Origin of the sequence: Nostoc parmelioides FACHB-3921 (assembly GCF_014696625.1) — a bacterium.
Taxonomy (GTDB): domain Bacteria; phylum Cyanobacteriota; class Cyanobacteriia; order Cyanobacteriales; family Nostocaceae; genus Trichormus; species Trichormus parmelioides.
On sequence record NZ_JACJQL010000001.1, the window covers coordinates 288,358 to 403,700 of the forward strand.

Below are 115,343 nucleotides of genomic sequence, written 5' to 3' on the forward strand. Positions count from 1 at the left end.
GGGCAAGTCTACATCTTGGAAATGGGTTTTGGGCGAGAGTGCTTGCCAGTATGAGTCTGCTTGGGGGTGGGCTACCCATTCGTGATAGAAGGATTCGGGTGCAAGTTGTTGGAGGATTTCGGGATTACTTAAAGGTAGGTTGCGGGATGCAGCGAATAAAGCTTGATATTTTTCTTTATCTCCTCGTAACCGCGCGGTTTCTGTAGCTAATTGAATTGCCCACGCCAAATTAGTTTGTAAACAAAACGCGCCGCCTTCATAAGCCCAATCTGTATATAAATCATAGCCAATCATCGACGGGCAGATAGTCTTTAAAGCTGGCGGTTGGGCAATTGCGGCGTATAACTGAGTCATTCCTTGATAGGAAAATCCATACATTCCCACCTGTCCATTACTCCCAGACAGACTTGCAACCCAGTTTACCGTATCTTCGCCATCGGCAATTTCATTAGCAAATAACTTAAATTCGCCTTGAGAAGTTCCCCGTCCCCGCACATCTTGAATAACTACGATGTACCCCTGGGCAGCATACCAAGTAGGATGGGCATAGACAACAGTAGATGCGATCGCTCTACCATAAGGTTGTCGCATTAATAATACCGGAAATTCACCGTCTCCATCCGGTCGATAGATATCTGCATCTAGCCTCACCCCATCACGGGTATACATCGATGCTGTTTGCTTACCAAGAACATCAAACATAAGTAGTGGTCATGAACTGCGTAGACGGTGATTGTTGACTGTTGATTGTTGACTGTTGATTACTTGCGTTTTTTATTTTTCTTCTGCTTCTTTGGTTTTTTACTCACAAGTGGTGCAAAACCACGGGGTTGTCCAAGTTCTTGCTTGTAGTAATTTACGATGTCCTCCAGTCTAAACTTTGTTTCGGGGACTTCTTCACGGGTTTTCAGCCCCAATTCTACCTGTGCATCACCCCAATTCCCGACAATAAAAGGTGGTACTCGATTAGCTGCAAACGCTTGTTCTATGACTGGTGCAGACTCCACAGCTTTTAAATCCAGCAATTCACCAATCAAAAAAGCGTTAAATTCTGGGTCATTATTGGCAAAGTCTTCTAACCTGTGCGTCAACACTGCTACACATTGGTCACGTAAATCGGGATGCTTCTCAGCAATTTTTGTTAACGCTGTAGCCGCATCAGCGAGTTGGTAAGCATCGTGAGACGAATCCCCCAGATATGCTTCTAGTGTAGGAATCGCCGCCGCCCCAACTGTAGCAAAGTACTCAGCTAATTCACCAGGTGTCCAATCGTCATCGACTTCGTGAAATAGATTTACCAGGGGTTGAATTGCTGCTTCTGCACTTAATTGAGTCAGTACCCGTATCGCGTGGACTGGACTCCAAACCTCTACACTATCTTGGTCAGCATTATTTAATTCTGCATCAGTCGCCATGCGAATTAAGTCAGGAACATGGTCTGCATTAAAACCAAGTTTCTGCACATAGTTGGGGACATCTCGCATCTTACTACAATCACCGTAGGTCAATAGTTTATCTACTGGAGATGGATAAATAGACGCTGCCATATTAGTTATCTCTGCCTTTTTGGTTGTAACCATTATCCCAGCGTTAATACCCTAGATGGCATATCTACTACTAATTTTTGAGTCTTTAACCACTGACGACCAAGTAAAATTTCTGACAATCCTTGCCCTACATGAACCGGAATATCAAAATATTCTCCGTCAAGTCGCACCTTTCCTAAATAAATCTCAAATTCCGCTTCTCCTTGAGCTGTCAGCATTGTTTGTTGTTCGAGATAAATCCAATCAAGTGCTGCTAAATCTTGGTTATTAATTGCCAACCACCAAGAAAAACCCGTATCAAAAACTGCATCAACTGGTATTTCCAATGTGTCAGCAGCTATCAACTCTATCTCGAAAAGTAATTCATCCTCATCACCAAACCTGCCAAAAATCATATTTTACCGGATATTCCAGTTTCATTAATGCGGAAAACGTGCAACTTGGCATTTGGGTATTTTTCATGTGCCTGTTTTCCAACTAATAATATATCCTCATTAATAAAATATTCTCCGCTTTCTGGCTCAACAGCCATGTACCAGTTGTAGTGAGTCTTAAGTAATTCTGCTTGTACCTGATGGAAAATTAGTTTGCAGCGTTCTTTCAATGCTTCACGTTCAGCTTTCCATTGAGATTGTTGTTCTTGTGTCCACTGAATTTCCGGGAAAATTCTTCCCCGACGTACTTGATGAGTTGATTTAGCTTCAGTCATAGTTGCTTGTGCGGCTCTACATTATATTGTCTAGTATTTCCTATGAGATTACACAGCCATAGAATATGATTTGCCATCACTTGGAACAGAACTATTTGAACTACTTATATTTAGCATTGCCAAACACTTATAAACTGATACAACGCTAAAGATGTAAAATTTCTGTTAAATTCATCGAGCATCAATAGTTTCCCATCATCCTTATCAGGTACTCAGCATGACTGCAATCACACCCAAGGCTTCGTCAGCGCTTCCCGAATTTGCGGAAGGTATTCAATATTTTGGTGAGGCGCTACCAGATTTTGAAACTTATGGTGCCACACCTGCGATAGAATCGGGAAAAGTAGCGATCGCTGACCCAACAAACCCTCATGCAGTATATCAAACTTTACTCGCTGCTGATGCCTTACGCTACCTGACATTACAAATCACTGGTAGTAAGGCTTCTGGGCATCCAGGCGGATTCGCCAGCCAAGCGGAAGCTTACGCGTCTTTGGTCATGCTGGGGTATAAAAATATTATTACCGAAGTCGGACACCACGCCCCCGGATTTTATAGCGCCATGTTCCTCGATCGCTCCTTGGAGGATATGGGTATTTCCACAGTACAACAATTGCGCGATCGCTTCCGTGAAAAGCATGGACTTTTAGGACACCTTTCCGGTTACATCCCCGGTATTCTTGCCCCCGCCGGCCCCCTGGGACAAGGACAGCACTTTGCAATGGCGGCTGCACTCCTCCACCGAGACAAACTTTTCCCCTTCACCCTCGGCGATGGTGGGCTAGGTGAACCCTACATCATGAGTTCAATGGCGCACTTTAACACCGCCTATCCCAGCGTTACCAACTTCTTACCCGTGTTGGTGTGGAATGGTTACAGCCAAGAACATCACAGCATGGTTTCCCTCAAAACCAACGCACAGATGATAGCTTACTGGCAAGGTAACGGTTTTGAAGAAGTCGTATTAGTTGATGCCAAAGAATTTGACGATCAAAACCAACCAGGAGATTATGTAGATAGCACCATCTTCTCCTTTGCCCAGCGTCTAGCCTTCACCCAAGCCGTACTCGTCGCCGTAGATAAAGCCGCCCGTTCCGCCCTGGGTGGAAAACTGACAGTCTTCATCATCAAACAACTCAAAGGCGCAGGCGTTCACGCCAAAGGTGCAAAATCTCACAACCTCTATCCCAAAGACACCCTAGACGCACCCCATATTATCACCGCCTTACAAAAACGGGCATTATCCCCCGAAGCTTGGCAAATCGTCAGAACCAACGCCGAACGCGCCGGAGGTGGCCCCGCAGCTAAAACAGTGGTGACAGAATTTGAGTTACCATTGCCAGATTTAGGCACATTACCTTTAGAAGAATACGCAGTAGGCGGTGAACCCAAAGTTTCCACCACCGCAATGGGACGAATTGTCGGTACAGTGGGACAAAAAGACCCCAATTTCCTCGTCACCAACGCGGACGGTAACGAAGCATCAGGTATCGGTAACATCAACCAAGCCTTAAAGATTATCCACCCCACCACCGACGAATTATATAACCAAGCACCAAACGGCCAAGTTTACGAACCCCTGAGTGAAGATGCTTGTGCAGGTTTAGCCGTTGGTTTATCCTTGATGGGTGCCAGAACTCTCTGGTGTTCCTATGAATCTTTCGCCATCAACGGCTTACCAATCTGGCAAACCGTCATCCAAGCAATGGCAGAATTACGCCGCCCAACTCCCTCCACAATTACCTTATTCACCGCAGGCGCATTAGAACAAGGACGCAATGGCTGGACACACCAACGTCCTGAGATTGAAGCTTACTTTGCTTCCATGATGCGGAATGGCAATGTATTTCCTGTATTCCCCCCCGATGCTAACAGTACCCAAGTTTGTTATGACTGGGCGTTAACAACCAAGAATAAAGGCATTGTCATCACCGCCAGTAAATCACCATTACCAATTCGCACCACCTTTGCCCAAACTCGCCAAGGTTTAGAAGATGGTGCAGTAGTGTTACATGAAATTCCTGGTGGTAAGCAAGTTGTGTTTGCTGTCATTGGCGATATGACATTAATTCCTGTGTTTGAAGCCGCCGCATTTTTAGAAACTGAAGGTATCGGAGTGAAGATAGTTTCTATCATCAACCCCCGCCGTTTGTATCGTCCTCATGATGTTGCATGGGATACCTGTTCTGAAGCTGATAACGGTTTCATTGATGATGCTAAATTCGCCGAATTATTTGCTGGCGATGCCTTAATTGGTGTAACTGGTGGCGCACCGGCGATGTTAGAACCCATCATGTTGCGGAGTAACAGCAAGCGCGATACCTTCGCCTGGAAGCGCGGGGAAACTACAGCTAGTGCTGGTGAGTTGATGGCGTTTAATGGTTTGACGGCTGAAGCTTTGACTAAGCGGGCTATTGAGTTGGTGCATTAATTAGAACGCAGATGTACGCAGATGAACGCGGATTGGTGTTTGGTTGCGTACATCTGCTGTTTTTATGTGATGTGGAGGGGGGAACGATGATGAACGCTGATGAACGCAGATTGGATTTGAATAGGATTACGGAGAAGATTATTGGGTGTGCTTTTAAGGTGGGTAATACTTTGAGGGTTGGTTTTTTGGAGGGGGTTTATGAAAATGCGCTAGTGCATGAGTTACGGAAAACTAATTTGTTGGTTGAGCAGCAAAAAATGCTGGAAGTTTGGTATGACGGTATAGTTGTGGGTAACTATAGGGCTGATTTGTTAGTTGAGCAAGCTATTATTGTGGAGTTAAAGGCGGTAACAGCACTAGATAATAGGCATTTTGCCCAGTGTATGAATTATCTTAAAGCCACTGGACTTACTCTCTGTCTATTAGGGGTAGGTTGGGTAGAGGCGCAGGCTTGCATATTTGCAGCAATTTTTTATCAGACAAAGTATTCAAAGCTTTTAAGCATTTATGCCCCTATACTGAATTACCAAGGCAGCTGAGTGCCATCCCAAGAGAAAAACTTTCCACTATCGCCTTCCTGGAGTTGTTCAATCACTGCTAATAATTGGTCAACAGTGCGTTCAACTGAAAATAATTTTTCGGCGGCTACATTTTTCTGAAAGGGTCGAGAAAGACGTGTATCGGTTGTCCCAGGATGTAAAGTTACTACCGTAGTTTTAGGGCAACTTCTACCATATTCAACGGCTACAGTCCGCATAAACATATTAAGTGCCGCTTTAGAGGCGCGATAGCCGTACCAACCACCAAGTTGATTGTCGCCGATGCTGCCCAATTTAGCGGAAATACTAGCAAAAACACTTGGCTCATGATGTCGGAAGAAAGGTAACAGATGTTTTGCTAGGAGAACAGCACCTATACTGTTAATTTGAAAGTAATGTAGTAAATTTTCTGAATTAAGTTGTCTCAAACTTTTTTCAGGTTGTAAATTTCCTTCGTGTAGTATTCCTACACAGTTAATTACCAAATGCAATCTATGAGTTTCAGTATTTATTTGTTGCAAGATTTCAGCTATCTGTAACTCATCAGTAATATCTAGTGATAGACAAGTTAATCGTTGGGAATATTCGTTTTCTAGTGTAATTAACTCAGATGCTGAATCTTTTTGGCGATAGGTAGCATAAATTTTGGTAATTTTGTCATTTTGTAGCAATTTTTTGACGAAGCCTAAACCAATGCCTTGGCTAGCTCCTACAATCAGGACATTGGCATGATTAATCTCATCAATAACAGACATACAAAATTATAGCGATCGCCTACTTCAGTGCAACTATAAACTATTCCTGCACTACTTCGACCAACTCTTCAATCATCACCTCGAAAGTACGGGCTAATTTCTGAATAGCCGTAAAATCTACAGTCGCCAATCCAGGCGATCGCGCATAGGTTCTCAGAGTGCTGTAAACTACACCAGAACGGTCAGATACTTCTTTGAGTGTCCAACCTCTCTGGGCTGCATACTCTCGAATCTTGAGGCGAATCATTCCCATAATTTGCTGCTTCAATGACTTGTATCAGTCGCAAAATAATTGTATCATATAAAACGATCGCCCCCCAGCCTAGAAAACAGAGAGAGCGATCGTAGTACTCAAATGTAAAACCGATAGGTTATCTGTGTCTATCCATCGACAGGAAAAATACCTACGGGACTTAACAGTTAAACATCTACCGAATTTACTTGTATTTTTATGGTATCATCACTCAACCCAAAAGCAATTGTCATCCGTCCATCAAAAATTGTTCACAAATCTTTAACTCCCCATCCCTTATCCAGATTTGTCACCGAAGAAGCAATTTGTCTGATGTTTCGCATCGGGTTTGATGATATCTACACAGTGGAATGTTGGCACTATGTAGTTTACGTCCACGCCAGAGGAGTGAGTACATTTGTCAGTTATGCCGATTTTCCGCCGACTTTAGGAGTGCAACCACCAACCAAGTCAGACTTTATTAAATGGCGCAGGCGGTGGCGTAAGCAACACGACTATGCTCATCGCAAACAAGCACCAGAATGGTGGGAAGAATTTTTTATCAGAGAGTTTTGGCAAGCACCTTCCGAGTCTGTGTTACACAGTTGGGGTGAGTTAGTCGGGATAATTAAATTTGTGTTTAGCGAAGATACTTTAGCCGAACTCCGCAGAAACTATCGTCTAGAAAAATCATCCTTAAATTAATTACCGAAGCAAGACAGAAGGCAGGAGTTATAAACAACTTAAGGCTTTAAGTCGCCATCATGAACTGCGTACACCATGACGCATGAAATTTGGCATTGGATATCTACATAACTGTCTTGAGTTAGAGGAATCAGACCATAGGTATTTTTCTGAACTTATCATTACTTGATTATACAAGTTGTGTTTCTTAATTATGAGAATAACTTTGCATAAACCGGAAGTGATTTATGTATGAAAAATAGATACTCTTGTCATTAACAGCAAAGTTAATTAGCTCAAAAAATCATAACTGAGTAGTCAACTTTGCAGCCAAACCACACAATGAGACTTTTCACTATGACTCACAAATTCCTTACTGATGTGTCTGAAGCACAACAACAAATTATCTCTGGGGGGAGTGATTACACATTTAATAGCAGCTACTCTTCTAAGAGACAAGCGAATTTCCAAGGATCATCAAATTCCAATAATCAAGGCAGTAATAGTCAATCTCAGGGAAACGTAAGTGAGGTTACTAGCTATTCAAAAGAATGGTCAGGGGTGGGTGCGCCATTACTACCTACGATTGGTTTCTGGAATTTACCCTATATCTTCTAGAGGTTCTTTGATATGAGAATCCGGTTTGATTGGTAAACAGATTGAGGTGTTTGTAGGGTGGGCAATGCCCATCCTATATGTAGTTCAAATACTGATAATCTGAAAAAAGAACTAGAAAAATGTTCCTATGTCATGCTGAATGGCTCAAACAAGAGCGATCGCTAAAATTACACTATAAGATGGTTATGAACGCAGAAAAATACTAGTAGTTTTCTGTTTGGATAATCAAGCATTCACATTCTGGCAGATTATGTACCCAAAGGATTTGAACACCGTCAAATAGGGGAATTTCGACCTGCCACCACGTTCCACCCCGTAGACGACGATACCAACGGTGTTTAGAAAGCGTTAAATCTATAATTTCCATAGGCTAATTGGCTTTTGAGGAATGAGAGGGGAGTTTTTGACGGGTTAATCATCTATTATTACCAATATTTATTGAGGATTGTCATTACAGGATACTGCTATTTTTCGCAGATTGTCTTCCGTTACTTCATCTGCTGGAAATAAGCTTTCAATTCTTAGTTCTTGTAAGGTTATATCATGGGGTGTTCCTAAGGTAGCAATTGTCGAAAATAAGCTCAGGCTCAATCCATTTTTGACAAACTGCACGGTTAGTAATGGCACTTGCCATGTGCAGGTATGAGATATTTGCCACAACTGAGGAACATCTGGATAAGTTTGTAGTTCTTGGAAAAGATTTACAGATTCTTGACTACAACCTTCTGCCAAAGTTTCCCGATATACTCGTTGAATCAGATGGTTAGCGATTTCTTCCCAATTAGCAATGAAAGGTTTTAATCCCTGAGGATGAAACATAAATCGCATCAAATTAAATTTGCCATTGCTATCAAACAGATTTTGTAGCTGTTGGGGTGGAACTAACCAATTGATTAGTCGCTGCGCGGCTGTATTACTTTGAATCAGATTCCAGTATCTATCCATAACCAGCGCTGGTAATGGTTCTTGTTGTTGCAAAATAAAATTTAACGCCTTGCGGATAGGTTCAATTTCTGATGCTGATAAATCACTTTCGGAATAAATCGGCGCAAAACCCGCAGATGTTAGCATCACGTTTTGGTAACGCAAAGGAACATCTAAAACAGTAGCGAGTTGCAAAATCATCTCCCGACTTGGTTTTGCTCTACCTGATTCCAGAAAGCTGATGTGTCGCTGAGAGACTTCACTGGCTACAGCTAAATCGAGTTGACTGAAACTGCGTTGATTCCGCCAGTGTTTCAGCAGATTCCCAAAGGATGTATCGCGGTTAATAGTAGTTTGCATTTGTGCCTACCTAGCTTGAAAAAGGGGTGTAGGGGTTTAAGGGTATGGGGGTTTAAGGGAAAGACTTTTTACGTGTTCTGGTGTACGCAGTTCATGACGGCTACTTATGTGATGATTTTGATTACCTAGCAGGTAATTGTATTTATTATCTGGGTTGTTCATAATCAAAGCAACAAGATTGATGAGGCCAGTAAACCTATGTACAACCAAACTTATTTACAGCAGTCTAAATCCCAAAAACTCTTGTCTATAAAATCCATTTACTTACTCATGGCAGTTATTGGTTTTATCGCACCTTGGAGTTTGTTGTTAGAATTTATCATTCAGCATGGTTTGTATACACAGTTTTTCTTTCAGCAAGCATTTGCTAATAATGTCTCGACTACTTTTGTCGTAGATTTATTGTTGACTATAGATGTTTTTTTGTTTTTCTCATTTATAGAACTAAAACGGCTAGGATTTTCACGCCGTTGGTTATTACTTTACTTTGTGCTTATTTTAGGATCTGGTTTATGTTGTTCTCTGCCTTTGTTTTTATATTTCCGTGAACAGGCTTTAGAAAAACAAGTGCAAGAATAACTGGTGATAATATTATGTGTTTGGTGGGCATTGCCCACCAAACTACATAAGCTATGACCAATTTAGCGTCGGCGCTTGACAAAGATGAATATAGCGATCGCACTCACACCTAAAAGCCATCCCCCTGAAGGTTCAGGTACGCTGACTTTCAAGGGGTTATTGGGTTTAGAGAGGTTTTCCTTGCCATTTTCAACTTTACGATCAAAGCGATCACTTGCGGCTTCTGCTTCTTTGAGTAACTGTCTTTGTTCATCGTTGACTAATACCAACATCGAAGAATAAGGGCTGACAATCTTATACTTTTTGGCTACAGCGTGAATTGCATCCAAACTTTTGAGATTGTCTAACTTAATTTGTTTACTCAAGCCTAAAATTAATTGTCTGGCGGCTAATGGTAATAAATCATCTTGCTGGTTATTAGTTGTAATTGCTGTGTCTAATGTTTGCAAATACCAAGCATAACCATTAACGACAGTAACAACAGAATCACCCAAAACTGATTTAGTGGCAATTCGTTGCAGCACCTCGGCAATATCAACAGCAACTCCACCACCGCTATCTTGTAATGATTTAATGATGCCATCGTTATAAGCTCCAGGCAATCCACCTAAATGCACCATCCACAAAGGTGCAGGAGTAGTGGGGACGGTTTTATTGTTCTTCGACAACTCATAACTACCTTCATCACTCAACAATAAAACGGCATCATAAGCTGTATCTCCACGCAAATTATTAAACTGTGCCAACATTTCCTGGGGTTGAATTGTACCGTAAAAAGCTACTTTTTCGGGTTGGAATTGTTGGATATCATCTAATCTTTTGGGTGTAGCACCTGGAGAAACACTGATATATAAATCAGCATCGTTGTTTGTCAAATCATTATCTGCAAAACCATGTTGTTTCAACCAGGATAATGTTTGTGTCAATTCTTTGATATGTTCTCCCATACTACGGGAAGTGTCGAGAACTAAGGCGACACGCTGATTTTGAGGTAAAGTGTAATCTTTGTTAGATAAGGGTTTAGCTAATATTTTGTAGCCTTCATCTAAACTCACCTCATGTTGTGCAGGCTGAATTTTTTGGCTGCTGGGGATGAATTCTTCTAACCAAGCATCTTCTTTAAAACCTATTTCTTTACCGTTGCGGATACGCTTGGTTTGATTAGTCCAGAATATATTACGTCTTTCCCCTAAATCTGGCATTGCCCAACCTTTATCTTGTCCCAGCACCTTGTAAGTTAACCATAGGTGCATTTCTGTAGGTAGTGGTGGTTGTCCTTCTATTTGTTGTACGTTGTTGGGAGGAATAGGAAAAGCCCGTAAACGATAATGTCTTGGCCCGACTTGTTCTAATAAGGCTGGGTCTACTGGACGTTCACGTCTAACTTGAGAATTATAAACTTTTTGGGCAGCACCACGAGGAGAGACAACAAAATTAAAGCGTTGGTTTAAGTTATTAGTATCTCCCAACCATAAGCCAGTAATTACAGCGCTTTCTGGCAAAGAGAAGGAGTAGAAAACTTCCTGAACTTCTCGTGTTTGGTTTTTATAAACTTCGTACAATTCCACATCAGCCCAATCACCATGTTCTTTCACGGTGACTTGTTGTGATGTCAACAAAACTTTTTTCTCGTTGATATTTAATAAACCCGCTTTAACTTCTTGTTCGTTAAAAGTAGATTGTACTGCATGACTAACGGCTGTTTTTTCGGCTTTTTGTAGAGGTGTGTCAAAAAATTCCGCGTAGAGTTTTTCTGCCTTAGCAACATCTTTGTCAGAACCATTATATAAAAATGGTGACATCAAAAAATTATAGGTTTCTTGTAATCCATCAGCCGCCGTCTTTTCCAAACCTAATACATGACGATACATGGCACTGATATGATTATTTTCTTGCCTGCTGCTGAGGTAGCGGTAAGAAGATAAATAAGCGTTAACTAATCCTGTGCGAATTTGTTCTGATTTAGCAATAAGGGTTTGGCGATCGCTATCATTTTTCGGTGCATTAGCTAACAGTGAAAAAGCCATTACTTGGGGCTGTTGTTGCAAAGATAAGAAAGTCACCAAAAACGCCACAATGACTGCACTAGCACCAGCAAATGTCTTTTTATTTCCATGATCTGAAGCAAAAGCTTTTAAAATTTTTGCTCCTGAGTGTACATACATTGCTGCTAATGCTGATGGCATCGCAATAAACAATGTAGCGCTAAAACCAAGAACAATTAACCATGTAGAAATTACGAATAAACCACCGACAAAAGCTGAGTGATATAAGATATCCCATAATGGCATTACCCATTCAAATTTTACAAACTCCCGCAACAAAAATACTGCTAAAGGCAAGGCGTAAAATAACAATACAGCACCTGCATAAACACCAAATACCAGCATTAATGTGTGGGCTAAGATTTGTACCCATTGCAAACCAATTTTGTGCCGGGAAGCATAACCCCAAAATAGTTCTCCTGCAAAAGCAGTGATACAAACACCCATTGTTAGTAAAATTTGACTACTAGCGGGGGTGAGTTCTCGAATCACAAACAAGCGTAATAAACACAAGACAAATAGGGGGGCTTCTACACCATAAAATAGGCGAATGAGTTGTACAGGTTGTTGAGGAAACCACCAGCCACCGATAATACTGGAAATTGTGGGAATGGCAATTAAAGTAACTAGAGCTAAGGAAAATTCAATCGGTATATCACCCCTAGCGGTTGCCAAAACTAATGGCACACCTACAAATGGTAATATCCCTAAATAAACTAATGCTAAAAATGTCAGGTTCCAGAGCCAAAAAATTCCGTAAAAACTTGCATTCCAAAACGATTTCACAGCTTTACTCCTCCTAACGTCTATATAGATACAGCACTATATTGATAATTCCCTGAATTCAGGGCTATCTTTTGTAGTGGCGGGGGAGAAGAGAAGCAGAGGAAGAGAAATTGCTGAATAATAACTCTCTTCCCTCCCCTGCCCCCTTCTTCCTGTCATCTGTGATTATCAAAGGCTAATTGGGCAATCTAAGTATAGTTTTCTACTTATCCTGATTTTCACAGGTATGAAACCTTTGGCAAGGAATGACTCAATTTCATTAAAATCTCACCCTATACAGCAATCATCACGGAATTTTCTGATTCGATTTATTCTTGGCGGTACAACTCTCATTGTCAGTATTTCTGCTTACTTTAGCTATTTAGCAGCCCGCAATATGGCACTAGCAGATATACAACAGAATGCTTTTCTGGAAGTACAAACAGGAGTTGATCAAATAGAGGCGTGGTTAAGTGTTCGCAAAGTCGAGGTAAAAACTTTAGCAAATACTCCAGCTGTACGCTCCTTAGATTGGGCCGTAGCAGAACCTTATTTAAAAACTGAAGTTGAGAGAATCAAAGAATTTTTCCTCTTCCAAATGTCAATTGCGGATGGTTCTTACTACACGACAAAGTCAGGACGCTCAAACAAAAATGTCAAGGATAGAAAATACTTTCAACAGGGAATAGCAGGAAAAAGCAGTATTTCTGATCCTTTTATTAGCCGTTCTACAGGAATACCCTTGATTGCGATCGCTACTCCGATTCTATCAACTTCCAATTCACCCATAGGAGTGTTTCACGGTAGTGTCAAAGTTGACCATATTACAAAGGTGATCAATTCTCTCACCTACGGTAAAAATAGCTATGCTTTCGCCCTCAATTCCCAAGGGGAGGCGATTGTTCATCCTGACTCGACTTTAATGTCCACTATCGAAAAACCTGCCCCCAGTCTGCTGAAAATTAATGACCATAGTTTACAAGCGATCGCCCAACGCATGGTTAACAAACAGCAGGGAATTGAGTTAATGACAATTGACGGTAAACAAAAATATCTTGCTTATATACCATTAAAGGCTGCTAATTGGTCTGTGGCTTTGGTGATTCCCCGCGAAAATATTGAATCTCGGCTGCAATTTTTAGATTTAATTGCCTTGATTGTTGGCGGATTAACTATCACCATGATTACTGTTTTGTGGCGAGTGCAAGCTTTTGAACAGGCACAACTGAAAAAGTCTAAAGAGGCGGCTGATTTAGCTAACCATGCCAAAAGCGAATTTTTAGCTAACATGAGTCATGAACTGAGAACGCCTTTAAATGGGATTTTGGGTTGCGCGCAAATTTTGCAACGTTCCTCAAAATTACCTGAGCAAGAACAGCATCACATCAATATTATTGAACAATGTGGTTCCCATCTGTTGACCTTAATTAATGACATCTTGGATCTTGCCAAAATTGAAGCCAAGAAACTAGATTTGCATGGCGAAGATGTGCATTTTCCGTCTTTTATACAAGGTATTGCCGAAATTTGTCAAATTCGTGCTGCACAAAAAGATATTTTGTTTATCTATGAAGCTGCCAGTAATTTACCTATATGGCTGCATATTGATGCCAAAAGGTTACGTCAAGTGCTGTTAAATCTGCTAGGTAATGCGATTAAATTTACTGATCACGGTCAAGTTAAGTTGAAAGTTGAGACAATTGAGGAATCCTCTACGCAAAAACCAGTCAAACACCGTATTCGTTACTGTATAGAAGATACAGGCATTGGCATCACTGACGCAGAATTAAGCAAAATTTTCTTACCTTTTGAACAGGTAGGTGAAAAAAAGCGTCAGACGGAAGGGACGGGACTGGGTTTAGCTATTACTCGTCAGTTAGTGCAGATGATGGGAAGTGATATCCATGTCACAAGTCAAGTAGGACATGGTAGCACTTTTTGGTTTGAATTGGAGATGGTAGCTACCAATGAATGGGTACAGTCAATGATGACTACCTCAGCCAGAAAAATCATTGGTTTTGAGGGAAATCCCCGCAGAATTTTGATAGTAGACGATCGCTGGGAAAATCGTACAGTCTTGAATGATTTATTGCAACCATTGGGTTTTGAAATAGTGGAGGCTGTCAATGGTCAAGATGGTTTAGAACAAGCGATCGCTATTTCGCCAGACCTAATTATCACAGATTTACTCATGCCAGAAATGGATGGGTTTACATTAATTCAAAACCTGCGACAAATACCCCAGTTTGAGAATCTCAAAATTATTGTTTCTTCCGCTAGTGTTTTTGAATCTGATCAACATCGCAGCTTGGCAGTAGGCGGTGATGACTTCCTCAGTAAACCCATACAAGCAAATGAATTATTGCGTCAATTAGAACGTCATTTAAATTTAGTCTGGATTTATCAACCTTCTGAGTCTGAAAATCAAGCAATCCCAGATGTAGTAACTCAAAACAATAGTCCATCAGCACAATTAATTACTCCCCCACCAGAAGTATTACACGAACTGTTGACATTAGCGAAAAAGGGTAACTTTAACGCCATTATCAAATGTGCAGATCAACTAGAGGCAGAAGATACAAACTTTGCTACTTTCGCTCATCAACTTAGACAATTAGCCAGACAATTTGACGAGGATGCAATCCTTGATTTTTTGACACAATATGAGGTAGAAATGGCATGAGAGCGACTGTAAACAACCAAAATTATTTTAGCGATAACTTACCAATCAAAGGCATAATTTTAGCTGTTGATGATAATCCCAACAATTTACAAGTTTTATCGAGTTTTTTAGATAACTCTAGTTTTGAAGTTTGGGCAGCGCGCAGTGGTGAAAAAGCTTTACAAAGATTAGAAAATGATTTATTACCCGATTTGATTTTGCTAGATGTAATGATGCCGGGTATGGACGGTTTTGAAACTTGTCAACGTCTTAAAAGTGACGAGCGTTTTTGTGATATTCCCGTGGTATTCATGACTGCACTGTCAGAAGCAGCCGATAAAGTCAAAGGATTTCAACTAGGAGCAGTAGATTATATTACCAAACCTTTTCAGCATGAAGAAGTATTGGTGAGAATAGAACACCAGCTAAAATTGCGCCATTTAACGGCAAGTTTAATCGCCAAAAATGCTGAACTGCAAAAAACTCAAACTCAACTAATTCAAACCGAAAAAATTGCTAGTTTGGGTCAAATGGCAGCCGGGATTGCCCATGAAATTAATAACCCCATCAACTTTATTGTGGGCAACTTAACTTTTGTCCAGAAGTATGTACAAGAAGTAGTGAATTTACTACATCTGTATCAAAAGCATTTTTCCAATCCACCTGCTGAAATTAAAAATGCAATTAAACAAATTGATTTAACCTATTTATTAGATGATTTATCTAATGTGATCAAATCAATGCGCGTAGGTACAGATCGCGTTCAAGAAATTGTCTCCTCATTAAACAAATTTTCTCGACACAGGGAAACAGGTAAGAAACTAGCTGATATCCACGAAGCAATAGAAAATACAATATTAATTCTCGGACATCGACTAAAAGCCAATGCTGAGCGTCCTGCCATTGAAATTGTGAAAAAATATGGTAATTTACCCTTAATTGAATGCTATCCCGGTGAAATTAGCCAGGTATTTATGAATTTAATTGCCAATGCCATTGACGCTATTGAAGAAACACAAAAAAATCAAAGCTACTACGAAATTGCTGAAAATCCTGGAGTCATCCACATCACAACTGAGCTAATTGGCAAACAAGCTATTTGCAAAATTGCTGACAATGGTGCAGGAATTAGTGAAGAAATCCAAAGTCAAATATTTAATGCTTTCTACACAACTAAACCCATCGGTAAAGGCACTGGTTTAGGTCTATCGATAGCTTACCAAATTGTTACTGTTAATCATCACGGCAAAATATCATGTCATTCCCGACCAGGGGCAGGTCTAGAGTTTATGATTGAATTACCCATAAATTAATATATAGCTGTTGACAGTTGACTGTTGTCTGTTGACAGACTTGAAAGCCTTTTATTGTCATGGTTGGCGTTGCTGATTAGTGGGATGATTTTTGTCTCACGCATTCGCCCTTGGCGTTCCCGAAGGGTAGGCGCAAAGACGCATTCGCCGCAAGGCGTTCCCGCAGGGTAGAATCAATATTCTGCTTTGCAAAAAAGTCTCAATTCATCCCGCATTTATGCAACGCCATTGTCATGGTTTTATCTTAGCTTGATGTCCTAATCTATCTGGCTACGGCTATATTTGGCACAAATCAATTCAAAATACCCTACGGGAAGCTAAAGCTACAAGATACTCTACGGGTTCTCCGCAGGAGTACAAAATTCGCGCATTAAAGACAGTCACCCACAAGTATCTGTAGGGTGGGCAATGCCCACCCTACAGATACTTGTGGGTATTGCGGAGGGTGCAGGGGATGAAGGGGAAAATATGTAAAAGTTTTACCTAATCCCCAGTCCCCAGTCCCCAATCCCCCTAAAACCCAAGTTCAATAGTCAAGCTGCGAATCTTCCCTGTATCCGCCTGTGCTTTATCTGCTACTTCTAAAGTCCAGGTTCCTTGAGGAATTTTACCTTTCAAAGCTGTGAGTCCTGGTGTACTCACCTCATCGTAAGTTTGTTTGATATCATCTGCGCCTCCACCTTTGCGGTCATGGAGGATGATTGGTAATACGCCACATTCTCCAGGGGGGTTGAGGCTAACTACTAAGTCACCGATGTAGGTATGCTCAATGTCTACCGTAACTTTGATAGATTTGATGGGGTTGGTGTTAGCGATCGCTAAACTGAGTTGAGATGTCTGCAAATCATTAATGGGGACATCCTGCACAGCTGTGAAAATACTGACTGGCTCAGGTTGTGCTGGTAGTGCCAATTCTACCGCTTTGAGGGCATTGATCCGACCATAACCGTAAAATGGGCTACGGCCTTCAGCGTTATAGTTACCACCGACTGGATCTATGCGATCGCATGAGCGTTTAATAATATCTCTGACCTCATCCCAACGCAGATTTGGATTGCGGGAGAGAATCAAGGCGGCGACACCAGCCGCACCAGGACAGGCGCTAGAGGTGCCACCGAAACTATTTGTATAATTACCTGCTTGGTCACCGAGATTGGTATTACCGGAATTATAGCCGACTACACCAGAGCGATCGGCAGTCCAAATACCAGGGGTTTGGGAAGGGTTACCGTTGTTGCTAGGAAAGGCACACCAAACGGCTTTACCAAAATCACTGTAAGCGCTTCTAGTACCAAAGTCGTTACAAGCTGCTACAGCTATTACCTTTTCATAGCTGGCGTAGCCGTCATTATCTACGCTTTCGTTACCATTACCCGCAGCGAATAAAATCACACATCCTTTGCCATTACGCCCCTTATTGATGGCATAGTCCATTGCTAGTCTTGTGGAATCGGGTAGAGGTACTTTCTGCTTGTGTAAGGGGTCTTTATCATCCCACCATGTACCATCTGGTGGCCCCCAACTACAGGAAATTACATCCGCACCATTTTGAGCAGCCCAGACAAAAGAGTCGGCTTCATCTTGGGAACCCAGGGCGGAAACGAAACGAATGGGCATTAACTTAGCCCCAGGCGCTACCCCAGAAGCTCCAAAGTTGCCATTACCACAAGCTACACCTGCACAAGCCGTACCGTGATTATCTCGGTTTCCTGGGGTGGGAAAGTTAGTTTTGCGTGTGACATCTCTAGGGGCGACAATCTTACCAGAGGAACGGAACTCTTCATGGTCAACATCCACACCATCATCAATAATGGCAATAATCGTTCCCGTACCATCGCTCAACTTCCATGCTGCCTCAACATTGGCATGAGCCTTGATAGTCTTACCCCCAATCGTGGTTTCCTTAAGGTGCCATTGCTGGGGAAATGCTTGACGTTGCCTAAATTCCCGCACCAATTCAGGATGACACAATTCCACCGATTCCTCGTTGAGCAACCTTTCGGCAATATCAAAGATGGCTAAACCAGTATTGGGGGGTGCGCTGACAAAGTAGGCATTACGGGCGTATTCTAGTTGACGTTTAATTGTTAAGCCGTAGCGTCCCAAAATTTCTTGACAGAAACTAACGTCTTCTTCGTGGTCAAACTTCACAAAGAGGTTTTCTGTATAAACTATGGGTTGTTCAGTTACTGGGTCAATTAACACACGTCCAGCAAATTGGACTTCTGGTTCTTGGTTGAGAATTTCCCTGGCTGTGTCGCGCAAAGCACCATCCTGGCTCGGTTCTTTCACATGGAGAACCTCTACACCCGCTTGGCTGAAACGAGTTGATAACTCGAATTGATTGAGGATATTACGGGCTTGGGGGGAAACAGGGGCGACTTCAAAGGGGCGATCACTGATTAGCGAGCTGCGGCTTTCAGTCCGGACTACAATATGATTTTCACTAATCGCTAGTTCGTACTGTTCACCGTTCTGACCACCATAGCGGACATGAACCATACTTAATCTCCTACTATTAAGTTGATACTAAGCCTCTGTATTTTGTGTGTGATTTCTTGAGTGATGCACACATAAGACGCAGCTTAGAATAATTTCCTGTGGATACAAACTATCGGTCTGGCTTTCCAGAATAGAGTTTACGGAAATTCAAAATTCATCTGAACGGCAACTTACTCACATTTTTGTGGTCTAGGCTAATACGTGCCTAAATTGCATAACTCTAATAAGGGATGTTGACTGTTGACTGTTAACAGCCCTCACGATGGATTATGCAAATTAAAAGCAGAATAGTGTACCTAATTCGTTATCTGTGATTGACACTGCTCCCAACTTTCTCATAGCTATTTTCAATTTATGAGCAGAAGTAGTTCATTACCTAAAATCATTAGAATTTAAAAAGAATGTTTTATTTTCCTGGTGAATTATTTTTACAGGCGTACTCTCTACCTTTAATTGCAGAAGTGAGACCCCAAAGAGACTATTTTATTGAGTATCCCCAACAAATTCCTGTTGGCACAAAAGCGAGTGTCTTCTACAATCGCCAGTCTGGATACTACGCCGCACATTATAAACAAGCTAGCACCATACCATCCCAGGCTATTTTAATTTTGAATGAGGGCGAGGAAGCGATCGCTATTTTTCCCGGCGAACCCAATTCAGGAAGCCAGAATATTGGCAATCCGGACACTTTGAGTCCGGTATATACTCTAGAAAATCACGCAACGCTAGCTGTGCCTACTGGTATGGTTTTTATCCGCTTTACAGAAGGTGTTGATATTGAATCACAACAAGCTGCCATCAATCAAGCAGGTTATGAAGTAGCACAAACCCTAGCCTATGCACCTAACGCTGGTTGGCTGCGTGCCAAAACAAACAAAATTGCTGATGCCCTCAAAGGGATAACTCAACTATCAGCTATAAATCATGTGGAGAATGTCGAACCACAAATGCTGATGGAAAGAGAACTACGGGAGAAGTAAAAAATAATCATAAATTTTCTAAACATCTATCTCAGGTATGAAATAAATTTATTACTAGAGATAGTCGTAACAAAAATTTACATTTATTAAAATATGTTTATGTGTGTTTCCAAATTAATGGCGCAATTCCCAATAGCAAGTATTGGGAATTCTTAATCACCCAATTCCGTGTTAAGGGACTTCCAGAGAAAAAGTATTCCAAATGTAGGGTGCGTCAGTATGAATAAGTTCTTGGTGTAGTTAGGTTTTTTGACACTGACGCACCCTACTAAACTATCAATTTTGGATAATTTATTTTTTGGTGTTCCCTAAAGCTGAGTTCTATATTTTTAGCCGCTTCTGCCCCAACAGTATCAGCGAACAATCGCAGCAGAAGCAGGGTTGTGTAGGTTAACTTGTTTGAGTAAGTCAGTCCAAGCGGATGTGATTTGTGAATCTATCGTTTTGGGATTTTGGATTTGTTCTCCTAAGGTTGTCAAAGCGTTGTACCAGATGCCATTTTTAGCAAAAAAAGCTGCTCTTTCTAGAGGAGTTTTGGCTAATTCCAGTTGCTTTTGTAGAGTTGAGTTTAAAGCAACTTGTGTCATTGAGCCGCGAACGTAGACGGAAGCTGAGGGTTTTTCTGGGTCACAATAAACAGAAAAAGTCCAATAATAAGATTTACCAGCAACGAGGGGGGTTTGAGGCTTGGCGGTTAGGCTGATAATTCCTGGTGGTGTTTCTGAGGGATTAAATTTGGTCTGATAAATGTAATTATCTGCTTCGTCTTGAATGACAAACTCAATAGGAACCTTGGGGGTGAGTTTGTCAGGTACAAAAAACCAAAATGTTGGGTTTTTATCTGTGGATTGTCCCCAAACTGATTCTTTCGTTCCTGTACTAGTTATGGGAACTAAAGCTGTGAGGGTTTCATACTGCTTACAGGGGCCGCGACTTCCGCCACCTCTGCGTCGTCCTCTGGGTTCCCCTGGTTTCTCTTGGGCTGTGGGAGGGACATAATTAATTCTAATGGTTGATGTTAGGGTTTGTGCCTGCCCAATTTGCTCAATTCCAGGTACATTAAATATACCTAAGGCGATCGCACAGATAAGAGTGGTAGTTGAAAACCGAAATACCTTTTTCATAGCAGAAACCGTTGTGTCATCAACCAAATTACTGGTTTTTTATTTGCCTCATCTTTTAATACACTTCCTCTGCCTACAATTTCTGTAATTTTTGGCTGATGTAAGCAAATTGAGCGCTAGTGACTACTAATGCAATCATCGGTGGGACTAAAGGTATCCAGCCACCTTGAATTAACAGGATAAAACATAGTCCAGATAGGGTGATTGTTCCTATAGTTACAGCAATACCTAAGTAAGTTTTTCTGGGAAGATACCAGGCCAGTAAACCGCCTGTCAAAGACCAACTCCAAATCCAGCAGATTTCCCCCCATTGAGTCCAAACCCATAATAGGGGTCGGTTATCTAAAGCGGTGCTGAGTAACTGGCTGACCATTTGTGCTTGAATCACAATACCGGGAACGATCGCTGTAGGAGATTTACTATCAGGTGTAGGCCAGTAATCGCTACTACTATTACTGGTGACACCAATCAAAATAATGCGGTTTTTGATGGCGTTGGGGTTAATTTGTCCGTTCAAGATTTGGCTCAGGGTAATTTGGCGAGCGATCGCTCCTACTGAAGGTGCAAAACGATAATTTAGTAAAATCTGAGTACCTTGGGCATCTATTGATTGATAACCACTAGTGCGATTCTGCAAGGGTGGGAAGGTTTTGTTTCCCAATTGCAAGTCCCAATCTGGGGTAAATTTGGCTGTAACTCCCTGGGCTTGGAGATACAAAAACGCTAACTGCACACTAAAAGCATAAGCAGGGGTACAAGTTGGCGAAATCGGGTTGGGAGTCATCGCCAAGAGATGGCGACGCATCACACTATCCTCATCTTCCACAAAGTCGCTAAAACCCAACCGTGTTTCTGGTATTTCTGGCGGTGGTGCAATACCCGTAGGATCGGATTCTGGATCAGCACGTTTACAAATAGCAATGAGGCGATCGCTTTTCTGCATCCGTTTGGCTAATTCTGGTTGATTAGCACTTACGGGGAAATCACGGTATATATCTAAACCAATAGCGGCTGGTTGGTATTGTTCGAGTTTTGTGAGTAGTAAGTTGAGATGTTTATCAGAAAGGGAACCTTGGCGCGGTTCTTTTCCTTGGGCTTGAATATCTTGATCTGTGATGGTTACAACCAATAGCCGGGAGTCTGGTTCTTCTTTAGGTCGCAGCCTCATTAGTTGGTCAAATGCCCCTAGTTCTAATAGTTGCAGTCCACCTGACCACCGTATTAATACGATAGTAAAAGTAATAATTAAGCTACTTAAGCCAACTGCTGGTAGCTGTTGGAAATTGGGGCGCGGTAATTGTAACCCCGGTCTTTGTCCAGACAAATCCTGCCAAGTCGGGGAAATTTCGGCTGGATTTTGGCAAATAATTGGCAACCAAGTAGCACAGGGAAAATCCTGTTCTAGGGATTGTAATCTTTGCCGCGCCTCTCTGACGGCTGTATATAAAGTTTTACCCCTGGAAAACAACGCCAAGAAATGCTTTAAAAATTCCTGCGCCACCCGGTCTGGTACGGGTTCGCGCATAACAATCACCTGGGGTAAATGTAAATCGGCTAAATCCTGGGCTAGACCCAAACCATCACACGAGTTAAAAATTGCTAATTGCAACCCTTGAGCGATCGCCTTTTGCAAGCCATACTTTAATTGATCAATGGTCAAAGTCTCCCCAGAATTGAGCAGCATCCGCCCTTTCCCTTGGCTGGAACTATGACCAGCAAAAAAGAGAATATCCCAACCTGATTGCCATAATTGTTCTGTTAGTTGGGAACGATTGGGTTCCACTAAAAATGTGAGTTCCGCATTGGGTAATTGCTGGAGTAAAGTTTGGTCTTTTTCTAGATCAATATGGTGGCGATCGCCTAAAATAGCTAAAATCCTGACCTTACCTTTAGTTTTTTGGGGATGAGTTTTAATCGAACGAGTATATTCTGGTGGACTCAGAGCAATTTCCGCTTGGGGATAATCGTCAAAAAAATGCCACAAACACCAAGGAAGCTGTAAAACCTGATGGGATTCAGCCGCAATAATGCAGCGAATTTCCTCTGTAGGTGAGAGTTGAGTTCTTAACTTGCGGTCAATGTTGAGAAACGATGAACTATTCAACCATGCGTTTAAGCTTTGTTGCAATTCTTGGCAGAGATGATCAAACTCTGCTTGGGAAATATGAGTAATATCTTCCTCATCAATTTCAAAATCGGCGATATCATGACTACGCCATCCTAAATTGGCATACAAAGCTGTGTACATTTGCTGCCAACGTTGATAAAGATGCTCTAATTGTGGCGCAGTAGGTAATCCCCCCGTGAATTGCATGGGAGTAGGAGCATCCGTTTGCCAAAGTTGAGCTACGACCGCCGGAAATCCTTGGTGTAAGTTTCCTTTTCCTAAGTTTAGGACGATCAGTTTACTCATGTACTCAGTATGCCAGCAGATTAAGAAACGCCATAACTAACTTTCAAACTCTTCAACAAAACTGAAATCATCGAGAATAACCTGGAGGCTAAAGCGGGTGTTTTGTGGACATCGGAAGCGTTTGAGTTGGATGGAGTTGTCTGTTTCTCGTGCTTCTACTGATTGGACAACTTGCCCTGAGGCAGAAATTAACTCTAATTTCATATTCTCAGGTAAATAAATCCCTCGTTCTCTGGGAGACAATTGGACGCGGATTCCTACTCTATCATCTGTTTCTAGTGTCAAAGTCAACATTAGCACTATCGTTTGACCGCTTGGTAGGTCGATTACCTTAACGCGCTGGATTGATTGTTCAGCCATATCATCGGCTTGACGAAAGCTGAAGGCGAAATCTGGCTGTGTTCCCAGAAGAGTTTCGACTGTTTGCCAGCTATTTGTCAAGGTATTTTGTAACCACTGACGCAAGTTGACAAGTGCTGATTGTGGCTGTGGTTGTTGTAACTTAGCTAATAAAGCCCCCCAGATTTCAAAAGGCAGTTCTAGGCGCGGGTTCGTAATTGCTGGATTACTTAACCTTTGCCAGAGGTTATCTACTTGGGTGGTTGATAAATCAGCTAAAGGCGCGATCGCTGCTTGTGTTTGTTCTTCAGGATATAGTTGACGTACTACCCAAAGTACATTCAAATCCTCAATCATTTGATAGGCTTCTAAGGAGTAAGTCCTTTCTTGAGGATCATAACTACCTTGATTTTTCAATTGCTCATGGGTGGTATAGCCCCAAATTCTTAGCCATTCCCCGTCTGGACTGACTTGTACTGCTAGATAATAATCTCCTGCCCATTGAGGAATATCTATCCATTCTTGGGGGACATGAAATTCTCTTGTGTCTAGGCTTTTATCGGGAATCAGGATGAGGCGTTTTGTATCTAAATTTATGGCAGTGCCGTTGACGAATTCCCAACTATTGGGAACTGTGGCAAGAGTAGCTTCTGGTGAGTACTCAGCTTGCAGCCAAGGCAGAAAGGTACTGAGGCATACTTGGTTGAGAAAAATATGCCAACGACCACTGGGATTAAGACAATTTTGGCTTTGCTGCCAAGATTGGTCTTGAATGTCAGCAGATACCTCTAACCAAAGTTGAGTGGGTGGAACACAGAATGACGACATAATTACGACTCCTTTGCAGAGAGATTACGGAAATAATTCTGTAACCACTCCTCTAATACTGCGCTAATATGTTTAACCACGTTGGAAGTCGGGGAAATATGCGTTTTTTCCTGACTCCATTTAGTAATTGCTAAAAGTAAAAATTCTCTGGTTTTAGATAATTGCCGCGATACTTGATATTGCTGAATTTCCTGCTGTTTAGCGATTTGCTGTTGGGTGAGGCCTTGCTGATAGTATAGTTGCAACAACTGTTGAGATTGCGGGGGCAGTTTTGCCAATGTAGTCACTAACAGATTATAGATTTCTTGTTGTTGATTTTTTTGAGTTTCGGCTTCCTCTGCGGCAATTAAATCTGCCAGTAAAGATTCCTGATTACTGGTGTCAGGTAAATCATCTTGCCATTCCCCATCTGCTTGACCCGCCTTGGGAATATTCAGGGAAGACACCACAGGATATAAATAAGAACGTGCTTGTTTCGCACAAAACAGCAACCATTTTTCTAGAGTTTCCCGGTTACATTCACTTCCTGAGGGGTTGAGTTGTGTTAGGCGATCGCGGTTATAAAGTTGGGCGATAATATCCCAAGTAGCATCATCTGGTTTTTGTAACTTCCGTGCTTTTGGTGATTTAGTCAGGATATAGCCGTCTGTAAAGGATTTCCAAGCTAACAAATAACGCGCCATTATTTCATCTGTTAGCCCAGAACTTTTTAATGATTCTTGTAGTTGCTTACGGCTCAACTTCAGCAACAATGCCCAATCATTACAAAAATCTATTTCTTGCTTTTGACGTAAAGCATCCCGAATAATATTCCCAAAAGCCACAGTACCATAGCTTTTGAGGCTAGCTCTTTGGTCAGGGTCGCAACCTTTTAAGATTTTCGGTACTTCCGCGATCGCCATTTGAAAACAGTCAGATAATGTACACTGGACGCTGGCAAACTGGGGAATTGTCCTCTGTGCAGCCCAATAACAGGTTTCTTGCAAATAAGCGGATAGGTGTCCTAGCGTCAAGGAACTAGGCTGAGTCTGCCAGTTTTTATGCCAGTAAATCGCCCAGAAATTCTCTGAGTGTTGCGTTTGTGATATTTGTCCCAAGCAATTCTGAATACTCCGCCGCAATTTGCCATCATACACCCAACCACCGAAGCGATCGGCATCAAATTGCAGGAAGGTAGAAAACATTTCAGCGATACTTTGGCGAGGACGCATGATAGCAAGTCAAAATTCAAAATTCAAAATTATAGGGCTTCTCGTTTGTATCCAATACACTTTGACCTCTCTCCAAACCTCTCTCCTACGAGGACAGAGGCTTTCATTCTTACTCCCCTTCCCTTGTAGGGAAGGGGCTGGGGGTTAGGTCTGTATTTGACTCAATTGCAAACAGCGATAGGAAAGCCAAACAGAGTAAAGGTATGTCCGTATGTATTTGTCACATTATTTTTTTAAATTAGTACTAAGTATAGACGGGCAAATCAAAAACTCTCATCTATTAAAAGTCAACTTCAGAGAGTTTTCTAGCTTATCCTAACCTTAATTATTTGCGCTAAATCCCCGTTAAAACACGAAAAAGGCAAATTGCCTTGGTGTTAGCCTTGCCGCAGGCTATTAATTGGTTTAGGCTTGTAACGCTTTAAACCACTTATTCACAAAGCTGTTGATGGTTTGTTTAATTTGATGTTTACGATTCCAGCGCTGGAAAGCCATTTCATACTCTTCGCCTTTAGTTTGAAACGTATTCCACACATCCAAGCCTATTGCCAAACCACAGAACAGTAGCAAGTATAACGACCAAGTAACCGTTCCACCACCAACAAAATCCACCAACAGTAAAAAGCCATTGACAATAGCATAATTACCAAAGCGCTTTTTAAACTTTGTCATGCGGTAAGTATTGAACGCTTGCCGTTGCTGTAATTCGTTGTGTTGCGATCGCCAATCTATTTCCGCTAACTTAAGAGTTTCTGGTGATATTTCTAACTCAGTAGCAATTTCTAACAATTGCTCATAACTAAACTCTTTATCTTGGTCATCAGCTTGCCGGGCGATCGCTAGCTGTAAAATTCGCTGTACGTCTTCTTGGCTATAAGAACGGAGACTATTAGGTTCAAATGCCGCCATAACTGCTATCTCTAATTATTTAATGTGGTTTAGCAATTTATCGCCGGTCAACTGTGGAACAGTTTCGATAACTACTGCATTTACCTTACACTAGCAAATTTAGTTAGTTGTTAGACGCGATTAACCCCGTCTGTACCGTAGCGAAAGGCGTAAATCTCTTTGATGACTTGTACCCAACCATCAGAGACAGATTCTAAAATGCGATCGCCTTTTTCTCTGGTTGCAGTTGTCGCATCACCAATCACACCACTTTTACTAATATCTTTTGTTGCCCAAGCCACGGGTAATCTACCTTCCCAACTTAATAGGCTACCTTCAGGTTGTTCTGGGGGATATTCTGCCACGGCTTTATCTAGTTGCACCTGATCTGGCAAAATCGCCAGCATAATACTAGTTTCCGCATCTCCCGCGTGCATTCCCTGTGTCGCTTCCTTTGGTGTTAATAATTCTTTAGTAATGTGAGGCACACGCCAAGTAAACAAAGGAAAAACTGCAAAATCACCATACTTTACGTGCAGATCTCGCGCCACCATTTGCATAACTTGGGGTTGTCCTCCGTGGGAGTTCATTAACGCCAACTTTCTAAACCCAGCGCGGTAAATGCTTTCTGCCACTTCCATAATTGTCGCTGTCAGCGTTTCTGTACTGAGGGTAATCGTTCCCGGAAAATGCCAGTGTTCATTGGATTTACCATAATAAAGAGTGGGTAAAGCATAAGCTGGAATGCTAGCATCAAGTTTAGATAAAGCTTTACCCAAAACACCCACACCAATGGCAGCATCAACAATCAATGGTAGATGGGGCCCGTGTTGTTCAATCGCCCCTACTGGCTGGATGATAACGACATTCTCCTTATTTGGCATTTCCTGAATTTCTGTCCAGGTAAGGTAGGCGAAAAACCGTTCTGGGGGAATGAAACTGTGCATTTATTTATTTGGTAATTGGTAATTGGTAATTGGTAATGAGTACTCGTACAATTTATACCATTTAGTAATTTATTATTTACTAATCTTCGCTCTTTATTGCCAGTCACTAGCTTTCTAGCCTCCCCTTCTCTCCTTTTCCTACGGGATGCGGAGAGTGTCGTAGACAGAGGCTATGCCAACGGGTTTCGTTAGCCCGAATTTAAGCGGTAAAAATCGTTACCAACCAAGGGACGAGGTATTAAGCGAAACACAACTGTACAGACGCGATTAATCGCATCCCTAACAACTCTACGGACGCGATCAATCGCGTTTCTAAAAACTAACACGCACAGCGTAGTAAAAAGGTAAATACTCAATGGTGGAAGATAACGGCTCAATTCGCACTTTATCGGTTGATATTGGTGGTAGTGGTGTCAAAGCCTTGGTTTTGGATATTACGGGAAATCCTGTAACAGAAAGGGCGCGAGTTGATACACCCCAACCTGCTACACCAGAAGTTGTCATTAATGCGATTATGGTTTTAGCTGCTGCTCAAGGTGAATTTCACCGGGTTTCTGTGGGTTTTCCTGGTGTGGTTCGTGCTGGTGTCACTGAAACAGCAGTTAACTTAGACTCGAATTGGATTGGATTTGATTTAGAAGCAGCACTATCACAACGGTTACATAAACCTGTACGGGTGATGAATGATGCTGATATGCAGGGTTTTGGTGCAATCAAAGGTAAGGGTGTGGAATTGGTGATTACCTTGGGGACGGGGTTTGGTTCCGCCTTGTTTGTCGATGGTAAATTAGTGCCGAATATGGAAATGGGACATCATCCGTTTCGCAAGCGGGAAACTTACGAAGAACAACTAGGAAGAGCAACTTTAGATAAGATTGGTCAAAAGAGATGGAATCGCCGTTTAGAAAAAGCGATCGCCTCCCTACAACGGCTATTTAACTATGATTACCTTTATATCGGTGGCGGTGAAGCCGTAAGAGTAAACTTTCAGCTACCTTTAAATGTCAAACTCATTCCGAATATTACTGGTTTGTTAGGTGGTATCGCTTTGTGGCGAGATGAAAAAAGACCATGAATCAATTCAAAATACCCTACGGGAAGCAAGCTACAAAATTCAAAATTCAAAATTCAAAATTCAAAATTCAAAACAGCCAAGTACTTAGCTTTTTATTATGGAGCTAAACACCTGATTTCCCAAGGTTCTAGAATTATAGCTGTTGACCGTTGATTGTTGACAGTCAACTGACAACTGTCAACCGTCAACTGTCAATTAAGGATTAGCTACAGTCCCAATTGTTAATACTTGTGGTGGCGAAGCGTCGGGGGGGTAGAGAAAGTCTACCTCTACCAAACGGCGATCGCCTTTTTTCATGTTCAATGTAGCTAATGCTTCCCCTGGTTGACCCCGCTTCTGGACTAAATGTACCAGCCGAGTTTGCTGCTGTCCTTGATCGTTTCGGTAACGTATCCGCACACTCCCCCGGAAGAATGTTTGACGCGCGGGTGTACTAAAAAAGCGCAGACCTTGTTTAGTTAAACGGTCTTCCTTAATGGGAGTCTGCACAGATACCTTCACGGTTTGCGCCTTGGCAGTATTGTTATACAAGGGCAACTTTAAACTATATTGAATAGCGTAATTACCATGAGCGCGATAAGCCGTATCTGGATAACGTACTAACATCGGCGCACTCTGAATTTGACCAGTCCCTAAAGTACCACCATGTAGAGTACTCAGAGCATAAGAAAAAGCTTGTCCTGGTTGGGGAATCGTTAAATTCCTGGCTTTGGGAGTATCTACTATAAACGATCGCCAATAAGAACCACGCGCCACCCCAGCAACACGACCATAAATTTTTGGTTTACCAGTTGCTTCTAAAGGAGTAGGTGTTTTATCCCGTGGCCCGGACACATCACTATTCTCTAGTAAAGTTTGCCATTCTTCCAAGGTAGGCGATCGTTCACTACCATCAGCATTGGTACGGGCAAACATCGCCAAACTAGCAGCATAAACTGTACCATTAGTCCGCAACCGCGCCAAAGTCGAGCGACCATTTAAAGGTGGTGTCAATTCTCGCACAGGTATAGGTTGATTCAAAAGCATTCTACTTTGCCCTGGCGGTATGACAATTTGAGCCGGGAAAATATCTTGTCGCAGTCCTCTTAAAACATCAGCCATCGCTCGACTACCAGGGCCAGAGAACACATTACCTAAATTATTCTCCACCAAAGATGGCAAATCAATAAACGGCGCATCTGGTTGACTTAAATAACTCGCCCCTTGCAAAATATCCACCTTCACAGGTTGGGATGTGGGGTTATGCACAAGTATCCCTAAATATAATGAGCGTAAATCTTCTGGTGGTTCCGCCCTTGCAATGTGGTGGGCAAAAACATCAAATCGCCCACGAAAAGGATAATTCAAATGGGCTGAGGGTACTTTTTTGCCTGCTGGGGGAAAAGTGGAAAGTAAAATTCCTTCTCTTAAAACTAATTCTGGACTATTGCTATTAAATGTAGGGATTGAATCTAACTGTCCTGGTAACGGACGGACTTCTTGAGGTTGTACTACTTCTTCCGGTGGTGGTGCAGTAGGAGCAGATTGAGCAACGAAAAAACTGAGTAAAAAAGGCAACATAGGAGAAATTCAAAATTAGATGAGGGACTGGGGATTGGGGATTGGGGATTGGGGACTGGGGATTGGGGATTGGGCGAAAATTTTGCAGTCAGTTCTCCCCCTGCCTCCCCTGCCTCCCCTGCCCCCTGCTCCCTACACCCTAAACCAGTATCTTGAAGGCAAAGTGTCAAAACCTAAACTTGTTCATTATGCCCGCTTCGACGGTAATGAGTTCATGAAAGTGCCAGATTGTTAATAATTAATACGAAATCCGTGAGAATTTCTATCAAGTTATCTTGATTCAAGATAGGAACATGAACAAAAACACAATGAGCTGATAGTTTATTTTGTTCTAAGTAGTCCAGTACAGAATAATAAAGACCCTCGCAGACAAATTTACCGCAGTCGTCACTAACATCAGTTGCTGTTGCTCCTATTAGTAATTTTTTTAGATCAACTGTGGTCTGTAAAAAGATTTCTCCACAGCTAGCACCCACTTCTACACTTAATTTTCTCCGGCTTGCAGCCATGCCACAACAGATAATGTAATCTGGTTGGGATTCCTCTATTTTTGCCATTACTAGGGAACTGGCCAGCCCAATATCAACGGGTAGCAAGCGCAAAAATTGTAAATCTAATGGAAGCGAGTTAAGTTTAGTGACTTCAAATAATAAATCATCAGAGGAATTTGACTTTTGATCTTCTAGCCAAGTGTCAAAAGAAGTTAATAGAATTCTTTTCTTCATGGAAAATATTATTTAGAATAGAAAAACCCTCCATAAACAATTTACAAGGAGAAGGTCAATGCCAGTTGTTGCTGTTATAGATTATGAGATGGGAAATTTGCATTCGGTTTGCAAAGGATTAGAAAAAGCGGGGGCGACTCCTATAATTACTCATTCTCATCAGGAATTAACTAAGGCCGATGCAGTCATATTGCCGGGAGTGGGAGCATTTGACCCAGCAATGCAGAGCTTGCGATCGCGTGATTTAGAACAACCAATTAAAGATACAATCGCTTCTGGCAAACCCTTCTTAGGTATCTGTTTAGGGCTGCAAATTCTGTTTGAATCGAGTGCGGAAGGTAATCAACCAGGACTAGGAATTATCAAAGGAAAAGTGCGGCGGTTTATTTCTGAACCAGGAATTACCATTCCCCACATGGGTTGGAATCAGTTGGAATTAACCCAACCAAAAAGCATTTTGTGGGAGCATTTGCCACCCCAACCTTGGGTATATTTTGTGCATTCCTATTATGTTGACCCAAGTGAGCCTCAAGTTCGTGCTGCAACTGTTACTCACGGTACGCAAACCGTCACAGCAGCCATTGCCCATGAAAACCTGATGGCAGTACAATTTCACCCAGAAAAATCATCAAATATTGGGCTGCAAATCCTGTCTAATTTTGTCTCCCAAGTACGGGAAAAAATAGCTGCATAATATTATTTTGTCAGTCGTCAGTTGTCACTTGTCAGTAGACTAATGATTAATAACTAATGATTAATGACTAATGACCATTGACCAATGAGTCTAAAAATTTACGGGAATCGCCAAATTAAAACTGTACCAGGGCAAGAAACCAGACCCACCACTGGGAGGGTGAGGGAAGCTGTTTTTAATATTTGGCAGGGAGAAATAGAAGGGTGTCGGTGGCTAGACTTGTGCGCCGGTAACGGTTCAATGGGTGCAGAGGCTTTGTGTCGAGGTGCTAGCTTGGTGGTCGGAATGGAAAAATCAAGCCGAGCCTGTGCAATTATCCAAGAAAACTGGCAGCGTCTAGCCAATAACGAACAAAAATGGCGAGTATTGCGCGGAGATGTCCTTCAGCAGTTAAAAAACTTATCAGGGCAGCAATTCGACAGAATTTATTTTGACCCACCCTATGCTAGTGGATTATATCAGCCAGTGCTAGAGGCGATCGCTCTTCATCAATTATTAGATCCAAATGGGGAAATAGCGATCGAACATAATCCCCAAGGATGGATAGATATATTAATTCCTAGCTGGGAAATTTGCCGCCAAAAGGTCTACGGTAACACGGCGCTTACTTTTTATCGAAGCGAGGAATTAGGGGAATAGAAAGTAAAAAGTAAAAAGGTAAAAGATTTTTTGACTTTTGCCTTGGATTGGGGATTGGGGAGATGAGGAAGAATGTTTATCTAGTTTATTCCTCATACTCCCCACCCAGTAGCTAAGGCGCTTCAGCACTCAGCGCTTCAATACTCAACCACCCAACTCATTGGGGCGCTTGTATTGCTTATAGGCGGCGTAAAACAGCCCAGAGAGGGTGACAACAATCAAACCAAGAACGATGCCTGAAAGTAGGGGTTCAACCACTTTAAAATCTCCTGTTACGATTATTCATTATTTATTTCCCGTCTTTGATTTTACCAAATTGCGGATGAATCCCGCTTCCTACAGTATTTTTAGGCGAACCCTGGAGAGGAAAAAACTGTAGTTTATGCTTGCAGACATCATCAAGAACTTTTAAGCTATGTGTAGGAAATGAAAAATTTGAGTAAACCTAGACTTTTACAGCACACCTTTTGGATAACCAGATTACTAAACCTGAAATTCTGATTCAGCGTATCGCTTTAGTGGCGCTAGTGATACTGCTAGCAATCCCTTTGGGCTTTTTTGGTGTTCAGTTGGTGAAAGCCTCTGACCCTTATGTGAAGAGTGTTCTTGCCATGAAAGGAGACCCAATACAGGGACACGCTATTTTTCAAATAAATTGTGCTGGTTGTCATGGTTTAGAAGCGGATGGCCGAGTAGGCCCCAGCTTACAAGCAGTTTCTAAGCGTAAGTCCAAGTATGGACTAATTCACCAAGTTATTAGCGGTGATACACCACCAATGCCGAAATTTCAGCCCAATACCCAAGAAATGGCAGACCTTTTAAGCTTTTTGGAGACTTTATAGCTCAATCAAGTTTAGATGCGCGCAGACCAAAAACCCCGATTTCTTCGAGAAATCGGGGTTTTCTGTATCATTAAATTTTATGACGACGAATTAATGATTCTAATTCGCTGGTCTGATTATCAATGACCCCAATTATGGGACTGTGAAGGGTATATCTTGTCAAGAGTTGCGATCGCTTTAGAATCTGGGTCGCTAATTTGATGCGTATATTTGTACTAATATTTGTAGTTAAATTCTCACTAAAGGCAATTCGGCACCTGATTCTCAAGATGCTTCAGGTTCATGAGGTAATCTGCGGAAAAATATCACCGAACGTGATAAATTCTTGAGGCTCAACAATTATGTTTTAGCAGGATGAGTTAGGAATCCAGGCTGTGCAGTTGCAGAATGGGCATAAATTGCTAATTGCGCTCGATTCCGCAGGGTCAAGCGATTGAGTAGATGGGTGACATGAGTTTTTACTGTTCCTTCTGAAATAAAAAGCTGTTGTGCAATATCTCGATTCGTTAAACCTTGACCAATCAATTGCAGTACTTCTTGTTCACGGGGTGTTAATTGTCCTAGTGCGGTTGACTCTACAGGTTGGGCGGCTGAAGCCGTTGAAAATCCTGTAATCAGTTTTTCCATTAAACCAGGAGCTAGTTGGGTGTAGCCTAATTGCACAAATCGAATCGCTTGTGCCAACTCTTCCGATGGCATATCTTTTAATAAGTATCCCTTTGCGCCCGCCCGCATAGCATCTGCAATATACCCATCATCGTCAAATGTACTCAACACTAATACCTTGACCTGGGGATACTGTTGCGTAATCGCGCGGGTTGCCTCTCGTCCATCCATCACAGGCATTCGCACATCCATCAATACTACATCAGGCTGCAACGCTGCCACTCGTTCGATTGCCACTTCACCGTTATTTGCAATGCCAACAACTTCTAAATCTGGCTCCAGCGATAGCATCGCCTTTAATCCTTGACAAATCAAATTCTGATCATCCACTAACAGCAGACGAATCATTACAGACCCTCTTGTAACGGTAACTCCACTAGAATACAGCAACCAGCTTGTGATTCTGACTCGACTCGAAAACTGCCTTGAAGCGCAGCAATTCTCTCTTGCATTCCATGTAGTCCATATCCAGTAGATTTGCTCTGTGGCTGAAAACCACATCCATTATCCCGAATGCTCAGATGAATGCGATCGCTCGTTTGCATTAGCTCGAATTTTACAGCAGTGGCTTGTGCGTGTTTGCAAATATTAGTTAATGCCTCTTGTGCAACTCGGTAAATTGTTTTTGTCATCTGAGCCGGCAGAATGGTTTGCAAACCAATGTGGACTGCAACGTGAATTCCCGTACTTTGCTCAAACTCTTTTACCAGAGAGGCGATTGCTTGTTCTAATGGCTCTTGGTCTACCATATCTGCCCTCAAGGTATTTACCGACTGTCTTACCTCTTGCATCGCCACTTTACCCAGTCGTTGCGCCTGTTCTAAAAACGGTTTAGCTTCGCTTGGGTTGTGCTGCCACAGTTTCACCGCAGTTTGCAACTGGACATTGAGCGTCGTCAGGGCGTGTCCCAGGGAATCATGGATTTCTCTAGCAATTCGATTGCGCTCTTGAACTGCTGCTAAATCCTCAATTTGTAGGGCATACTCTCGCAACTGTTCGTGGGCTAGTGATAATTGTTCCTGGGTTCTTCGCTCTGCAATTAAGGTACTAACTAACTGCGACACGAAAAATAACCCTAACCCAAACATCAAAAGTTCTGCTGTTTGGTGCATCCATATTTGCTGCTGTTGAGCATTCGGTAGCATCAAGGGAGTCACAGTCTGAAGATACTGAAACTGATGAACCATATACAGCAAAAGGGAGAGAGCCGCTACAATCCATCGACCAGGAGCTTCAAATAAAAAACAACTGCGAATTAACACGATTAAATATAGTGTCGGTAGGATGTGTAGATATCCCAAAGTTGTGCCGTAAAAGATCAGACCCATTTCGAGTGCTGTATACAAATAGCGAAACAGGGTTTTACCACGAGGCAACATCCATCCCATTACGCCCAGTGTCACCAGGATCAGAATATGCTGTACCGGCAAACTTTGACGTTGCCAAGCTTCGATGGCTGCCATCACACCACAACAGCTCAACATCGTCCATTCGGTATACAGCAGAAAGCGAAACGGCTGAGGCTGTGTTTTGAATATAGAGGCGATCGCAGTCATGACAACGGCTTCCAGTAGTTCTATTGATATATTTTCAACAAATACTACAAATGTGATTGAATTTCCAGAAAAACCTGCAAATTTCTAACTTTCGTTGATGCTCTTCCCTTTGAGCATGACTAAAGTTAGAAGCGATGTGGATAATTGATTGATTGCTCGCCCCCTCAAGAATGCCCATTTCGTTGATGTTGGATCACGACGTTCTTCAGATGGATTGCCTAAAGCAATTTCCTAGTATTGTGACATAGCAAATCGAAACAAATTCTTTTGATTTCGCTCGAATTTTACTTCAATCTAGGAAAAAAGATATGGCACTCATTATTGGAAAAGATGACAACGATACTCTGTTGGGTGGTGCGGATGGCGACTTTATTGTAGGATTTGCAGGCGACGATCTGATTAATGGATTGGGTGGCAATGATCTTCTAATTGGTGGTTTTGGAAACAATATTTTGGATGGTGGAGCAGGAATTGATACTGCTAGCTATGCTGGCTCCGGTAACAACGTTGTTGCTTCATTAGAAACTAGAAAAGCTACCTTCTTTGGCGGCAGTGATTCCTACTTTAATATTGAAAACTTAGTAGGCAGTAACAACGATGATATTTTAACGGGCGACGGTGGTGCGAATACTCTTGATGGTAGTTTTGGTAATGACCTGATCTTTGGACGTGCAGGAAACGATCGCTTGCTAGGGGGCGCAGGAAGGGATAGGCTCTACGGAGAAGCTGGCGACGATCAACTGTTGGGAGGCGATGAGGTAGATCTACTAGAAGGGGGCGATGGGGGTGATTCGCTCAGGGGTGACAAAGGCAATGACACCATGATCGGCGGCAATGGAGATGACTCGTTTACATGGGTGGATGGCGATGGTAGTGATCTCATTCAAGGTGACTCAGGTAATGATACCGTACTATTTAACGGTTCAGATACTCAGGGCGATCAGATTACTCTTAGCCTGGTTGGGACAGAAATTCTCTTACAACGCACCAATCTCGTTGCTGTCACCTTGAAAACCCAGGGCATAGAAAATTTCAATGCCATTAATGGTCTGGGTGGAGATGACACATTAATAGTTAGCAATCTGAATGCAGCTAGTGGTGTCTCCTTTATTCAATTTAACGGTGGTGATGGAAACGATAGGCTGTTGGTGAGTTCTACCTCCGCAGTCTTCGCTGCTGGTGGCGGTAACGGAAATGACGTTCTTTCAGGTGGTAGCGGAAATGACTCTCTTTTTGGCGATGAAGGAAACGATTTCCTTGCAGGGGGATTTGGAGATGACACGCTCACAGGTGCTACAAGATCCAATCTCGGTCGAGGCGAAGTGGATGTACTCATAGGTGGTGCAGGTCGAGATACGTTTGTCCTGAACAACTTCTATGATGATGGCAACTTGTTTGCAGATGGCACTGGAGATTTTGCTCGTATCATAGATTTTAGCGACGATCTCATTCGCTTGAGTGGCCCGCGCAGTAACTATGAATTGAAAACAATTACCAATTCCCTGGCGCAAGGAAGTAGCACTCCAGATGTAGGAATCTTCAAGAACACAGGATTTTTACAGCCGCTTGAATTGATTGCGATCGTTCAGGATGCACCCGGTACTCTCAATCTGAGCAACATAGCACAATTTAGCTTCATCTAGTTCTCAAATTCATCTAGCTCTTAGATAACTACACCGCATCGAGTCTAAATCAGGAATGGTGTTGTGTGAGGCAAAAACACAGCACTATTTTTACGTAGTTCGTTCAACTGGAAAAAATGCGCCCCAGTTAAACACTTGTTCCAACATAAATCACTTTCTCTCGACTTGGACATCCTTGATGGTCGAATGCTTTACCTCGATAGACCCAAAAACCCAATTTCTGGAAGAAACTGGGTTTTTTTGTATCAGCAATTAAATTTTATGACGACGAATTAATGATTCTAATTCGCTGGTCTGATTATCAATGACCCCAATTATGGGACTGTGAAGGGTATATCTTGTCAAGAGTTGCGATCGCTCTATTTTTAAAGTATCTATTCTCTCATACGCCGCATTCGCTATCAGGCTTTTTACCACCCCTGGCTCTACTTGGGGTTGCGTGTTTGCCAGCTGCTGATATAAGTCCTGAAGTTGAGCATCAAAATTTTTCACTGTAGGGTGTTGAGACTGGAGTCTAGCTAAATTTAATGCCCGTTCAACTTCTGTTTTAGCAATTGTGCGTAAAATATCACCAGTAGTATTCTTGGGTACTGTTACAGCTACACCCATACTTGATAGCTCATTTCTGACTTGAACCAACATCTGTTGATATCTGGTATCCATCATTCCAGTATGAAAAACTCCATCTGCATATTGCTGCAAGAGTTTTTCTGCTATCTTGTAGTCAGCGATCGCACTTTCTTTATTCCCTAATTCTTTGTAAAGATTGGCTCTAAATAAGTATTCTTCAGCATTCAAGCTACTGTTATTACCAATTAATTGAGTTAAATCAGAAATTGCTTTTTGTTTTTCACCCAACTTTTCATAAGCTCTAGCCCTGTTCCAGTATGCACCAGTACTAAAACCCAATCTACCCGTATTTTGCCTAATCACTTCGGTATAGTCTGTCACTGCTGCTTGATAATTTCCCATTGCGGCGTAGGCGTTCGCTCGATGATAGTATGGTTCTTCAGCTTGGGGATTAAGTTTAATCGCTTGGGTGAAAGCAGCAACCGCCGCCGACAAATCTTTTTTACAGTCTTGCTGAAAGTGTCCCATACCCAAGAAGTGGTCTACAGAGTTAACATTTGGTGGGATTGGCATTTGGCAATCAGCAGAGAGACGAGAATCCGGTGTTTGTGCAAATACTAAAGGTATCGAAAAGCCCAGCAGCAAAACGGCAGACAATGTATAGGTGATGGAAGTGAATTTCATACTTGTTGAAGTATAGAAGTATTTTTCCTGGGGGTTGTTGAGTGTTGTGATCTACATCTGTCACTACACCTCCACAAGACCAATTTAACGGTGACAGCAATTGATTTGCCATAAGAGTAGATCGAGGATTATCATTGATGTCTTTCAGCTAAAAGCAAATGTACTACTTACAGACAAATACGGATGATTTTCGTTAAAACTTTACATAAATTGTGTACTGTTGCTATTAATATTTTAAAGCCATAGAAGAATGTCAGACCATTACTCCTATGGGGGAACTAACTCAGCATCTATCAACCCCAAAGCGCCAAACAGAACAGATAATGACTGAAGTGCTGCAAATCGGCAACCGTACTATTCAAGCTAGTGAACTCATTCCCTTACTGGCTAATTATCAACTTCTACCGCAATTATTACGGGAATTAATTATCGATGAGGCAATAGCAGCAGTAGAGTGTAAGCCTGAGGAGTTAGCCCAAGCTAAACAAAGGTTTTACGCCGATAAGCAGTTAGCCCAAGAAACAGACATTCAAGCATGGCTGGTACAGCAAGGTTTGAGTGCCGAACAATTAGACAATATTATCGTTCGCAAGATCAAGCTAGAAAAATATAAGCAAGCCACATGGGGCCCAAAACTGGAATCTTATTTTTTCCAGTTGAAAGCGAAACTAGATAAAGTCATTTATTCTCTGCTGCGAACTCAAGACCCAGGACTGGCGCAAGAACTCTATTTTCGCCTGCAAGCAAAAGAACAATCCTTCGCAGAAGTAGCACAAAAATACTCCCAAGGCCCAGAGTCCCAAACTGGTGGATTAGTCGGGCCTGTTGAGCAAAGTTCACTACATCCAGCAATGGTACAAATACTTTCTAGTTGTCAACCAGGACAAATCTCACCTCCAACGAGGATTACTGAGTGGTATGTCATTGTGCGGGTAGAAAAGTTTATCCCTGCACAACTAGATGAACCGATGAAAGCACGCCTACTCAACGAATTGTTTGAGGGTTGGATGCAGGAACAGCAAAGGCAAGTAAATATAATTCCGTCCGCTTAATTTTAGTAGTTCGCCCACCCAAAATTGGGGCAGAAAAGGTATAGGGTGTATTTATCAGTCATAAGTAATGGATAAGGTGATATGCACCTAAATCAAATACTCTTGCGTCAGGGCTGTCCATAGTCAAGAGTCCAGAGTTAAAGGCTAGCTTGGACTGTGGACTTTGGACTTTTGACAACCTGAGTGCGAAATATACAATTTAAATGCGTAACAGCTTATTTACTTCATTACTCGTTCGGTATTAGTAGATAACCTGCTGTACTAAAGTTAAGTTAGATTGCCATATTTAGGGTACTGACGTTGGGCAAGTTAGTAGTTTTAAAGTTAGGCACAGGTAGTTTCGAGGCGGGATTTCCTGTAACACTGCAAATTGGCGACGACAATTTCCGTCCAATTGTAGAAATTACTAGTGAACTACCACCGAACCCAGAAATTCCCCTTTGTTATCATCAATGGCAGTCTATTTATAGGCAACTTAAATTTTCTGGTCGTCCTATTGGTATTCCCAAGCAATCGAAACAAAACTCCTCCTTGGAAGATTGCGAAAAAGCGGCTGATAATTTGAGATTTCAGTTAAATACTTGGTTATCATCCACTAGTTTTCGTTCTATCCGTGAAAAATGGCTGGAAAAACTTGTACCGGAAGACCTTATCCGTGTACTACTACAAACTGATGATTTGAGGCTGCAAAAACTGCCTTGGCATTTGTGGGATTTATTAGAACGCTATCCCAAGGCCGAAGTTGCTCTGAGTGCGCCTAGCTACGAACAATTCAACCGCAACTTACAACCTCAATCACAGGTGAAAGTTTTAGCAATTTTGGGTAATAGTCAGGGAATTGATGTTCAAACAGACAGTCAAATCTTGGCAGAATTACCTCACGCCAATACTACCTTCCTCGTCGAGCCATCAAGCAAAGACCTAACTGACCAACTATGGGAACAAGACTGGCAAATTTTGTTTTTCGCGGGACATAGTGCTACTAATAGCAGCAGTAATGAAGGGAAAATAGATATTAATCAAACAGAAAGCTTGACAATTAGTCGATTAAAGTATGGTTTGCGAAAATCTGTAGAAAAAGGGTTACATTTAGCAATTTTTAACTCCTGTGATGGTTTGGGTTTGGCCCGTGAGTTTGCAGATTTGCACATACCACAGATCATTGTTATGCGAGAACCCGTCCCTGACCAGGTAGCGCAACAATTCCTGAAGTATTTTTTAGAAGCTTTCGCTCGTGGTGAATCTTTATACCTAGCAGTTCGAGAAGCGCGGGAACGTTTGCAAGGACTAGAAACTCAATTTCCTTGTGCTACTTGGTTGCCTGTAATTTATCAAAATCCGGCAACGATGCCTTTACTGTGGCAAGAATTACACCTTAACCAAAATAGTCAGCAAATAACATCCGTACCCAAAAACCCAACTAGGAGAGGTATTAAGCTAAGACAAGCTTTATCTGCGGTCATGCTTACCAGTATAGTGACTACAGCATTTTTAATGGGGGTACGATATTTTGGTTTCTTGCAATCATGGGAGTTAATGGCATTTGACCAGATGCTGCGTCTGCGTCCTCAGGAAAAACCAGATTCTCGTATACTGATAATTGAAGTTACAGAAGAAGATGTACAAGCTCAACCAGACAATAGGCGCGGGTCATTGTCTGATGAGGCTTTAGATAAGTTATTAGCCAAGTTGGAAACGTATAAACCACGAGTAATTGGTTTGGATATATACCGAGATTATGCTGTACAGCCAGCTTATCCCAAGTTGGCGGAACGGATGAAAAACAGCGATCGCTTTGTGGCAGTATGTCAAGTTAGTAACCCCCAAACTGGCAAGCTAGGAATTAAACCACCACCAGAAGTTGCTTCTAATGCTCTGGGTTTTAGTGATATTGTCATTGATGCCGATAATGTGGTGCGTCGTCATCTGTTGGCTTTAACTCCCCCTCTCTCATCTCCTTGTACTGCACCTTATGCTTTAAATGTGCAGTTGGCTCTACGTTATTTACATAGGGAAGGCATTCAGTTACAATTCACCCCTGATGGTGCATGGCAATTAGGTCAACTAACATTTTCACCCATCGAAGCCCATACCGGAGGCTACCAAGGTATTGACGCTTTGGGACACCAGATTTTACTTAATTATCGCGCCTTTCCCAACTTAGAAGCGATCGCCCCCCGCATCACCTTACAACAAGCATTAACCGGTAAATTACAACCTAATGCAGTTAAAGACAAAATAGTCTTAATTGGCACAACCGCCGAAAGTTTTCGAGATTATTCACTAACTCCCTACTCTTCCTCGGAAGGTAAGTCACAGCAAATAGCCGGAGTTTGTTTACAAGCACAGATGGTGAGTCAGTTGTTGAGTGCGGCTTTAGATGGAAGACCTCTGTTATGGACTTGGTATCTCTGGGGTGAAATGATTTGGGTTTGGGGTTGGGCTATGACTGGCAGTTTACTTGCTACATATCTGCGACAAACCACTTATTTAAGTTGGGCAGTTGGGGGAGTGTTTCTGAGTTTATACGGTTTTTGCCTGATATTATTAATACTATATAGTTGTTGGGTTCCTTTTGTACCTGCGGCGATCGCTTTAAGTGCTAATACTGTCATTCTCATAACAGTAATTAAGCCTATCAAACAATCATAAAAATATATTTTTCCTTGACCAAAAATCATGAAAATCCTGCAATTAAGCATAGCTTTGGGGATAGTATTCACCAGCAATATATCCTATCCCTTAAAACTCCAGGCTTTACCAACTAATCATCATCTAGCCTCAGTGAAATTTATTCCTCCACCACCACCAGACCGAGGCGCAGCAGGCTCTAGAAGTGGTGCTGCTAGTCGGGGGTGTGAAATAGGTAATCAGACCGTAACAGCTTTAGTACCAACCTATCAAAACACTCTAAATAGTGATCAGCAATCAGTTGTTCCCATCACTCAAGTTTGGGGTTTAACAAACGCTGAACATCCTGAGTTTTTCTTTTTTGTTCCCTACAATGCCTCATCTATTAAAAATATCGAGTTTGTTTTACAAGCACAAACCGATAGCAAAAATAAAACTTTATATCGTACTAATCTGACAATTCCAGAATCGCCGGGAATTATTAGTGTGCATTTACCTCAAAATGAAGTTTCATTGCAGGTAGGAAAAATGTATCAATGGTTTTTAAAAGTACGCGTACAATGCGACCAAAAACAACCATTGAGACTAGATTATACAAATGGTTGGGTACAGAAAATTAACCAAAATGCAACATTAACAGCACAATTCAAACAAGCAGAACTTGAACAAAAAGTGACACTCTACGCCACAAATGGTGTTTGGTACGATACTGTCAAAAGTTTGGTAGAATTACGCCTGAGCAATCCCCACAATCAAAGTTTACGAAAACAGTGGCAAACTTTGCTCAATTCAGTTGGCTTAGAACAAATAGCTAATCAGCCACTAATTAATTGTTGTAAACCTCGTTGAGAATGATCTACTTTGCTAACAAACACAGGGTATAAACTTAAAATTCCTCACCCACAAGAGGATGAAGAATCTGGTAATGGGTAATAGGTAATAAGTAATAGGTAATAATCCAATTACCTATTACCTGGGTTTATAACCAATTACCAACTAATGTATAAGCAGCCCAGTAACCGGGGTGATTGTAATTAGGATATTTAGTTAATAATTTTACTTGAGCGCGACGTAAAGCTTCTGCTTTCGTCACTTTATTATTGACTAATTGATTGTAAAATTCACCAATTAAGACAGCAGTAGATTGATCATTAATATGCCAGAGTGAAGCGAGTGTGCTACGTGCGCCTGCTTTAACTGCTGCACCTGCCAAACCTAATGTAGCACGATTATCACCTGTGGCAGTTTCGCAGGCACTCAAAACTAATAATTCCAATATTTGTGAATTAGTTGCACTCTGACTACGGAGTAATTTATCGAATTCTAAAACATTAATGTAACCATCATTGGCTAAGATAAAAGTATCTTCTGGTCGAGAGCTAAATTGTCCGTGAGTTGCTAGATGTAAGATATTAAAAGGAAGAGAATTAACATTTTTTTCAAGATTGATAATAGTAAAATCTTTGTCTAGTAGTTTTTTAGTAGATGCTCCTGTTTGAGCAATCAGATCAAATTCTAATTTGATTCCCGGTAAGGGTGGAAATCTAGAAAAATTCGGTGGTGGTTCAACTAAACCCGCAGCAATAACTTGCAATGGACTTTCAGATATAGGTTTAGGTGCTAATAGTTGCAGCCCTAAACTTACAGCAATAGCGTATTTTTCTACTAAATATTTCTCCCCATCGTAAAGTGCAGGTAGTGGTGTATTTTTTAATTCCCCATCTAATACAAAAACTAGAGTATTAACTTTACTGTTAGCTAAATCGGATGCAATAGGTTTAATTAACCAATTATAGACTTCTTGGGCAAGAGTTTGTGCTTCCTCTGTTCTATCTGGTTCTAAAATATATTCCCTTAATTGTGCCAATGTCCGCTCAACATCTACCTGGGATTTGTTATTTGTAAAATAGCGCAGTGGTTGCTGAGGAATCTTCACAATTACTTGCAATTGTTCTGGCAGAATAATAGGATACAATATTGCAGTGTTGGGATTTTCTTGATCTACTATTTGATCTAAAATCACCCTCTGCCCTTGTAAACAAGCTTCTCTAAAAAAGTTATCTAGTTCTGCTAACTGTAGTGCTTCTATGCGAGTTCTAGCTTTATCTAATGTTTGAATGTCAGGTTTGTTACCAGCATTTTGCAAAAGTAAAGCTACCGACTCACGATAAACTGGTTCTACATTATCTCGGAAATTAAACTGAATATCCTGATTGACTACTACTAAATCAGTACGCAGTGATTCTAAAGTTTCTACAGTTGCGTCATATGCGGCGATCGCTCCTGTAAAATTACCTTGGGCTTTGAATAATCTACCTAATTGCCATTGCCATAAATATGTAATTTCTGGGGCGTTGCTGCTTTGTGCCAATATCAAAGCCTGTTGTGTCAAGCTAATAGCCTCAGCAATTTGTTGTGTTTTCTCATACAAACCGCCCAAATTACCTAAAGCATAGGCTTCTGCACGAATATCTTTTAAACTCCGGGCTTGTTGTATGGATTTAGCCAAGAGTTGAGCTATTTGGGATGTGGGGGTATTATTTAAACTACCCAAACTGTGCGCCAAGTTAATGTGGGCATAAATTGAAGGACGAGACGGTGGAAGTGGTGAGAGTAAAGATTGAATTTCAGGAATTAAAACTTGTGCGGCTGCAAGTTGTTTTTCCGCAATTAATAAATTGAGATGATTCAGTCTAGCTTTAACTTTTGTTAGAGGCAAAGGTGAGATATTAAATGCTTGTTGATAAAATGCGATCGCCTGAGATTTTTTTTGTTGTATACGAGCGTTATTACCTAAACTGAGGAGAGTTAAAGCAATATTTTCTGGAGATTTCAGCCGTTGATAAATTGCTAAACTTGCTTCTAAAGCTAGACGAGATTTTTCTAATTCTCCCACATTTTCTAAGGTATCACCCAAAGACAGTAGAACCCCTGCCTTTGCTAAAGAATCATCTTGAGAGTTGAGAGTTTGGTTTACCTGTTCTAGTTGCTTAATGGCTTGCTGATTAAAACCTTGATTGCGTAATGCTTGAGCTTGATAAAGTCGTGCTAAGGTAATACCATTGTTATCGCCTAGCCGAGTATAAATATCTTCAGTCTGTTTCCAAGTTGTTAGAGCTAATTCTGATTTACCTGTGAGAAAATGTAAGCGTCCTTGAATATCGAGAGTTTGTGCAAAAACTGCTAAATTCTTACTGTTATTATTCTGTAAATCCCAACTCTTAGTAATAGCTAATTGTGCTTTTTCCCAATCACCAAGCTGTTGATAAGCCAATGATAAATTACTCAAAGCCACAGCTTGTTTTAAACTATCTCCCTGGCGTTGATATCCTTGAATTGCTTGCTGTAATATTTGCACAGCCTCAGCAAATCTCCCACTTTCATACAATTTTTGACTATCAACAATTTGAGATTCTCCACCCTGAGCGATGATTGTCCTTTCAGGAATATTTGCAAAGGTTGGAGTTACTAAAACACATATTAATATAGTAATTAATACCAGCAAACAAAAATTAAAAAATTTCTTCGTCATTACTACCATTTCCTAACAAGTGTTGGTATAGGGGTATAGGGGTGTAAGGGTGTAGGGGTGTAAGGTTGGGGACTTCCAGAAAATAAATTATCCAATGTTGAGAGCGAAGATGATGAACAGATTCTTTCTCCCCCTGCTCCCCCTGCTCCCTCTGCCCACCAAAGTGATTGGATATTTTTTTAGTTGGAAGTCCCTTGTAGGGGTGAGAGTGTGGGAGTCAGGGGAACAATTCTTTAATTTTGAATTTTGAATTTTGAATTGATTTGTCCCCAACTAAAAACGCAAAATTTCACGCTCATAGTCTAGCGGTAAAGGTATAACTTCCCAAGCTAAACCTTCACCGGGTTCTAACATCACTTCTACAGACAGTTCTTCTATAGGACTTGTCGCGGTATCTTCATTGTGAGGAAATGGTTGTAAGTCTTCTGTGAGTAGTCTGAGTTGAAAACCTACAGGAATGAGATTGTCTGAATTTGTCGGGTGTAATTCAAACCGCCAAATGTTTTCATCAGGATTACCTTGAGAAATAACTCGTAACTCATAAGTATTACCAGCTACTAATATTTGTCGAGATAAACCCAAAAGAGAAACTTGACTTTCTGCGCTTCGCATACCGGAAGACGCAGCTAAAAACTGTCGTCGTTCCCAGCCTAATTGTTGAGCAAAATTTGCTACACCTGCTTGTAACCATTGCCCTACGGATGCTGATTCTACAACGCCTTGACGCAATTCATACAAACGTTGTCGCCAACCGCCATGAGTGATTAATCCTCCCCAAAGTTGAAAGGGAACTTCTAGGCGAGGAAATTTGATATCTGCGTGACTTAATCTTTGCAGTAAATTATCTGCTTGGGTTTGGGGTAAGGGCGGTAGAGGCGCAACTGAGGCGCGCGTGATTTCTTCAGGAGACAATTGGCGAGTTACCCAGAGTACATTCAAGTCGGAAATTAGCTGATCAGATTCTAAACTGTAAGTGCGATCGCCTACATCATAAACCCCTACTGTTTTCACTTGTTGATGGGTTGTGTAACCAAAAACCCTCATCCAGCCTTCCTCAGAATTTAACTGTACAGCCAAATAATAATCAGCTACCCATTCAGGAATATCCACCCATTCTTGAGGTACGCGTAATTCATCCCCATCCATTGCTAAACTGGGAATTAACAGCAAGCGCGAGTTATCAAAACTCACAGCTGTACCATTAACTACTTCCCAAATACTCGGTAAAGCAGCCCTGTTGGGATGAACCTTCGCATGGGGTGTAATTTCCTCGTGCAACCACTCTAAAAACGTAGTTAAACAAACTTGATTAACCCAAGCACGCTGACAAGCACCAGGAGTAGAGTAGTTATGCTCTAGATTAGGTGATGTCTGAACCACTTCTAGAACCAAGTCATTATCAACAGCGAAACCCACAGCATGATCAAACATAATATCAAGCGGTTCTATAGTAATTGGTAAGCCATTCATCTAGACTTTTGCTGACGGCATCGACTACGACAGATGTCGGCGAAATATGCAAATTATCCTGACTCCACTGCGTTAGCGTGGTGAGTAATGAGCGTTTAATGCTACTTAGGCGACGAGAGACTGAATATTGCTTAATTTCTAACTTTTCGGCAATTTTTTGTTGAGTCAGATTTTGCTGATAATAAGCTTGGAGTAATTGTTGAGCCTGAATATCCAAAGCTGCTATAGCATCCATTAACACTTGATTTAATTGTATTTGTTGTGTTTGTCTAGTTTTAGCTTCCTCTTGGGCAATAATTTCCGTTAGTAATGATGCTGATAAGTCTGCGGGTAATGTATCTAATAAATTACCTGATTCCTGCCCAGAAATCGGAGCATCTACAGACACAAATTTAGGGTAAAGAAACTCTCGTACAGCTTTAGCGCAGGTACTCAACCATTTTTCCAACGTTTCGGGAGATAGTTGACTCAAGCTTTGTCTATTATAAAGTTGAGTAATGGCTTCCCACGTTGCATTTTCTGGTTTTCCTAGCTGACGGATAGTTTGACTGTCACTGGTGTAGAGTTCCTGAAAACATTCCCAAGCTAGGACGTAATTATTGATAATTTGACTATTAAAACCAGCATGATTTAAGGAAGTTACTAACCGCTTGCGGCTAATTTTATGCAATAAAGCCCAGTCAGTGCAGATATCTGCTTCTTTTCCCACACGTAAGGAGTCCTTCAGAAAACGCTCAAAAGCATATTCTGCATAGCTTTTTAAGCTTGTACTGTATTCAGGATTAAAATTTTTGAGAATTTTATGAATGCAGGAAATCGCTATCTGAAAACAATCAGCAATAGAAAATTGACTCGAAAAATTTAAGGCTATTTTTCTCGCCACCCAGTAACATACCTCTTGCAAATAAGCCGAAATATGTCCCACCGCTAGAGGAGAGGCTTCTATTTGCCAGATTTTGTACCAGTACAGCACCCAAAAGTTATCAGATGTCTGTTGTGGATATTGTTCTAAGCCTTTTTTTATACTTCGCTGTAGTTTGCTATCTGTCACCCAAACGCTGAACCTATCTGCATCAAACTGCACAAAGGTTGAGAAGGTTTCAATAATACCCTGTCGGGTTTGCATAAAAATTTTGTGAGTATAGAAAATTTAGACTTTACGAATTTACACTTAATTGTAATACAAAGCATTCCAGGCATTTCCTACATTTTTCAAAAAAATATTTTTACTAGGGTGCATAAACACTAAGAGCCATCGTAGAGAGTCACAGGACAACCAAAGCACAGTGAAATCGCTGAAGTAAAGGGTTGTTTATAAACAATAAATTGCCAACATCAAAGGAGGAGAATCATGTCTAATAATGACATTATTCGCGCTTGGAAAAATGAAGAATATCGTAACAGTTTGAGTGCAGAACAGCTTTCTCAATTACCTCAAAATCCTGCCGGGATGATTGAACTGCCTAATGAAGTCACACAAACACTTGCTGGTGGTGGATTTTCCAAAGGTGTTTTCTGCACAGGTTTAAAGGGATTTACTAAAGGCGTTATTTGCGACATCTTGACTAGAAGATAAGACGACTGGATTGACACAAATAACTATCAAAATAATTGCCAACATCAAAGGAGAAAAATCATGTCTAATTTTGACATTATCCGCGCTTGGAAAGATGAAGACTATCGCAATAGCTTGAGTGATGAACAACGTTCTCAATTACCTGAAAATCCCGTCGGAATGATTGAGTTACCCAATGAAGTCACACAAACACTTGCTGGTGGCAAATTTTCAAAAGGTATTATCTGTAAAGGCTGGACTTACGGACGTGTTTGCAAACTACTTCCGAAGTAGCACTATAGAGATAGTGCAAATAGTGTTTGCACTATCTCTATAGTGTATTATCACATTGCCAAACAAGATGAGTGAGTTGAACTCCTAAAATTTTTCTCACTCACGGCATAAACACTCAAAGTAATCGTAGAAATACCCAGAACGACCAAAGTAAAGCTAAAGCTCTGAAAAACAAGGTCAATTTCTAAAAGTAATCGCAAAACATCAAAGGAGAAAAATCATGTCCAACTTTGACATTATCCGCGCTTGGAAAGATGAAGACTATCGCAATAGCTTGAGTGACGAACAACGTTCTCAATTACCTGAAAATCCCGCCGGGATGATTGAACTGCCTAATGAAGTCACACAAACACTTGCTGGTGGTGGATTTTCTAAAGGTGTTTTCTGCACAGGTCTAAAGGGTTTTACTAAGGGTGTTATTTGTGACATTTTTACTAGAAATTAAGACAAATTTCTTGGCAAGACCAATGAAAATAAAAGGTTTGTAGTTGTGTGATTTTAGCCTACTTAACTACAAAGAATGGGTGAGCCTTTTTGGTTCACCTTTCCCAGTTTTTTTGAATGTGATTTTGGAAGAGAAACTATGCTTAATCAAAATTATGTTATTAATAAACAATGGCTGCAATCTCTGACATTAGCTGAACGTATTACCTTACTAAATATACTTAATTCCTCAAAATCTCAACAGCAGCTCAATGCCAAAACAGCACAACAAAGGATGCAACGCTGGCGGGAACAAAACTCATTTATGAGTGATGCTGATTGGGTGGAGCGTTTAAAATTGGATGGTGTAACTGAGGAAGAATTCCTGTACATTTTGGGTACGCCAATGGAGGTTATGGGCGATCGCGTTTCTCCTCCAGCATGGGTGTCAGAAATAGAACAAGCATTTATGAGAGCAGCTAACTCTGATACTCATATATTTCTGCCTCCAGATATGCTCAAAGAAGAAACAACTGGTTTTTTATATGTCGTTGAACCATTGATTCAGCAAGGCTTTGAGCAACTAAATGAGGAGATGCAAAAACTCATTCAGCATCAATCAGAGTTACCGTTTGACGCTGAAAGTGTGATGGATATTTTCCTGGGCAATTTACTAAGACAATTGTTGCCCATGTTACATCGAACGATGGTTTTAGAAATCAATGTGGCGCGATTGCAAGGATTGTTAAATGGGGATACGCCTGGAGAAAGATTTCAAAACTTCATCGCCAATTTACGACAGCCTTCTCAAGCTTTGGCTTTGTTGCAAGAATATCCAGTTCTCGCCCACCAAATCAAAATTTGTATTGACCACTGGATGCAGTTCAGTTTAGAGTTTCTGCGTCATCTGTGTGCTGATTGGACTGATATCTGCAAGCTGTTTAGCCCTGAAAATCAGCTAGGAGTGCTGGTAGATTTAGAAGGTAGTGCAGGTGATACTCATCATGGTGGACGTTCTGTTCTGATTGCTAAATTTAGCTCTGGGTTGCAGATTGTTTATAAACCGAGAAGCCTAGCTGTTGATGTGCATTTCCAAGAACTACTGACTTGGTTAAATAAGCGGGGTACTCATCCACCGTTTTACACCTTAAAGATTTTAGAACGGGGTTCTTATGGTTGGGTAGAGTTCATTACTGCTGCTGAATGTCAGACAACAGAAGAGATTCAACGTTTTTATCAGCGTCAGGGTGGTTACTTAGCATTACTCTACGCCTTGCAAGCAACTGATTTTCACAGTGAAAACTTAATCGCCGCAGGTGAGCATCCTATTTTGATTGACTTGGAAGCTTTGTTTCATCCTCACTTTGAGCGAGTGGAACTTGTCAAATCAGACTTACTGGCTTACAAAAAAATAGCTTTCTCCGTATTGAGTATTGGATTATTGCCACAGAAAATTTATGGCAATGATGAGTATGAAGGCCTTGACTTGAGTGGTTTGGGATCTGCACAAGGTCAACTTACGCCTTATCGGGTTCTTTATTGGGAAGGACAGGGAACTGATGAAGTATCTCTGAAGCGCAAACGCATAGAAATGCCAGGAAACCAAAATCGACCAACTTGCAACGGACAAGAAGTTAGTGTATTAGATTATACTGATTCTCTAATTACAGGATTTACTAATCTTTATTGGTTGCTGTTTAAACATCGAGACGAGTTACTGGCGGAAAATGGGATTTTAGCTGGCTTTGGGGAATATCATGTAAGGGCGATTATTCGTTCTACTTATATCTACAGCTTACTATTAACTGAAGGCTTTCATCCCGACGTTTTACGGAATGCTTTAGACCGCGATCGCCTGTTTGATAAGCTATGGCTAGGAGTTGCACAAGAACCTCATTTAACTAAAGTCATGGCTGCTGAACGCCAAGATTTATGGCAAGGTGATGTTCCCCTATTCACTACTCGCCCCAATTCGCGGGATTTGTGGACTAGTTCTGGCGAGAGAATTGTTGACTTTTTTGCTGAATCAAGTATGGCTTTAGTCCAGCGTCGTTTTCAGCAACTAGGTGAAGCTGATTTGACCCAACAACTGTGGTTTATTCGTGCTTCTTTGACAACCTTGGTGACGGTAGGGGAGCAAAGACAACAAACCAGTTACTCTGTAATTCCTGTAGATGATCAAGTTAGTCGTGAACAATTACTAAAAGCAGCACAAGCAGTTGGCGATCGCTTAGAGACGTTAGCATTATCTAGTGAACAGGATGCTACTTGGATTGGTTTACAGCTGACTCCTCAAGAAACATGGTTGCTCACCGGACTAGACATTGATTTGTATAATGGATTACCAGGAGTAGTATTATTTCTGGCTTATCTAGGTTCTATCACGGATGAGGAACGCTATAGCAATTTAGCGAAATCTGCATTAAATACCATTCTTCGACAAATAGATGCTAGACAATCTGATGTCAAATCTATTGGGATGTTTGACGGTTGGGGAGGAATTATTTATACCTTATCTCACTTGAGTCAACTGTGGCATCAACCTACACTGCTAACAGAAGCCGAAAAGATTGTCCAACTTCTCCCCGATCTCATTGCCAAAGATGAACAACTGGATATTATTAGCGGTGGGGCTGGGTGTCTTGCTGGTTTAATTACCCTGTATCATTGTGCGCCAAGCGATCGCACCCTGGCGACAGCAATGCAATGTGGCGATCGTCTCATCGCCTGCGCTCAACCGATGCAACATGGTGTCGCTTGGAGTACAAATATATCAGATACAGCACCGTTAGCAGGGTTTTCTCATGGTGTAGCCGGGATAGCTTGGGCGTTGTTAGAGTTGGCATCATTGACTGGTGAACAGCGTTTTAAAACCACTGCCTTAGCTGCTATTGAATACGAGCGTAGCCTGTTTGTTCCTGAAGTTAGTAACTGGCTAGATTTACGCAATTTTACGGCTCATGTTCTCGAAAAAAATTACCCCCAACATACCTGTATGACGGCATGGTGTCACGGTGCGCCAGGAATTGGACTAGCTCGCTTACGTTCCCTTTCACACCTTGATAATCACCAAATCCGTTCCGAAATTAACACAGCTTTGAAAACCACTTTAGTCAATGGATTTGGTCACAACCATTCCCTTTGTCATGGAGATTTAGGCAACCTAGAATTGCTGTTGCAAGCTAGTTTAACTCTTGATGATCCGCAGTGGAAAACTGAAGTTGATCGCTCTGCTGCGGCCATCCTTGCAGGTATCAATCAACACGGTTGGCTCTGTGGTGTTCCCTTGAGAGTGGAAACACCAGGACTAATGACTGGACTAGCGGGGATTGGTTATGAATTACTACGCCTTGCAGCACCAGAGATTGTTCCCTCAGTCTTGGGGCTAGAACCGCCCAAGCTTAATACTTAGTGATCGGCGTTTATCAGCGTACATCGGCGGTTTAATTCATGAAATACCATCTAATTCAACAACATAGCGAAGAAGACTGCGGTGCTGCCAGTCTAGCAACAGTGGCTAAACATTATGGTAAAACTTTTAGCATTAGTCGCTGTCGGGAAGCTGTCGGGACAGGACAGCAAGGAAGCACCCTCTTAGGATTGAAACAAGGCGCAGAAGCCCTTGGTTTTAATGCAAGAGCAGTAAAAGTAACTCTGGAGACTTTCAACGAAAACACCATTCCCTTGCCAGCGATTATTCATTGGAAAGGTTATCACTGGGTAGTTTTATATGGCAAACAGGGCAATAAATACGTCATTGCTGACCCAGGTGCAGGTATCCGTTATCTCGAAAAAAAATGGCTTTTAGAAGCATGGACAAACGGAGTCATGCTCCTATTAGAACCCGATCCAGTCCGCTTTTTTACTCAGGAAGATGAACAAGAAAAAATTGGCGGTTTTGGTCGCTTTCTGCGACGCATTGCCCCTTATCGTGGCATTTTGGGTCAAACCTTATTGCTCAATTCGGTTTTAGGTTTACTTTCCCTCGCTTCTCCTTTCCTGTTGCAAATTCTCACCGATGATGTTCTAGTGCGGGGAGATAGTCAACTTTTGACTAGTGTGGCTATAGCGGTAATTGCTATGCACCTCATCAGCAGTAGCCTACGGTTAGCTCAATCAAATCTCGTCGCCCACTTTTCACAACGTTTGCAACTAGGATTAATTTTTGAATTTGGTAGGCAGATTTTACGCTTACCTTTAAGTTATTATGAATCGCGGCGTAGTGGGGAAATTGTCAGCCGCCTGGAAGATATTCAACAAATTAATCAATTAATTTCTCAGATTGTTGTGAGTCTGCCCAGCCAATTTTTTATCGCTTTAGTATCTTTAGGTTTCATGCTGTTTTACAGTATCAAACTTACAGTATTAGCAGGTGCGATCGCTCTCTTGATGACCCTATCTACAATAGTTTTCTTACCCACCTTACAGCAAAAAATTCGCAGTGTTTTAGTTTTATCCGCCGAAAATCAAGGCGTTTTAGTAGAAACTTTCAAAGGTGCAATTACCTTAAAAACTACTGCTGCTGCTCCCCAATTCTGGGAAGAGTTCCAATGGCGTTTTAGTAATTTGGCTAACTTTACCTTCCGTACTATTCAAATTGGTATTGTTAACGGTGTCTTCTCAAATTTAGTATCTAACATTGGTAGCATCGCTTTAATCTGGTTCGGCAGCACCTTAGTCATTCGCCAGGAATTATCTATTGGGATGCTCCTGGCATTTAATAGTATGAATGGTAACTTTACCAGCTTTATTCAAACTACTATCGATTTTGTTGACGAATTTACCCGTGCTAAAACTGCTACCCAACGTCTCACAGAAGTCATTGACGCTACCCCAGAAACTTTAGATCACAGTCAAAAGCCTTGGGTAAAAATTCCCAGCAACGCAGATATTACCTGTACTAACCTGAACTTTCATCATCCAGGTAGAGTTGAACTACTGGAAGATTTCTCTCTGACAATTCCTGGGGGTCAGGTAATTGCTTTGATTGGTAAATCTGGCTGTGGTAAAAGTACCCTAGCTAAATTAATTGCAGGTTTATATCAACTCCAGTCTGGTAATATTCGCTTTGGTATTTATAATTTAGAGGATATTTCTTTAGACTGTTTCCGCCAACAAGTGGTGCTAGTACCGCAAGATGCACACTTTTGGAGTCGGTCAATTATAGAAAACTTCCGTTTAGGTTCGCCTGATATTAGCTTTGAGCAGATTGTCCAAGCTTGTCAGATTGCTGGGGCTGATGAGTTTATTAGCAACCTCCCCGACAAATATCAAACGGTATTAGGCGAATTTGGGGCGAATCTTTCAGGGGGACAACGGCAAAGATTAGCCATTGCTAGAGCCATTGTGAATAACCCGCCAGTGCTGATTTTAGATGAATCTACTGGCGCACTCGACCCCGTGAGTGAAGCTCAAGTATTAAACCAGTTGCTCACTCACCGCCAAGGTCAAACCACTATTTTAATTAGCCACCGTCCCAAAGTGATTCAGCAAGCTGATTGGATTGTGATGCTGGAACAAGGGCGATTAAAAATTCAAGGTTCTCCAGAGGTTCTAAGTCATCAAGCTGGTGAGCATTTAGATTTTTTGGATGGTGTAGATTTATCCTTCAGTAAAAATTTTTGCCACTGTCAATCCAATGGAAGTTTCTCAAGTAGCATTCGCTAATCTCTACTCAGAAAAAGGTTATGGTTAATCACATTAACACCAACTCTCTACCTTTAATTAAAAGCAATGAATTTCTCCCGCCGATTAGTAATTGGACGAGAATCGGTAGTTTATTACTCGTTGGCGGTGTGGGGGGAGCGATCGCCTTATCTTCTATGATTGAATATAGAGTCACAATTCCAGGACAAGCAACTATCCGCCCTACAGGAGAATTGCGCCTGGTGCAAGCGGCGATGGCTGGTCAAGTTACCAAGGTTTTGGTCAAAGAAAATCAGGTAGTAAAAAAGGGCGATGTGCTAGCTACTATTGATGATTCCCGCTTGCAAACTCAAAAAAATCAACTGCAAAGCAACATCCAGCAAGCACAACTGCAACTACTCCAAATTGATGCCCAAATTACAGCCCTAAATCGACAAATTCAAGCGGAAAGCGATCGCCAAAATCGGGTGGTGAGTTCAGCAAAAGCTGCATTGAACCGCGCCCAACGCAATTATCGAGATCAGCAAATTACGGCTCAAACAGAAGTAGAAGCAGCCCAGGCGAATTTAAATAGAGCGCGCAACGAATGGTATCAAGCCCAGGTAGAACTGCGTTCTGCTCATGCTAACTTGCAATCAACCAAAGCCGCGATGAACGCAGCACGAGCGAAACGCGATCGCTATCAGCAAGTAGTCCAAGCTGGTGCTTTATCTTTGAATCAGTTGGAAGAAGTGCAGTTAGATGTAGCTCAACAACAACAAGCGGTTGAGGTGCAGAAAGCCACTGTGGAGGCGCAACAGCAAATCATTGCCCAACAACAACAAGCTGTAACCGCCGAACAAGCTAAACTACGCCGCGCTCAAACTGCGCTGAATCCTAGTGATTCCGAAGTAGCGATCGCTAAACAAACTATCGCCCAAGAAATAGCTAGTGGTCAAGCCACACTCGCCACCCTCAAACGAGAATGGGAAGCGTTGTTTCAACAACGATTACAAATTAAAAATCAACTCCAGCGTGACACCAGCGAACTCCAACAAGTAGAAAAGGATCTCAGTCTGACTCAAATTACAGTCACCGAAGACGGGATTCTCTCCCAATTAAACTTGCGAAACCCTGGCCAATCAGTAGGTCAAGGTGAGGAAATTGCTCAAATTGTCCCTAGTCATGCGCCCTTAGTCATCAAAGCTACAGTCTCCCCTGACGATGTCAGTAAGTTGGCACCAGGTCAAGAAGTACAAATGCGGGTTTCAGCTTGTCCTTATCCTGATTACGGCACTCTCAAAGGTGTTGTCAGTCAAATTTCTCAAGATACAATTAAATCCACCCAAGGTAGCGCGAGTGCGGTTTACGAAGTCACGATACTTCCAGAAACCTTGTCTTTTGGGAGCCGCAATCATCAATGTACTATTCAGCCAGGAATGCAGGGACGTGCTGATATTATTTCTCGCAAAGAAACTGTCTTGAAATTCCTGCTTAGAAAAGTCAGGTTAATTGCTGATTGGTAATCAACTCTCGTACTATGTGCATAAAATTTTAGAGCGATCGTAGTAATGCTCAGAATACAAGTTTAATTAGACAACCAGGCTAAGTGCTGAGTAAAAACCGTGATGGATGACTTTCAATGGGATCTCTTTTGTTCTAAAAAATAAATGTGGTGGTTTTTCTACTTTTGATGATAATCACCTCAGATACGAGCGTTAGTTAACTTGATAATTAATGCTTACTTTTATGTACTCTTTCACTGTAACGACATACTTTAATCACCTGAAAGGATTTACATATTTTTATCAAGTTTATTATAGAAAAGTTATCAAAATATAGTAGAAATACATAGGTATATGTTTTAATTTAAAGTGTAGCAATAAAAATGCCATATTAGTATATTTATCAATATAATTTTGGAGGTTTTTGGTATGAATTTTAGTGAAATAAAAAAAATTCTAGCAGCAATGTCTGTTATCAGTTCTATGTTGCTCATCACAAATAACTCCGCAGTAGCTCAAATAAATGGAAGCAGCTACTCTAGGGGTAGTAATGTCCCAGATATGAGCTTTGATTTAATTTTTCGTAAAAGCAATGGAACAACTATTCCAGATTCATCAATAGGTAATACTTCAGGATTATTTGTGGGGGCTATTCAAAACTTTAGTTATCTTGGTCATCCTGTTCCTAACCCTAGTGGTATTGCGTCCTTGAGTTTCAACTTTACTAATGCTAATCTTAGTACAACTTTAATTGGCACTAATGTTAAATATACAATAATTGCAACACAACCATTTGAACTAATTGATTCTATAGCAGGCTCATCTACTACAATTAATCCGAACCCTGTTTTTACTTTTGGTGTAGATGTTAGTAGTTTCAGTCCAGAAACCAAAATAAAAGCAGTAAATAATTTGCAATACATCACAGAAAATAATTTGTTTGCTCTTAGTAGTTTAGAATCTCAAAGCTTTTCCATGAAGACATTTAATGGTATAAACTTAGGTATCGCTACTGGAGACTTAGTAGTAACAGACATTAGCAGTCCTCCCAGTCAGGGATTCATTTTAAATAATAATTTGGTTGCTCGTAGTAATTTATTTCAGGGGGTGGCAATATCAGCAAGTTCTAATAGAAACATCCCAGAATCTAACGTAAATATTGGTTTGCTTATCTTCGGTTTATTCGGTACTACTACAATTTTAAGACGTAAGTTCCAGCAAAGTTGATATCCTAATAATCTGAAAGCAACCCCATTGTAAGGTTATGTATCTATCACGCCTCAAATTTTGGTTGATTGGTGGAATCCTATTAAATGTATTCACTCCTGATCTAGTATTAGCCCAAATTATTCCAGATAATACATTACTTAATAATTCTGTTGTTTTACCCAACTGTACCACCTGCGAAATCACGGGTGGCACTACAGTCAATGGCAATCTTTTTCACAGTTTTGAATCATTTTCTATACCTACAAATGGTGTCGTATATTTTAATAATCCTACAAATATTACTAATATCATTAGCCGGATTACAGGTAATTCAATATCAACAATTAATGGGTTAATTCGTGCCAATAACCAAGCTAATTTATTTCTGATTAATCCTAACGGAATTATTTTTGGTGTAGATGCCTCTTTAAATATTGGTGGTTCTTTTATAGCAAGTACATCTAGGAGTATTAATTTTAGTGATGGTAGTAAATTTAGTGCTATAGATACTTCAAATCAACCTCTTTTAACTATTAATACTCCTATTGGTTTAGAGTTTGGTAACTCTAACGCAACTATTATTAATCAATCACAAGCCAGTCCCAATGGAACAGTCAATTTTGTTGGTCTACCTGTAGGTTTACAAGTACAACCTGGTAAGACACTAGCATTAATAGGTGGAAACTTAGTTCTAGAAGGTGGCAATCTTACAGCAGAAGCAGGAAGAATTGAACTAGGAAGCGTTACCGCTAATAATTTAGTTAAGTTGACTACCACTAACCAAGGTTGGGCTTTTAATTACGAGAATATACAAGAATATCAAGACATTAGTATAACCAAGGGAACAAGTATTGATACTAGCGGATTGCAAAGTGGTGATATCCATATTCAAGGGAGACACGTCAGATTAAATGATGGTAGTCAATTAATTTCTCTTGCTGTCCAAGATGGTAACGCTGGTAATTTAAAAATTACTGCCTCTGAATCAGTTGAATTGTTAGGAGTAGGAGCTTTCGCTGATGGAGGATTTTTTCCTACAGGAATTTTTGCCCAAGTCTATGGACAAGCAACCGGAGAAAGGGCAAATCTGACAGTGATAACGAAAAGATTAATTCTTCAAGATGGAGGAACGATATCGACAAATACTTTCAGTGCAGGTAGTAGTTTGGATTTGAATATTCAAGCTAAAGAATCGGTAGAAATTTTAGGAACTGCACCAGATGGGTCATTTCCTAGCACTTTGTCTGCTCAGGTTGGGAGTCCTTTCGATCAAGAGATAACCGGTGCAGGAGGTAAGATTACAATTAATACTGGCAAATTAATTATTCAAAATGGAGGACAAATATCAGCAGCAACTTTTGCTAGAGGTCGCGCTGGAGATATCAATGTATCAGCTACAGAAATTGAAATAGCAGGGACAGCACCAAATCAAACTATTCCTACTCCCAGTGGTTTGTTTGCACAGGTAGAAGAAGGAGCAAACGGCGATGCAGGAAATTTACTAATTTCTACTAGATATTTAAAATTATTAGATGGCGCACAGATTTCTACAGCCGGCAGGACAGGAGGAAAAGCTGGCAATTTGAATATTAACGCCTCTGAATCTATTAATTTAATAGGATTTGCCCCAGATGCCACTATCAATTTAGGGAGAAGTGGAATTTTCGTATCTGCTGAACCAGGAGCAACCCGTGATGCAGGGGAATTGCAAATCATTACTCAAAACTTAATAGTTGAGAATGGTGCAGAAATATCCGCTAATAATTTTGGTTCTGGTAAAGGAGGAAATGGCATTCTCAATATTGAGAAATTAATTGTTAGTAATGGCGGAGAAATTAGAGCCAGGTCTTTTGCTGGAGGTTCAGGAGGGGAATTAATTATCAATGCCAATGAAGTTGTAGAAATTACTGGTTCAGGTAGTATTAACTCACAGAAATTTCCCAGTGCTTTGTCTACTTCTGGTGAAGGATTTGGTAGAGCCGGCAATTTATTTATTAATACCCCAAATTTAAATGTTCGTGATGGGGGAGAGGTGACTGTCAGCGCCATAGGTACTGGTGAAGCAGGTAACTTAACAGCTAGAGCCAACATTATCCGGCTCAACCAAGGTAAAATCACCGCCGAAACTAATGCAGGAGCAGGTGCAAATATCATATTAGAAAATGTGAAACTGTTGGTGTTGCAAAATCAAAGTCTCATTTCTGCTCAAGCATTTAATAATGCTAACGGTGGTAACATTACGATTGATGCACCTGATGGTTTTATTGTCGCTCCTGCCAATCAAAATAATGATATTGTCGCTAATGCTTTTCAAGGGCGGGGTGGCAATATTAACATTAATACTCGGAGTATTTTTAATTTAGAAAAACGCCCATCACTACCGCTAAATAATACTAACGACATTGATGCTAGTTCCCAGTTTGGTTTAACAGGGACAGTCGTAATTAATACACCTGATATAGATCCGAGTCGGGGTTTGGTGCAGTTACCTAGTAATCTCACGGATGCGTCACAGCAAATTATTTCTAGTTGCAACCCAGGTAGTCCTGCTCGGCGTAGTTCCTTTACCGTCACAGGTAGGGGAGGAATTCCCCGCAGTCCGATAGAACCATTTCAAGGTGAAGTATCTACAGCACGATGGATAACTTTAGATTCTCTCAACATTTATCAAAATACTCATGTCAGTGATGAACGTCTGCCATCTTCCCCAACGAAAATAGTCGAGGCGCAAGGCTGGATTGTGGATCAATACGGCAATGTATCTCTAGTCGTTCAAGTACCAAATACTACCCCTCGTGGTTTTTCCATATCTATTGCTACTTGCTCCTAAGTATAGTTAGGGAATGGGGACTGGGTGAAAAGTCTTTTTGTGTCTAGGTTGTGTCATATATTGATGTCCTAATACTACGAACAGATTTAACTACAAAAATTGATGATTTTTGCGACGATTTAACCATGATTTCCAAGTTATCAAACCTCCTGTAAATAGCAGAGATAATCCTGAAATTGTAGGTTCTGGTACTTGAGTAATTATCAATGAAAGATTATCTGCATAGGAATCGTTGACTCTACCTCGTGCATAATTGGCATTCAGCACTACATTAATTTGACGTGTCCCTACAGGTATATAACCGTCAGTTGACTGAAAAAATAAACCTGTGACGTTATTTCTGGTTGCTGCATTTGGTGCAGAAATACTAGCGATACCTAGAGATTGGCTATTCTGATCTAGAAAGGTGATATTGAGTGATGCAATATCTTCATCAGTTGCATATCCACCCAGCCAAGCACTTAAATCAAAAGCTGCTCTACCTAAATCAATAACTGAAGCTAGACTATTCACATCAATAGATTGGGAAGCACTAGCAGACGCTCTACCTGCACCACCAAAAAAGAGATTTTGACCTCTATTACTAGGGCCTATAACATCAACAGCAGGTAAAGTAACGCTGACTAAATTACCAAGGGCATTGACAAAGTTAAAACCTGTAGCTCCATATTTGATAACGCTAAAATCACCAGTAGTAGTCCAAGCAGGGGGAGCAGGGGGAGAAAGAGATTTTTTTTGCTGCTATTAACCTTGCAAAGTTCTCTTGGCAGACTACTAGCCTCCCCCGCTCCGCTCTTGTAGAGAACCTTTAGAAGATGGTAACGTCTACAAGTTGGCACAAGAGTAGAAAGAGTCCTCAAATCATGAAGCGCAGACATAAAGTAGCCTGTCTCCAGACATCACTCATTAGTCTCAGCTTAATCTCTAGCTACCTGATACCTAACTCTGCAATTGTCGCCGCACCACCAAGAACCCCAGATAAAATAGTCAAGTGTGACATTTTAGTGGTGGGTGGGGGACTTTCTGGGGTTGCTACAGCTTATGAAGGTTTATTAGCGGGTAGAAGGGTTTGTCTAACAGAAATTACTGATTGGTTGGGTGGACAGATTTCCTCTCAAGGAACCTCGGCTTTAGATGAACGACCTACCCAAAGCCAACGTCAATTCTATTCTCGCGGTTATTTGGAATTGCGTAATCGCATTCAGAGAAAATACGGTAAGTTGAATCCCGGAGACTGTTGGGTTAGCGATTCCTGTTTTTTGCCCCGTGATGCCCATACAGTAATGGTGGAATTGCTGAAAGATGCAGAAAGGCGGGGTAAGGGTAAGTTGGAGTGGTTCCCCAACACAGTAATTAAGGATTTAGAAATTTCTCAGGGTAAATTAATTAATAGTGCGATCGCCATTCAACATCAACCAGTCAAAGGCTCGCCACCTCTCAACACCTTTACCCTATCACAAACCATTGACGATGCTTATCGTTACAGCAACTCATCCCGGTTTACCAAAAATATTATTCGCCTAGTTCCCCAACAAACTAAGGGAAACAGTCCCAAATGGTACATCGTAGATGCTAGCGAAACCGGAGAAATTATCGCCCTAGCTGATGTCCCCTACCGCTTAGGTATTGATGCCCGTTCCTTTCTGGAACCTTCTTCCTCCAGTGCCAAAAATGACCCCTATTGTACCCAAGGCTTTACCTATACCTTTGCGATGGAGGCGACCAAGGAAGCACAACCCCAGAAAATGCCCCCATATTATTTACAATATTCGCCCTATTTCAGCTACGAATTACCAAGATTAGCTGACTTTGGCTTAGTTTTTACCTACCGCCGCATTTGGAGTCCGACGAAGGGAGAACCTTTCAATTTCAACGGTGTGAGATTTTCTGCACCCACACCAGGGGATATCTCCATGCAGAACTGGACTTGGGGTAACGACTATCGCCCCGGTACTGCTAAAGATAACCTAGTTTACACCAGGCAACAGCTACAAGGAACAGGACAGTTAAAACCAGGTGGTTGGATGGGGGGACTGCGAACCGAAAGCCTCCGCAAAGCCGAAGAAAAAGCCTTTTCTTACTATTACTGGTTAGTAGCGGGAACTACAGATTCCCAACTAGGAGAAGGTGTGAAGCGTCCCCAAACCAATAACCGCTTTTTAGCCGGGTTAGACTCCCCAATGGGGACAGCACATGGCTTATCAAAATATCCTTATATGCGGGAAGGAAGGCGCATCATCGGCCGTCCCAGTTGGGGACAACCTACAGGTTTTACTATTTGGGAAGTTGATATTTCTCGCCGTAACTATAACGATGAATACTACCGCAAAACCTTGCCAGCCGATATGTATCGTCAGTTGAGAGCGACATTAGCAGGTTTAGAGGCAACATCGGTGATTTCTGGTCAAGTTTCCCCCGATAAAGCGATGCGGCGGACTCGTTCCACCATTTTCCCTGATGCTGTAGGCATTGGTCACTACGCTATTGACTTTCATCCCTGTATGGAGAAAAGCCCGCCAGAAGCACCAGGAAATAGAGAACGTCCTGGGGAACGAAGGGGCGCAGGACAAGCCTATCCCTTCCAAATCGCCTTAAGGGCAATGATTCCCCAAAAAATCAATAATTTGATAGTCGGGGGTAAAAGTATTGCCACTAGCCACATTGCAGCCGCAGCTTATCGGGTACATTCTTTTGAATGGTCTGCTGGCGCGGCGGCGGGAACTGTAGCCGCTTTCTCCTTAAAAAATGAAGTCGCACCTTACCAGTTAGTAGACGATTTACCCAAATCAGAACCCCAACTACAAGCCCTCAAACGTTTATTAGAAAAAAACGGCAATCCCACAGCTTTCCCTGATACTTCCATCTTCAATCAAAATTGGGAGGATTGGCGTTGATACTCTCTATTTCAGCTGTTTTGTAGAACAGCGCGCGCGATCGCCCTCATGGCTGTTGCTCGTTGACTGTTGACTGTTGACTGTTGACTGCCAACAGTTAACAGCCCGACGGATTGTGCAACTTAAAAGCACAATAGCTTATATTTTATGCTTGAATCCAAACTGATACTGAACCACCTAGACAACGAAATTCACCCCAGCCCCATTCATTGGTATAGACAGCTTCTTTAATATGTTCAGTTAAGTCAATAAACTTAGTATTGGGTTTACCAACTTCCATCCATTTAGAACCTTCTGAACCATCACTCATAATGACAGCCATTCCTTGAGGATGATCTGCATCACCTAAGCGTGTCCAACCAATAGTATTCCAATGGTCTAAATAGTTGTATTGTGGCCCGTAAGCATAATGTTTACGGGCATAAAGTAACTTATCAATCATCCAACGGTGGGAGGGCATAAAAATATTGTAACGATTGCCATCTTTCCCCCAGTCTTCATACTCTGCACCGTAGTAGTCAGCATGAAAGACACAAGGATAGCCTTCTTGTCGTAACAAAATAATGGCGTAAGCTAAGGGTTTAAACCAAGGTTCAACGACAGATTCCAAAGCTTGTAACGGCTGAGAATCATGATTTTCGACAAATGTCACAGCATGGGTAGGGCGTTGTTGCATCATTGTGCCATCCAAAATCCGCCGCATATCATAATTGCCTCCAGATTTGCTGGCTTGATGGAAGTTGTAATGTAGTGGTACGTCAAAAACTGACATCTTGCCACGAACGGCATCAACATACCAAAGCAGAGTATTAATATCGTTATACCAATACTCTCCTACCATAAATAAATCTTTACCAGCATGGCGTTCTAGTTCATCTATCCATTCAGGAAAGAACCATGTGGAAATGTGTTTAATAGCATCAATGCGGAAACCATCTACTTTTGTAGTGTCAAGATACCACTTACCCCAGTAGGTAGTTTCACCGCGCACCCACTCATCTTGAAAATCCAGATCGCAACCCATCAGATAGGCAAAGTTGCCTTTTTCTAAGGCTACGTAGTCGTCAAATCTTTTACCTTCTAATAAATAAACTGTGCTGCGATCGCCACTGTTATATTCGTTATAATCAACAGCATCAAAATGCCACCAATGCCACTCAAAGTTAGAATACTTGCCCTGCCGTCCAGGGAAATTATAATGAGTGTAGGTCTTAATATCTTGTAAACCACCTTTAGGATTAAGGCGATCGTCTTGAGGAAAAGGAGTGGCTTTTGGTGTTTCTACTGCATCACCACCCATCTTATGATTCAGTACCGCATCTGCATAAACTTGCAGACCATGCGTTTGCAGAGATTTAACCGCATCAAGATACTGCTGACGTGTACCGTATTTCGTCCGTACTGAGCCTTTTTGATCAAACTCACCTAAATCAAATAAGTCATAAACACCATATCCCACATCAAACGACCCAGCAAAGCCTTTGTAGGCTGGTGGTAGCCACATGGCTGTAAAACCTGCATCTGCTAATTCTGGTGCTGAAGCCGCAACTTTACTCCACAAGTTCCCATCATTAGGGATGTACCAGTGGAAATATTGCATCATCGTGCCATTAATCTTTGCCATATCTCGTTGTGCGTGTAAATATCACCTTTGACGAAAGCTACAGTCGAGATTGGTGGTAATTCGGAATTTGTCATGGGATTTAATTCCGAAAGACGTTCAAACGTAAGATGATTAGTTTCGCAGTATTGTATGGTACTAGATAAAATTCAAGTCTTTAGTGATTAAAATATATGTTTAACTAAGTTTAAGGTTAACTAATTTTTAGAAAAACTAAAAATAATCTCAAACAAGATTTATACTGAAAGCAAGTTGACAAAACTTTACATTCTCTGAACAAATATAACTACACCCCAATAATTCAAGGTACAAACGATGAAAGAAATCACCCGTCGCCAATTTATAGCGACTGCTACCCTCACAACTGGTTTTGCTTTGGCAGTAAAACCCATTTCTGCCCAAGTGATTACTACCGATAACCAAGGATTAGTCGCAGGTGCTGTGAAAATTCCCGTCCAAGATGGTGAAATTCCAGCTTACAGAGCATTACCTGCAACTGGTGGGAATTTTCCAATTGTGTTAGTGATTCAGGAAATTTTTGGTGTACATGAACACATTCAAGATATCTGCCGTCGCTTTGCCAAGTTGGGGTATGTAGCGATCGCCCCAGAATTATTCGCACGTCAAGGTGATGTCTCAAAGTTAAGCAATATCGATGAAATTCGTCAGGTGGTAGCAAAAGTTCCAGATGCCCAGGTGTTATCTGACCTTGATGCTACCGTCAATTGGGCTGTTAAGTCTGCTAAGGGTAATGCTGATAGATTAGCAATTACAGGCTTTTGCTGGGGTGGTCGCATTACTTGGTTATATTCAGCATATAATCCCAAAGTTAAGGCAGGTGTAGCATGGTATGGACGATTAGTGGGTAATAATACGGACTTAACACCGAAACATCCCGTTGATATTGCTTCTAATTTGAAAGTTCCTGTGTTGGGATTGTATGGGGGTCAAGATACAGGTATTCCTTTGGATACAGTGGAACAGATGCGCGATCGCTTAAAATCCAGCAGTAGTAAATCAGACATCATCGTTTACCCTGAAGCACCCCACGCCTTTTTTGCCGATTATCGTCCTTCCTACAGAGAGAAAGAAGCCAAAGATGGCTGGCAACGTCTCCAAGCATGGTTTAAGCAACATGGAGTATAGTCTTGTTTAGAGGAGGAACTATCGGCTATAGAGCAATTTGATACTTTGTATTTTGTGAAAATGGTGTAACCTAACAAGGCCTCAAAGATTAGGAGAAATCAAACAAATGGCAAACATTGCATTGATTGTGGGGGCTGGTAGTGGACTCAGCGCATCCCTAGCACGTTTGTTTGCAAAAGAAGGTTTCACCATCGCTTTAGCCGCAAGAAACATTGATAAGCTCAGTGCATTATCTGATGAGATTGGAGCAGTCAGTTTTGCGGCTGATGCTTCCCAACCCGATGAAGTTGAACAACTATTCCAAAAGGTCGAACAACAACTAGGAATACCAACGGTAGTTATTTATAATCCCAGTTGGCGAGTCCGGGGTTCGTTAGTTGAACTTGATCCAGCCGACGTTGCTAAAACCTTAGAAATCACGGCTTATGGTGGCTTTTTGGTAGCACAAGCCGCAGCAAAACGTCAGTTGGCTGTAGGTGGTGGGGCAATTTTCTTTACAGGTGCTTCTGCTAGTGTGAAGGGTTATCCTCTGTCTGCACCGTTTGCTATGGGTAAATTTGCTTTGCGGGGTTTAGCTCAGAGTATTGCGCGTGAACTTGCTCCTCAGAATATCCATGTGGCGCACTTTGTCATTGATGGAGTGATTCGTTCTGATACCCGTATAGAGCCAGCAGATCAACCAGATAGTTTACTTGATCCAGATGCTATTGCTCAAACATACCTCAACATTCTCCGCCAACCCCGCAGTGCTTGGACATGGGAAGTAGAATTGCGCCCTTGGGTGGAAAAGTTTTGATGAGTTTTTTCATTCCCTCATAGTTAATACACAGCTACAGCCAAGATTCTAGAGGGAAAGATTGAGCTTGCTGAATTCTGATAAAGTCACTGTCAGCAGATACAAGGGTCAGATTGTGCTGAACTGCTGTTGCTGCGATCCAAAGATCATGGTCATCAAATCCTAAATCTTTGATACTTGTACTTCGACGTTTACTTTTGTCCTTGGGTGCAAACTGATTAAAAACAGCTATTTTGAGTTGACTGTAGAGAATAGCGGTTTCTTCATCAATGAAGTATAAATCCACGCTTGCTAAAAAATTTTCTACTGCTACAAAATTCTGAGCTTTGCGTTCTGATTTTTCCGTCATGTATAGTAATTCAGCATACGTAATGATGCTAATGCCGATTTCATTGGCAGAACGTGAACGTAATGCTGTAATAACGCTAGGAGTATTATTAATGATGTAGCTACAATGGTTTGTATCCAAAAGATACATAAAATTAGGAGGTTAAAACTGAGCTTTGGAGCGAGTTTCACGAACAAATTGCAGGCATTCTTCTAAATCGTCACCTTGCCATGTTCCTGCAAACTTCAATAAATCTACGGCTTTACTTCCTCGTTTAATCGGAGCTAATCGACGGAGTGGGGGATTGCTTTTATTCTCCCTGGTTTGTAGAGCATCTAAAAAGTCACTAACCAAAGACAGCTGATCGGGCGGTAGTTGAGCTAATTGCTGTTCAATCTTTTGCCGTAGTTCTAGATAGGTCATCAGCACCTCACTACCTCAATTATTGCTACTTCTTAATTTTACATCGCATTCCCACTCAAAAATCGCTACTCCAAAGCAAGATATTGATCTGATTGAGAAAAGACTGAAGCAAGCAAAAGAGTATTACGCAGAAAAATATAGCCAGCAACAGGGCGAGAAAGAATGACTAATGAAATTCAAGTACAGGCGAGTCATGGTAATGTATTTGCTGATTTGGGTTTAGAGAACTCTGATGAATTACTTGTGAAAGCAGAACTTGCACGCAAGATTAGTAACATTATTACCATGCAACAAATAACACAAACTGAAGCAGCAGAACTTTTAGGAATTGATCAACCCAAGGTATCAGCTTTGATGAAGGGAAAGTTATCAGGCTTTTCGACTGAGCGGTTGTTTCGCTTCTTGAATGTCTTGGGTCAAGATGTAGAGATTGTAGTGACAACTAAACCTCTATCTCATTAGGTTTGTTATTGTATTATGGCTATTTATTATACAAAATACTATGTATAAATACTTTGTTAAGGGTGATTATACTGAACAAGGCTTGATTTTATAGAAGTGTTTATGATAATCTGCCCTCATCTAAAAACTACAGTTACTTGATAAATTAACCGTAGTTTAATCTACACAGTGTGCATCAAATGGGAATTACCCCTTATGCCGAAAGATTGGTATGAATGGCACGACCTCTACAACACTGAGCCAGTATTGCAGCAGCGTCTAGAAATCGTGCGGGAATATATTGCTTATAGCTTGAATGCTTCCCCAGACGGAGCTATTCGGATAGTGAGTGTCTGTGCGGGTGATGGACGAGATTTACTAGGAACTTTGAAAAATCACCCCCGTGCGAAGGATGTTTCTGCTCGACTGGTTGAAATAAATTCAAATCTAGTTGAACGTGGACGAGCAACTATAGAATCTTTGGGTTTAATCAAGCAAATTGAGTTTATCAATGGTGATGCAACTCTTGCCTCTAACTATGTAGGTGCAGTACCCGCAGATATTGTGATTGTGTGCGGTGTCTTTGGCAATCTAGCTGATGAAGGCGAACTCAATCGTTTACTAGATAACCTAAGTTTTCTCAGTAAACCAGGTGCTTTTGTGATCTGGACGCGTGGACACTCCAACGGTATTCCCTACTCTGATAATGTGCGGAAAGTTTTGGGTGCATCTGGATTTGAGGAAGTGAATTTTCAACTCACGGCTACAGGAGACATGGCTGTAGGTATTCATCGATACAGAAGTGAAAGTTTACCTCAACCCAAAGAACAACAATTATTTGTGTTTTCCGGCGTTCCTAGAACAGCGAGGTAAAAAATGTCTATTCAAAACACCTTATCAAGTTGGGACGAACTTTTAGAGATAGCTAGAAACCATACCTCGGCGCGTCGTGTAAAGAGGCCAGGACAATCTCCTTCTACTGCACCCATCTCCAGCAGTTTACATAAACTTCCCCCAAACACAGAACCGCCAGTTCTGCTTTACCGAGATACTAATTCTTGGTGTCCTTTCTGCGAGCGGGTTTGGTTTGCATTGGAAGAAAAAGAAATTCCCTTTGCCACGGAGTTTATTGACTTAAGTAATAAACCCAAATGGTACACTGACCTAGTTCCCACAACCCTTGTACCGGCTGCCAAGATCGAAGGAAATCTCGTATACGAATCTAAAGATATTCTCTTAGCTCTAGAAGCAAGGTTTCCCAGTCCTGCATTATTACCGGAAGATCCAGAGGAAAATGCTGTTGCTAGACAGTTAGTAGAAGCAGCTGAGACTAACGGTTTTCGGAATCTTGCTTATAAATTCTTGAGAGAAGCACCTATAGATGTTGATGAGTTGGCAAAGTTACAAGCAGAATTTGAGGCGAAGTTAGATGAACTAGAGCAAGCCTTGGCTAAATATCCCGGCCCCTACTTTGTCGGTACATTTAGCTTAGTAGATATTATGTATAGTCCCCATCTGGATAGATTGGCGGCTAATTTACCTGTATATCGGGGATATCATCTCAAAGGAAATCCGCGCTTTCCTCGGATTAATGCTTGGTTTGACGCACTCAATCAGCGTCCTGCTTATCATCGGGTGAAGTCAGATAATATTACTAATAATTTACTTTTGCGTCGCCGATGGGGTGTTGAACCGATCGCCAATCCATTACCTCTAGATGCAGCAGATAGTGAGAAAATTCAATATCGCGCCGAAGCAGCTGAAAGATTGAGTGATAATCGAGAAGTTGCGATCGCAGATATTATCAAAAATTCTGGAGTCCAAGCAATAGCCGCAGATGGTGACTTTACCACAGTTAAAGAAGCAGTTGATTTTCATTTGCGACAATTGGCTGATTATCTGATTCATGGTAATGGTGAAACTTTAGCGGGTGGTCGGACTGGTGGTAAAAATAGCACTGTTGATCCTATTTTCGCTGCTGTGGGGGCGATCGCTTTTGCATATTTGAGAAATCGTATCTGCGCTCCTCGTGATATGAGTGCTGGCGCAGCAACGGCGTTTCGAGCTGCGATCGATAAATTATTGGCTTCTGTTTATTAATTTTGTGGGCGTTGCTAATTATCAAATTATCTCACGCAGAGAATAAGAGAGTTTCATACTCAAATTTAGCAAAGCTCAAATTTATCAGGAGGGAAGGAAATTGGTAACAGCCTATAGAGAAGATGAACTACAACTGAGTGCTGATGTATTGGTGATTGGTGGTGGCCCGGCCGCAGCATGGGCAGCCTGGTCAGCCGCATCCCAAGGAGCCAAAGTCATCATTGTTGATAAAGGTTTTCTGGGTACAAGTGGTGCGGCGGCGGCTAGTGGTAACGGCATTATGGCTCCTTCTCCGGAGAATTGGGAAAAAGTTGGAGCCGAGCGTTATCGCGTTGGGAAAAACCTCGCTAAATTACGTTGGATTGAGCGTGTTATTGAAACAACTTGGCTGAGTTTGCCTCTGGTGGAAAGTTGGGGCTATCGTTTCCCTAAAGAAGATGGGGAATCTGTGCGTCAGAGTTATTACGGCCCTGAATATATGCGGGTGCTTCGTAAAAACCTCTTGCGTGTTGGTGTGCAGATTCTTGATCAAAGTCCTGCTTTAGAGCTTTTATTAGCTGATGATGGTTCAGTGGCTGGTGCAAGAGGTGTGCAGAGACAACATCATCGTAGTTATACAGTTCGTGCTGGTGCAGTAGTCTTAGCCAATGGCGGTTGTGCATTTTTGAGCAAAGCATTAGGTTGCAATACTAATACAGGTGATGGACTACTGATGGCAGTGGAAGCTGGTGGCGAACTCTCTAGTATGGAAGCGTCTAATCACTACGCCATCTCGACGGCTTTTAATGCGACGGTAACTAGAGGTGTTCCTTTTGGTTGGGCTAGTTATAGCGATGAAGCTGGTAATGATCTAGGTGGTTATGTTAATGGTCGTCGTGATCCTTCTTTCCTACCTAATGCTCTGCTGAAAGGCTCCGTTTATGCTCGTTTGGATCGAGCTACACCTGAAGTTAAGGCAGTGATTGAAAAATCTCATTTCATCGCTTTTCTACCTTATAAAAAAGCTGGCATTGACCCCTATACAGAACGAGTACCTGTGACATTGGTTCTCGAAGGGACAGTACGTGGTACGGGCGGAATCAGGATTGTGGATGATAATTGTGCTACAAAGGTTCCCGGCTTATATGCGGCGGGTGATGCTGCATCACGGGAGTTTTTAGCTGGTTTAGCTTCTGGGGGTGGCGGCCCCAATGCGGCTTGGGCAATCTCTACAGGGCAATGGGCAGGAGCAGGGGCAGCTGCTTTTGCTAAGAGTTTGGGCGCTCATCCCCATGAACGGATTGCGCGTCCGGCTGGTCAAGTGGGCTTGCGCTCATCCTCTCCTAGTTCCGAAACATTCGATAACGAGGCAATTGTGCATGGTGTACAAGCCCAGATGTTCCCGTTGGAGAAGAATTACTTGCGGTCTGAGCAAGGACTTTTAGATTCCCTCGCCAAGTTAGAAAAGCTGTGGCAGCAAGTAAAAGGAAATCCAAAACAGGATACAGTACGCGATGTAGAATTTTCTCGTCGGGCGGCTGCTCTGACTGCGGTAGCACGATGGGCATATTTTAGCGCCTTAAACCGTGAAGAAACACGCAGCGAACATATTCGTGTGGATTATCCCGAAACCGATCCAAATCAGTGTTATTACCAAGCTACAGGCGGTTTAGATAAGCTTTGGGTGAGGCGCGATTGGATTACGGATGCTCCTACTAAACAACCAGTAATAAGTAATAAAACCACATCATCTGTATCAAACTTATAGCAGGAGCAGGTCATGATTGAGCTTGTCAGCCATAAACTCTGTATCAATTGCAATTTGTGTGTCCAAGTTTGTCCTACTAATGTGTTTGACTCTGTACCTAACCAACCACCCGTTATTGCCCGCAAGCAAGACTGTCAAACTTGTTTTATGTGCGAGGCATATTGTCCTGCGGATGCACTCTATGTTGCACCCCAATCTCATACCGATATGGAAATCCATGAGGATGATTTAATTGAAAGTGGTATCATGGGTGAATATCGTCGCCTCTTAGGCTGGGGATATGGCAGAAAAAGTAATAGTGAATTGGATACAGCTCATAAACTGCGCCAATTACCGCGTCCTTATCAAAGTTAATTTAGGTATCTAGAGACTAGGTTTTAGCTCGCCACTCTAAAGCACTTTTTGATGTAGTTCTGGAAAGACTTTAGATACTTTTTTTAATAGATAATCGCCATAAGTCCCACGAAATTCTTGAACACTAGCTCTATCCCAGCGATCGCTTTTATCATCATTCATTACTACGTCCTTCAGTTCAATAGGTTTGACTTCAACATTAAAGTTGGGATCAAAAAAGAAAGGAAACGACAGACGATTAGTTCTTGATAAGTTCCGCACGCGGTGGGGTGTAGAGCGATATAATCCTTGAGTCATGCGATCGAGCATATCCCCAATATTACATACAAATGAATCAGGTATAGAAGGTGCATCTATCCAACCAAACTTTGATTTGATTTGTAATCCCCCAACGTTGTCTTGTTTGAGTATGGTTAATACTCCATAATCTGTATGTTCGCCAACTCCCCATACAGATTGAGATGATAAATTAGGAGGATAATTGAAAATCCGAAATAATATCAATGGGTCTTTGGTATAACGCTCTGCAAAGTACGACTTTTCTAACCCCAAACTCAGAGCAATACCAGCCATGAGGATATGTCCAAGTTGAGTCATTGATTCCATATACTCAATTACTGTTTCCCTAAATTGGGGAATGTTGGATGGAAAAAGATTATGACCGTGCATTGGTGTTCCAGCTTTCACAAGTGGGTGATTTTCCTCTAGTTCTGCACCAAAGTAAATACCTTCTTTTAAGTCCGGTCTACCTGATGTCAATTCATTACCAACGGGGAAATATCCTCGCCATGCTCTACCACCAACAGCCATACGTATTTTTAGTTTAGTTTCTTCATCCTGTGCGAAAAATTCTTGGCTCAGATTTTCTAGCTGTTGTTGTAGTTGTGCATCAACTCCATGTCCGACAATATAGAAAAAACCGTAATTTTGGCACGCTTGTCTGATTTGGTCTGCAACTACATCAGCAGAGTTATTAGTTTGGGCAATCAACCCACTAATATCGATGATGGGAACTTGTAAGATTGTCATGCTTAGGTTCTCCTAGTCTAGCGTAGACTAATAACTAGAATTATATAAATACTAGACTTTTGAGTGTGGCGATCGCTGGTATTTTTCAAGTACTAAATCAGATGTTTTTTACATAGAATTGTGAATTTTATCGTAAAACAGATAAACTGATAGGCATACCGTAGTATTATCTGAATAGGTTTCCTGGGTTCTCAAAAATAAAACATTTCACAGCATAAGTAATAATTATTGAGTAACACCAACTGAACAACAAAATTTGTCAATTTAAGAATAAAATCATCCCAAGATATGCAGTATAACCAATTAGGCAACAGCGATCTACAAGTTTCAGACATTTGCCTCGGCACAATGACTTATGGGCGGCAAAATTCTATAGAAGAAGCCCATCAACAACTAGATTACGCAGTTAATCAAGGAGTTAATTTCATAGATGCGGCTGAAATGTATCCCGTACCACCCAGTGGAGAAACCTATGGCTTAACCGAAAGATATATTGGAGAATGGTTAAAACATCAACAGCGCGATAAATTAATCATTGCTACTAAAATTGCTGGGCCTGGTCGTGGCTTTAAATGGTTGCGTGGTGGTGCAGAAGGACTTGACCGAAACAATATCAAACAAGCCATAGATGATAGTCTAACAAGGTTACAAACAGACTATATTGATCTATATCAAATCCATTGGCCTGACCGCTATGTCCCTCGTTTTGGTCAAACTGTCTTTGATCCCACACAAGTAAAGCAAACAGTTCCCATCACCGAACAACTAGAAGTTTTTGCTGATGTCATCAAAGCAGGTAAAATTCGATATATCGGCTTAAGTAATGAAACACCTTGGGGTGTGACACAATTCAGTCAAGCAGCAAAACAATTAGGATTACCTAAAGTTGTTTCCATCCAAAATGCTTATAACTTACTTAACCGAAATTTTGATGGCACACTTGCAGAAGCAGTTTATTACGAAAACGTTCCTTTGCTGGCTTATAGTCCTTTAGGATTTGGTTATTTAACTGGTAAATACCTCAACGGTAAACCAGAGAAAACTAGAGTGACTTTGTTTGAAAACTTTGGTCAACGTTATTTAAAACCAAATGTTCAGGAAGCTGTCGCAGCTTATGTAGAAATAGCTAACCGTCATCAATTAAGCCCGGCACAATTAGCTATAGCATTTGTGCGGAGTCGCTGGTTTGTTGCTAGTACGATTATTGGTGCTACTACATTAGAACAACTCAAAGAGAATATAGACAGTATCAATGTAGTTCTCGATAAAGATATCTTGGCAGAAATAGACGCAGTGTATACTCGATATCCAAATCCTGCACCTTAACAATTCAAAATTCAAAATTCAAAATTCAAAATAGATTAGGTTACGTGTAGCGTAAACCAAAAAAGCAACGCACATTTTGGATGCGAAAACATTTTCTAATACCGATATCCACTTATAAACTATGACGATCGCCACAGCATCAATTGACCAAAATACCATTCGTCGCCGTGGTACTGGTTTAAGAGCCTATAACCCTGACAAGGTATTCAAGGGATATACACTGTTTACCCCACTAACAGGCAATGGAGAAGTCTATCTCCTCAATCTGGAAGGGGAAGTAGTACATCAATGGAATCTACCCTATCCACCAGGTTTATATGGCTATCTCTTACCCAACGGTAACCTTTTTTATAACGGTAAAACACCAGAAATTCCGCCACGTTTTCCTTTGTGGGGTGCGTTTAAAGGTGGCGTTGTTTTAGAGGTAGATCCCCAGGGAAATATTATTTGGGAGTATAAGCATCCAGATCATCATCACGATGGGCGCAGACTTCGCAACGGTAACACGATTTTATTAGCTCTAGAAAAGATACCTCAGTCTTTAATTCCTCGTATCAAAGGTGGCGTACCCGGAACAGAAGCAGACGGTGATATCTATGCTGATGTGCTTTACGAAGTTACACCTGGGGGTGAAATTGTCTGGACTTGGCACGCTTACGAACATCTAGATCCAGATATTTTTACTATTACACCCCAAGACCAAAGACACGAATGGACGCACGGTAATACTGTCGGTGAACTCGCTGACGGTAATATTGTAGTGAGCTTCCGCAACATTTCTACTGTTGCTATTATCGATCGCCACACAGAAGAAATTATCTGGACGCTGGGAGATGATGTCTTAGCACAGCAGCATTTCCCTAACGAATTAGCTAACGGTAATATCCTCATTTTTGACAACGGCGCACATCGTCGTCACGCTGCACTCAATTACTCTCGTGTGATAGAAGTTAACCGTCAAACTAAAGAGATAGTTTGGGAGTATGCTGATAACCCACCCCACAACTTCTTCAGTTCGTATATATCCGGCGCACAACGTCTAGGGAATGGCAATACTTTAATTACAGAAGGTGCTTTCGGTAGGATATTTGAGGTCACAGTAAACAGCGAAATTGTCTGGGAATATGTCAATCCCCACTTTGCTGTGCGAAATATTCTTGGTGATAATTCAGCCGTGGCTCGTGGGGAACAAAATTCGGTCTTCCGTGCTTTTCGTTATGCACCTGAAGAAGTGCCTTGGCTCTAGTTAGGGATTGGGGACTAGGGACAAGGTAGACAAGGCAGAATTTATTTCTCAACTCACCACTCGCCACTCATCACTATTAATGAGGAGGAATATCAAGATGGCTAAAATTCAGATATACAGCGCAGTCGTTTGTCCTTATGCTCACCGTTCGCGCTTGGTGTTGCAAGAAAAAGGTATCGACTTTGATTTGATTGAAATTAACTTGCAAAACAAGCCGGAGGGATTCACAGATATTTCTCCCTATGGAAAAGTGCCAGCACTTGCACATGGTGAGCATCGAGTCTGGGAGTCGGCAGTAATTAACGAATATCTTGATGAGATATTTCCAAATCCGCCGCTTTTACCTAGTAGTGCTATTGCTAAAGCTCAGGCTCGTATCTGGATTGATTTTGCTAATACTCGATTTGTTCCGGCTTTTTCTGCCCTGTTGCGTAGTCCAGAAGTCGCACAACAAGAAGCTGCTAAACAAGAATTATATAAACATCTGGAATTTATCGAAAATGAAGGTCTAAGGAAGTTATCAGGAGATGGCCCTTATTGGTTTGGTGAATCTATTAGTTTGGTCGATTTCACATTTTACCCCTGGTTTGAGCGTTGGCCTGCACTGAAGCATTATCGAGGCTTTGGGATACCAGAGGAATTTACTCGTCTGCGTCAGTGGAAGAAGGCTTTGAAACAACGTGAATCAGTGAAGGCGATCGCCAATAGCAAAGACTTCTACATAGAGAGATATGCTAGATTTGCTACTCCTGTTCCTGTCTAGTATTGCTTTTTGATCATCAAAATAATTTGCTCTTTCCCTAAGGTTTTCGCCACCCAAAATCTTTTTGAGTGGCGAAACACTAATAATGTTGGAGAAAGGATAAATCTAAATGTAACAATTAGTTTGCTAGAAATTATGTAACTCCATCTAGGGAAAGAATCAGCTAGATAATAGTGCATCTTCTGTCACTAAGCTGGATCTGCGGAAATAAGAAGCAGAATTGAGTCCCATTTTGTGGCAAGATTCAGCACATTTGCGACAAATAGCGGCACAGAACATCATTGTGGCATCGTTACTCATTTGTTCGCAAGCTATGGCAGTGCGATCGCAAATTTGGGCGCACAAACTACAGGTGTTGCCCATAAACTCAGAACCGTCATTAATCATGTTGACGCACATCATGCACATTTCCGCACAGTCTCGCATCATGGACATCATCACCATATCCATGTATCTACCACCCTGACTTTTGCAGTACTTAATGGTATCAATGCAAGTAGTTTGACATTCAATGCAGATTTGTTTGCCAGCTTCCATTTCCATGAGTATAGATTCGGTCGTCATCATAGTAAACAGTCTCCTTTTTTTCGCCGTCGGTGTTGTGGCTGACTTAATTAGCAAGGTAAAACTATATTTTGTGAAAATCAATGGATTTTAGAGTTATTGCAATTTGAAGGCCGCTATATCTATATTCTTGACGTAAATTAAGCGGCTTTTCATCTTGAATTTGAAGCTAATTAGCTAAAATCCTTATACACTAAGGGTTAAGGCTTTTTTGTTAGCTATGGCAAATTACTTAATTAACATTAGCTATCCCTAAACATCCCTCATCAACTGTCGATTTGCTTAATTTCTCCACCTACCATATCGGAAAACAGTTGAAAAAAAACATCCCCTTTATGTTGTGGCTTACAAATCGTCAAAACTTTATCTAGTGGAGATCATAGCCAACTCATCATTGCAAGAACTAATTATTCTCAAAAATGCTATGAGTACATTTTCCTAAAAGCGACTAATGTTAATTTTTCATGACTTTATTAAGCCATAGTTCATCATGTACTGGTAATTTTGGGAATTTCCAGGAAATTCAGACTAAACCTACCAAAATTAAGTGAATACAAAAATAAAAATTTACTCCTCCTCTCTGCGGTTGGAACATGAGCCAAATTCATCTCTACTCACCAAGTCCAAATTTTTTTACAAAATGTACTTGCCTTTTACAGTTAACTATGGAACACTGCTATATTATCAATAAAATACTAAAAACCTACCAATTTACAGTAGTTTTTGGGTCGTAGATTATAAATTGCATGATATTGGCAATTGGGTACTTAATTAAGAATTACCTCTAATTACACAATATTCCTAAATTTGTAGCCACAGTATGCCTCTTATCGGTTGCTTAAGGTGGTTTATCCACCTTATTTCTTTAATTTTTAACTTTGCTCCTAATTGATAGAAAAAAGAGAGTCAGTTAATGCAGGATTTGAAAAATTTATTTCCATTTTGGAAACGCCGACACATCACTCGTCGTCATGCTTTGTTTGCTTTTGGCTATAGCTTATTATTATCTACTACACTGTTTAGTTGCAGTTCTTCAGAAAAGAATCCTCAGCAACAAACAGATTCATCTACATCGAATGTAACTAGTACTACCACTACTAATAAAGTGGTGAAAATTGTTCGTTCTAAGCAACTTACAGCCCTAGCTGTTTTAGAACAAAAAGGCATTTTAGCAGAACGATTAAAATCTCTAGGTTACAGGGTAGAATGGCCCGAATTTGCCGCCGGGCCGCAGCAATTAGAAGCTTTAAATGCAGGCGCACTTGATATTGCTTCTACAGCTGAGTCACCGCCTATTTTTTCCCAAGCAGCTGGCGCACCTCTGGTATATTTGGCTGCCAATTCTTCTGATGGAAGAGCGATTTCACTTTTAGTTCCAAAAAACTCTCCGATTAAAAGTGTCAAAGATTTAAAAGGTAAAAAGGTGGCTTTTCAAAAAGCATCAATTGGTCATTATTTAATAGTCAGAGCTTTAGAACAAGAAGGTCTAAAACTTAGCGATATAGAGTCAGTTTCCCTACCACCTCCAGATGCTAATGTAGCCTTTAGCCAAGGCAAAATAGATGCTTGGTTTATCTGGGAACCTTTTGTGACGAGAAATGTACAGAATGGTACAGGAACGGTTTTAATAGATGGTGGTAATGGTTTGCGGGATACTAACAACTTTATATCAACAAACCGCAAATTTTATGAAGAAAACCAAGAAGTAATTAAGGTTTTTTTGGAAGAACTACAAAAAGCTAACAATTGGGCAAAAAATAATCCCAAAGAAATTGCTCAATTACTATCTGCTACAACTCAACTTGAGCCTCCCATATTAGAAGCGATGCACGATAAGTATGATTTCACTCTCATACCAATTACGGCAGCGATTATTAATAAACAACAGGAAGTTGCGGACAAATGGTATAGCTTGGGACTAATACCTAAACAAGTAAATGTCAGAGATGGTTTTTTAACTACGGAACAATATGCCGCAATTACTCCCCAAGAAGTTCTGGCTAAAAAATAATATTTGAAAAGCTTGCAATTAATTTTGATAGGTAATTATGTCTACACTCACCTTAACTAACTTTGAAATTACTGCTGTTGATGCACCTTTAGGATCTGTAGTAACTGGACTTGATGCTAGCCAACCTATTAAACCTGAAGTTATTTTAAGATTGAAGCAGGAATTAAGAGAACGCCACATTCTCATCTTCAAAAATCAAAACCTGACTGATGAGCAATTTTTGAAATTTGCTTTTCATTTTGGTTCTTTATTTGTACCACCAGACGATATACCAGTCTTGGCTTCTAAACCTGGGGTGACACCAGTAATCATTCCCGTTTCTAATGTTGATGGTGGCTATACTGGTACTGGCGAGTTAGCTTTTCATTCTGATCATAAGTGGACTCCTTATCCTTCTAGTGGTTCTTTACTTTATGCTTTAGAAGTTCCCTCAGAAGGTGGAGATACTTACTGGTTAAATTTGAATTTGGCTTATGAAACTTTGGATGAGTCTATTAAGCGGCGCATAGCAGATTTGCAGTTGATTACCTACAATCCGTTTTTAAAACAACCAAATACACCTCGTTCTCAATACCGTCTCGACAAGAGTATTCCCCTAATTAGTCCGGTATTTCCTCACCCTTTAGTCCGGACACATCCAGAAAGTGGGAAAAAGATTTTATATCTAGACTACGCTACAGAAGTGGAAGTTGTCGGACTAGATCCTCAAGAAGGATATGAATTAATTGAACAGTTGCGATCGCATTTACATCAACCTCAGTTTTATTATCAGCATAAATGGTCTGTAGGTGATATTGTCTATTGGGATAATCAATCTACGTTGCATTACCGCCAAGCATTTGACCCCAATCAACGCCGGGTCATGAAACGTATCAGTTTAGCGGGTAGCCATCCGTTTTGAGAATGGTTAGCAACACTAATTAGTCATCGAGGATGGGAGAACTTCAGTTGTTTCAATCAACTGGGGTTCTTGCTTTATGCGGTTTTGAGGTTTTTATTTTTGACTAAATTGGATGATATACTTTATAATCTACAGTAAGTACATCGAAATAACGTAATTTAAGTTGGTAGAAGGAAAAAATTGCAATGGCATTCGCCCAAAACATAGAGGAAAAGAGAGATAATACAAGAAACCATTATTTTTTGAGTAAGATATCTCCAACATTTATGGCTTTGTGCCAGCGTTTATGGTGGCATACTAAAGGATATACAACGGTTTTTGGTATGATGACATTGACATTGGCTAGTTTGGGCTTTTTATATATTCATTGGTCTACTAAAAAGCTCACTCAATTCCAAGAACAAGAAACTGTTGTAGAACAAGAATGACTGATAAAAAGTTGCAGGTGATATCGTACCTAGCTCCTAATTGGTGGGTATTCTATCAAGCGATCGCAGCTTATTTAGGTCGGGTATTACAAGTCGAAATTCAAATCCAACCAGGCGAATGTGATCCTTTAGAAGACCCGCTATTATTTGAAGACAAATTAGACTTAGCTTTTATTTGTGGATTACCGCTAACTCGATATAGCCAAATATTTCCTCATCAATTGCAAACGTTAGTTGCCCCTGTGAAACAATCATCACGATATGGTAACTCTCCGATTTACTATGCAGATGTTATTGTTAATGCTCATAGTAATATTCAACAGTTTGCAGATTTATCAGGAAAAACATTTTGCTATAACGACCTGGGTTCTAATAGTGGTTACAATTTACTTTGCTATCACTTAATTGAGCAAAGATATTCTGAAAATTTCTTTGGTAAAACTATACAATCAGGCTCTCATCAGTGTTCAATTCGCTGGGTAATTGAGGGATTGGCAGATTGTGCAGCGATTGATAGTGTGGTACTAGAACAAGAATTACAGGATTTTCCTGAATTATCAAAGCATTTGCGTGTGGTGGAAGTGCTTGGCCCTTCTCCAATGCCGCCTTTGGTAGTAGCACAACGTCTGGGTGTATCCTTGATTGAGCAAATGCGGTTAGCACTGCTGCAACCAGATACAGAGTTGCAAAACGTAATGGCAGAGTTTGGCGTTAGGCGTTTTGCCCCAGTGGAATTAGAAGATTATCAGATATTACACCAGATTTATAGTGACCGTGCTGTTGTTGGTTTGTCTACATAAGTAGAGACGTTATATGTAACGTCTCTACAAGGTTTTGGGTTTTATCGTAAATTCAAGGGTATAAGACCCCTACGTCTACACGTAGTATCAGTTGAGTTGGGGTTTAAATCCTCCGCAGTCGCCACAACGGGGGGAACCCCCGCAAGGCGCTGCTCTCCGACTCAACTGTCTTCCATTTTGAATTTTGAATTTTGAATTTTGAATTGTTAACCCATCTCTCATTTACTGTGAGATGTCAAATCAAGCGGTAATACCATAAACCCAACTCTGCTTTTGAGCCGATAAGGCCGCATCTTGATAAACTTGTCTAAATAATACTCGCTGTGCGTGACTGCCGCCAATTTCATGCAGGCGTGACAAAACAGGCTGGAGTTCGACAACTGTAGTGCGAAAATCTCCTTGGGCATGAGCTACCATACCTTTAGCGGCGGGAATTGCGACTTCCAACCAACCCCGGCGCAGAAAAGGATTAATACTCAAAGTGTGATACTGCATACTTACAAGCATTTGATTCACCCAATCATGATGTCCAGCTTTGGCAAGGGCATAGACATAATGCAAATCTTGAAATGGTAAAGCGTGTTCATCAATGCGGCTGTAAAGATAAGGACTGATACCTTGCCAACGATCGCCCACATTTACACCGTGCAATTCTAAACGCAATAATAATGAAATTGCTCCTACTTGGTCTTTAGGGGATTGTTTGTTAGCACGCCCCCAAATGTGCGTATCATACAGTCTCAGAACTTTTTGATAGTTTTCTAATTGCAAATAATACAGTGCGATGTGCCACCAGTTGTGAGTGTAGAGCATGGAGTTGCAATTTTCCCAGGTATCTGCAAAATTCTCCATCCAAGCTATCCCTTCATAGACTCTTCCTTGGGTTTCCATGACATGAGCGATCGCATGATGCGCCCAAGGATCATTTCTATTTAAGGCGATCGCTTGATTCGCCATGTTCTCTGAGGTTTCCAGTTGGTCACATTGTTCTAAACCAAATGCCACCATACCGTATAAATAATGATTTTCTAGATTGCTAGGTAAAACTTTCTGAGCAATTTTCCATAATTTATCTTTGTCACCAGTGTAAAAATAGTGATACTGTCCCTGCTGTACAGAAATCAAATCACGGGGAAATTGATTAGTAATCTCTTCATGTAAGGTGATCGCTACATCAATCTCTTGATTTGCCCAAGCTGAAATTGCTTGCACATATAACTTTTCTCTGTCGGTAATCTTAGTGCAATACTGTTGTGCTGTGTGCAGATATGGTAGAGCTTGCTGCCAAGCTTTGCGGTTTTCTTGGGTGAGATAATAAGCCGCCGCATAAGCATGAGCTAATGCACAAGTTGGATCTGCCGTAATTGCTTGTAGAATTGCTGTTTCTGCATCTCTACCATAAGCCAACATCTGATCGCTAAAACGGTTAATGGCTGCGATCGCTGGGGCTGAATCTGTTGTAACTATTAATCCCTGTGCATCTTTAAGCATAATTAATTCCTTGCACCACAATCTCTGAGAGGTAGTGATCACATCTCCCAGTGTTTAAAGTACGGTAAGTCTGTCGGAATAATGTATTTATGACCATGAGTATGTCACACTCACAGCCAAACCGCAAGTAGTAAAGTACTGTAAATCGATAGATTAGCTGTATTTAGTTTTGTAAAAGTATTGCTTTACCGACCCATCTATGGGATAGTCTAAAAGTGAATTAAATAATACGGTAAATCGATAAATTCACCGTAATTAGATCAGGAAATATTGCTCTGACACAGATATCATGCAGCTACTTTGGTTTATTCCGACTCATGGTGAAGGACGCTATCTAGGTACTGCCATAGGGGGGCGGGTAGTCAACTTTGATTACTGGCGGCAAATTGCTCAAGCAGTGGATCACTTAGGTTTTGCTGGGGCATTACTACCTACAGGACGTTCTTGTGAAGATGCTTGGATTTTGGCATCAACTTTGGTGACACACACCAAACAGATGAAATTTTTAGTAGCCATACGTCCGGGTTTGATGTCACCAGGAGTAGCAGCAAGGATGGCTGCGACATTTGATCGCATTTCTGGTGGTAGGTTGTTAATTAACGTTGTTACCGGAGGCGATCCAGTAGAATTGGCGGGAGATGGACTGCATCTTTCCCATGACGATCGCTACAAATTAACAGATGAATTTTTAGCAGTGTGGCGAGAAATTGCGGCTGGAGAAGTTGCCAATTTCCAGGGAGATTATCTCAATATTCAAGATGGTAAATTGTTATTTCCCCCAGTCCAGAAACCGCATCCGCCTTTGTGGTTTGGTGGTTCTTCTCCCATCGCTCAAGAAATTGCTGCCAAACACGTAGATGTGTATTTAACTTGGGGCGAACCACCAGAACAAGTTGCCCAAAAGATTGACTCTGTACGCCGACTAGCAGCAGCACAAGGGAGAACATTACGCTTTGGGATTCGTTTGCACGTCATTGTGCGAGAGACAGAAAGCCAAGCCTGGGATGCAGCCAACGATTTAATTCGGTATGTAGATGAGGATGCGATCGCCAAAGCCCAACAAGCCTACGCACGCATGGATTCCGAAGGACAACGCCGTATGACAACACTACACAACGGCTCTCGTGAAGCATTAGAAATCAGCCCCAACTTATGGACAGGAATCGGCTTAGTGCGTGGTGGTGCGGGAACAGCCTTAGTAGGCGATCCTGATACCGTAGCGCAAAGAATGTTGGAATATCAAGAAATAGGTATCGACACCTTCATCTTCTCCGGTTATCCCCACTTAGAAGAAGCCTATCGAGTAGCAGAATTACTCTTTCCTCGCCTACCTCTACAGAATCAACCAACAATACAACCGCAACTACTAAGTCCCTTTGGTGAAGTTGTAGCCAACCAAGAATTCCCCACACCGCAAATAGCCACCGTAGATTAAAAAACTCCGCGTACCTACCTCTGCGTTTAAAAAACCTCAAAGGACTAACTCAACATAACAGTTAATTGAAATTGTCATTTACACCTTTTTTATTAGCAGATGGAAATTCCCAGCCATCTGCTTTTTCTGATGCACATATAGCGATCGCCATAAGAGGATGTTTGAAAAGTATCATTGCTAACACCAAAATCTTAAAAACCTAACCCCCCTAGCCCCCCTTCCCTACGTTCGCACAGCGTGTCGTTCGCGTTAGGGTTGCGTAGCAAAGACAGGAAATGGGGGTTTCAAAGCCTCTCTCCGTTTCGGGGAGAGGTTTGGAGAGGGGTTTCTAGTATACTTTTCAACTTTTCAAACACCCTCTAAGTCAGGAGTGAAAAATATGGGAATTTGATGTTTTGATTGAGAACTGCGGGGAAATATATCTAATAATTTAAAATCTTTAAATATCCAAGTTATAGGTAAAGGTAATACATAAGGTGATAGCTGGCAGTGTTGAAGACTTCCAGGAATTAAATTTAAATTTCATAGTGCCATATTTCCTCTTCTCTTAGCACTATTTTCTGTAGACGCAATCGTTGAATAAAACCCTGTTCTTCTAGTTTTTGAAGAATACGAGTGACAGTAACACGAGTTGTGCCAATAGTGTCAGCAATGTCCTGGTGTGTGAGACGCAAATCAATGAGTTTTCCTTGTTGAACTTCTTTACCGAATCTTTTAGCCAACCATTCTAACAGTTTAATTAACATAATTTCTACAGTTTTATGACTGCGAATTACCATTAATTCTTCCGCCTGCTGTACATACATTTGTAAAACTTGTGTCAATTGAGATGAATCTTGAGTTTGCCAGGGACTTAATTCTACTTTACCGAGGCATTCAATTTGATAAGGTTCAGTTTTAGATAAAACTCTGCCAAGAATATCACCTACTCCCCAAATGCCTAATGTCACAATCGTACCATCTTCATGGAAGGTCACAATTCTTACGAAACCTTGCTCAATTTTCCACAGATTCTTATCATCTTTCGGTAGGATATCACGGGATGAAAATATTTTTTTGGCAACAAAATTAGGGCGGATTACAGAAGATGATAAAGGTAGCATTTTTGTTAAATACTAAAGTCGAGGAGGATAATCGTAGTTTAATTAAATATATACCAAATTGGGTGCAAATAACGATGGGTGTGTTAATTGAAAATATTTCTAAGCATTAAGATTGCGGTCTGAAGAAACCGTAAATGCACATTTGAGTTGATAAAATTTTGCTCAACTCCATCTAGAAAAGAGTATATGGGGTGTAGAAACCGAATTGTATTCAACCTGATTTCTGAATGTTTAAATTCCTGCCCCATCCAAAAAATCTTCAATCATTAAGTTACTCTCATTTTTATTTTCTTGGAGATGTTGATGATTCGCTTCATTGCTGGATCGATGAACATTTATCTCTAACTGTTCTACTTGCTGTTCTAAATCTTTAACACGCTCAAACAGGACACGAATCACCTCTGCTTCCACATCTCTGATTTTTCCATGTTCCAAAATATCCGTATTATCTGCACGAATCACACGCCCTGGTATACCGACAACTGTGGTGTTGCTAGGAACATCACGTAGAACAACTGAACCTGCGCCAATGCGAACGTTATTGCCTATTTGAATATTACCTAATACTTTTGCACCTGCTCCTACAACTACATTTTCGCCCAAGGTGGGATGGCGTTTACCACTTTCTTTTCCTGTCCCACCAAGGGTGACACCCTGATAAATTAGTGCATAATCTCCAACAATAGCTGTTTCCCCAATAACTACACCCATCCCGTGATCGATAAATACGCCTTTACCAATCTTTGCGCCTGGGTGAATTTCAATACCTGTGAAAAACCGACTGATAGTAGAAATCAATCGTGGGATAAAGGGTATGCCAATTTTGTATAACCGGTGAGTCAGGCGATGCAACATCAAGGCTTGAACCCCTGGATAACAGAATAAAATCTCTAGCCAATTGCGGGCTGCGGGATCGCGTTCGGAAATTGTGCGTAAGTCAGTTAGAAGCATATTTTGGCCTTGGTAAGGAAAATAGAGGTTAAAGTTTAAAGTAATATTTAAAACTCAGTGTAATAACTGCTGATTGATCAGACAAAAGTTTTCTAGCCTGATTAAGCCTTGAATAATAGGCTTATTAGTAAAAAGCGGTAAGTAGATAGATTTATAGTAATTTAAACAGAATACACATAACTGTATCTCCATGAACATTGTTTTTAAAAGCTTTCTCGTTTAAAGTACAATAAGTCTATCAATTAATAGTGGTATGATGACAGAGAGCTTAAAAAAACAAAACTATACCCTCTTGGATCTGTCGGCCAAAGTGGAATATGCACTACTAGCACTTTTAGAATTAGCTAACCATTATGCCGATAAAACACCCACAACCATGAGTGACATCTCTGCTAAACATCCCATACCAGAGCGTTATCTAGAGCAAATTCTTTCCAATTTGCGACGAGCGGGTGTATTGCAGAGTCAACGAGGCTCTAAAGGTGGCTTTATTTTGGCGCGTGAACCTCGGCAAATAACGTTGTTGGAGGTGGTAATTATGTTGGATGGAGAACAGAAAGAAAAAGAATCGAATTGTGAAGAAAATTTGGAAAAAGGCTTGGTGATGGAGATTTGGCAGCAAGCAGATGTATCTGCACAATCTATTTTGAGCCAATATACCATCCAAGACTTGTGTGAAGAGCGCGAAGCACGTTTACAGAAAAGTCAGATGTATTACATTTAGCATAATAAAAATATTGTTATGAAAATTGCCCGAAATATTACAGAGCTAGTTGGACACACACCACTGGTGCAGTTAAATAGTATTCCCCAAGCAGAGGAAGCTGTAGCAGATATTTTAGTGAAGTTAGAAAGCATGAACCCTTCTGCATCTGTGAAAGATAGAATTGGCGTGAGCATGGTAGAAAATGCCGAGCAAGAGGGTTTAATTCATCCAGGTAAGACGATATTAGTAGAACCAACTTCTGGGAATACGGGTATAGCTTTGGCAATGGTGGCTGCTGCTAAGGGCTATCATTTAATTCTGACTATGCCGGAGACGATGAGTACAGAAAGACGGGCGATGTTGAGAGCTTATGGCGCACAGTTGGAATTAACCCCAGGTTTAGAAGGAATGCGGGGAGCGATCGCCAAAGCCGAGCAAATTGTGGCAGAATTACCCAATGCCTATATGTTGCAACAGTTCCGTAACCCAGCTAATCCCAAAGTACATCGTGAAACTACGGCTGAAGAAATTTGGCAAGATACGGATGGACAAGTAGATATTGTAGTAGCGGGAGTTGGTACAGGGGGAACATTGACTGGTATAGCTGAGGTAATTAAACAACGTAAACCCAGTTTTCAAGCTATTGCTGTCGAACCAAGTAATAGTCAGGTGCTTTCAGGTGGGAAATCAGGAGCGCATAAAATTCAAGGGATTGGTGCAGGATTTATCCCGGCCATTTGCCGTCTAGAATTGATTGATGAGGTGATTGCTGTATCCGATGAAGATGCGATCGCCTATAGTCGAAGATTAGCTAGAGAAGAAGGTTTACTATCAGGGATTTCTTCAGGTGCGGCTTTGTATGCAGCGATTCAGGTGGCAAAGCGTCCAGAAAATAACGGTAAGTTAATTGTTATGGTTCAACCTAGTTTTGGGGAACGCTACTTGAGTACCACATTGTTTAAAGATTTATCAGAATTGGAAATATCTACATCCAATTAGTGAGCATCCAAAGACTAGAGGTAGAGCTAATTGAAGACTCGCCCCTAGTTTCTTACTCCAAGATATAAGAATTTAGATAATCTAGAGGAACTGTAAACACATAATATAGTACGCCCCCACCAAGGATAAGCACAGCTATACTCGCTAGAAGTATCCAACGGTCTGGCGGTTGATAGGTATCCTCGTCAATGTCTCGACGCACAGCGAAATAATGCTGAGTTGAAAGTAACACTGTTAACACACCAACCAATGCAAAAGCTAAACCTAGCTTCCAACCGCTACCAGGAGGTTGTGGTGCTAATGGTGGTCGAATAATCCGCAATCGCACAATCAAAACACCAAAACCCATGAGTGCGATCCCACTCCGCATCCACGCTAAATAAGTGCGCTCATTAGCTAAGTGATCCCGGATTCTATCTGACCTGTATTTCTTTTTTTCTATATTCTTGACTGCTAATTTTTCTGCTTCTATCTTCATGAGATTTACTTTGTCAACCAGTAATAAAAATTGGCAATGCTTATATATTTTCACCTTAACAAACTATATCAACAATATGTTTATCAATTGCACAGATTAGTATAGTATTTTATTGTTTAATAATGAAAATTATTGATTAAATCTTCCTTGTCAATCAATTTGTTTTATTGAAATAGCAAAATTTATGCTCATATGATTAACAATTCAAAATTCAAAATTCAAAATTCAAAATTAAAGACAGTTAGAATTGGGGATTTAAACCCCAACTCAACTGATACTACGTGTAGACGTAGGGGTCTTAAACCCTTGAATTTACGATAAAAAAGTCAGAATTGCTCTGACTTTTAATGTTTATTGATGATTGGGATAAACTTAATTATCCATTCCATGTTGCTCACTCAATCGTTAATTTTTGCAGTAGTAATACCAGCATCTAACGCAGCTTGTAAATTTTCAGGAATCAACCAGTTAGCCTCACCAGATTGAAAAACTTTTGCGGGTGGAAGATTAAATTCAATTTCTTTAGTTTCGGGGTTAGTTGTAGCAACTAACCGAGTTCCATGCACAAACTTAAAAGCTTTAGGAGGTATGGCTGCTTGTTCTTCTGTAGCAGCTTGTCCGGGAATATAAACGCCTTGACAATCCCATTCGTCATCGGTTTCAGCACCGCTAGGAAGCAGATACAATTCATTATCGTAAGTTGATGTAGATTTTTTCGGTTTCTCACCGTAAATTAACAATGTCTCATTGGTTTCGTTGCGACAAATTCCCGCAGGATCTTCACTATTCTCCACAATGTACTTTTGGTATTGCAAATTAGAAATTTTTTGTTCAATTTCTGGGGTACTGCCTTGGCTTTGTTTCTCCAGTAAAGCAGATTCCAATGATTTAGTAATTTCTACATAATCTGGATCATTAGCTAATTCCTTTCCCGCCCAAGATGGTTGAGCAATCATCAAATTTACCAGTAGCAATAAGCAAACTAGCGTAATTTTAACAAGGGTATTATTGAATAATTTCATGGTTTCTCCTAAAAATTTGACCGGTTGAGATGCTAATTACCTGATTCAAGGTATTACTTGAACTTTTTTATCTCTCTTGTTATGCAATTTCTAAATAGAAAATTTCATTTTTGTTTAACTCCAGATATCAATCCATTATCAGGTGATCCCAAAGAAAATTCGTAAGTTATTCGCCTAATATTTTTGCCGAGAATTAATAGGTAAGAACCAATACTTACACAGACTATAGCAACTAAAGCCGGAGTTTCTAAGGTGCGGCTTTGTATTAGTATGGAAACACCCAACCCCATTAATATAAAGGGAACTAAAGAATTACCATAACGAGTAATTGCAGAAGCGATCGCCTGCACCTGAGTTAAGTGATAAGCTGTATAACACCACACACCTACCATCACAGAAAAAACTACCAAAATCACTAGTAACTTATCCCATGTATTGGTGGCAAACATTGGCATATAAATACTAATATTGTCACTACCGTTAGCGATGGTAACTGCTGCTACGCCATAGGTTTGGGGTGAAAGGAAATTACTCCACCAAGTTTGGGAAGGTTCAGAAGTATTTACCTCTTCTGTATCGCTGGTCTCTTGATTGAGTAGGCGATGAATACCGATGATGATGGGAACAATACCCAGTAAACCAATCCATGATTCCGGTAGGATGAATTTGCCAAAGAAGCTAGGTAAACTGGCAACTACTAACGTACTAAAACCTACATACTGACCAATTACTATGTGACGAGAGCGAAAGCAATGACCTATCTGCGAGAAAAAGAGTGACAGGACAACGATATCATCGAGATTGGTAGCCACAAAAGCCCCAAGTCCTGTAGAAATAGTAGTCAGTAGTTCGCTCATAGGTGCGTCGTTTCTCCTCAATAGTAGTAACCGTCAAGCATCTGTATCGCTGAGAGGGTATTTGCAAGTGTGGACAATTCTGAATTGAGATTAAGTATCTAACTGGTAATTTGCTTGACTGAAGAGCCTGTATCAAAGGCATAGTTTCACTCTATGACGACCGATCAATAAGAGCAAACAGTCTTTTTTGTTAAATCCATAGACTGAATTTATTGATATGCAGATATGACTGCAAAATAATAATTAAAGCTAACTACAGTTATCCGCTATATTTACCGTATAATACCTTCTGATGTACTTAAAATCACTACCACACAATTTATAGAAGTAGTAGTGATTGTTAATTTGGCGTTTTGAGTTCGGAGTAAAGCGACGTGACGCTGGAACAGTTACGAATTTTTTTAGCCGTGGCGGAAATGTTGCACTTTACCCGTGCAGCTGAAGCACTTTATATCACTCAACCAGCTGTCAGTGCTGCTATCCAAAGTTTAGAGACAGAGTATGGTGTCAGATTATTTCATCGCATCGGTCGTCATATTGAAATCACGGATGCGGGTAAGTTATTACAAGGTGAGGCACAAAAAATTCTAGATCATGTACAGTTAACAGAACGTGGCTTGAAAGAATTAAACAATCTGCAACGGGGAGAGTTAAAAATAGGTGCAAGCCTGACTGTCGGGAACTATTGGCTACCCGAAAAAATTAGTCAATTTAAGCAGTTATATCCTGGGATTTTTATTAATTGTCAGTTGGGAAATGCGGAAGAAATATGTGAAGGTACGGCTGTAGGTATGTATGATCTAGGTTTAGTGACAGGAGAAATCAAACCATCGTTACAACAATCTTTAGCACAAGAAGAAATAGGAAGCGATCGCTTGCAAATTGTTGTGGGTAAATCTCACCCTTGGTTTGGCCATAAAGAAATTTCTTTAGACAAATTATTTAGTACTAGTTGGGTGATGCGTGAATCTGGTTCTGGCGCGCAGCAGATGTTTGAACAAGCTTTAGAGAGTTGGGGAATTGAACCTAACAATCTAGATGTTGTACTTAACCTCAACACCAGTGAAATGGTGAAAGCCGTTGTCGAAAGTGGCGTTGGTGCGGCTGCACTTCCAGAATTAATGGTACAAAAAGAATTACAACTAGGGACTTTGCACGCTGTGCGAATTACCAAACCACAAAAACAATCTCAAAAAGAATTAGAAATTATCCAACCAATTTGGAAACTCAAACATCGTCAACGCTTTCATACACGAGTGATGGTAGCTTTTGAGAATCTACTAGTACAAGACAATATACAGGTGGCTTAGTGTAATGATGGTTGCTTTTTAACTAAAATCATCAAACAAATACAACTCGCCGCTAATTTTATCACGTTTAAAGCTTGTGTCTTTAAAATAATTATCCCGCCCAAAAATATTAATACAAAGGGCAAAATATAGTTACTATACTGCTTTAATAAATTTGCTAATTTTGTTTGATATGTGAATTTATAAGCTACATAACACCAAATTGCCACTAATATAAAAAATACTGCAATAATAATTATAAAATTAATTGTATTACTACTGGCAAATAATGGTACGTAGACGCTGATATTATCACTACCATTGGCAATAGTGAGGGCTGCAACGTTGTATGTTTGAGCATTAAACCAACTTGTGGTATTGGTATCTTGATATTCTGATGTGGCTAATGTTACCTCTACAGTTTCATTTTCTTCTTGATTGATCAAACTACTGATACCCATAGCGATCGGTATTAATCCTAGCAATCCAATCCAATTGGGTGGTATGATTAACCCACCAAAGAATCCAGGAAGACTAGCAATAATTAAGACTGTAAAGCCTAAGTATTGACCAGCAACAATATGCCGCAACCTCAAGCTAGAATCTATCTGAGAAAACAATATTAATAAAATAACGATATCATCAATATTAGTGGCAACGAAAGCTGAGATTCCCACTAAGATTGTAGTAATGAACTCACTCATTACAGAGTATCCTAATTTGTTGGCAAAGCTTTTATTAATTATCTCATCATGAGTAATATAATTATAATTATTACGGAAAAAATTATTGCTTTTACTACCACCAATATTGATGAAATTATTATTCTCACGCTGTTTTTTTGACAGCTAAATCATCAGTTTCGTCATTGCCTATTCTCCAAATATTGAAAAAGAGGTTTATGTACCTCACTTAACTAAAAATCGCTATACTTATTCAATTAATTTTATTTATCGTTTTAAAAAGAAAGAATATTTGCTCTTATCAAGTAGAAAATAATAATATTGCTTTCAGACAAAGCCCAGTATTTGACTGAGAAAAAATAACAGAAAATTATCAATTTAATTGATAGCGGAGAAGATGACTAATCTTCTTCATAATTGGTTACAATCATCAGTTTGTTAATACTAGGCAAAATACTCCAGCAATCTCCTGATATACTCTCACCTTCAAAAGTAGAGAGTAACTAGGGAGAACAAATTTGAACAAATTTAAATCCTTGCGAGCAACACAATACACATGACTTGGTTAATTGGTACTCTAATTATCGGGGTTTCTGTTGCTATTGCTACTACCTTTGATGACAACCTGTACTTGACAGCTTTCTTTGGTAAAGTCAATCGCACCTTTCGTCCCCAGCATATTATTCTCGGTGAATTTATCGGATTTACTCTCCTAGTGCTTGCTAGTCTTCCTGGTTTTTTCGGTGGTCTAATTATTCCGCATACCTGGATTGGATTATTAGGTTTTCTACCAGTCGCTATTGGGATTAATCATTTATTAAATCGAGAAAGTGAAGGACAAGCGGTACAAACTGTATCAGTTGAATTCAAATCTCGTGCAGAATCGCCGCGTCGCTACAACAAAAAATCCCTATTAGCAACTCTACGCGACCCTCAAACCTATCGTGTCTCTGCTGTTACTATTGCTAATGGCGGAAATAATATCGGAATTTATGTACCTTTGTTTGCTAGCAGTGACCTTACAAATTTGGGCGTAATTTTGTGTGTCTGCTATTTAGCAATTGGACTGTGGTGTTTTCTTTCTTACAATTTGACCCGCAATCCTCTCATGGCTAAGGTTTTAGCTCGTCATGGTCGGAAAGTATTTCCCTTCGTATTAATATATTTAGGATTTTCTATATTGCTGAAAAGCGAAACGTATCGGCTGTTACCTAGTATTGCGATGTTCTCTAATTAGATAAATCTGAAGTTTTTGTCTAATAAACCAACTTAAGGCTTACCAACATCAATATAAAGTAAACCATAAACCGCAGTGGTTTCTGCGGCGCAATTTGACAGATTTTAGCGCCTAGTAATACTCCTGGTACTGAACCAAGCCATATCGGTAATACTAAACTCCAATCAACTGTTCCCAAGGTCAAATGTCCAACAGCAGTGAATACTAACAGAATTGCAGCTTGTGATATGTCTGTACCAACTAATTTTCGCGCATCTAACCGAAAAAATGTAATCAAAGCCAAAGCAAACATTGAACCAGAAGCAACACTTGTAAGTCCGACAATACAGCCTAAAAATGCTCCTACACTTACTGTCTGTAAGCGTCCAAGATGGGTAGTTAAATCAAATTTAGGTAGTTCAGGTAGTTGTAGTTGGGGAAAAAATGTCAATAGTAGCATCTGTACCAAAGCTAAAAAAGTGACTAATAAAATCGTCACACCCAACAAATGCAGCATGATGTTGTTCAAGCTCTGTTCATTCTTGAGTTTAATTACGTGCAGTATCCCTACCCCTAACAAAGAACCCGGAACACTCCCCAAAGCCAGCCATTTGACTACTTCTTTGTCGAGGGTTTGTTGCTGCCAATGCTTGATACTACCAATAACTTTCATCAGTGTTGCTGCAACAACGTCAGAACTTACTGCTACAGCAGGTGGTACTTGAAAAACAAAAATCAGCATTGGCGTAATGAGAGAAGCACCTCCGATTCCTGTCAAACCAACAACAATACCAACTAGAAAGCTGAAGAAAGGCAATAATAAAAAATCCATACTCCTGTTTTTAACCGGGTTTTTGTGAATGCAGTTGTGTTGAGATGAAACTCAAAGATTGCTTGTAATGCTGTAGTGCAGAAGGTTTCGTGTAGCTGCAAGTTTTGGATAATTGCAAAAAAGTACTATAACTTGATTGACTTATCGTATTTTAAAGTTAAAAGTAGTAAAAGTCTATGTTCTTGTGAATCAATACAAACTACTTACATTAATTAATACTTAAAGATTTTGATTTGCTGCCTAGAAGTCAATGATAGTAAATGCTTGCACTTCAGTATTAAAAAAGTGATAGCATAACAAAAAACTACATTAAGTTAAGCGAAATATCGTAGTTTAGTATGCCAGAAGTAGAAACAGTCAACGATGAAAATCAACATTCCCCACAAGTATCGCCCATCAAATTCATACAAAGATTGCTAGCTACACACTGGCGTTCTTTGTTGATGCTATTTCTGGGGGTATATTTACCACTGCAAGTTTTTGGACTATTGGCGTTAGAGGTGCGGTACAACGAAGGTGGTTTTCCTTGGGATTTACCGATTCTGATGACTATTCACTCTCTAGCACGGCCTCAACTAGATATATTCGCTGCTATTTTGACTAAATTCGGTTCTTTTCGGACTGTTTTACCCATTTTGAGTGTGATTGTACTGATTTTACTGGTACAACGTCGCTGGCGATCTCTGACTTATTTACTGATTACTGCTGCTGGTAGTGCTACTATCAACCGCACAGCCAAAGAATTGTGGCACAGAATCCGTCCTCATATCTGGGAATCTGTCGCACCAGAGTTTGATTATTCATTCCCTAGCGGTCATGCTATGACGAGTATGACGTTGATTGCTATTTTGGTGGTTTTAACTTGGGGTAGTGCTTGGCGTTGGTTGACAGTAATTTTCGGTAGTGTGTATATCCTGGCTATAGGTTGGACACGTCTATACTTAGGGGTACACTTTCCCAGTGATATTATTGCTGGTTGGATGGTGGCGATCGCTTGGGCAATTGGTGTGAGTTTTATCATTCGACCATTATCACAGCCAGCAAATATTACAAGTGAAAAACCTGCGATTGAAACACAGTTACTTCCTCAAGAAAAGGAATTACTCAATAATCAGTGAGTTTTTAACGCAAAATACGTAGACTTTATTAATACGCAAAGTTACGTATAATAAACTATCTTGGAAATTTCAACTTCTGTTTAACCCTAGACTTTTTTAACTTTTTATTTTAAAGTACGGTTAATTGATAAAATTACCGTACAAAAATGATTGATATCCAAAATAGTGGTCAAAAGTCGCTATCACAAACCTCAGAAAATGTACCTAAAACATTATTGCAGAGGCTCAGAGGTGGATTTTTCTTAGTAATTGGATACTTATTATCACCCCTATGCTGGTGGAATGATTTGGTATTTAATTTACCAATTGCTTATTTTTTCGGCTATATTTGTAGTCTGTTTGCACCTAAATTACTGATGCCTGGTGTTATTGTTGGTTACTGGTTATCTAACATTATTGGTATTTTATTAATGCAAGCAGGTGCAATTGATATGTGGCAAAAACCAACTCAAGAACGCAACTTAAAAAAAGAGTTATTAACAGGCTTACTTTCTTCAACTGCCTATACATTTTTAATTGTGCTATTAATCCAATTGAAAATTCTCGACACCCCCAATTTATTTTCTGGTAGTTAGTATAGAACCCAGTTTCTTCTACTGGGTTACTGTATTAAACGTAATTACTTTAGTTTTAAAATCTCATTCAAATTTAAAAATTTAGGTGTATCCTTAGTTATAACTAAAGGTAATTTACCATCCCATTTTTCTATTACTTGCCTTGCCAAAATATCGTTCGTTAAACTATCACGCAGTAACCTGTTGATCTCTGCTTCTCCTTTAGCCAAATTTATCTGAGCTTCTGCTTTTTTTGCAGCTTTTAGTGCTATGAAATCTGCCCTTTTAGCATCTTGTTCTGCAATTTGTTTAGCTTCAACTGCTGCACTGAATTTTTCTGAGAATTTGACACTAACCAGTGAAATGTCATCAACTGCAACATGGTATTCAGACAATCTCGCAGTTAATGTTGCATCAAATATAGCTTTTAGTTCTGCTCGCCTAGTCACTATTTCTTCTGCTTTGTAATTGGCGACAACTGCTTTGATAATTTCCTCTATCGCCGGATTAATAATTTTGTCAATTATATCTTTTTCATCACCAATTTCTTGAAACATGATATTGGTTTCTTCTGGAATAACGTGCCAGTTCAGTGCTACATCTATAAAAATATCTTGTAAGTCTTTAGAAGAAGCTTCAGTAGGTATTTCTTGTTTTTGGATTTTTACACTAATTTTTTTGACTGTATTGACAATGGGGATGATGATATGTAATCCTTCGCCTATTACTGTCTTTTGTACCTTGCCAAACTGCATTAATACACCGCGTTCTCCAGCATTTACCACTACAAAAGGTGTCAGTAAAATTGTAATTAAAAAGAAAAATGCCGTTATTTTACTAGCATTATTTTTAAATTTAAGTTGTTTCATATTTATCCAACATAGGTAATTATATAATTGTAAGATTTTATAAAAAATGGCTCTTCAGTACTTGCTATAATAAATTGTTAGTTAAAAGTTTAAATAAATTAAAAGAATTTAATGATTTCAATAAAACATTTGATGTGATTGACGTAAAAACTATATTTCTTGGTTAAGGCAGGGTAAGAGAAGAATTCTCAAAAGAACCCTCTCTCTTCCCCTGCAATTAATAACCTGCTGTTTGATCTACGACATTATGCAGAGGTTGACCGTGACGATAGCGGGTAAAATTGTCGATGAATAAAGCAAGCGATCGCTCTTTGGTTCTTGGAGAATTACCTGAACAGTGGGGTGTAATCACAACGTTGGGTAAAGACCACAATAAGCTTTCTGGTGGTAAAGGTTCCGTAAACACCGTATCTAAAGCAGCCCCCGCAATTTCACCATTCTGTAATGCTTCAACTAGTGCAAATTCATCTACAATTGCACCACGAGCGATATTAATTAAGTAAGCACTGGGACGCATCAGGCACAGTACCTCAGTATCAATCATGCCCTTAGTATCCCATGTCAAAGGTGTAGCAATCACAACATAGTCAGCTTCACCCAAAAGTTCTTTCCACTCATCTGCACCTACTACTTTGTCAAAGTTAGGTAGCGGTTGTGGATGACGACGACTTCCCAAAATCCGCATTCCAAAAGCTTTCGCACGGGAGGCAATTTCTTGTCCAATGCCGCCTGCACCAATAATTAATAAGGTTTTATCTAGTAGTTCTTCAATTGCCAGACCCCTTTGCCAATTATGTTCTAGCTGTTGTTTATATAATTGGGGTAATTGTTTGGCATGAGACAGCATATAAGCGATCGCAAATTCCGCAATGGGAATTGCGTGAACTCCTGCACCGTTAGTCAAAATTAGATTTCGTTCTAGGTATTGGGGTGTAATAATGTGATTCACACCTGCATTTGGTGCATGATGCCAACGTAATTGCGGCGCAGCTTCTAAAACACGATGCAATGTTTTTGGTTTGAGGTTAAACCAGCTAAAGTAAACTTCCGCATCTGTAGTATCACCATCCAAGTTACCTTCGCTGTCCGCACGCACAACTACTACCTCATCAGGTAGATGAGCCTCCAGTTCTGTAGTTATGTCTTTTGGTAGAATAATTTTCAAAGCTGACAACTCCCTTCACGTCGCTTTGTTGTAAATCCACACATGAGCTTTGTTGATAAGTAAAAAAGCAGGTGCGTAGGCATAGCCCGTCGTAGACATCGCCTAGACTTTTTCGCACCCGCCTCAACTGCCATCAAAGGTATCCATCCCCGCATGAAACATTGCCACTTTGTACTTGGCTTAGACAAGCAAAGTTTCCAGTCGCAATGAAGACTATGTGCAATCAACTACGCCCCATCGTAGATAATGGCACTTGATATTTAGTACTGCTTGTTGGTCGAATTACCGTATTTTATATCCCAAACAAGCTTCTCACACTTTTTTGGGAAAATCAAGGGCTGTCTTAATAAAAGTTAAAACCTTATGCAACACAATGGTCAGTAATAGTAAAACTCACAGAGTAACTAAAATATCTCTAGGGTAAAACGAGCAATAAAAACTAAAACCTACGCCAATCTTGGCAAAATTCTTTAACTTTGCTAATTTACTGGGACTTAGAATTTTAAGACGGATACATTACCAGATTGTGCTGATATAAGCAAATATTTTTTTAGCTTAAATGTAGGAGTAAAAACATATTTACTAGAGTTTTTATGGGATGCTACTATCTTAGTTAAAATAAATAATACTCTAAACTGACCGACTTACAGTAAATTATGGTAAAACATAAACTTAGCTAGCCGGGCAGTAGCATTTATGCTCAACATACTTCCAATCAATCAACTTAGTATTTCACATAAAAAAAGGTAAAGCTTCATGTTGGAGTTTTTATTTCAACGCATGATAATCTATTGGCGGAAAGGGTTTACTTTTAAATTTGCCAGTCAAAAACGGTTATTATCTATTGTTCCTATAAAACTAACTGGAGCATTTATTACTGGTTTATGCCTCAGTTTTTTAGTTGCCGCTTGTACAGCTAACAATGCAAGTAACACTAATACTGTATCTGCAAATAATACTCCTCAAACTCAAGCATCAGTAGTCAGAATAGGCTATCAAAAATCAGCTATTCTCCTAAGAAGTAAAGGGCTGTTAGAAAAGCGATTACAACCTGAAGGCGTATCTGTTGAATGGATTGAATTTCCGGCTGGGCCACAGCTTTTGGAAGCCATGAATGTTGGTAGTATTGACTTTGGACATACTGGAGAATCACCCCCAGTTTTTGCTCAAGCCGCAGGTGCAGCAATCACATACATTGCCGGAATTGCTCCCAGTCCTGCGAGTTCAGCAATTCTTGTTCCTCAAAATTCTCCAATTAAAACAGTCAATGATCTTAAAGGTAAAAAGATTGCCTTCCAAAAAGGCTCTAGCGCCCATTATATGCTGGTGCAAATCTTAGAAAAATATGGATTGAAATACAGTGATATTCAACCTATATATTTACCACCAGCCGATGCTCGTGCTGCTTTTGTTAAGGGTAGTATTGATGCGTGGTCAATTTGGGATCCATTTTATGCAGCAGCTGAACAATCTAGCAATGCCCGTGTGTTAATTGATGGGACAGGAATTAATAAGCAAGGAGGATATTACCTTGCGAGTCAAAAGTTTGCTAAAGAACAACCACAAATTATTAAAGCCATGTTGGAAGAAATTCAAAATGTAGAAACATGGTCTGATCAAAATCGAGAGGAAGTAGCAAAAACCCTCTCACCAATTTTGGGCATTGATTTGGCAACCATCAGAAAAAGTACCAACAGAAGAAAGTTTGGAGTTACGCCCATTACTTCAGAATTAATCACTCTTCAGCAGCAAGTTGCAGATAAATTCTATGAATTAAAATTGATTCCCAAACAAATTAACGTCAAAGCCGCGATGCTGACACCTGAACAATACGCCGCTTTTTCACCTAAAACTCAATAATTCATAATTATGAGCAACCCTACTGAGTTACTTAATCGTCGTTATGGTGTAGACGCATTCAATGCAGATATTCTTGGGAATGAAACAATATCTAATTTGTTGTCTCACCGTTCAATCCGCGCTTACCTGAGTGATCCCCTACCAGCAAACACCCTGGAAACTTTGATAGCAGCCGCACAATCAGCATCAACGTCCTCCAATCTCCAGACATGGAGTGTAGTTGCTGTTCAAGATACAACACGTAAAGAGAAGCTATCACAGTTGGCGAATAACCAAGCGCATATTCGCCAGAGTCCTTTATTTTTGGTGTGGTTAGCAGATTTAGCGAGATTAACATACGTCGCTGAAAGTCAAGGATTACCCCATGAAGGTCTAAATTATTTGGAAATGTTTTTGATGGCGGCTATCGATGCGACATTAGCAGCACAAAATGCTGTTATTGCTGCTGAATCTCTCGGTTTGGGAACAGTTTATATTGGTGCATTGCGTAACCGTCCAGAAGCAGTAGCAGAGGTTTTGAATTTACCACCTCATGTTGTTGCTGTGTTTGGGTTGTGTGTTGGTTATGCAGATTCATCTGTAAATGTGGAAATTAAACCACGTTTACCTCAAGCGGCGGTATTGCATCGGGAGACTTATCAATTAGAAAAACAAGACCAGGAAATTGATCTGTACAACCAAATCATGAAACAGTTCTACAATTCCCAACAGATGAATGTTGCCGGTGATTGGTCAGAACACTCAGCTAAACGCATAGCCTTTCCTGAATCTCTATCGGGACGCGATCGCCTGCGGGAAGCTTTGAATAATTTGGGTTTTGAATTGCGTTAAAAAAATCCTGGGTGCTGATTGAAAAAAGCAGTACCCAGTGCTTATTCGTTATACAACCGCTTTTTCATCCATGATCCTGGCGGCGATCGCATATCAATCTGATCTGTCGCACAAAACTATACTCTTGACTTTGCACTGAAATATGCGAAGCTAATAATTAGATTAGCTAAATATTAAAAGTGCATCAAACTCGTGACTAAACTTACGGGAAACACTGATTTATCCGAATCACTGCTGAGTAACCATAAACCAGTGATTTTAGAAACCCAGGGGCTGACGCGTTACTTTGGTAAAGCAGCAGCTGTCAATAATTTGAGTATCACAGTCGAACAAGGCGAAGTATTTGGTTTACTCGGCCCCAATGGCGCGGGTAAAAGCACAGCCATCAAGATGTTGACTACTTTATTGCCATTGAGTACAGGCAGCGCAACTATAGCTGGCTATGACGTAACTCATCAATCTGCTCAAGTGAGGCGGTTATTTGGCTATGTGCCTCAAGCTTTGTCTGCTGATGGTAGTCTCACAGGTTACGAAAACCTCTTAATCTTTGCCAAGCTATACGACATTCCTGCCAAGTATAGACAAAGACGGATTAAGGAAGTTCTAGATTTTATGGGTTTACAAGCAGCAGCCCATCGCTTAGTACGCAACTATTCTGGCGGGATGATTCGCAAGCTAGAAATCGCCCAATCTATCATGCACCATCCTAAGATTTTGTTCCTCGATGAGCCGACTGTAGGACTAGATCCCATAGCTCGGACGCAAGTATGGCAACTGGTAGAGCAACTGCGTGTAGATTACGACACAACAATATTTCTAACCACTCACTTTTTAGAAGAAGCAGATAATCTGTGTAGCCGAGTGGCAATTATGCAGCAAGGGCAAGTTGTAACTAAAGGCGCACCTAATGAATTAAAAGCTTCTTTAGGTAAACCGAATGCAACCTTAGATGATGTCTTTATTCATTACACAGGCGATCAAATAACATCAGGAGTTAGCTATCGTGATACAGCCAGAACCAGACGTACAGCTCAACGGTTGGGTTAAGACTAAACCTCCCCGCCATAGCAATGTGATTTCTGCAATTATTCAGATATTTACCAAAACTTTGGTAATTGCCGAGATGGAAGTGCGGAAACTCCGCCATGATCCCACTGACTTGGTAGTGCGAGCTGTGCAACCATCATTGTGGCTACTAATTTTTGGGCAAGTGTTCTCCAAGATTCGAGCCATACCGACAGGGGATTTACCTTATTTAGACTTCATGAGTGCAGGGATTCTGGCTCAAAGTGTGTTATTTGTCGCTATTTTTACAGGTGGAATGACGCTGATTTGGGAGCGTGACTTAGGAATTGTGCATAAATTCCTTGCTAGTCCTACCCATAGAGTAGCAATGGTGTTAGGTAAATCTTTAGCCTGCGGAGTGCGATGTTTATCACAGGTGTTTGTGATTTACGTATTAGCATTGTTATTGGGCGTAAAACTCAATCTCCATCCTGTAGCTTTTATACAAGTGCTACTCGTCGTTCTGCTGGGAGCTGGTTGCTTCTGCACATTTTCTTTAATCATAGGTTGTGTGGTGAAAACCAGAGAAAGAATGACGGGAATTGGACAGTTGTTAACTATGCCCTTGTTTTTTGCTAGTAATGCCATCTATCCCATTTCCATGATGCCTGATTGGCTTAAGTTCCTGTCTCATATTAATCCCTTGACTTATGAAGTAGATGCACTACGTGGCTCAATGTTAGCCAATGGCACTAGTATCTATGGCTTTGGTGTTGACTGTGCAATTCTCTTGTTAACATTAGTAGGCTTAACCTTAATCTGTGGCAGACTATATCCACGGGTGGCAATGTAACTAGGAGAATAATACAACGCATAGATGATCCACAAGAGTGGCGGCGAGTTTTCCTCAATTTAACCATAGAGGGAAAGCATCAACTCAAGCAGTCTCAAGACCAAACTCGCACTAAATATTTCTGAACTTTTGGAAAGTCTCACACACGAACAAATTGCCCACATAGAAGAAGGATTGGCCTTCCTGAAAAATGTCTTCGAGCAAACAGAAAGTAAGTAGGACTGACGGCGAGTCTACACAACATGATCCCTTTGCCGCCTTGAGGTTTCGAGATTATCGATTATTTACGATTGGGCGTGTATTGTTATTCATTGGCTCACAAATGCAGACTGTAGCCATTGGTTGGGAACTTTACGATCGCACAAATTCCGCTTTGGTGCTAGGTGGTGTGGGGTTAGCCCAAGTCTTACCGATGATTCTCCTCACCTTAATTGCTGGGGATGTCGCCGATCGCCGCGATCGCAAGTTAACCATGTTGCTTTCGATCTTGCTGCTAGTCTTCTGTTCCCTAGCGTTGGCGGTATTTTCTTGGACTAAAAGCGCAGTCATTTTATTTTATGGTTGCTTAGTCTTCACAGGAATTGCCAGAGCGTTCTTGAAACCTGCCAGTGATGCCTTGATGTGGCAATTAATACCGACTAGTGCCTTTACCAATGCAGCCACTTGGAATAGTAGTAGCTTTCAGTTAGCCTCAGTTATCGGCCCCGCCTTGGGAGGATTTGGGATTGCCTTTTTGGGAGGTGCGACAGGGGTGTATGTGCTGGCGGCGATCGCAGGTTTGCTGTGCTTTTTCTTAACGATGGCGATTTCTCCACAAGAAACCATTCGCACCAAAGAACCAATTTCCCTGAAAGCCTTAGCAGCCGGGGCAAAGTTTGTCTGGGAAAATCAATTGATTTTAGCTGCCATTACCTTGGATATGTTTGCAGTCTTGTTGGGTGGTGCGATCGCTCTACTACCGATATTCGCTAAAGATATCTTACGAGTCGGGCCATTAGAGTTAGGCTACCTGCAAGCAGCACCCTCCATAGGTGCATTATTTATGGCAGTTGTATTGGCATATTTACCACCCCTACGCAAAGCTGGCCCCGCCTTACTTTGGTCAGTCGTTGGCTTTGGTATTGTCACAATTATCTTTGGGCTATCCCGTTGGTTTTGGTTATCGCTCTTGATGTTAGTCTTGAGTGGCGCACTAGATACCATTAGCGTTGTGATTCGCCATACCTTAGTGCAGATTAGAACGCCAGATCATTTACGTGGTCGGGTAGCAGCGATTAATAGTGTATTTATTAGTGCCTCCAATGAATTAGGAGGCTTTGAATCAGGCTTGGCAGCAGCATTCTTTGGCCCAGTCCTCTCTGTAGTTGGTGGAGGAATTGGCACAATAGTTGTGGTTATTGCTGTGGCTGCTATTTGGCCGGGTATTACCAAACTAGGATCATTACAAGAATTTAAAAACCTATAGAACTCACACACAACAAAAGTTTAAACAAGGGGTGTAGATATTCTCTGCGCCCCTCTGCATTTTTACTTCACTTACTCACAGGTAAAAATCCACCTGCCTGCATTTTCCATAACCTGTAGTAAGCACCACGATTTGCCAATAAATTATCATGGCTATCATCTTCAACAATTCTGCCGTGGTCGAATACTAAAATTCTGTCAAGATGGGCAATGGTAGAAAGTCTATGAGCTACCACAATAACGGTTTTGCCATTCATCGCCGAGTCTAAAGTGTCTTGAATTGCTTTTTCAGTGATGGAATCGAGGCTAGATGTAGCTTCATCCAAAATGAGGATTGGTGCATCTTTGAGAATGACTCGTGCGATCGCAATCCGTTGTCTTTGTCCTCCAGACAATTTTACGCCGCGTTCACCCACCAGAGAATGATAACCTTCTTTGATCTGGGCAATAAAATCATGGGCGTAAGCTTTGTGTGCAGCTTCAATTACTTCGTCATCAGTCGCTTCTATGCGTCCGTAACGAATATTTTCGATCAATGTGCGATGGAACAGCGATGGATCTTGAGGAATCAAACTAATTTGGGCGTGTAGGGCTTCTTGCGTCATGTCTCGAATATCGATCCCATCAATGAGAATTTGTCCTGATTGTGGATCAAAGAGACGCAAAATCAGATTCACAAAGGTAGATTTTCCAGAACCAGAAAAGCCAACTAACCCAATACGTTCACCTGGTTTGATGGTGATAGAAAGATTCTCGAAGACTTTTTTGCCATCGGTGTAGCTGAAATTGACTTGGCGAAATTCGATTTTACCTTGAGTGATGGAGTGAGCGATCGCTTCCTCCCGATCAATCAACTCATGGGGTTGAACAATGGTATGAACACCGTTAGCAACATTACCAATATGCTCGAAAAATTCTATAAACCGTCGGCTTAAATTCCGGGCTTCACTGATGATTAATAATGACAAGCTAGTGGCTACAACAAAGTCAGCCGTCGCAATTAATCCTTGACTCCACAGCGAAAGCGAGTAATACAAAGTCCCGATTTTCAAAATTGCAGCTGAGATGAACTGAAACCAGCGAATCCGCTCCGAATACCAGTTAGACTTTCTCACCTGTTTGAGTTCATGCTTTAACTGCTCATTTAAATAACGTCGTTCAAAACCCAAACGAGCAAACAGCCGGCTACTGCTAAGATTTGTCACCGCATCTACAATAATGCCAGTTGTCTCACTTCTGGCGGCTGCGGCTTTGCGGGAATAAATTCGGCAACGAGTCGCCAGCCAAAAAGAAATACTGATGAACATAACTGCCCACACACCCACGAATGCAGCCAGGGGAGGATAGGCGCGATACAGTAAAATTGTGGAGACAATATACACAATAATCACTGACATAAATTCAGTAATCAGCATTTGCATTGTCTGAGTCACGCCCAAAGAAGTTTCACCGATGCGATGTGCCAATGACCCAGCAAAGCTACTGCTCAGATAACGATGGGAATGATGCTGCAAGTAGGCATATAGAGAGCGTACAATGTGCTGTCGGTGGATAGGATGGAGGATGGTTTGCAATAGTCCGGCTGTGCGCCCGAATACGACTTCACCTAAACTCAAAGCGGTGAACAGCATTAGGGGTTGGCTCACTGCATCAAAAATCTGCTTACTGTCCCCCGTTGATTTCGTCACACTGCGGATGATCTCACCAATGGCATAAGGCAACATAATTCCGCAGGTGGCGTGTAGTACCTCAGAGATGACCATTGCTAGATACCACCAGCGAAACTGGTTAACAAAATAGCAAATAAACTTGAATGGGGTATTAGGCAAGTTTGGCGCATTAGCCGCGCGCTGAAAAGATTTAGAAAGTCTAGTTTTTTTGATCATGAAAGTCGTTATCGTAGTAACTTTTATCTGTCCTGTAAAATAAAAATGGACGGCTACTTAGCCGCCCGGTGGCGTTAAACTAACTGTTGTTAGTGTCCATAGTCTCTAAACAAATGACCCTAAGATAAGCGCAAATTTTTAAGGGATAAGGCTCTTGGGATATAAGGGTGTAAGGGAAACAACAAATAGTTAAATCAAGACACTTCATAAATAATGTTCTTCTCCTACACCCCTACACCCCTACACCCAGTCACAGCCAGAGTTTCACGCTCACAGGCGCGACATTCATCTCTAAACCATAATTTCTGGCGGTGTAATTGCAGCATAGAGATCAGATGGGAGTAAAGCATCTTTGATGTCAATTTTCTTGGGTATGACACCCGCTTGAAAGAACAAATCTGCCACACGCTGTTGTTCTGCTATCAGTGCCGGACTTAAACCTCTGCGTCCGACGAAAGTGCGCCGAGACATTACCCTTGCGGCTACATCTTCATCCAGCTTTTGTTGGGTAATCATCAATTTTTTGACTTCATCTCGATTCACTTCTGCCCATTTATCAAGCGCATGAAGTTCTTCAATCAGAATTTTCAGAACACCAGGATTTTCTTGAGCAAATTGTCTATCAGCAATATAGTATCCCCCAGGAGAATCTAAGCCAACAGAATCTCTGAGGACACGAATGCGATTCATCTTTTCGGCGATCGCATAATGTGGATCGTTCGTCATCCAAACAGGAATTCTCCCCTCCAGAAAAGCAGCCCGCGCCTCGATAGTCGCCATACTTTTGATTTTGATATCTTTGATGGTCAAACCAATCGACTGTAAAGCCCTGAGCATAAAATAATGTGATGCCGAGCCTTTTTGAAAATAAACTTCTTGCCCCTTAATCTCCTCAAACTTTGTGAGTGGAGACTCTGGCGGCACTGCAATTACACTACTTCTACCGGTTCCTGCGTTTCTTTGTGTACCCACGACATAAACAATGTCTGACCCCGCCACTTGGGCAAAAATTGGAGGTGTTTCTCCTACTGATCCAACATCAACCCTACGGGCAGCCATCCCTTCCATAAGTTGAGGCCCTTGGGCAAATTGCAACCATTCAACCTTGATTCCTAATGGATCTAAACGTTTCTCCAAAACTTGCCGATTACGGACGAGATCCCCTGCACTCTGGTATCCCATACGGAGAACTTTTGTTTTTATCCCCAAAGAACCGATACTATTTACTACATTCTCTTGGCTTTGTTGGCTACAACTTCCTAATAAATATGCCAAAGAGAAACCACCTACACTAGATGTAGCAAAATTGAGAAAACGACGGCGGTTAATCATATCTATATTGATTAATCAAAAATGTTAACTGTTGACAGATTATTGAACTAACGGAGAGAATCGCCTCTGCGGTATTCGGCGGTGATGTCATCTAGCTTTTGTTTCAAATTGTCATCGAGCTTTAGTTCCAGTGCTTTCAGGGTGTCAGCAAGTTGTTCTGGACGACTAGCACCAATAATGGGGGCAGTAATCACAGGATTAGCCAGTACCCAAGCTACTGCTAGTGTAGTGAGCGATAAGCCTGCGAAGTCCGCGACTGTGCGTAATTCCTCCACAGTATTAAATTCGCGATCGCGCCAGTATCTTTCTTGATAACGTTCTGCGGCTGCACCCAAAGTAAAACGTGTCCCAGCAGTAGGGCCATTAGCAATATTGTGTTTGCCAGTCAGTAAACCCCCTGCTAAGGGATTGTAAGGAATTACACCAAGTCCTTCTTCTTGAGCCAAAGGTAAAAGTTCGCGCTCAATTTCGCGGAATAAAAGATTGTAACGGGGTTGAATTGACACAAAGCGAGTTAAATTCCGCACGTCAGCACGACCCAAAGCACGAGCAAGTCGGTAAGCTAAGAAATTAGAAACACCGATATAACGTACTTTACCCACACGCACTACAGTATCCAATGCTTCTAGAGTCTCATCAAGTGGTGTGGAAGCATCGTCAGAATGTAATTGATACAGGTCAACATAATCAGTTCCCAGTCTTCTCAGAGAAGCATCGATCGCATCTAAAATATGTTTGCGGGAAGCACCCTGATCCCAAGGCGCAGTTCCAACCCGACCTACAGCCTTAGTCGCAATGATAAAATGTTCCCGTTTGCCTTTGAGCCAGCGTCCAATAATTTCTTCGGTACGTCCGGCTGTAGGTACTCCACCGCCTAGAGGATAAACATCGGCTGTATCCAAAAAGTTAATCCCACCATCGGCAGCTGTATCGAGAATTTGCCTAGAAGTTTCTTCATCTGCCTGCAATCCAAAGGTCATTGTACCAAGACACAGACGAGAAACTGTCAATCCAGTTTTACCCAGTTTAGTTGTTGGTAATGTCACGTTGTTTTGCTCCAAATTCAAATCTTTCTGAGTGTTAACTGAAGAGTAAGGGAAAACCAAAAAATAAATTATCCAAAATTGATAGTTCAGTAAGGTGCGTCAGTTTCAAAAAAACTAACTACGCTAAGAACTTATTCATACTGACGCACCCTACGTTTAGAATATTTTTTCCCCGGAATTCCCTAAGCAATTCTTTAATTTTGATTTGTCTCTAAGCCACTACAAAAGCTTGACGACGGCTCTGTGAAACAAACCACTGCTGCAATTTCAGATCGCTATAAACTTCATCGGCGATAAAATGGTCGCCTTCAGGTAATGCAGTAAAATCTACTGTTCCCCCTACTTCGCGCAAGGTATCGACAATCTGCTGTGTATCTTCAACTGACAGTTTTTCGTCCTTAGCACCTTGGAATATTTGGATAGGAATTTCTTTGAGTGCTGCTAGTTGGCTTGGTTCTAATGTTTTGGGTGCGCGACCGGAGACTGCTACTAAACCAGCAAAGCGACCAGGATGGGAAGCAGCAATGTGCCAAGCTCCAGCAGTACCTAGACTGAATCCTGATAGGATGACACGAGCAGGGTCGATGGATTGAGAAACGATCAGATTATCCAGCAAAGCAATTACATCCGCTTCTCGATCTATCCAAGTTTGTCCTTCAGGAAGTTGAGGTGCGACAAAGAAATAAGGTAAGGAGTTTGATTCATTCACAAAACGAGGTAAACCCCATTTCAACAGCACATTCAAATCTGTTCCCCGGTCACGCGCTCCATGCAAAAATAGTACTAAGGGCGCGGGTTGGTTAGCATCAGCAGAGACAGGCGAGAAAAGATAAGGTAAAGTGCTGGTGTTCAGATTTTGTTCGATGGTCATACCTCTTGACTCCTAAAGCTTGGGGCTACAATTTCTAGAACTAAGGGACTTCCAGATAAAAAAATATCCAAAATGTAGGATGCGTCAGTGTGAAAAAACTTAGCTGTACCAAAAAATTATTGATACTGACGCACCCTACCAACTGAATTAATTGCGAAAATGTGATGGCTTTGTGCGTTGGCGCAGCCTCTCTAAATGAGAATCGCCTAAATTTATCAGTATTATCAGTAACTTAATTGAGTGCTGGTTCTGCTAAAACCTTCTCGGCTTTTTGCTTGAGGACAGTTGGTAATTCACTCGTTAAAGGTTCGCCTTCAACTATTTGTGAACGGAAACCATCAGGCCCGACTGGAATATCACCTGTAATAGTGGTGCGATAGAGTACGCGCTCAACTTCTAGATGATCCAAATCTTGTGGTGCTAAATGGGAGGTGGCGCGGTTATCCCAAAACGCAATATCACCATTGTTCCAACGGAAGCGAGTGATATAAGCAGGTTTAGTAATTTGGTTGAAAAATAACTCCAGCAGCAGTTCACTTTCTTGTGGTGACACATCTAGAATGTGTGAAGTGAAGCCAGGGTTAACAAACAATGCACGTTCACCTGTCTCTGGATGAACCCGTACCACTGGATGAATCGAAACCTGCGGATTAGCTGCAATACGCTGGGCATATTTGCTACCACTGGGTATTCGTAAACGTGCATTGAACTTATGTTCAGCTCTCAATCCATCTGCTAGGGCGCGTAGGGGTGCAGATAGACCTTCATAAGCTGCAACTAGATTAGTCCATTGTGTGTCGCCACCAAAGCTAGGGACATTAACAGCTCGCAGAATTGAACCCGCAGGTGGGTTAACAACAGCAGTAACATCAGTATGCCAACGACTTTCATAGCTAGTACGGCGTAGACCGTTGCGACGCTCGAAGCGGCTGCGATCAATTGGTAAGATTTGGGAAAAGCCTTCTATCGGCTCGTCCTCGTGGGGATGGGCATAGGTTACTTCACCAAAGCGAGAAGTGAAAGCAATCTGTGCAGCATGATCGATGTTCTGATTGCGGAAGAAAACGACCTTCCACTTCAATAATGCTTGACGAATTTCGGCAACTGCTTCATCGTGCAGAGGATGGGAAAGATCCACGCCGCCGATTTCCGCACCGGTGAAACCAGAAGTCGGTTTAACTTCAATATGCTTATAGCTCATGTTTATTCTCCAAAGTTTGATGGGTCAATGTTGAGACTCTTCAGCTTCCTTAGTTCTTAAAGAAAGGGATGTAGAGGAGCAAGGAAATTATTCCTCGATCTCCTCCTAATCTCTTAGGCTGTTACTAAACTCTTATCTACTTGTGTAGATTCGATGTTAGTTACCTTAGATTCAACTGCTGTACCCTTGAAGAAATCAGGATTAGCTTGGGTATAGAACTTATAGGGATTAGCGAAGACATAAGCTTTAAAGTCTGCTTCGGAAATCACGCCTTCTTGCACTAAATCCCAGCTTTCTGCTAGAGGATCTGTTAAATCGGGTACATCCCAATGACCAACATCTGAGGAATAGATGGCGTTGATTTTCACACCCAAGGGATTAGCTTTGTCGTTGAATGCTGCGCCGATGGTGCGATCGTCAGATTCAGAACCAAAGAAGAAACTGTTCACCCAGCGATCGCGGATATCTTCAATAGTTTCAATTCCAGCAGCCGCAAAGTCTTCTAGTTCACTACCAATGGGTGAACGGCTATGACGGTTGAAGGAAGAACCTAGTACAGTCTTTTTGAGTTCTTCTTTGCTGAGGGGATGTGCTTGCAAGAATTCGCTACCAAAACGCTCAAACAACGCATACAATTCATCAAAATCTGTCAGGTCTGGGTTGTAATTTTGCAGACCGTTGAGACTGCGTTTGGAGAATCTGTCTACCAAATGGATGTAAACGTGTGCGCCCCAATCCGCACCACCTTCTAACATCGCTACGCGCAATTGTGGGAAACGCTTGGTAACACCACCAAAGAACAACGCCTTCGCAAATGCTTGTGAGCCATCGGCAAAGTGACCGATGTGGTTGTTCATGTAGTTACTGATGGAAGAGCGTCCAGTCCAACCTTGACTACCGTAATGGGTAGTAATGGGTACACCTAACTCAACCGCCTTAGCCCAGAATGGATCATAGTCGTATTCACTATCTAATCCGTAGAAGTCAATGTATGAAGCATACTTGGCGACTTCTGGGTATTGATCGGCGGGATATTTATCAGCGATCGCCTTAATGGGGCGTTTCACACCACCAGGAATATTTGCTACTTTTAAACCTAGTGTTTTTACTGCAAATTCCAATTCTTCGATGGCTTCTTCAGGAGTACCCATTGGGATACCAGCGACAGGTGTTAGGCGATCGCTATATTTGCGATACAAATCAGCATGATAGTGATTTACCGCCCGTTGCAATGCTTGACGATTCTCCTTACTTGCTCCAGCAGGTGCGAGAACATTATTCGGAAATAGTACCGAATAATCTGAACCCTGTTCTGCCTGACGCTCATAAAATAATTCAGGCAAAGTATAAGTAGCTAAATCTAGGGTATTGCGCGTAACTCTTGCCCACCAAGGAGAACGAATTGTCCGGTTGTATTGACGTTCTTCTGGGGTTTGTTGATACCAGTCTTTACCGTTGACTTTGGAGTTAAGACGAGAAGATTCTGCCTTGCGTAATGCGTCTACGAGTTTAGAGCCACCATAATTAGCAATGTAATCCTCCAGCGCTGGAGTGAAATCATTGGTATGAACATCTGTATCAATAACTGGATAATCCAGCTTGGCTTTAATTGCAGCCGAGCGAGAACTTTTTAATCTGCTATATTCAGTCATCTTTTTTTCCTTGCATAAATGACAGAAGTAGTGCCGAGAAATGAGTTATGGGTACTGAGTGAGAAAATTAATCCTGTAGAGACGCGATTTATCACGTCTCCATAGCCAATCTCTACTTCTACAGCACTCGAAACTCACCTCGTTTGTGTTTGTAGTCAGGACTTTAGTCCTGATTGCCTGTCAAAAAAGACTACAGCCCTAACTACAAAGTCAACTCCTAACAGCTTTAGGCAACAACCAATCTCTGATCCTCTGTTTTGACAGCAAATTGATTAGGCGGACGACGCAGCCCCAGATTTTCTCTCAAGGTGCTGCCTTCGTATTCAGTACGGAACAAGCCACGTTTTTGGAGGATAGGAACGACTAGGTTTATAAAGTCATCTAATCCTGTAGGCAGAATTGGCGGCATGATATTAAAACCATCTGCTGCACCATTGTTAAACCATTCTTCTAGTTGATCAGCAATGCCTTCAGGAGTACCAATGATGGTGCGATGACCTCTGGCGGTAGCAAGAGCAAGATACAACTGGCGCAGTGTTAAAGTGCCGCGAGTCGCTAAATCTTTGACCAATTTCAGGCGACTTTTGTTATTGTTGGTGTCGCTGGGTAGTTCAGGAGCTACATCATCCAGAGAATATTTCGATAAATCGACACCTTTGTAATAGTTCCTTAAAATCCCCCAAGCTACATCAGGATGAATCAATGATTGAATAAATTCGTACTTTTCTTGAGCCTCTTTTTCAGTCCGTCCAATTATGGGGAAAGCTCCAGGCATAATTTTCAGATCGTCTGGAGAGCGTCCATATTTCGCCAATCTACCTTTGACATCAGCATAAAATTCCTGGGCATCCGCTAGGGTTTGATTAGCAGTGAAGATTACCTCAGCAGTACGTGCTGCCAAGTCTCTTCCAGCTTCGGAAGCTCCAGCCTGTACAATCACTGGGTAGCCTTGGGGTGGACGACCGACGTTTAAAGGGCCTTTGACAGAAAAATGTTTACCTTTGTGGTTAAGGATATGCAGTTTATCGGGGTCGAAATAAATACCAGATTCTCTGTCACGGATAAAAGCATCATCTTCCCAGCTATCCCACAGACCTTTGACTACTTTAACAAACTCTTCAGCTCGCTCATAACGCTGGCTATGTTCTGGATGATGCTCCAATCCGAAATTAGCGGCAGCATTTTCATTACCAGTGGTAACTACATTCCAGCCTGCTCTTCCTTGACTCAAGTGATCCAAAGAAGCAAACTTACGAGCTAAAGTATAGGGTTCTTCGTAGGTAGTCGAAGCAGTAGCAATAAAACCTATGTTTTTCGTGACAGCAGACAAGGCCGAAAAGAGTGTGACTGGCTCAAAATGGACAAGTTTACCATTGCGTTTTTGCGTGTCTGGTGAGCCACCCCAAACCCCTGGACTATCCGCCAAAAACACCGCATCAAATAAGCCACGTTCAGCCGTTTGGGTAATTTCTTTATAATGCTCAAAGTTGAATCCAGCATCTATTTGTGCATCTGGATGCCGCCAAGCAGAAACATGATGTCCAGTGGCTTGAATAAATGCACCTAAGCGAAACTGCCGTTTTTTGCTCATTTACTTTTTCTCTTTATCTATTAGCTAAATCGGTTAAACGTTGAAATCTCACACCAAAGAAAGAGCCAGCAATTGAAAGTGCTGAGTTCTGTTAGCGTAGCGGGACGTTAGTCCATTGCGAATTGCGTTGGCGTTAGCCTTGCCGCAGGCTATTGCGAATTGGTATTACCTATCCCCTCAATATTTCCAAACAACATGAATTGTGGCTTTCAGTTCTTCTTTAAACTCTCCAGAAGGCTCAACTGCTAGTAGTGCCTCTTTGATATCTGCTTCAAAAGCTTCAGTTTGATCACCGTAGAAAATTTTCAGTGAGAAAGCTGTGGTATATAGGTAGCCAAGATAGCTAGAAACTGTCCAAGATTTTTCAAATGGCACTTCATATACTTCTTGACGAGCAAATTTAGAGTTAGCAATTACAACTTCGTGGGGAGGATCAACTGGTTTACGAATACCTTGTCCTCTTTGTCCCGTGCGTCGCTCTTCACCTAACCATTTTCTCACTACTCCAATTGCAGCCTGTTTCCAAGGTAAAGAGCTTTTCCAAGGATCATCGCCTGTATTCAGGAGTGCTAAAGCACCATCATCTCCCAGCAGTTCATAAAGGCGTTCTAGTACAATTTCCCTCTCCATCCAGTGGAAAGCTCTGCCAATGGTAGCTAGTTTAAATACTCCTAAACTAGCGTTAATCAACTCTGCGCCTTGTTCTAGCCAAATAATATTATTCGCTTCTACCTGTGCTGCTTGGCTTTGCGCTTCCTGAAGCATTTCTGGATCAGGATCAATGGCCACTACTTCCTGAAATTTGGTGCTGAGAGGAATAGCAATTAAACCTGGGCCTGTACCCAAATCTAGCAGTCTTCCTTGACCATTCAAATTAAATATTTCAGTTAGTTTATCGAATACAGCAGAAGGGTATTTAGTTCTATATTGAGCGTAAACTTCAGCCGCACCCTCAAACAATGTTGGGTCGTAGGTGGGTAGTGTTTTCAGTTGAGTCATAAGTTGATTTTTGGGTTCATCAATCCAGATTGGGAAATTCTTCAGCATCAGATATGAGAAAAATTTGCTTCCTCCCCAGTTTCTATTACCTGTTGGTGAGGACGTGTATTAAATTGCATCAAATACAAAACTTGTTGCTTATCAATTTTTCTCATGACTTATGCAGCCAGAATTTTCGTTTGAGCAGGAACTTAGGAATGTCTTGTAAAGATACAAGGTTTTGATCACCTATATCTCTATATTTCAAACCCATCTACAGCTTTGTTTTTTCCTCTGTCTGCGGTAAGTCATGTCTCTATCGGCTTTGTGTCAATACTTAGCCAGTCAATGCAATACTATGATGTATTTCTCAAACTACTTTAACTTGATTGATTTACCGTAGTTTATTCTTTAACAGAGCTTCTCACATTTTCCCCAAAAATGCAAGTGAGACTTAACACAAGTTTGCTAATAATTTTCTCTCAAAAAATGTATATTTGGATGCTTGTTTTTTGAATTATTTTATGCAATTATCCAGAAATACTACTAAATATCGATAAATTTTTAGTAGTATTTGTCAAGCACTAATGCCGCTAATTCCAATTCTGGACAAAACATCCCACTTACTTCTTGCCTTTTGCGTCATCTTTTAACACCATTTGTCTTTCGCAAAAATTGTTCACAAATAAATTTCTCTAAGGCAATCTCTTTGAGAAATATATGTCCTCAAAGGAATATGTAACCAAGACGTAAGAATCCTGTGGGGTGTTAGCAGATAAAAATTTGTTAATTTTCTGTGCATAACTTAATTACCAATGTCTAAAGCTTTGTGGAAATACGGGCTATTTATTCCGGCCTTGTTTAACGGGTTTTTCATCCTGTCGTTAGCAGCCAATGGGGCTGAAGTCTCAA

The 115,343-nt window shown here is 41.1% G+C and carries 101 protein-coding genes (2 of these 101 only partly in view); 52 read left to right on the forward strand and 49 right to left on the reverse strand.

Annotated features, from left to right (window positions below; translation table 11 throughout):
• The 4 genes in view from H6G14_RS01095 to H6G14_RS01110 are tightly spaced (at most 59 nt apart) and all read right to left on the reverse strand, a layout consistent with a single transcriptional unit that may run on beyond the window.
• On the reverse strand, window positions 1-702 hold the beginning of the coding sequence (locus H6G14_RS01095) for a CocE/NonD family hydrolase (protein ID WP_190565304.1). 924 nt of this gene lie to the left of the window's left edge; the window shows 702 of its 1,626 coding nt (coding positions 1-702); the start codon lies at window positions 700-702; the stop codon falls past the left edge of the window.
• 59 nt (window positions 703-761) lie between these two features.
• The gene (locus H6G14_RS01100; protein ID WP_242053319.1) at window positions 762-1,547 is read right to left on the reverse strand and encodes a hypothetical protein; all 786 of its coding nucleotides are present in this window, start codon (window positions 1,545-1,547) and stop codon (window positions 762-764) included.
• Between the two features lie 32 nt (window positions 1,548-1,579).
• On the reverse strand, window positions 1,580-1,942 hold the full coding sequence (locus tag H6G14_RS01105) for an aspartyl protease (RefSeq protein WP_190565306.1): 363 nt from the start codon (window positions 1,940-1,942) through the stop codon (window positions 1,580-1,582).
• Entirely contained in the window at window positions 1,939-2,256 is a 318-nt protein-coding gene (locus H6G14_RS01110; RefSeq protein ID WP_190565307.1) for a hypothetical protein, read from the reverse strand. Before H6G14_RS01110 ends, H6G14_RS01105 begins: the two co-directional genes overlap by 4 nt.
• Before the next feature lie 217 nt (window positions 2,257-2,473).
• Here H6G14_RS01110 and H6G14_RS01115 point away from each other — a divergent pair, with 217 nt between their 5' ends.
• Together H6G14_RS01115 and H6G14_RS34170 are read left to right on the forward strand one after the other, a co-directional pair.
• Window positions 2,474-4,687: a phosphoketolase family protein gene (locus tag H6G14_RS01115; protein ID WP_190565308.1), complete on the forward strand. Its 2,214-nt coding sequence runs from the start codon at window positions 2,474-2,476 to the stop codon at window positions 4,685-4,687.
• A gap of 11 nt (window positions 4,688-4,698) precedes the next feature.
• Window positions 4,699-5,226: a GxxExxY protein gene (locus H6G14_RS34170; RefSeq protein WP_338421172.1), complete on the forward strand. Its 528-nt coding sequence runs from the start codon at window positions 4,699-4,701 to the stop codon at window positions 5,224-5,226.
• Here H6G14_RS34170 and H6G14_RS01125 read toward each other — a convergent pair.
• Complete coding sequence (locus tag H6G14_RS01125) at window positions 5,211-5,981, reverse strand: SDR family NAD(P)-dependent oxidoreductase (RefSeq protein WP_190565309.1); 771 nt, start codon at window positions 5,979-5,981, stop codon at window positions 5,211-5,213. The two genes, H6G14_RS34170 and H6G14_RS01125, sit on opposite strands and share 16 nt — an antisense overlap.
• A 40-nt stretch (window positions 5,982-6,021) precedes the next feature.
• Window positions 6,022-6,234: a helix-turn-helix domain-containing protein gene (locus tag H6G14_RS01130; protein ID WP_010995593.1), complete on the reverse strand. Its 213-nt coding sequence runs from the start codon at window positions 6,232-6,234 to the stop codon at window positions 6,022-6,024.
• Window positions 6,235-6,432: 198 nt separating this feature from the next.
• Here H6G14_RS01130 and H6G14_RS01135 point away from each other — a divergent pair, with 198 nt between their 5' ends.
• Window positions 6,433-6,918: a hypothetical protein gene (locus H6G14_RS01135; protein WP_190565310.1), complete on the forward strand. Its 486-nt coding sequence runs from the start codon at window positions 6,433-6,435 to the stop codon at window positions 6,916-6,918.
• 336 nt (window positions 6,919-7,254) lie between these two features.
• Window positions 7,255-7,515 (forward strand): CTB family bacteriocin, encoded by a 261-nt coding sequence (locus H6G14_RS01140; RefSeq protein WP_190565311.1) that lies wholly within the window; start codon window positions 7,255-7,257, stop codon window positions 7,513-7,515.
• A 202-nt stretch (window positions 7,516-7,717) separates the two neighbouring features.
• On the opposite strand, the gene H6G14_RS01145 is transcribed toward H6G14_RS01140, so the two are convergent.
• A complete protein-coding gene (locus tag H6G14_RS01145; protein WP_190565312.1) occupies window positions 7,718-7,882 on the reverse strand; it encodes a hypothetical protein in 165 nt (54 codons plus the stop codon).
• Between the two features lie 68 nt (window positions 7,883-7,950).
• Window positions 7,951-8,799: a helix-turn-helix domain-containing protein gene (locus H6G14_RS01150; RefSeq protein ID WP_190565313.1), complete on the reverse strand. Its 849-nt coding sequence runs from the start codon at window positions 8,797-8,799 to the stop codon at window positions 7,951-7,953.
• Window positions 8,800-8,997: 198 nt separating this feature from the next.
• On the opposite strand from H6G14_RS01150, the gene H6G14_RS01155 reads away from it, so the two are divergent.
• A complete protein-coding gene (locus tag H6G14_RS01155; RefSeq protein ID WP_190565314.1) occupies window positions 8,998-9,378 on the forward strand; it encodes a DUF2834 domain-containing protein in 381 nt (126 codons plus the stop codon).
• Window positions 9,379-9,440: 62 nt separating this feature from the next.
• Here the strand turns inward: H6G14_RS01155 and H6G14_RS01160 are convergent, their stop codons facing one another.
• Entirely contained in the window at window positions 9,441-12,209 is a 2,769-nt protein-coding gene (locus H6G14_RS01160) for a TIGR02921 family PEP-CTERM protein (protein WP_190565315.1), read from the reverse strand.
• A 226-nt stretch (window positions 12,210-12,435) separates the two neighbouring features.
• Between H6G14_RS01160 and H6G14_RS01165 the strand changes: the two genes are divergently transcribed.
• On the forward strand, window positions 12,436-14,871 hold the full coding sequence (locus tag H6G14_RS01165; protein ID WP_190565316.1) for a hybrid sensor histidine kinase/response regulator: 2,436 nt from the start codon (window positions 12,436-12,438) through the stop codon (window positions 14,869-14,871).
• Window positions 14,868-16,163, forward strand: a complete 1,296-nt coding sequence (locus tag H6G14_RS01170; RefSeq protein WP_190565317.1) for a hybrid sensor histidine kinase/response regulator — start codon at window positions 14,868-14,870, stop codon at window positions 16,161-16,163. Before H6G14_RS01165 ends, H6G14_RS01170 begins: the two co-directional genes overlap by 4 nt.
• Window positions 16,164-16,676: 513 nt before the next feature.
• On the opposite strand, the gene H6G14_RS01180 is transcribed toward H6G14_RS01170, so the two are convergent.
• Complete coding sequence (locus H6G14_RS01180) at window positions 16,677-18,665, reverse strand: S8 family serine peptidase (protein ID WP_190565319.1); 1,989 nt, start codon at window positions 18,663-18,665, stop codon at window positions 16,677-16,679.
• 401 nt (window positions 18,666-19,066) lie between these two features.
• Here H6G14_RS01180 and H6G14_RS01185 point away from each other — a divergent pair, with 401 nt between their 5' ends.
• Window positions 19,067-19,645, forward strand: a complete 579-nt coding sequence (locus H6G14_RS01185; RefSeq protein WP_190565320.1) for a hypothetical protein — start codon at window positions 19,067-19,069, stop codon at window positions 19,643-19,645.
• Between the two features lie 353 nt (window positions 19,646-19,998).
• On the opposite strand, the gene H6G14_RS01190 is transcribed toward H6G14_RS01185, so the two are convergent.
• The 6 genes from H6G14_RS01190 to H6G14_RS01215 all read right to left on the reverse strand — a co-directional run bounded on the left by H6G14_RS01190 (window position 19,999) and on the right by H6G14_RS01215 (window position 27,395).
• Window positions 19,999-20,769: a DUF928 domain-containing protein gene (locus tag H6G14_RS01190; protein WP_190565321.1), complete on the reverse strand. Its 771-nt coding sequence runs from the start codon at window positions 20,767-20,769 to the stop codon at window positions 19,999-20,001.
• A 73-nt stretch (window positions 20,770-20,842) separates the two neighbouring features.
• Window positions 20,843-23,182 carry a CHASE2 domain-containing protein gene (locus H6G14_RS01195; protein ID WP_190565322.1) on the reverse strand — a complete coding sequence of 780 codons (2,340 nt, stop codon included), beginning with the start codon at window positions 23,180-23,182 and terminating at the stop codon, window positions 20,843-20,845.
• 36 nt (window positions 23,183-23,218) lie between these two features.
• On the reverse strand, window positions 23,219-24,349 hold the full coding sequence (locus H6G14_RS01200) for a DUF1822 family protein (RefSeq protein WP_190565323.1): 1,131 nt from the start codon (window positions 24,347-24,349) through the stop codon (window positions 23,219-23,221).
• Between the two features lie 2 nt (window positions 24,350-24,351).
• Window positions 24,352-25,560, reverse strand: coding sequence for a sigma-70 family RNA polymerase sigma factor (locus H6G14_RS01205; RefSeq protein WP_190565324.1), 1,209 nt, complete (start codon window positions 25,558-25,560; stop codon window positions 24,352-24,354).
• A gap of 405 nt (window positions 25,561-25,965) precedes the next feature.
• Window positions 25,966-26,469, reverse strand: coding sequence for a 2TM domain-containing protein (locus tag H6G14_RS01210; protein ID WP_190565325.1), 504 nt, complete (start codon window positions 26,467-26,469; stop codon window positions 25,966-25,968).
• Between the two features lie 110 nt (window positions 26,470-26,579).
• Window positions 26,580-27,395 (reverse strand): creatininase family protein, encoded by an 816-nt coding sequence (locus H6G14_RS01215; RefSeq protein WP_190565326.1) that lies wholly within the window; start codon window positions 27,393-27,395, stop codon window positions 26,580-26,582.
• 355 nt (window positions 27,396-27,750) lie between these two features.
• Between H6G14_RS01215 and H6G14_RS01220 the strand changes: the two genes are divergently transcribed.
• Entirely contained in the window at window positions 27,751-28,470 is a 720-nt protein-coding gene (locus H6G14_RS01220) for an ROK family protein (RefSeq protein ID WP_190565327.1), read from the forward strand.
• A 195-nt stretch (window positions 28,471-28,665) separates the two neighbouring features.
• Here the strand turns inward: H6G14_RS01220 and H6G14_RS01225 are convergent, their stop codons facing one another.
• Together H6G14_RS01225 and H6G14_RS01230 are read right to left on the reverse strand one after the other, a co-directional pair.
• Window positions 28,666-30,030 carry a DUF3370 domain-containing protein gene (locus H6G14_RS01225; protein ID WP_190565328.1) on the reverse strand — a complete coding sequence of 455 codons (1,365 nt, stop codon included), beginning with the start codon at window positions 30,028-30,030 and terminating at the stop codon, window positions 28,666-28,668.
• Window positions 30,031-30,242: 212 nt separating this feature from the next.
• Complete coding sequence (locus H6G14_RS01230) at window positions 30,243-30,755, reverse strand: pyroglutamyl-peptidase I family protein (RefSeq protein WP_190565329.1); 513 nt, start codon at window positions 30,753-30,755, stop codon at window positions 30,243-30,245.
• Between the two features lie 58 nt (window positions 30,756-30,813).
• Between H6G14_RS01230 and hisH the strand changes: the two genes are divergently transcribed.
• Together hisH and rsmD are read left to right on the forward strand one after the other, a co-directional pair.
• The gene (hisH, locus tag H6G14_RS01235) at window positions 30,814-31,449 is read left to right on the forward strand and encodes an imidazole glycerol phosphate synthase subunit HisH (protein ID WP_190565330.1); all 636 of its coding nucleotides are present in this window, start codon (window positions 30,814-30,816) and stop codon (window positions 31,447-31,449) included.
• A gap of 84 nt (window positions 31,450-31,533) precedes the next feature.
• The gene (gene rsmD, locus H6G14_RS01240; RefSeq protein WP_190565331.1) at window positions 31,534-32,088 is read left to right on the forward strand and encodes a 16S rRNA (guanine(966)-N(2))-methyltransferase RsmD; all 555 of its coding nucleotides are present in this window, start codon (window positions 31,534-31,536) and stop codon (window positions 32,086-32,088) included.
• Window positions 32,089-32,232: 144 nt separating this feature from the next.
• On the opposite strand, the gene petG is transcribed toward rsmD, so the two are convergent.
• The gene (gene petG / locus H6G14_RS01245; protein WP_011320710.1) at window positions 32,233-32,346 is read right to left on the reverse strand and encodes a cytochrome b6-f complex subunit V; all 114 of its coding nucleotides are present in this window, start codon (window positions 32,344-32,346) and stop codon (window positions 32,233-32,235) included.
• Window positions 32,347-32,555: 209 nt separating this feature from the next.
• Between petG and H6G14_RS01250 the strand changes: the two genes are divergently transcribed.
• Window positions 32,556-32,930, forward strand: a complete 375-nt coding sequence (locus H6G14_RS01250; protein WP_010995537.1) for a c-type cytochrome — start codon at window positions 32,556-32,558, stop codon at window positions 32,928-32,930.
• Window positions 32,931-33,269: 339 nt separating this feature from the next.
• On the opposite strand, the gene H6G14_RS01255 is transcribed toward H6G14_RS01250, so the two are convergent.
• Window positions 33,270-33,944: a response regulator gene (locus H6G14_RS01255; protein WP_190565332.1), complete on the reverse strand. Its 675-nt coding sequence runs from the start codon at window positions 33,942-33,944 to the stop codon at window positions 33,270-33,272.
• Window positions 33,944-35,152, reverse strand: a complete 1,209-nt coding sequence (locus H6G14_RS01260) for a sensor histidine kinase (RefSeq protein WP_190565333.1) — start codon at window positions 35,150-35,152, stop codon at window positions 33,944-33,946. Before H6G14_RS01260 ends, H6G14_RS01255 begins: the two co-directional genes overlap by 1 nt.
• Window positions 35,153-35,460: 308 nt before the next feature.
• Between H6G14_RS01260 and H6G14_RS33945 the strand changes: the two genes are divergently transcribed.
• Window positions 35,461-36,795 carry a calcium-binding protein gene (locus H6G14_RS33945; RefSeq protein WP_190565334.1) on the forward strand — a complete coding sequence of 445 codons (1,335 nt, stop codon included), beginning with the start codon at window positions 35,461-35,463 and terminating at the stop codon, window positions 36,793-36,795.
• Window positions 36,796-37,047: 252 nt separating this feature from the next.
• Here the strand turns inward: H6G14_RS33945 and H6G14_RS01270 are convergent, their stop codons facing one another.
• Window positions 37,048-38,049, reverse strand: a complete 1,002-nt coding sequence (locus H6G14_RS01270; RefSeq protein WP_199325995.1) for a tetratricopeptide repeat protein — start codon at window positions 38,047-38,049, stop codon at window positions 37,048-37,050.
• 323 nt (window positions 38,050-38,372) lie between these two features.
• Here H6G14_RS01270 and H6G14_RS01275 point away from each other — a divergent pair, with 323 nt between their 5' ends.
• From H6G14_RS01275 to H6G14_RS01285, 3 genes are all read left to right on the forward strand, one after another.
• Window positions 38,373-39,101: a peptidylprolyl isomerase gene (locus tag H6G14_RS01275; protein ID WP_190565454.1), complete on the forward strand. Its 729-nt coding sequence runs from the start codon at window positions 38,373-38,375 to the stop codon at window positions 39,099-39,101.
• Window positions 39,102-39,401: 300 nt separating this feature from the next.
• Entirely contained in the window at window positions 39,402-41,753 is a 2,352-nt protein-coding gene (locus tag H6G14_RS01280; protein ID WP_190565335.1) for a CHASE2 domain-containing protein, read from the forward strand.
• A 27-nt stretch (window positions 41,754-41,780) separates the two neighbouring features.
• Window positions 41,781-42,581 carry a DUF928 domain-containing protein gene (locus tag H6G14_RS01285; RefSeq protein ID WP_190565336.1) on the forward strand — a complete coding sequence of 267 codons (801 nt, stop codon included), beginning with the start codon at window positions 41,781-41,783 and terminating at the stop codon, window positions 42,579-42,581.
• 130 nt (window positions 42,582-42,711) lie between these two features.
• On the opposite strand, the gene H6G14_RS01290 is transcribed toward H6G14_RS01285, so the two are convergent.
• From H6G14_RS01290 to H6G14_RS01300, 3 genes are all read right to left on the reverse strand, one after another.
• Window positions 42,712-45,264 (reverse strand): CHAT domain-containing protein, encoded by a 2,553-nt coding sequence (locus tag H6G14_RS01290; protein WP_242053320.1) that lies wholly within the window; start codon window positions 45,262-45,264, stop codon window positions 42,712-42,714.
• A gap of 273 nt (window positions 45,265-45,537) precedes the next feature.
• Complete coding sequence (locus H6G14_RS01295; protein ID WP_190565455.1) at window positions 45,538-46,695, reverse strand: DUF1822 family protein; 1,158 nt, start codon at window positions 46,693-46,695, stop codon at window positions 45,538-45,540.
• 4 nt (window positions 46,696-46,699) lie between these two features.
• On the reverse strand, window positions 46,700-47,860 hold the full coding sequence (locus H6G14_RS01300) for a sigma-70 family RNA polymerase sigma factor (protein ID WP_190565338.1): 1,161 nt from the start codon (window positions 47,858-47,860) through the stop codon (window positions 46,700-46,702).
• 225 nt (window positions 47,861-48,085) lie between these two features.
• Here H6G14_RS01300 and H6G14_RS01305 point away from each other — a divergent pair, with 225 nt between their 5' ends.
• The 8 genes from H6G14_RS01305 to H6G14_RS01340 all read left to right on the forward strand — a co-directional run bounded on the left by H6G14_RS01305 (window position 48,086) and on the right by H6G14_RS01340 (window position 60,175).
• Complete coding sequence (locus tag H6G14_RS01305; protein WP_190565339.1) at window positions 48,086-48,310, forward strand: mersacidin/lichenicidin family type 2 lantibiotic; 225 nt, start codon at window positions 48,086-48,088, stop codon at window positions 48,308-48,310.
• A gap of 60 nt (window positions 48,311-48,370) precedes the next feature.
• Window positions 48,371-48,583 carry a mersacidin/lichenicidin family type 2 lantibiotic gene (locus H6G14_RS01310; RefSeq protein WP_190565340.1) on the forward strand — a complete coding sequence of 71 codons (213 nt, stop codon included), beginning with the start codon at window positions 48,371-48,373 and terminating at the stop codon, window positions 48,581-48,583.
• Between the two features lie 220 nt (window positions 48,584-48,803).
• Window positions 48,804-49,028, forward strand: a complete 225-nt coding sequence (locus H6G14_RS01315) for a mersacidin/lichenicidin family type 2 lantibiotic (protein ID WP_190565341.1) — start codon at window positions 48,804-48,806, stop codon at window positions 49,026-49,028.
• A 138-nt stretch (window positions 49,029-49,166) separates the two neighbouring features.
• Window positions 49,167-52,418: a type 2 lanthipeptide synthetase LanM family protein gene (locus tag H6G14_RS01320; protein ID WP_190565342.1), complete on the forward strand. Its 3,252-nt coding sequence runs from the start codon at window positions 49,167-49,169 to the stop codon at window positions 52,416-52,418.
• Window positions 52,419-52,456: 38 nt separating this feature from the next.
• Window positions 52,457-54,673 (forward strand): peptidase domain-containing ABC transporter, encoded by a 2,217-nt coding sequence (locus H6G14_RS01325; protein ID WP_190565343.1) that lies wholly within the window; start codon window positions 52,457-52,459, stop codon window positions 54,671-54,673.
• A 20-nt stretch (window positions 54,674-54,693) separates the two neighbouring features.
• The gene (locus tag H6G14_RS01330) at window positions 54,694-56,157 is read left to right on the forward strand and encodes a beta-barrel domain-containing protein (protein ID WP_190565344.1); all 1,464 of its coding nucleotides are present in this window, start codon (window positions 54,694-54,696) and stop codon (window positions 56,155-56,157) included.
• A 408-nt stretch (window positions 56,158-56,565) separates the two neighbouring features.
• Window positions 56,566-57,363, forward strand: a complete 798-nt coding sequence (locus H6G14_RS01335) for a hypothetical protein (RefSeq protein WP_190565345.1) — start codon at window positions 56,566-56,568, stop codon at window positions 57,361-57,363.
• Window positions 57,364-57,400: 37 nt separating this feature from the next.
• Complete coding sequence (locus tag H6G14_RS01340; protein WP_190565346.1) at window positions 57,401-60,175, forward strand: two-partner secretion domain-containing protein; 2,775 nt, start codon at window positions 57,401-57,403, stop codon at window positions 60,173-60,175.
• Window positions 60,176-60,265: 90 nt separating this feature from the next.
• Here H6G14_RS01340 and H6G14_RS01345 read toward each other — a convergent pair whose 3' ends face one another.
• The gene (locus tag H6G14_RS01345; RefSeq protein ID WP_242053321.1) at window positions 60,266-60,688 is read right to left on the reverse strand and encodes a hypothetical protein; all 423 of its coding nucleotides are present in this window, start codon (window positions 60,686-60,688) and stop codon (window positions 60,266-60,268) included.
• A 350-nt stretch (window positions 60,689-61,038) separates the two neighbouring features.
• On the opposite strand from H6G14_RS01345, the gene H6G14_RS01350 reads away from it, so the two are divergent.
• The gene (locus tag H6G14_RS01350) at window positions 61,039-63,069 is read left to right on the forward strand and encodes an FAD-dependent oxidoreductase (protein ID WP_190565347.1); all 2,031 of its coding nucleotides are present in this window, start codon (window positions 61,039-61,041) and stop codon (window positions 63,067-63,069) included.
• Window positions 63,070-63,214: 145 nt separating this feature from the next.
• On the opposite strand, the gene H6G14_RS01355 is transcribed toward H6G14_RS01350, so the two are convergent.
• Window positions 63,215-64,693: an alpha-amylase gene (locus tag H6G14_RS01355; RefSeq protein WP_190565348.1), complete on the reverse strand. Its 1,479-nt coding sequence runs from the start codon at window positions 64,691-64,693 to the stop codon at window positions 63,215-63,217.
• Window positions 64,694-65,005: 312 nt separating this feature from the next.
• Here H6G14_RS01355 and H6G14_RS01360 point away from each other — a divergent pair, with 312 nt between their 5' ends.
• Together H6G14_RS01360 and H6G14_RS01365 are read left to right on the forward strand one after the other, a co-directional pair.
• A complete protein-coding gene (locus tag H6G14_RS01360) occupies window positions 65,006-65,836 on the forward strand; it encodes a dienelactone hydrolase family protein (RefSeq protein ID WP_190565349.1) in 831 nt (276 codons plus the stop codon).
• Window positions 65,837-65,942: 106 nt separating this feature from the next.
• On the forward strand, window positions 65,943-66,632 hold the full coding sequence (locus H6G14_RS01365; protein ID WP_190565350.1) for an SDR family NAD(P)-dependent oxidoreductase: 690 nt from the start codon (window positions 65,943-65,945) through the stop codon (window positions 66,630-66,632).
• Window positions 66,633-66,666: 34 nt separating this feature from the next.
• Here the strand turns inward: H6G14_RS01365 and H6G14_RS01370 are convergent, their stop codons facing one another.
• Both H6G14_RS01370 and H6G14_RS01375 read right to left on the reverse strand, forming a co-directional pair.
• Window positions 66,667-67,110, reverse strand: a complete 444-nt coding sequence (locus H6G14_RS01370) for a type II toxin-antitoxin system VapC family toxin (protein WP_190565351.1) — start codon at window positions 67,108-67,110, stop codon at window positions 66,667-66,669.
• A gap of 12 nt (window positions 67,111-67,122) precedes the next feature.
• The gene (locus H6G14_RS01375; protein ID WP_190565352.1) at window positions 67,123-67,383 is read right to left on the reverse strand and encodes a hypothetical protein; all 261 of its coding nucleotides are present in this window, start codon (window positions 67,381-67,383) and stop codon (window positions 67,123-67,125) included.
• A gap of 162 nt (window positions 67,384-67,545) precedes the next feature.
• On the opposite strand from H6G14_RS01375, the gene H6G14_RS01380 reads away from it, so the two are divergent.
• The 5 genes from H6G14_RS01380 to H6G14_RS01400 all read left to right on the forward strand — a co-directional run bounded on the left by H6G14_RS01380 (window position 67,546) and on the right by H6G14_RS01400 (window position 72,025).
• Window positions 67,546-67,845, forward strand: coding sequence for a helix-turn-helix domain-containing protein (locus H6G14_RS01380; RefSeq protein WP_190565353.1), 300 nt, complete (start codon window positions 67,546-67,548; stop codon window positions 67,843-67,845).
• Between the two features lie 195 nt (window positions 67,846-68,040).
• Window positions 68,041-68,697 carry a class I SAM-dependent methyltransferase family protein gene (locus tag H6G14_RS01385; protein WP_190565354.1) on the forward strand — a complete coding sequence of 219 codons (657 nt, stop codon included), beginning with the start codon at window positions 68,041-68,043 and terminating at the stop codon, window positions 68,695-68,697.
• 3 nt (window positions 68,698-68,700) lie between these two features.
• Complete coding sequence (locus H6G14_RS01390; protein WP_190565355.1) at window positions 68,701-69,924, forward strand: glutathione S-transferase family protein; 1,224 nt, start codon at window positions 68,701-68,703, stop codon at window positions 69,922-69,924.
• 100 nt (window positions 69,925-70,024) lie between these two features.
• Entirely contained in the window at window positions 70,025-71,671 is a 1,647-nt protein-coding gene (locus H6G14_RS01395) for an FAD-dependent oxidoreductase (RefSeq protein WP_199325996.1), read from the forward strand.
• A 12-nt stretch (window positions 71,672-71,683) separates the two neighbouring features.
• On the forward strand, window positions 71,684-72,025 hold the full coding sequence (locus H6G14_RS01400) for a 4Fe-4S binding protein (protein WP_190565356.1): 342 nt from the start codon (window positions 71,684-71,686) through the stop codon (window positions 72,023-72,025).
• Between the two features lie 36 nt (window positions 72,026-72,061).
• On the opposite strand, the gene H6G14_RS01405 is transcribed toward H6G14_RS01400, so the two are convergent.
• On the reverse strand, window positions 72,062-73,054 hold the full coding sequence (locus tag H6G14_RS01405; protein WP_190565357.1) for an isopenicillin N synthase family dioxygenase: 993 nt from the start codon (window positions 73,052-73,054) through the stop codon (window positions 72,062-72,064).
• A 288-nt stretch (window positions 73,055-73,342) separates the two neighbouring features.
• Here H6G14_RS01405 and H6G14_RS01410 point away from each other — a divergent pair, with 288 nt between their 5' ends.
• The 3 genes from H6G14_RS01410 to H6G14_RS01420 all read left to right on the forward strand — a co-directional run bounded on the left by H6G14_RS01410 (window position 73,343) and on the right by H6G14_RS01420 (window position 76,389).
• Window positions 73,343-74,380, forward strand: coding sequence for an NADP(H)-dependent aldo-keto reductase (locus tag H6G14_RS01410; RefSeq protein WP_190565358.1), 1,038 nt, complete (start codon window positions 73,343-73,345; stop codon window positions 74,378-74,380).
• A 121-nt stretch (window positions 74,381-74,501) separates the two neighbouring features.
• Entirely contained in the window at window positions 74,502-75,626 is a 1,125-nt protein-coding gene (locus H6G14_RS01415) for an aryl-sulfate sulfotransferase (protein ID WP_190565359.1), read from the forward strand.
• Between the two features lie 97 nt (window positions 75,627-75,723).
• Complete coding sequence (locus H6G14_RS01420) at window positions 75,724-76,389, forward strand: glutathione S-transferase family protein (protein WP_190565360.1); 666 nt, start codon at window positions 75,724-75,726, stop codon at window positions 76,387-76,389.
• Window positions 76,390-76,548: 159 nt separating this feature from the next.
• Here H6G14_RS01420 and H6G14_RS01425 read toward each other — a convergent pair whose 3' ends face one another.
• The gene (locus tag H6G14_RS01425) at window positions 76,549-76,953 is read right to left on the reverse strand and encodes a four-helix bundle copper-binding protein (protein WP_190565457.1); all 405 of its coding nucleotides are present in this window, start codon (window positions 76,951-76,953) and stop codon (window positions 76,549-76,551) included.
• 913 nt (window positions 76,954-77,866) lie between these two features.
• On the opposite strand from H6G14_RS01425, the gene H6G14_RS01430 reads away from it, so the two are divergent.
• The 4 genes from H6G14_RS01430 (at window position 77,867) to H6G14_RS01445 (ending at window position 81,093) form a co-directional block, all read left to right on the forward strand.
• Complete coding sequence (locus H6G14_RS01430) at window positions 77,867-78,964, forward strand: aliphatic sulfonate ABC transporter substrate-binding protein (protein ID WP_190565361.1); 1,098 nt, start codon at window positions 77,867-77,869, stop codon at window positions 78,962-78,964.
• A gap of 37 nt (window positions 78,965-79,001) precedes the next feature.
• Window positions 79,002-79,865 (forward strand): TauD/TfdA dioxygenase family protein, encoded by an 864-nt coding sequence (locus tag H6G14_RS01435; RefSeq protein WP_190565362.1) that lies wholly within the window; start codon window positions 79,002-79,004, stop codon window positions 79,863-79,865.
• 185 nt (window positions 79,866-80,050) lie between these two features.
• A complete protein-coding gene (locus H6G14_RS01440) occupies window positions 80,051-80,293 on the forward strand; it encodes a hypothetical protein (protein WP_190565363.1) in 243 nt (80 codons plus the stop codon).
• Window positions 80,290-81,093: a phosphate/phosphite/phosphonate ABC transporter substrate-binding protein gene (locus H6G14_RS01445; protein ID WP_190565364.1), complete on the forward strand. Its 804-nt coding sequence runs from the start codon at window positions 80,290-80,292 to the stop codon at window positions 81,091-81,093. The genes H6G14_RS01440 and H6G14_RS01445 overlap by 4 nt, the downstream gene beginning before the upstream one ends.
• A gap of 240 nt (window positions 81,094-81,333) precedes the next feature.
• Here the strand turns inward: H6G14_RS01445 and H6G14_RS01450 are convergent, their stop codons facing one another.
• Complete coding sequence (locus H6G14_RS01450; RefSeq protein WP_190565365.1) at window positions 81,334-82,584, reverse strand: tetratricopeptide repeat protein; 1,251 nt, start codon at window positions 82,582-82,584, stop codon at window positions 81,334-81,336.
• A gap of 289 nt (window positions 82,585-82,873) precedes the next feature.
• Here H6G14_RS01450 and ssuD point away from each other — a divergent pair, with 289 nt between their 5' ends.
• Window positions 82,874-84,019, forward strand: a complete 1,146-nt coding sequence (gene ssuD / locus H6G14_RS01455) for an FMNH2-dependent alkanesulfonate monooxygenase (protein WP_190565366.1) — start codon at window positions 82,874-82,876, stop codon at window positions 84,017-84,019.
• Window positions 84,020-84,534: 515 nt separating this feature from the next.
• Here the strand turns inward: ssuD and H6G14_RS01460 are convergent.
• Both H6G14_RS01460 and cysE read right to left on the reverse strand, forming a co-directional pair.
• Window positions 84,535-85,122: a Crp/Fnr family transcriptional regulator gene (locus H6G14_RS01460; protein ID WP_190565367.1), complete on the reverse strand. Its 588-nt coding sequence runs from the start codon at window positions 85,120-85,122 to the stop codon at window positions 84,535-84,537.
• Window positions 85,123-85,353: 231 nt separating this feature from the next.
• Window positions 85,354-86,073: a serine O-acetyltransferase gene (gene cysE, locus H6G14_RS01465; RefSeq protein ID WP_190565368.1), complete on the reverse strand. Its 720-nt coding sequence runs from the start codon at window positions 86,071-86,073 to the stop codon at window positions 85,354-85,356.
• Between the two features lie 256 nt (window positions 86,074-86,329).
• Between cysE and H6G14_RS01470 the strand changes: the two genes are divergently transcribed.
• Window positions 86,330-86,797, forward strand: coding sequence for an RrF2 family transcriptional regulator (locus H6G14_RS01470; RefSeq protein ID WP_190565458.1), 468 nt, complete (start codon window positions 86,330-86,332; stop codon window positions 86,795-86,797).
• Between the two features lie 18 nt (window positions 86,798-86,815).
• Entirely contained in the window at window positions 86,816-87,778 is a 963-nt protein-coding gene (gene cysK / locus H6G14_RS01475; protein WP_190565369.1) for a cysteine synthase A, read from the forward strand.
• Between the two features lie 52 nt (window positions 87,779-87,830).
• On the opposite strand, the gene H6G14_RS01480 is transcribed toward cysK, so the two are convergent.
• From H6G14_RS01480 to H6G14_RS01490, 3 genes are all read right to left on the reverse strand, one after another.
• Window positions 87,831-88,256, reverse strand: coding sequence for a YidH family protein (locus H6G14_RS01480; RefSeq protein ID WP_190565370.1), 426 nt, complete (start codon window positions 88,254-88,256; stop codon window positions 87,831-87,833).
• Window positions 88,257-88,654: 398 nt separating this feature from the next.
• On the reverse strand, window positions 88,655-89,278 hold the full coding sequence (locus H6G14_RS01485) for a hypothetical protein (RefSeq protein ID WP_190565371.1): 624 nt from the start codon (window positions 89,276-89,278) through the stop codon (window positions 88,655-88,657).
• 104 nt (window positions 89,279-89,382) lie between these two features.
• Window positions 89,383-90,135 carry a cadmium resistance transporter gene (locus H6G14_RS01490; protein ID WP_190565372.1) on the reverse strand — a complete coding sequence of 251 codons (753 nt, stop codon included), beginning with the start codon at window positions 90,133-90,135 and terminating at the stop codon, window positions 89,383-89,385.
• Window positions 90,136-90,509: 374 nt separating this feature from the next.
• Between H6G14_RS01490 and H6G14_RS01495 the strand changes: the two genes are divergently transcribed.
• The gene (locus H6G14_RS01495; RefSeq protein ID WP_190565373.1) at window positions 90,510-91,445 is read left to right on the forward strand and encodes a LysR substrate-binding domain-containing protein; all 936 of its coding nucleotides are present in this window, start codon (window positions 90,510-90,512) and stop codon (window positions 91,443-91,445) included.
• Here H6G14_RS01495 and H6G14_RS01500 read toward each other — a convergent pair.
• Window positions 91,442-92,128: a cadmium resistance transporter gene (locus H6G14_RS01500; protein WP_190565374.1), complete on the reverse strand. Its 687-nt coding sequence runs from the start codon at window positions 92,126-92,128 to the stop codon at window positions 91,442-91,444. The two genes, H6G14_RS01495 and H6G14_RS01500, sit on opposite strands and share 4 nt — an antisense overlap.
• Window positions 92,129-92,663: 535 nt before the next feature.
• Between H6G14_RS01500 and H6G14_RS01505 the strand changes: the two genes are divergently transcribed.
• A complete protein-coding gene (locus H6G14_RS01505; RefSeq protein ID WP_190565375.1) occupies window positions 92,664-93,344 on the forward strand; it encodes a cadmium resistance transporter in 681 nt (226 codons plus the stop codon).
• Between the two features lie 19 nt (window positions 93,345-93,363).
• Here H6G14_RS01505 and H6G14_RS01510 read toward each other — a convergent pair whose 3' ends face one another.
• A complete protein-coding gene (locus tag H6G14_RS01510) occupies window positions 93,364-94,155 on the reverse strand; it encodes a sulfite exporter TauE/SafE family protein (protein WP_190565376.1) in 792 nt (263 codons plus the stop codon).
• 338 nt (window positions 94,156-94,493) lie between these two features.
• On the opposite strand from H6G14_RS01510, the gene H6G14_RS01515 reads away from it, so the two are divergent.
• Together H6G14_RS01515 and H6G14_RS01520 are read left to right on the forward strand one after the other, a co-directional pair.
• Window positions 94,494-95,273, forward strand: a complete 780-nt coding sequence (locus tag H6G14_RS01515; RefSeq protein ID WP_190565377.1) for a phosphatase PAP2 family protein — start codon at window positions 94,494-94,496, stop codon at window positions 95,271-95,273.
• Between the two features lie 146 nt (window positions 95,274-95,419).
• Window positions 95,420-95,848: a DUF7980 family protein gene (locus tag H6G14_RS01520; RefSeq protein ID WP_190565378.1), complete on the forward strand. Its 429-nt coding sequence runs from the start codon at window positions 95,420-95,422 to the stop codon at window positions 95,846-95,848.
• A 44-nt stretch (window positions 95,849-95,892) separates the two neighbouring features.
• Here the strand turns inward: H6G14_RS01520 and H6G14_RS01525 are convergent, their stop codons facing one another.
• Both H6G14_RS01525 and H6G14_RS01530 read right to left on the reverse strand, forming a co-directional pair.
• A complete protein-coding gene (locus tag H6G14_RS01525; protein WP_190565379.1) occupies window positions 95,893-96,696 on the reverse strand; it encodes a prohibitin family protein in 804 nt (267 codons plus the stop codon).
• Between the two features lie 217 nt (window positions 96,697-96,913).
• Window positions 96,914-97,861, reverse strand: a complete 948-nt coding sequence (locus H6G14_RS01530) for a D-2-hydroxyacid dehydrogenase (protein ID WP_190565380.1) — start codon at window positions 97,859-97,861, stop codon at window positions 96,914-96,916.
• Between the two features lie 756 nt (window positions 97,862-98,617).
• On the opposite strand from H6G14_RS01530, the gene H6G14_RS01535 reads away from it, so the two are divergent.
• From H6G14_RS01535 to H6G14_RS01555, 5 genes are all read left to right on the forward strand, one after another.
• Window positions 98,618-99,721 (forward strand): sulfonate ABC transporter substrate-binding protein, encoded by a 1,104-nt coding sequence (locus H6G14_RS01535; RefSeq protein WP_190565381.1) that lies wholly within the window; start codon window positions 98,618-98,620, stop codon window positions 99,719-99,721.
• Window positions 99,722-99,730: 9 nt separating this feature from the next.
• On the forward strand, window positions 99,731-100,552 hold the full coding sequence (locus H6G14_RS01540) for an NADPH-dependent oxidoreductase (RefSeq protein ID WP_190565382.1): 822 nt from the start codon (window positions 99,731-99,733) through the stop codon (window positions 100,550-100,552).
• A gap of 192 nt (window positions 100,553-100,744) precedes the next feature.
• On the forward strand, window positions 100,745-101,599 hold the full coding sequence (locus H6G14_RS01545; protein ID WP_190565383.1) for an ATP-binding cassette domain-containing protein: 855 nt from the start codon (window positions 100,745-100,747) through the stop codon (window positions 101,597-101,599).
• A complete protein-coding gene (locus H6G14_RS01550; RefSeq protein WP_190565384.1) occupies window positions 101,556-102,410 on the forward strand; it encodes an ABC transporter permease in 855 nt (284 codons plus the stop codon). The genes H6G14_RS01545 and H6G14_RS01550 overlap by 44 nt, the downstream gene beginning before the upstream one ends.
• A 190-nt stretch (window positions 102,411-102,600) precedes the next feature.
• The gene (locus H6G14_RS01555; protein WP_190565385.1) at window positions 102,601-103,875 is read left to right on the forward strand and encodes an MFS transporter; all 1,275 of its coding nucleotides are present in this window, start codon (window positions 102,601-102,603) and stop codon (window positions 103,873-103,875) included.
• A gap of 67 nt (window positions 103,876-103,942) precedes the next feature.
• On the opposite strand, the gene H6G14_RS01560 is transcribed toward H6G14_RS01555, so the two are convergent.
• The 8 genes from H6G14_RS01560 to H6G14_RS01595 form a co-directional block, all read right to left on the reverse strand.
• Window positions 103,943-105,760, reverse strand: coding sequence for an ABC transporter ATP-binding protein (locus H6G14_RS01560; RefSeq protein ID WP_190565386.1), 1,818 nt, complete (start codon window positions 105,758-105,760; stop codon window positions 103,943-103,945).
• A gap of 291 nt (window positions 105,761-106,051) precedes the next feature.
• On the reverse strand, window positions 106,052-107,092 hold the full coding sequence (locus tag H6G14_RS01565) for an aliphatic sulfonate ABC transporter substrate-binding protein (RefSeq protein WP_190565387.1): 1,041 nt from the start codon (window positions 107,090-107,092) through the stop codon (window positions 106,052-106,054).
• Window positions 107,093-107,139: 47 nt separating this feature from the next.
• Entirely contained in the window at window positions 107,140-108,138 is a 999-nt protein-coding gene (locus H6G14_RS01570; RefSeq protein WP_190565388.1) for an aldo/keto reductase, read from the reverse strand.
• Window positions 108,139-108,349: 211 nt separating this feature from the next.
• Window positions 108,350-109,009 (reverse strand): carboxylesterase family protein, encoded by a 660-nt coding sequence (locus tag H6G14_RS01575; protein WP_190565389.1) that lies wholly within the window; start codon window positions 109,007-109,009, stop codon window positions 108,350-108,352.
• Window positions 109,010-109,241: 232 nt separating this feature from the next.
• Window positions 109,242-110,210 (reverse strand): TauD/TfdA dioxygenase family protein, encoded by a 969-nt coding sequence (locus H6G14_RS01580; RefSeq protein WP_190565390.1) that lies wholly within the window; start codon window positions 110,208-110,210, stop codon window positions 109,242-109,244.
• Window positions 110,211-110,323: 113 nt separating this feature from the next.
• Window positions 110,324-111,862, reverse strand: a complete 1,539-nt coding sequence (locus H6G14_RS01585) for an amidohydrolase family protein (protein WP_190565391.1) — start codon at window positions 111,860-111,862, stop codon at window positions 110,324-110,326.
• Between the two features lie 226 nt (window positions 111,863-112,088).
• Window positions 112,089-113,453, reverse strand: a complete 1,365-nt coding sequence (locus tag H6G14_RS01590) for an LLM class flavin-dependent oxidoreductase (RefSeq protein WP_190565392.1) — start codon at window positions 113,451-113,453, stop codon at window positions 112,089-112,091.
• A gap of 177 nt (window positions 113,454-113,630) precedes the next feature.
• Window positions 113,631-114,452 carry a class I SAM-dependent methyltransferase gene (locus H6G14_RS01595; RefSeq protein WP_190565393.1) on the reverse strand — a complete coding sequence of 274 codons (822 nt, stop codon included), beginning with the start codon at window positions 114,450-114,452 and terminating at the stop codon, window positions 113,631-113,633.
• Between the two features lie 794 nt (window positions 114,453-115,246).
• Between H6G14_RS01595 and H6G14_RS01600 the strand changes: the two genes are divergently transcribed.
• Window positions 115,247-115,343 carry the 5' portion of an iron uptake porin gene (locus H6G14_RS01600; protein ID WP_190565394.1) on the forward strand. It continues 1,667 nt past the right edge of the window, so 97 of the gene's 1,764 nt are visible here — the first part of the coding sequence; its start codon is at window positions 115,247-115,249; the stop codon falls past the right edge of the window.

Bases quoted from the DNA above. Each gene is read 5' to 3' on its own strand.
- H6G14_RS01100 (WP_242053319.1), bottom strand. From the start codon at position 1,547: ATGGCAGCGTCTATTTATCCATCTCCAGTAGATAAACTATTGACCTAC.
- H6G14_RS01105 (WP_190565306.1), bottom strand. From the start codon at position 1,942: ATGATTTTTGGCAGGTTTGGTGATGAGGATGAATTACTTTTCGAGATA.
- H6G14_RS01110 (WP_190565307.1), bottom strand. From the start codon at position 2,256: ATGACTGAAGCTAAATCAACTCATCAAGTACGTCGGGGAAGAATTTTC.
- H6G14_RS01115 (WP_190565308.1), top strand. From the start codon at position 2,474: ATGACTGCAATCACACCCAAGGCTTCGTCAGCGCTTCCCGAATTTGCG.
- H6G14_RS34170 (WP_338421172.1), top strand. From the start codon at position 4,699: ATGTACGCAGATGAACGCGGATTGGTGTTTGGTTGCGTACATCTGCTG.
- H6G14_RS01125 (WP_190565309.1), bottom strand. From the start codon at position 5,981: ATGTCTGTTATTGATGAGATTAATCATGCCAATGTCCTGATTGTAGGA.
- H6G14_RS01130 (WP_010995593.1), bottom strand. From the start codon at position 6,234: ATGGGAATGATTCGCCTCAAGATTCGAGAGTATGCAGCCCAGAGAGGT.
- H6G14_RS01135 (WP_190565310.1), top strand. From the start codon at position 6,433: ATGGTATCATCACTCAACCCAAAAGCAATTGTCATCCGTCCATCAAAA.
- H6G14_RS01140 (WP_190565311.1), top strand. From the start codon at position 7,255: ATGACTCACAAATTCCTTACTGATGTGTCTGAAGCACAACAACAAATT.
- H6G14_RS01145 (WP_190565312.1), bottom strand. From the start codon at position 7,882: ATGGAAATTATAGATTTAACGCTTTCTAAACACCGTTGGTATCGTCGT.
- H6G14_RS01150 (WP_190565313.1), bottom strand. From the start codon at position 8,799: ATGCAAACTACTATTAACCGCGATACATCCTTTGGGAATCTGCTGAAA.
- H6G14_RS01155 (WP_190565314.1), top strand. From the start codon at position 8,998: ATGTACAACCAAACTTATTTACAGCAGTCTAAATCCCAAAAACTCTTG.
- H6G14_RS01165 (WP_190565316.1), top strand. From the start codon at position 12,436: ATGAAACCTTTGGCAAGGAATGACTCAATTTCATTAAAATCTCACCCT.
- H6G14_RS01170 (WP_190565317.1), top strand. From the start codon at position 14,868: ATGAGAGCGACTGTAAACAACCAAAATTATTTTAGCGATAACTTACCA.
- H6G14_RS01180 (WP_190565319.1), bottom strand. From the start codon at position 18,665: ATGGTTCATGTCCGCTATGGTGGTCAGAACGGTGAACAGTACGAACTA.
- H6G14_RS01185 (WP_190565320.1), top strand. From the start codon at position 19,067: ATGTTTTATTTTCCTGGTGAATTATTTTTACAGGCGTACTCTCTACCT.
- H6G14_RS01190 (WP_190565321.1), bottom strand. From the start codon at position 20,769: ATGAAAAAGGTATTTCGGTTTTCAACTACCACTCTTATCTGTGCGATC.
- H6G14_RS01195 (WP_190565322.1), bottom strand. From the start codon at position 23,182: ATGAGTAAACTGATCGTCCTAAACTTAGGAAAAGGAAACTTACACCAA.
- H6G14_RS01200 (WP_190565323.1), bottom strand. From the start codon at position 24,349: ATGTCGTCATTCTGTGTTCCACCCACTCAACTTTGGTTAGAGGTATCT.
- H6G14_RS01205 (WP_190565324.1), bottom strand. From the start codon at position 25,560: ATGCGTCCTCGCCAAAGTATCGCTGAAATGTTTTCTACCTTCCTGCAA.
- H6G14_RS01210 (WP_190565325.1), bottom strand. From the start codon at position 26,469: ATGGCGGCATTTGAACCTAATAGTCTCCGTTCTTATAGCCAAGAAGAC.
- H6G14_RS01215 (WP_190565326.1), bottom strand. From the start codon at position 27,395: ATGCACAGTTTCATTCCCCCAGAACGGTTTTTCGCCTACCTTACCTGG.
- H6G14_RS01220 (WP_190565327.1), top strand. From the start codon at position 27,751: ATGGTGGAAGATAACGGCTCAATTCGCACTTTATCGGTTGATATTGGT.
- H6G14_RS01225 (WP_190565328.1), bottom strand. From the start codon at position 30,030: ATGTTGCCTTTTTTACTCAGTTTTTTCGTTGCTCAATCTGCTCCTACT.
- H6G14_RS01230 (WP_190565329.1), bottom strand. From the start codon at position 30,755: ATGAAGAAAAGAATTCTATTAACTTCTTTTGACACTTGGCTAGAAGAT.
- hisH (WP_190565330.1), top strand. From the start codon at position 30,814: ATGCCAGTTGTTGCTGTTATAGATTATGAGATGGGAAATTTGCATTCG.
- rsmD (WP_190565331.1), top strand. From the start codon at position 31,534: ATGAGTCTAAAAATTTACGGGAATCGCCAAATTAAAACTGTACCAGGG.
- H6G14_RS01255 (WP_190565332.1), bottom strand. From the start codon at position 33,944: ATGATTCGTCTGCTGTTAGTGGATGATCAGAATTTGATTTGTCAAGGA.
- H6G14_RS01260 (WP_190565333.1), bottom strand. From the start codon at position 35,152: ATGACTGCGATCGCCTCTATATTCAAAACACAGCCTCAGCCGTTTCGC.
- H6G14_RS33945 (WP_190565334.1), top strand. From the start codon at position 35,461: ATGGCACTCATTATTGGAAAAGATGACAACGATACTCTGTTGGGTGGT.
- H6G14_RS01270 (WP_199325995.1), bottom strand. From the start codon at position 38,049: ATGAAATTCACTTCCATCACCTATACATTGTCTGCCGTTTTGCTGCTG.
- H6G14_RS01275 (WP_190565454.1), top strand. From the start codon at position 38,373: ATGACTGAAGTGCTGCAAATCGGCAACCGTACTATTCAAGCTAGTGAA.
- H6G14_RS01285 (WP_190565336.1), top strand. From the start codon at position 41,781: ATGAAAATCCTGCAATTAAGCATAGCTTTGGGGATAGTATTCACCAGC.
- H6G14_RS01290 (WP_242053320.1), bottom strand. From the start codon at position 45,264: ATGACGAAGAAATTTTTTAATTTTTGTTTGCTGGTATTAATTACTATA.
- H6G14_RS01295 (WP_190565455.1), bottom strand. From the start codon at position 46,695: ATGTTTGATCATGCTGTGGGTTTCGCTGTTGATAATGACTTGGTTCTA.
- H6G14_RS01300 (WP_190565338.1), bottom strand. From the start codon at position 47,860: ATGCAAACCCGACAGGGTATTATTGAAACCTTCTCAACCTTTGTGCAG.
- H6G14_RS01305 (WP_190565339.1), top strand. From the start codon at position 48,086: ATGTCTAATAATGACATTATTCGCGCTTGGAAAAATGAAGAATATCGT.
- H6G14_RS01310 (WP_190565340.1), top strand. From the start codon at position 48,371: ATGTCTAATTTTGACATTATCCGCGCTTGGAAAGATGAAGACTATCGC.
- H6G14_RS01315 (WP_190565341.1), top strand. From the start codon at position 48,804: ATGTCCAACTTTGACATTATCCGCGCTTGGAAAGATGAAGACTATCGC.
- H6G14_RS01320 (WP_190565342.1), top strand. From the start codon at position 49,167: ATGCTTAATCAAAATTATGTTATTAATAAACAATGGCTGCAATCTCTG.
- H6G14_RS01325 (WP_190565343.1), top strand. From the start codon at position 52,457: ATGAAATACCATCTAATTCAACAACATAGCGAAGAAGACTGCGGTGCT.
- H6G14_RS01330 (WP_190565344.1), top strand. From the start codon at position 54,694: ATGGTTAATCACATTAACACCAACTCTCTACCTTTAATTAAAAGCAAT.
- H6G14_RS01335 (WP_190565345.1), top strand. From the start codon at position 56,566: ATGAATTTTAGTGAAATAAAAAAAATTCTAGCAGCAATGTCTGTTATC.
- H6G14_RS01340 (WP_190565346.1), top strand. From the start codon at position 57,401: ATGTATCTATCACGCCTCAAATTTTGGTTGATTGGTGGAATCCTATTA.
- H6G14_RS01350 (WP_190565347.1), top strand. From the start codon at position 61,039: ATGAAGCGCAGACATAAAGTAGCCTGTCTCCAGACATCACTCATTAGT.
- H6G14_RS01355 (WP_190565348.1), bottom strand. From the start codon at position 64,693: ATGGCAAAGATTAATGGCACGATGATGCAATATTTCCACTGGTACATC.
- H6G14_RS01360 (WP_190565349.1), top strand. From the start codon at position 65,006: ATGAAAGAAATCACCCGTCGCCAATTTATAGCGACTGCTACCCTCACA.
- H6G14_RS01365 (WP_190565350.1), top strand. From the start codon at position 65,943: ATGGCAAACATTGCATTGATTGTGGGGGCTGGTAGTGGACTCAGCGCA.
- H6G14_RS01370 (WP_190565351.1), bottom strand. From the start codon at position 67,110: ATGTATCTTTTGGATACAAACCATTGTAGCTACATCATTAATAATACT.
- H6G14_RS01375 (WP_190565352.1), bottom strand. From the start codon at position 67,383: ATGACCTATCTAGAACTACGGCAAAAGATTGAACAGCAATTAGCTCAA.
- H6G14_RS01380 (WP_190565353.1), top strand. From the start codon at position 67,546: ATGACTAATGAAATTCAAGTACAGGCGAGTCATGGTAATGTATTTGCT.
- H6G14_RS01385 (WP_190565354.1), top strand. From the start codon at position 68,041: ATGCCGAAAGATTGGTATGAATGGCACGACCTCTACAACACTGAGCCA.
- H6G14_RS01390 (WP_190565355.1), top strand. From the start codon at position 68,701: ATGTCTATTCAAAACACCTTATCAAGTTGGGACGAACTTTTAGAGATA.
- H6G14_RS01400 (WP_190565356.1), top strand. From the start codon at position 71,684: ATGATTGAGCTTGTCAGCCATAAACTCTGTATCAATTGCAATTTGTGT.
- H6G14_RS01405 (WP_190565357.1), bottom strand. From the start codon at position 73,054: ATGACAATCTTACAAGTTCCCATCATCGATATTAGTGGGTTGATTGCC.
- H6G14_RS01410 (WP_190565358.1), top strand. From the start codon at position 73,343: ATGCAGTATAACCAATTAGGCAACAGCGATCTACAAGTTTCAGACATT.
- H6G14_RS01415 (WP_190565359.1), top strand. From the start codon at position 74,502: ATGACGATCGCCACAGCATCAATTGACCAAAATACCATTCGTCGCCGT.
- H6G14_RS01420 (WP_190565360.1), top strand. From the start codon at position 75,724: ATGGCTAAAATTCAGATATACAGCGCAGTCGTTTGTCCTTATGCTCAC.
- H6G14_RS01425 (WP_190565457.1), bottom strand. From the start codon at position 76,953: ATGACGACCGAATCTATACTCATGGAAATGGAAGCTGGCAAACAAATC.
- H6G14_RS01430 (WP_190565361.1), top strand. From the start codon at position 77,867: ATGCAGGATTTGAAAAATTTATTTCCATTTTGGAAACGCCGACACATC.
- H6G14_RS01435 (WP_190565362.1), top strand. From the start codon at position 79,002: ATGTCTACACTCACCTTAACTAACTTTGAAATTACTGCTGTTGATGCA.
- H6G14_RS01440 (WP_190565363.1), top strand. From the start codon at position 80,051: ATGGCATTCGCCCAAAACATAGAGGAAAAGAGAGATAATACAAGAAAC.
- H6G14_RS01445 (WP_190565364.1), top strand. From the start codon at position 80,290: ATGACTGATAAAAAGTTGCAGGTGATATCGTACCTAGCTCCTAATTGG.
- H6G14_RS01450 (WP_190565365.1), bottom strand. From the start codon at position 82,584: ATGCTTAAAGATGCACAGGGATTAATAGTTACAACAGATTCAGCCCCA.
- ssuD (WP_190565366.1), top strand. From the start codon at position 82,874: ATGCAGCTACTTTGGTTTATTCCGACTCATGGTGAAGGACGCTATCTA.
- H6G14_RS01460 (WP_190565367.1), bottom strand. From the start codon at position 85,122: ATGCTACCTTTATCATCTTCTGTAATCCGCCCTAATTTTGTTGCCAAA.
- cysE (WP_190565368.1), bottom strand. From the start codon at position 86,073: ATGCTTCTAACTGACTTACGCACAATTTCCGAACGCGATCCCGCAGCC.
- H6G14_RS01470 (WP_190565458.1), top strand. From the start codon at position 86,330: ATGACAGAGAGCTTAAAAAAACAAAACTATACCCTCTTGGATCTGTCG.
- cysK (WP_190565369.1), top strand. From the start codon at position 86,816: ATGAAAATTGCCCGAAATATTACAGAGCTAGTTGGACACACACCACTG.
- H6G14_RS01480 (WP_190565370.1), bottom strand. From the start codon at position 88,256: ATGAAGATAGAAGCAGAAAAATTAGCAGTCAAGAATATAGAAAAAAAG.
- H6G14_RS01485 (WP_190565371.1), bottom strand. From the start codon at position 89,278: ATGAAATTATTCAATAATACCCTTGTTAAAATTACGCTAGTTTGCTTA.
- H6G14_RS01490 (WP_190565372.1), bottom strand. From the start codon at position 90,135: ATGAGCGAACTACTGACTACTATTTCTACAGGACTTGGGGCTTTTGTG.
- H6G14_RS01500 (WP_190565374.1), bottom strand. From the start codon at position 92,128: ATGAGTGAGTTCATTACTACAATCTTAGTGGGAATCTCAGCTTTCGTT.
- H6G14_RS01505 (WP_190565375.1), top strand. From the start codon at position 92,664: ATGACTTGGTTAATTGGTACTCTAATTATCGGGGTTTCTGTTGCTATT.
- H6G14_RS01510 (WP_190565376.1), bottom strand. From the start codon at position 94,155: ATGGATTTTTTATTATTGCCTTTCTTCAGCTTTCTAGTTGGTATTGTT.
- H6G14_RS01515 (WP_190565377.1), top strand. From the start codon at position 94,494: ATGCCAGAAGTAGAAACAGTCAACGATGAAAATCAACATTCCCCACAA.
- H6G14_RS01520 (WP_190565378.1), top strand. From the start codon at position 95,420: ATGATTGATATCCAAAATAGTGGTCAAAAGTCGCTATCACAAACCTCA.
- H6G14_RS01525 (WP_190565379.1), bottom strand. From the start codon at position 96,696: ATGAAACAACTTAAATTTAAAAATAATGCTAGTAAAATAACGGCATTT.
- H6G14_RS01535 (WP_190565381.1), top strand. From the start codon at position 98,618: ATGTTGGAGTTTTTATTTCAACGCATGATAATCTATTGGCGGAAAGGG.
- H6G14_RS01540 (WP_190565382.1), top strand. From the start codon at position 99,731: ATGAGCAACCCTACTGAGTTACTTAATCGTCGTTATGGTGTAGACGCA.
- H6G14_RS01555 (WP_190565385.1), top strand. From the start codon at position 102,601: ATGTCTTCGAGCAAACAGAAAGTAAGTAGGACTGACGGCGAGTCTACA.
- H6G14_RS01560 (WP_190565386.1), bottom strand. From the start codon at position 105,760: ATGATCAAAAAAACTAGACTTTCTAAATCTTTTCAGCGCGCGGCTAAT.
- H6G14_RS01565 (WP_190565387.1), bottom strand. From the start codon at position 107,092: ATGATTAACCGCCGTCGTTTTCTCAATTTTGCTACATCTAGTGTAGGT.
- H6G14_RS01575 (WP_190565389.1), bottom strand. From the start codon at position 109,009: ATGACCATCGAACAAAATCTGAACACCAGCACTTTACCTTATCTTTTC.
- H6G14_RS01580 (WP_190565390.1), bottom strand. From the start codon at position 110,210: ATGAGCTATAAGCATATTGAAGTTAAACCGACTTCTGGTTTCACCGGT.
- H6G14_RS01585 (WP_190565391.1), bottom strand. From the start codon at position 111,862: ATGACTGAATATAGCAGATTAAAAAGTTCTCGCTCGGCTGCAATTAAA.
- H6G14_RS01590 (WP_190565392.1), bottom strand. From the start codon at position 113,453: ATGAGCAAAAAACGGCAGTTTCGCTTAGGTGCATTTATTCAAGCCACT.
- H6G14_RS01595 (WP_190565393.1), bottom strand. From the start codon at position 114,452: ATGACTCAACTGAAAACACTACCCACCTACGACCCAACATTGTTTGAG.